General features: G+C 62.9%; 111 protein-coding genes, 4 tRNA genes and 1 pseudogene (2 of these 116 cut by a window edge). 63 read left to right on the forward strand and 53 right to left on the reverse strand.

All coding sequences use genetic code 11. The features are described 5' to 3' along the window. A protein-coding gene (gene add / locus AC57B6_RS34280) for an adenosine deaminase (protein WP_030102852.1) crosses the window boundary here: on the forward strand, window positions 1–183 show its 3' portion. Its footprint begins 915 nt before the window's first position; only the last 183 of its 1098 coding nucleotides appear in the window; the start codon falls outside the window, past its left edge; the stop codon is at window positions 181–183. 75 nt (window positions 184–258) lie between these two features. Here add and AC57B6_RS34285 read toward each other — a convergent pair whose 3' ends face one another. Then, window positions 259–1119 carry a LysR family transcriptional regulator gene (locus AC57B6_RS34285; RefSeq protein ID WP_028198612.1) on the reverse strand — a complete coding sequence of 287 codons (861 nt, stop codon included), beginning with the start codon at window positions 1117–1119 and terminating at the stop codon, window positions 259–261. A 162-nt stretch (window positions 1120–1281) separates the two neighbouring features. On the opposite strand from AC57B6_RS34285, the gene AC57B6_RS34290 reads away from it, so the two are divergent. Together AC57B6_RS34290 and AC57B6_RS34295 are read left to right on the forward strand one after the other, a co-directional pair. After that, window positions 1282–2682, forward strand: a complete 1401-nt coding sequence (locus tag AC57B6_RS34290; RefSeq protein ID WP_028198611.1) for a DHA2 family efflux MFS transporter permease subunit — start codon at window positions 1282–1284, stop codon at window positions 2680–2682. A 383-nt stretch (window positions 2683–3065) separates the two neighbouring features. Next, window positions 3066–3992: a LysR family transcriptional regulator gene (locus AC57B6_RS34295; protein ID WP_144192847.1), complete on the forward strand. Its 927-nt coding sequence runs from the start codon at window positions 3066–3068 to the stop codon at window positions 3990–3992. 909 nt (window positions 3993–4901) lie between these two features. On the opposite strand, the gene AC57B6_RS34300 is transcribed toward AC57B6_RS34295, so the two are convergent. Then, window positions 4902–5324 (reverse strand): hypothetical protein, encoded by a 423-nt coding sequence (locus tag AC57B6_RS34300; RefSeq protein ID WP_028198226.1) that lies wholly within the window; start codon window positions 5322–5324, stop codon window positions 4902–4904. A 192-nt stretch (window positions 5325–5516) separates the two neighbouring features. Continuing rightward, window positions 5517–6476, reverse strand: a complete 960-nt coding sequence (locus AC57B6_RS34305) for a LysR family transcriptional regulator (RefSeq protein WP_496423003.1) — start codon at window positions 6474–6476, stop codon at window positions 5517–5519. A gap of 222 nt (window positions 6477–6698) precedes the next feature. Between AC57B6_RS34305 and AC57B6_RS34310 the strand changes: the two genes are divergently transcribed. Together AC57B6_RS34310 and AC57B6_RS34315 are read left to right on the forward strand one after the other, a co-directional pair. Continuing rightward, complete coding sequence (locus AC57B6_RS34310) at window positions 6699–8111, forward strand: M20 family metallopeptidase (protein ID WP_028198224.1); 1413 nt, start codon at window positions 6699–6701, stop codon at window positions 8109–8111. A gap of 95 nt (window positions 8112–8206) precedes the next feature. Continuing rightward, window positions 8207–9490, forward strand: a complete 1284-nt coding sequence (locus AC57B6_RS34315; RefSeq protein WP_028198223.1) for an MFS transporter — start codon at window positions 8207–8209, stop codon at window positions 9488–9490. A gap of 132 nt (window positions 9491–9622) precedes the next feature. On the opposite strand, the gene AC57B6_RS34320 is transcribed toward AC57B6_RS34315, so the two are convergent. After that, window positions 9623–10675 (reverse strand): NADP(H)-dependent aldo-keto reductase, encoded by a 1053-nt coding sequence (locus tag AC57B6_RS34320; protein ID WP_496423004.1) that lies wholly within the window; start codon window positions 10673–10675, stop codon window positions 9623–9625. Between the two features lie 139 nt (window positions 10676–10814). Here AC57B6_RS34320 and AC57B6_RS34325 point away from each other — a divergent pair, with 139 nt between their 5' ends. Further along, window positions 10815–11027, forward strand: coding sequence for a DUF3820 family protein (locus tag AC57B6_RS34325; RefSeq protein WP_006048800.1), 213 nt, complete (start codon window positions 10815–10817; stop codon window positions 11025–11027). Here the strand turns inward: AC57B6_RS34325 and AC57B6_RS34330 are convergent. The 3 genes from AC57B6_RS34330 to AC57B6_RS34340 form a co-directional block, all read right to left on the reverse strand. Next, window positions 11013–11672 carry a trimeric intracellular cation channel family protein gene (locus AC57B6_RS34330; RefSeq protein ID WP_496423005.1) on the reverse strand — a complete coding sequence of 220 codons (660 nt, stop codon included), beginning with the start codon at window positions 11670–11672 and terminating at the stop codon, window positions 11013–11015. The genes AC57B6_RS34325 and AC57B6_RS34330 overlap by 15 nt on opposite strands. A gap of 107 nt (window positions 11673–11779) precedes the next feature. Then, a complete protein-coding gene (gene cysC, locus AC57B6_RS34335) occupies window positions 11780–12352 on the reverse strand; it encodes an adenylyl-sulfate kinase (protein ID WP_028198220.1) in 573 nt (190 codons plus the stop codon). Beyond that, window positions 12349–13932 (reverse strand): sulfotransferase family protein, encoded by a 1584-nt coding sequence (locus AC57B6_RS34340; protein ID WP_496423006.1) that lies wholly within the window; start codon window positions 13930–13932, stop codon window positions 12349–12351. The genes cysC and AC57B6_RS34340 overlap by 4 nt, the downstream gene beginning before the upstream one ends. A gap of 355 nt (window positions 13933–14287) precedes the next feature. Here AC57B6_RS34340 and AC57B6_RS34345 point away from each other — a divergent pair, with 355 nt between their 5' ends. Continuing rightward, on the forward strand, window positions 14288–14662 hold the full coding sequence (locus AC57B6_RS34345; RefSeq protein ID WP_183797765.1) for a hypothetical protein: 375 nt from the start codon (window positions 14288–14290) through the stop codon (window positions 14660–14662). Window positions 14663–14925: 263 nt separating this feature from the next. On the opposite strand, the gene AC57B6_RS34350 is transcribed toward AC57B6_RS34345, so the two are convergent. Further along, window positions 14926–15001, reverse strand: a tRNA-His gene (locus AC57B6_RS34350). Between the two features lie 108 nt (window positions 15002–15109). Next, on the reverse strand, window positions 15110–16111 hold the full coding sequence (dusA, locus tag AC57B6_RS34355) for a tRNA dihydrouridine(20/20a) synthase DusA (protein WP_106354863.1): 1002 nt from the start codon (window positions 16109–16111) through the stop codon (window positions 15110–15112). A 778-nt stretch (window positions 16112–16889) separates the two neighbouring features. Between dusA and AC57B6_RS34360 the strand changes: the two genes are divergently transcribed. Continuing rightward, window positions 16890–17159 carry a hypothetical protein gene (locus tag AC57B6_RS34360; RefSeq protein WP_028198184.1) on the forward strand — a complete coding sequence of 90 codons (270 nt, stop codon included), beginning with the start codon at window positions 16890–16892 and terminating at the stop codon, window positions 17157–17159. A gap of 148 nt (window positions 17160–17307) precedes the next feature. Here AC57B6_RS34360 and AC57B6_RS34365 read toward each other — a convergent pair whose 3' ends face one another. The 3 genes from AC57B6_RS34365 to AC57B6_RS34375 form a co-directional block, all read right to left on the reverse strand. Beyond that, window positions 17308–17688 carry a glyoxalase superfamily protein gene (locus AC57B6_RS34365; RefSeq protein WP_028198183.1) on the reverse strand — a complete coding sequence of 127 codons (381 nt, stop codon included), beginning with the start codon at window positions 17686–17688 and terminating at the stop codon, window positions 17308–17310. Between the two features lie 71 nt (window positions 17689–17759). Continuing rightward, a complete protein-coding gene (locus AC57B6_RS34370; protein WP_496423007.1) occupies window positions 17760–18002 on the reverse strand; it encodes a hypothetical protein in 243 nt (80 codons plus the stop codon). Between the two features lie 110 nt (window positions 18003–18112). Next, a complete protein-coding gene (locus tag AC57B6_RS34375; protein ID WP_028198181.1) occupies window positions 18113–18310 on the reverse strand; it encodes a hypothetical protein in 198 nt (65 codons plus the stop codon). Window positions 18311–18490: 180 nt separating this feature from the next. On the opposite strand from AC57B6_RS34375, the gene AC57B6_RS34380 reads away from it, so the two are divergent. Beyond that, window positions 18491–18766: a hypothetical protein gene (locus AC57B6_RS34380; RefSeq protein ID WP_496423008.1), complete on the forward strand. Its 276-nt coding sequence runs from the start codon at window positions 18491–18493 to the stop codon at window positions 18764–18766. Between the two features lie 47 nt (window positions 18767–18813). Here AC57B6_RS34380 and AC57B6_RS34385 read toward each other — a convergent pair whose 3' ends face one another. From AC57B6_RS34385 to ssuD, 4 genes are read right to left on the reverse strand one after another with little or no spacing between them, the layout of a single operon-like run. Beyond that, window positions 18814–19029 (reverse strand): TOBE domain-containing protein, encoded by a 216-nt coding sequence (locus AC57B6_RS34385; RefSeq protein WP_028198179.1) that lies wholly within the window; start codon window positions 19027–19029, stop codon window positions 18814–18816. A 47-nt stretch (window positions 19030–19076) separates the two neighbouring features. Further along, complete coding sequence (locus AC57B6_RS34390; protein WP_106354977.1) at window positions 19077–20087, reverse strand: ATP-binding cassette domain-containing protein; 1011 nt, start codon at window positions 20085–20087, stop codon at window positions 19077–19079. Further along, on the reverse strand, window positions 20084–20932 hold the full coding sequence (ssuC, locus tag AC57B6_RS34395; RefSeq protein WP_106354979.1) for an aliphatic sulfonate ABC transporter permease SsuC: 849 nt from the start codon (window positions 20930–20932) through the stop codon (window positions 20084–20086). The genes AC57B6_RS34390 and ssuC overlap by 4 nt, the downstream gene beginning before the upstream one ends. A gap of 55 nt (window positions 20933–20987) precedes the next feature. Beyond that, window positions 20988–22148, reverse strand: coding sequence for an FMNH2-dependent alkanesulfonate monooxygenase (gene ssuD / locus AC57B6_RS34400; protein WP_106354981.1), 1161 nt, complete (start codon window positions 22146–22148; stop codon window positions 20988–20990). Window positions 22149–22687: 539 nt separating this feature from the next. Here ssuD and AC57B6_RS34405 point away from each other — a divergent pair. After that, window positions 22688–23113 (forward strand): hypothetical protein, encoded by a 426-nt coding sequence (locus AC57B6_RS34405; RefSeq protein WP_028198175.1) that lies wholly within the window; start codon window positions 22688–22690, stop codon window positions 23111–23113. A gap of 11 nt (window positions 23114–23124) precedes the next feature. Here AC57B6_RS34405 and AC57B6_RS34410 read toward each other — a convergent pair whose 3' ends face one another. Next, window positions 23125–24261 carry an enoyl-CoA hydratase/isomerase family protein gene (locus AC57B6_RS34410; RefSeq protein WP_030102837.1) on the reverse strand — a complete coding sequence of 379 codons (1137 nt, stop codon included), beginning with the start codon at window positions 24259–24261 and terminating at the stop codon, window positions 23125–23127. Between the two features lie 46 nt (window positions 24262–24307). Beyond that, on the reverse strand, window positions 24308–25207 hold the full coding sequence (locus tag AC57B6_RS34415; RefSeq protein ID WP_496423009.1) for a TetR/AcrR family transcriptional regulator: 900 nt from the start codon (window positions 25205–25207) through the stop codon (window positions 24308–24310). A 134-nt stretch (window positions 25208–25341) separates the two neighbouring features. Here AC57B6_RS34415 and AC57B6_RS34420 point away from each other — a divergent pair, with 134 nt between their 5' ends. Further along, on the forward strand, window positions 25342–26352 hold the full coding sequence (locus tag AC57B6_RS34420; RefSeq protein WP_496423010.1) for an NAD-dependent epimerase/dehydratase family protein: 1011 nt from the start codon (window positions 25342–25344) through the stop codon (window positions 26350–26352). Window positions 26353–26419: 67 nt separating this feature from the next. Here the strand turns inward: AC57B6_RS34420 and AC57B6_RS34425 are convergent, their stop codons facing one another. Continuing rightward, a complete protein-coding gene (locus AC57B6_RS34425) occupies window positions 26420–26704 on the reverse strand; it encodes a DUF1488 family protein (RefSeq protein ID WP_028198171.1) in 285 nt (94 codons plus the stop codon). A gap of 268 nt (window positions 26705–26972) precedes the next feature. Between AC57B6_RS34425 and AC57B6_RS34430 the strand changes: the two genes are divergently transcribed. Both AC57B6_RS34430 and AC57B6_RS34435 read left to right on the forward strand, forming a co-directional pair. Then, complete coding sequence (locus AC57B6_RS34430; RefSeq protein WP_178369841.1) at window positions 26973–27164, forward strand: hypothetical protein; 192 nt, start codon at window positions 26973–26975, stop codon at window positions 27162–27164. Between the two features lie 67 nt (window positions 27165–27231). After that, entirely contained in the window at window positions 27232–27615 is a 384-nt protein-coding gene (locus tag AC57B6_RS34435; RefSeq protein WP_106354985.1) for a hypothetical protein, read from the forward strand. A gap of 38 nt (window positions 27616–27653) precedes the next feature. Here the strand turns inward: AC57B6_RS34435 and AC57B6_RS34440 are convergent, their stop codons facing one another. Next, complete coding sequence (locus tag AC57B6_RS34440; protein WP_370689592.1) at window positions 27654–27986, reverse strand: DMT family transporter; 333 nt, start codon at window positions 27984–27986, stop codon at window positions 27654–27656. 10 nt (window positions 27987–27996) lie between these two features. After that, window positions 27997–28494 (reverse strand): heme-degrading domain-containing protein, encoded by a 498-nt coding sequence (locus tag AC57B6_RS34445; protein ID WP_153136008.1) that lies wholly within the window; start codon window positions 28492–28494, stop codon window positions 27997–27999. Window positions 28495–28763: 269 nt separating this feature from the next. Between AC57B6_RS34445 and AC57B6_RS34450 the strand changes: the two genes are divergently transcribed. Next, window positions 28764–28840 (forward strand) — tRNA-Met (locus tag AC57B6_RS34450). 8 nt (window positions 28841–28848) lie between these two features. Here the strand turns inward: AC57B6_RS34450 and AC57B6_RS34455 are convergent. Then, window positions 28849–29118, reverse strand: coding sequence for a hypothetical protein (locus AC57B6_RS34455; protein WP_491564877.1), 270 nt, complete (start codon window positions 29116–29118; stop codon window positions 28849–28851). A gap of 22 nt (window positions 29119–29140) precedes the next feature. On the opposite strand from AC57B6_RS34455, the gene AC57B6_RS34460 reads away from it, so the two are divergent. The 6 genes from AC57B6_RS34460 (at window position 29141) to AC57B6_RS34485 (ending at window position 34146) form a co-directional block, all read left to right on the forward strand. After that, the gene (locus AC57B6_RS34460) at window positions 29141–29686 is read left to right on the forward strand and encodes an NUDIX hydrolase (RefSeq protein ID WP_028198166.1); all 546 of its coding nucleotides are present in this window, start codon (window positions 29141–29143) and stop codon (window positions 29684–29686) included. A 9-nt stretch (window positions 29687–29695) separates the two neighbouring features. Next, a complete protein-coding gene (gene aat, locus AC57B6_RS34465; protein ID WP_030102833.1) occupies window positions 29696–30433 on the forward strand; it encodes a leucyl/phenylalanyl-tRNA--protein transferase in 738 nt (245 codons plus the stop codon). A 116-nt stretch (window positions 30434–30549) separates the two neighbouring features. Beyond that, a complete protein-coding gene (locus tag AC57B6_RS34470) occupies window positions 30550–31371 on the forward strand; it encodes an arginyltransferase (protein WP_028198164.1) in 822 nt (273 codons plus the stop codon). Between the two features lie 81 nt (window positions 31372–31452). Next, window positions 31453–32514, forward strand: coding sequence for a quinone-dependent dihydroorotate dehydrogenase (locus AC57B6_RS34475; RefSeq protein WP_081833168.1), 1062 nt, complete (start codon window positions 31453–31455; stop codon window positions 32512–32514). Window positions 32515–32610: 96 nt separating this feature from the next. Further along, window positions 32611–33405 (forward strand): cystine ABC transporter substrate-binding protein, encoded by a 795-nt coding sequence (locus AC57B6_RS34480; protein ID WP_496423011.1) that lies wholly within the window; start codon window positions 32611–32613, stop codon window positions 33403–33405. Between the two features lie 81 nt (window positions 33406–33486). Then, window positions 33487–34146 carry an amino acid ABC transporter permease gene (locus tag AC57B6_RS34485; RefSeq protein ID WP_028198161.1) on the forward strand — a complete coding sequence of 220 codons (660 nt, stop codon included), beginning with the start codon at window positions 33487–33489 and terminating at the stop codon, window positions 34144–34146. Between the two features lie 40 nt (window positions 34147–34186). Here the strand turns inward: AC57B6_RS34485 and lepB are convergent, their stop codons facing one another. From lepB to AC57B6_RS34510, 5 genes are all read right to left on the reverse strand, one after another. Then, window positions 34187–34885: a signal peptidase I gene (gene lepB, locus AC57B6_RS34490; RefSeq protein WP_496423012.1), complete on the reverse strand. Its 699-nt coding sequence runs from the start codon at window positions 34883–34885 to the stop codon at window positions 34187–34189. A 116-nt stretch (window positions 34886–35001) separates the two neighbouring features. Further along, complete coding sequence (locus AC57B6_RS34495) at window positions 35002–36000, reverse strand: Gfo/Idh/MocA family protein (protein WP_496423013.1); 999 nt, start codon at window positions 35998–36000, stop codon at window positions 35002–35004. A gap of 160 nt (window positions 36001–36160) precedes the next feature. Continuing rightward, complete coding sequence (locus tag AC57B6_RS34500) at window positions 36161–36880, reverse strand: FadR/GntR family transcriptional regulator (RefSeq protein ID WP_028198158.1); 720 nt, start codon at window positions 36878–36880, stop codon at window positions 36161–36163. 484 nt (window positions 36881–37364) lie between these two features. Next, window positions 37365–38027: a flavin reductase family protein gene (locus AC57B6_RS34505; protein ID WP_235429639.1), complete on the reverse strand. Its 663-nt coding sequence runs from the start codon at window positions 38025–38027 to the stop codon at window positions 37365–37367. Further along, window positions 38027–38560: a GNAT family N-acetyltransferase gene (locus tag AC57B6_RS34510; RefSeq protein ID WP_030102825.1), complete on the reverse strand. Its 534-nt coding sequence runs from the start codon at window positions 38558–38560 to the stop codon at window positions 38027–38029. Before AC57B6_RS34510 ends, AC57B6_RS34505 begins: the two co-directional genes overlap by 1 nt. 263 nt (window positions 38561–38823) lie before the next feature. On the opposite strand from AC57B6_RS34510, the gene AC57B6_RS34515 reads away from it, so the two are divergent. The 5 genes from AC57B6_RS34515 to AC57B6_RS34535 are packed head-to-tail and all read left to right on the forward strand — an operon-like array spanning window position 38824 to window position 45061. Then, window positions 38824–39075, forward strand: a complete 252-nt coding sequence (locus AC57B6_RS34515; RefSeq protein ID WP_028198155.1) for an acyl carrier protein — start codon at window positions 38824–38826, stop codon at window positions 39073–39075. Beyond that, window positions 39072–40370: an acyl-CoA dehydrogenase family protein gene (locus AC57B6_RS34520; RefSeq protein WP_496423014.1), complete on the forward strand. Its 1299-nt coding sequence runs from the start codon at window positions 39072–39074 to the stop codon at window positions 40368–40370. The genes AC57B6_RS34515 and AC57B6_RS34520 overlap by 4 nt, the downstream gene beginning before the upstream one ends. A 1-nt stretch (window position 40371) precedes the next feature. Continuing rightward, entirely contained in the window at window positions 40372–41445 is a 1074-nt protein-coding gene (locus AC57B6_RS34525; protein WP_028198153.1) for an amino acid--[acyl-carrier-protein] ligase, read from the forward strand. Further along, window positions 41442–42521 (forward strand): DUF1839 family protein, encoded by a 1080-nt coding sequence (locus AC57B6_RS34530; RefSeq protein WP_496423015.1) that lies wholly within the window; start codon window positions 41442–41444, stop codon window positions 42519–42521. Before AC57B6_RS34525 ends, AC57B6_RS34530 begins: the two co-directional genes overlap by 4 nt. Beyond that, window positions 42518–45061: a glycosyl hydrolase 2 galactose-binding domain-containing protein gene (locus AC57B6_RS34535; protein WP_496423016.1), complete on the forward strand. Its 2544-nt coding sequence runs from the start codon at window positions 42518–42520 to the stop codon at window positions 45059–45061. Before AC57B6_RS34530 ends, AC57B6_RS34535 begins: the two co-directional genes overlap by 4 nt. Before the next feature lie 165 nt (window positions 45062–45226). Here AC57B6_RS34535 and AC57B6_RS34540 read toward each other — a convergent pair whose 3' ends face one another. Further along, on the reverse strand, window positions 45227–45469 hold the full coding sequence (locus AC57B6_RS34540) for a hypothetical protein (RefSeq protein ID WP_127837927.1): 243 nt from the start codon (window positions 45467–45469) through the stop codon (window positions 45227–45229). Between the two features lie 220 nt (window positions 45470–45689). Here AC57B6_RS34540 and AC57B6_RS34545 point away from each other — a divergent pair, with 220 nt between their 5' ends. Genes AC57B6_RS34545 through AC57B6_RS34555 form a run of 3 tightly spaced genes read left to right on the forward strand, consistent with a single transcriptional unit; the run spans window position 45690 to window position 48827 of the window. Then, window positions 45690–46424, forward strand: coding sequence for a Crp/Fnr family transcriptional regulator (locus AC57B6_RS34545; protein WP_028198151.1), 735 nt, complete (start codon window positions 45690–45692; stop codon window positions 46422–46424). Window positions 46425–46467: 43 nt separating this feature from the next. Continuing rightward, window positions 46468–47871, forward strand: a complete 1404-nt coding sequence (locus AC57B6_RS34550; protein WP_496423017.1) for an undecaprenyl-phosphate glucose phosphotransferase — start codon at window positions 46468–46470, stop codon at window positions 47869–47871. A 5-nt stretch (window positions 47872–47876) separates the two neighbouring features. Then, window positions 47877–48827 carry a glycosyltransferase family 2 protein gene (locus AC57B6_RS34555; protein ID WP_496423151.1) on the forward strand — a complete coding sequence of 317 codons (951 nt, stop codon included), beginning with the start codon at window positions 47877–47879 and terminating at the stop codon, window positions 48825–48827. Window positions 48828–48871: 44 nt separating this feature from the next. Here AC57B6_RS34555 and AC57B6_RS34560 read toward each other — a convergent pair whose 3' ends face one another. The 6 genes from AC57B6_RS34560 to rnr all read right to left on the reverse strand — a co-directional run bounded on the left by AC57B6_RS34560 (window position 48872) and on the right by rnr (window position 55247). Continuing rightward, a complete protein-coding gene (locus tag AC57B6_RS34560) occupies window positions 48872–49294 on the reverse strand; it encodes a helix-turn-helix domain-containing protein (RefSeq protein WP_028198148.1) in 423 nt (140 codons plus the stop codon). After that, window positions 49291–49521, reverse strand: a complete 231-nt coding sequence (locus AC57B6_RS34565; RefSeq protein WP_496423018.1) for a type II toxin-antitoxin system HigB family toxin — start codon at window positions 49519–49521, stop codon at window positions 49291–49293. Before AC57B6_RS34565 ends, AC57B6_RS34560 begins: the two co-directional genes overlap by 4 nt. A gap of 89 nt (window positions 49522–49610) precedes the next feature. Then, window positions 49611–50795 carry a glycosyltransferase gene (locus AC57B6_RS34570; protein WP_496423019.1) on the reverse strand — a complete coding sequence of 395 codons (1185 nt, stop codon included), beginning with the start codon at window positions 50793–50795 and terminating at the stop codon, window positions 49611–49613. 237 nt (window positions 50796–51032) lie between these two features. Further along, window positions 51033–51728, reverse strand: a complete 696-nt coding sequence (gene rpiA, locus AC57B6_RS34575; protein ID WP_144195506.1) for a ribose-5-phosphate isomerase RpiA — start codon at window positions 51726–51728, stop codon at window positions 51033–51035. A gap of 76 nt (window positions 51729–51804) precedes the next feature. Continuing rightward, on the reverse strand, window positions 51805–52548 hold the full coding sequence (gene rlmB, locus AC57B6_RS34580) for a 23S rRNA (guanosine(2251)-2'-O)-methyltransferase RlmB (RefSeq protein WP_496423020.1): 744 nt from the start codon (window positions 52546–52548) through the stop codon (window positions 51805–51807). A gap of 182 nt (window positions 52549–52730) precedes the next feature. Beyond that, a complete protein-coding gene (gene rnr, locus AC57B6_RS34585; protein WP_030102819.1) occupies window positions 52731–55247 on the reverse strand; it encodes a ribonuclease R in 2517 nt (838 codons plus the stop codon). Window positions 55248–55551: 304 nt separating this feature from the next. Between rnr and AC57B6_RS34590 the strand changes: the two genes are divergently transcribed. The 9 genes from AC57B6_RS34590 (at window position 55552) to AC57B6_RS34630 (ending at window position 63994) form a co-directional block, all read left to right on the forward strand. After that, window positions 55552–55638 (forward strand) — tRNA-Leu (locus AC57B6_RS34590). Between the two features lie 261 nt (window positions 55639–55899). After that, window positions 55900–55986: transfer RNA gene (locus tag AC57B6_RS34595), tRNA-Leu, on the forward strand. A gap of 489 nt (window positions 55987–56475) precedes the next feature. Continuing rightward, a complete protein-coding gene (locus AC57B6_RS34600; RefSeq protein WP_496423021.1) occupies window positions 56476–57042 on the forward strand; it encodes a tyrosine-type recombinase/integrase in 567 nt (188 codons plus the stop codon). A gap of 210 nt (window positions 57043–57252) precedes the next feature. Continuing rightward, window positions 57253–59940 (forward strand): type VI secretion system Vgr family protein, encoded by a 2688-nt coding sequence (locus AC57B6_RS34605; RefSeq protein WP_046569592.1) that lies wholly within the window; start codon window positions 57253–57255, stop codon window positions 59938–59940. A gap of 10 nt (window positions 59941–59950) precedes the next feature. Further along, a complete protein-coding gene (locus AC57B6_RS34610) occupies window positions 59951–60109 on the forward strand; it encodes a hypothetical protein (RefSeq protein WP_496423022.1) in 159 nt (52 codons plus the stop codon). Window positions 60110–60115: 6 nt separating this feature from the next. Beyond that, window positions 60116–61888 carry a lipase family protein gene (locus AC57B6_RS34615; protein ID WP_496423023.1) on the forward strand — a complete coding sequence of 591 codons (1773 nt, stop codon included), beginning with the start codon at window positions 60116–60118 and terminating at the stop codon, window positions 61886–61888. Between the two features lie 95 nt (window positions 61889–61983). After that, a complete protein-coding gene (locus AC57B6_RS34620) occupies window positions 61984–62940 on the forward strand; it encodes a T6SS immunity protein Tli4 family protein (RefSeq protein WP_028359582.1) in 957 nt (318 codons plus the stop codon). A gap of 9 nt (window positions 62941–62949) precedes the next feature. Continuing rightward, window positions 62950–63237 carry a PAAR domain-containing protein gene (locus AC57B6_RS34625; RefSeq protein WP_028359583.1) on the forward strand — a complete coding sequence of 96 codons (288 nt, stop codon included), beginning with the start codon at window positions 62950–62952 and terminating at the stop codon, window positions 63235–63237. 532 nt (window positions 63238–63769) lie between these two features. Beyond that, window positions 63770–63994, forward strand: a complete 225-nt coding sequence (locus tag AC57B6_RS34630) for an Arm DNA-binding domain-containing protein (protein ID WP_341459127.1) — start codon at window positions 63770–63772, stop codon at window positions 63992–63994. 18 nt (window positions 63995–64012) lie between these two features. Here AC57B6_RS34630 and AC57B6_RS34635 read toward each other — a convergent pair. After that, window positions 64013–64303: pseudogene (locus AC57B6_RS34635) on the reverse strand (AMP-binding protein); the annotation flags it as partial. Window positions 64304–64487: 184 nt separating this feature from the next. On the opposite strand from AC57B6_RS34635, the gene AC57B6_RS34640 reads away from it, so the two are divergent. From AC57B6_RS34640 to AC57B6_RS34680, 9 genes are all read left to right on the forward strand, one after another. After that, on the forward strand, window positions 64488–64940 hold the full coding sequence (locus AC57B6_RS34640; RefSeq protein ID WP_496423024.1) for a TetR/AcrR family transcriptional regulator: 453 nt from the start codon (window positions 64488–64490) through the stop codon (window positions 64938–64940). 614 nt (window positions 64941–65554) lie between these two features. Next, the gene (locus AC57B6_RS34645) at window positions 65555–67255 is read left to right on the forward strand and encodes a DUF1302 domain-containing protein (protein ID WP_496423025.1); all 1701 of its coding nucleotides are present in this window, start codon (window positions 65555–65557) and stop codon (window positions 67253–67255) included. 106 nt (window positions 67256–67361) lie between these two features. After that, on the forward strand, window positions 67362–68726 hold the full coding sequence (locus AC57B6_RS34650; RefSeq protein WP_028198136.1) for a DUF1329 domain-containing protein: 1365 nt from the start codon (window positions 67362–67364) through the stop codon (window positions 68724–68726). Between the two features lie 121 nt (window positions 68727–68847). Beyond that, window positions 68848–69954: a WD40/YVTN/BNR-like repeat-containing protein gene (locus AC57B6_RS34655; RefSeq protein WP_496423026.1), complete on the forward strand. Its 1107-nt coding sequence runs from the start codon at window positions 68848–68850 to the stop codon at window positions 69952–69954. Window positions 69955–70042: 88 nt separating this feature from the next. Next, complete coding sequence (locus tag AC57B6_RS34660; protein ID WP_496423027.1) at window positions 70043–72547, forward strand: efflux RND transporter permease subunit; 2505 nt, start codon at window positions 70043–70045, stop codon at window positions 72545–72547. A gap of 38 nt (window positions 72548–72585) precedes the next feature. Then, the gene (locus tag AC57B6_RS34665) at window positions 72586–73563 is read left to right on the forward strand and encodes a VOC family protein (protein WP_496423028.1); all 978 of its coding nucleotides are present in this window, start codon (window positions 72586–72588) and stop codon (window positions 73561–73563) included. Beyond that, window positions 73564–74391, forward strand: a complete 828-nt coding sequence (locus tag AC57B6_RS34670; protein ID WP_253045625.1) for an enoyl-CoA hydratase/isomerase family protein — start codon at window positions 73564–73566, stop codon at window positions 74389–74391. A gap of 4 nt (window positions 74392–74395) precedes the next feature. Further along, entirely contained in the window at window positions 74396–75265 is an 870-nt protein-coding gene (locus tag AC57B6_RS34675) for an SDR family NAD(P)-dependent oxidoreductase (RefSeq protein ID WP_042275783.1), read from the forward strand. Then, window positions 75262–76053, forward strand: coding sequence for an alpha/beta fold hydrolase (locus AC57B6_RS34680; RefSeq protein WP_218623397.1), 792 nt, complete (start codon window positions 75262–75264; stop codon window positions 76051–76053). Before AC57B6_RS34675 ends, AC57B6_RS34680 begins: the two co-directional genes overlap by 4 nt. Window positions 76054–76120: 67 nt before the next feature. Here AC57B6_RS34680 and AC57B6_RS34685 read toward each other — a convergent pair whose 3' ends face one another. Next, a complete protein-coding gene (locus tag AC57B6_RS34685) occupies window positions 76121–76582 on the reverse strand; it encodes a MarR family winged helix-turn-helix transcriptional regulator (protein ID WP_106355020.1) in 462 nt (153 codons plus the stop codon). Between the two features lie 115 nt (window positions 76583–76697). Between AC57B6_RS34685 and AC57B6_RS34690 the strand changes: the two genes are divergently transcribed. The 3 genes from AC57B6_RS34690 (at window position 76698) to AC57B6_RS34700 (ending at window position 80765) form a co-directional block, all read left to right on the forward strand. Then, window positions 76698–78257, forward strand: a complete 1560-nt coding sequence (locus AC57B6_RS34690) for a DHA2 family efflux MFS transporter permease subunit (protein ID WP_278498756.1) — start codon at window positions 76698–76700, stop codon at window positions 78255–78257. 123 nt (window positions 78258–78380) lie between these two features. Further along, window positions 78381–79235: an SDR family oxidoreductase gene (locus tag AC57B6_RS34695; RefSeq protein ID WP_028198129.1), complete on the forward strand. Its 855-nt coding sequence runs from the start codon at window positions 78381–78383 to the stop codon at window positions 79233–79235. A 117-nt stretch (window positions 79236–79352) separates the two neighbouring features. Beyond that, window positions 79353–80765, forward strand: a complete 1413-nt coding sequence (locus AC57B6_RS34700) for an MFS transporter (protein ID WP_496423029.1) — start codon at window positions 79353–79355, stop codon at window positions 80763–80765. An 86-nt stretch (window positions 80766–80851) separates the two neighbouring features. Here AC57B6_RS34700 and AC57B6_RS34705 read toward each other — a convergent pair whose 3' ends face one another. From AC57B6_RS34705 to AC57B6_RS34720, 4 genes are read right to left on the reverse strand one after another with little or no spacing between them, the layout of a single operon-like run. Then, window positions 80852–81736, reverse strand: a complete 885-nt coding sequence (locus AC57B6_RS34705) for a fumarylacetoacetate hydrolase family protein (RefSeq protein ID WP_028198128.1) — start codon at window positions 81734–81736, stop codon at window positions 80852–80854. Beyond that, window positions 81733–82689: a VOC family protein gene (locus AC57B6_RS34710; protein ID WP_496423030.1), complete on the reverse strand. Its 957-nt coding sequence runs from the start codon at window positions 82687–82689 to the stop codon at window positions 81733–81735. Before AC57B6_RS34710 ends, AC57B6_RS34705 begins: the two co-directional genes overlap by 4 nt. A 43-nt stretch (window positions 82690–82732) precedes the next feature. After that, window positions 82733–83491, reverse strand: a complete 759-nt coding sequence (locus tag AC57B6_RS34715; protein WP_046569613.1) for an SDR family NAD(P)-dependent oxidoreductase — start codon at window positions 83489–83491, stop codon at window positions 82733–82735. Window positions 83492–83512: 21 nt separating this feature from the next. Continuing rightward, window positions 83513–83743: a ferredoxin gene (locus tag AC57B6_RS34720; protein ID WP_028198125.1), complete on the reverse strand. Its 231-nt coding sequence runs from the start codon at window positions 83741–83743 to the stop codon at window positions 83513–83515. A 357-nt stretch (window positions 83744–84100) separates the two neighbouring features. On the opposite strand from AC57B6_RS34720, the gene AC57B6_RS34725 reads away from it, so the two are divergent. From AC57B6_RS34725 to AC57B6_RS34755, 7 genes are all read left to right on the forward strand, one after another. Beyond that, window positions 84101–84949: an IclR family transcriptional regulator gene (locus AC57B6_RS34725; RefSeq protein ID WP_081923097.1), complete on the forward strand. Its 849-nt coding sequence runs from the start codon at window positions 84101–84103 to the stop codon at window positions 84947–84949. Between the two features lie 324 nt (window positions 84950–85273). Further along, a complete protein-coding gene (locus AC57B6_RS34730) occupies window positions 85274–86587 on the forward strand; it encodes an amidohydrolase family protein (RefSeq protein WP_028198123.1) in 1314 nt (437 codons plus the stop codon). Window positions 86588–86782: 195 nt separating this feature from the next. Then, window positions 86783–87931 (forward strand): acyl-CoA dehydrogenase family protein, encoded by a 1149-nt coding sequence (locus AC57B6_RS34735; RefSeq protein WP_030102798.1) that lies wholly within the window; start codon window positions 86783–86785, stop codon window positions 87929–87931. Between the two features lie 5 nt (window positions 87932–87936). Next, entirely contained in the window at window positions 87937–89028 is a 1092-nt protein-coding gene (locus AC57B6_RS34740) for an acyl-CoA dehydrogenase family protein (RefSeq protein ID WP_496423031.1), read from the forward strand. Further along, window positions 89025–89828 (forward strand): crotonase/enoyl-CoA hydratase family protein, encoded by an 804-nt coding sequence (locus AC57B6_RS34745; protein ID WP_496423032.1) that lies wholly within the window; start codon window positions 89025–89027, stop codon window positions 89826–89828. Before AC57B6_RS34740 ends, AC57B6_RS34745 begins: the two co-directional genes overlap by 4 nt. A 75-nt stretch (window positions 89829–89903) precedes the next feature. Beyond that, complete coding sequence (locus tag AC57B6_RS34750) at window positions 89904–91028, forward strand: acyl-CoA dehydrogenase family protein (RefSeq protein WP_030102795.1); 1125 nt, start codon at window positions 89904–89906, stop codon at window positions 91026–91028. A 76-nt stretch (window positions 91029–91104) separates the two neighbouring features. Continuing rightward, window positions 91105–91428 carry a 2Fe-2S iron-sulfur cluster-binding protein gene (locus AC57B6_RS34755; protein WP_028198118.1) on the forward strand — a complete coding sequence of 108 codons (324 nt, stop codon included), beginning with the start codon at window positions 91105–91107 and terminating at the stop codon, window positions 91426–91428. 85 nt (window positions 91429–91513) lie between these two features. Here AC57B6_RS34755 and AC57B6_RS34760 read toward each other — a convergent pair whose 3' ends face one another. Next, a complete protein-coding gene (locus tag AC57B6_RS34760; RefSeq protein ID WP_028198117.1) occupies window positions 91514–92791 on the reverse strand; it encodes a cytochrome P450 in 1278 nt (425 codons plus the stop codon). Window positions 92792–92985: 194 nt separating this feature from the next. Here AC57B6_RS34760 and AC57B6_RS34765 point away from each other — a divergent pair, with 194 nt between their 5' ends. Continuing rightward, window positions 92986–94632 carry a phytoene desaturase family protein gene (locus AC57B6_RS34765; RefSeq protein ID WP_028198116.1) on the forward strand — a complete coding sequence of 549 codons (1647 nt, stop codon included), beginning with the start codon at window positions 92986–92988 and terminating at the stop codon, window positions 94630–94632. Here AC57B6_RS34765 and AC57B6_RS34770 read toward each other — a convergent pair. From AC57B6_RS34770 to AC57B6_RS34790, 5 genes are all read right to left on the reverse strand, one after another. Next, window positions 94588–95343 (reverse strand): TetR/AcrR family transcriptional regulator, encoded by a 756-nt coding sequence (locus AC57B6_RS34770; RefSeq protein ID WP_106355032.1) that lies wholly within the window; start codon window positions 95341–95343, stop codon window positions 94588–94590. The two genes, AC57B6_RS34765 and AC57B6_RS34770, sit on opposite strands and share 45 nt — an antisense overlap. Window positions 95344–95499: 156 nt before the next feature. Beyond that, window positions 95500–96234, reverse strand: a complete 735-nt coding sequence (locus tag AC57B6_RS34775) for an SDR family oxidoreductase (RefSeq protein WP_183797782.1) — start codon at window positions 96232–96234, stop codon at window positions 95500–95502. A 52-nt stretch (window positions 96235–96286) separates the two neighbouring features. Continuing rightward, the gene (locus AC57B6_RS34780; protein WP_178369861.1) at window positions 96287–97741 is read right to left on the reverse strand and encodes an acyl-CoA reductase; all 1455 of its coding nucleotides are present in this window, start codon (window positions 97739–97741) and stop codon (window positions 96287–96289) included. Window positions 97742–97748: 7 nt separating this feature from the next. Next, window positions 97749–99167, reverse strand: coding sequence for a long-chain-fatty-acid--protein ligase (locus tag AC57B6_RS34785; protein ID WP_144195604.1), 1419 nt, complete (start codon window positions 99165–99167; stop codon window positions 97749–97751). Window positions 99168–99290: 123 nt separating this feature from the next. Further along, a complete protein-coding gene (locus AC57B6_RS34790; protein ID WP_496423033.1) occupies window positions 99291–100301 on the reverse strand; it encodes a helix-turn-helix transcriptional regulator in 1011 nt (336 codons plus the stop codon). A 230-nt stretch (window positions 100302–100531) separates the two neighbouring features. Between AC57B6_RS34790 and AC57B6_RS34795 the strand changes: the two genes are divergently transcribed. From AC57B6_RS34795 to AC57B6_RS34810, 4 genes are all read left to right on the forward strand, one after another. Next, on the forward strand, window positions 100532–101818 hold the full coding sequence (locus tag AC57B6_RS34795) for a cytochrome P450 (protein WP_106355042.1): 1287 nt from the start codon (window positions 100532–100534) through the stop codon (window positions 101816–101818). 92 nt (window positions 101819–101910) lie between these two features. Then, window positions 101911–102942 carry a hypothetical protein gene (locus AC57B6_RS34800; protein WP_496423034.1) on the forward strand — a complete coding sequence of 344 codons (1032 nt, stop codon included), beginning with the start codon at window positions 101911–101913 and terminating at the stop codon, window positions 102940–102942. A 59-nt stretch (window positions 102943–103001) separates the two neighbouring features. After that, complete coding sequence (locus AC57B6_RS34805) at window positions 103002–103358, forward strand: nuclear transport factor 2 family protein (RefSeq protein ID WP_183797790.1); 357 nt, start codon at window positions 103002–103004, stop codon at window positions 103356–103358. Window positions 103359–103475: 117 nt separating this feature from the next. Next, window positions 103476–104021, forward strand: coding sequence for a glutathione peroxidase (locus tag AC57B6_RS34810; RefSeq protein ID WP_183797793.1), 546 nt, complete (start codon window positions 103476–103478; stop codon window positions 104019–104021). A gap of 110 nt (window positions 104022–104131) precedes the next feature. Here the strand turns inward: AC57B6_RS34810 and AC57B6_RS34815 are convergent, their stop codons facing one another. From AC57B6_RS34815 to AC57B6_RS34835, 5 genes are all read right to left on the reverse strand, one after another. Further along, the gene (locus AC57B6_RS34815) at window positions 104132–105307 is read right to left on the reverse strand and encodes a thiolase family protein (RefSeq protein ID WP_028198107.1); all 1176 of its coding nucleotides are present in this window, start codon (window positions 105305–105307) and stop codon (window positions 104132–104134) included. Then, window positions 105304–106206: a 3-hydroxyacyl-CoA dehydrogenase gene (locus AC57B6_RS34820; protein ID WP_028198106.1), complete on the reverse strand. Its 903-nt coding sequence runs from the start codon at window positions 106204–106206 to the stop codon at window positions 105304–105306. Before AC57B6_RS34820 ends, AC57B6_RS34815 begins: the two co-directional genes overlap by 4 nt. Window positions 106207–106220: 14 nt before the next feature. After that, complete coding sequence (locus AC57B6_RS34825; RefSeq protein ID WP_028198105.1) at window positions 106221–107078, reverse strand: fumarylacetoacetate hydrolase family protein; 858 nt, start codon at window positions 107076–107078, stop codon at window positions 106221–106223. Then, a complete protein-coding gene (locus AC57B6_RS34830) occupies window positions 107075–108157 on the reverse strand; it encodes an amidohydrolase family protein (RefSeq protein ID WP_028198104.1) in 1083 nt (360 codons plus the stop codon). Before AC57B6_RS34830 ends, AC57B6_RS34825 begins: the two co-directional genes overlap by 4 nt. A gap of 312 nt (window positions 108158–108469) precedes the next feature. Further along, complete coding sequence (locus AC57B6_RS34835) at window positions 108470–109276, reverse strand: TetR/AcrR family transcriptional regulator (protein WP_028198103.1); 807 nt, start codon at window positions 109274–109276, stop codon at window positions 108470–108472. 149 nt (window positions 109277–109425) lie between these two features. Here AC57B6_RS34835 and AC57B6_RS34840 point away from each other — a divergent pair, with 149 nt between their 5' ends. After that, window positions 109426–111066 (forward strand): ATP-dependent acyl-CoA ligase, encoded by a 1641-nt coding sequence (locus tag AC57B6_RS34840; protein WP_496423035.1) that lies wholly within the window; start codon window positions 109426–109428, stop codon window positions 111064–111066. 73 nt (window positions 111067–111139) lie between these two features. Here AC57B6_RS34840 and AC57B6_RS34845 read toward each other — a convergent pair whose 3' ends face one another. Next, complete coding sequence (locus AC57B6_RS34845; protein WP_030102783.1) at window positions 111140–111940, reverse strand: SDR family NAD(P)-dependent oxidoreductase; 801 nt, start codon at window positions 111938–111940, stop codon at window positions 111140–111142. A 145-nt stretch (window positions 111941–112085) separates the two neighbouring features. Between AC57B6_RS34845 and AC57B6_RS34850 the strand changes: the two genes are divergently transcribed. Continuing rightward, window positions 112086–112802: a DUF2889 domain-containing protein gene (locus tag AC57B6_RS34850; protein WP_496423036.1), complete on the forward strand. Its 717-nt coding sequence runs from the start codon at window positions 112086–112088 to the stop codon at window positions 112800–112802. Between the two features lie 95 nt (window positions 112803–112897). On the opposite strand, the gene AC57B6_RS34855 is transcribed toward AC57B6_RS34850, so the two are convergent. After that, window positions 112898–113292: the 3' portion of a 3-phenylpropionate/cinnamic acid dioxygenase subunit beta gene (locus AC57B6_RS34855; protein WP_106355048.1), read on the reverse strand. The gene runs 172 nt beyond the window's last position; the window shows 395 of its 567 coding nt (coding positions 173–567); its start codon lies off the right edge, out of view; the stop codon is at window positions 112898–112900.

The following is a 113292-nucleotide window of genomic DNA, read 5'->3' on the forward strand; positions in this document are numbered from 1 at the left end:
AAGGTCACCCCCGGCGAAGCATGGCAATTGATGCATAGCCACTTCGGCTTCAGCATCGCCGAGCTGCGGCAGTTCATGCTGAACGGCATTGACGGCGCGTGGATCGACGAAGCAACACGCCACGCCTGGCGCGCGGCCTGGGGCGCGGAGTTCGACGCGTTGGCCGCGACCTTGCCCGCTTAGACCGGGACGCCGCCGGATCGCCGCCGGAGCGGCACCGCGGGTCAGGTCATTCACTCAGGCGCTGCCCGCCCGGCTTCATTCACCTATCCACGACCCACGCAAATCGCTGTCGTACAGCAATTGCAGCAACGTGCCTGCCGGACGGCTCAGCCGTCTGGCGGCCAGCGCGATAAATTCCACCGAGGGCAGCGTCGGCAGACTGGCCGCATTAAGCGGCGGCGTCAGGCCCCGGGCGGCAAGGTACTGCGGACGCACGGTTATCCCGAGACCGCCGCGCGCGGCCGCAATACAGCCCGAATGACTGCTGCTTGTGCACACCACCTGCCAGCTAAAACCGGCTTCGGCGAGCGCATCGAGCACCACGGCGCGCGTCACGCTCGGCTCCGCGACCAGAATCAGCGGCAACGGCTGACTCAGATCAACCAGCGTACCGGTGCGCGCCAGCCACTCCAGGCGCCCCGTGAAAAGCGGCACGCCACGGCGATCGCCCAGCCGCCGCTTACCGACCAGCAGATCGATCGAACCGGCGTCCAGCAACTCATACAGCTTGCCGGTCATGCCGATGGTGATTTCCAGTTCGACGTCGGGATGCGCGTCGCGAAATGCCGCCAGCACCGTGGGCAGCGGCCCGAGCGCGACGTCGTCCGAAGAGCCGAGCCGCACCCGCCCTTTTAAACGCGGCGCACGAAACTGCGACTCGGCCCGCGCGAGCGCCTGCAGGATCACGCTGGCGTGCGCGAGCATGGCCTCGCCGTCCGGGGTCATGGCGAGCGAATGGGTGTCGCGCACGAACAGGCGCCGCCCCACGCTCTCTTCGAGCCGGCGGATATGTTCGCTGACGCTCGATTGCGTGAGATCCAGTTGCCGCCCCGCCTCGGTGAAGCTATGACAGGCGGCGACGGTGGTGAAGGTCTTGAGCCAGATGGGATTGAGCATAAATCATTGTGAGCCTGGTTATCGGCAATGTCGATAACAGTCAACGTCCCCAGTGGGGTTCCCGATTGACAGGGATGTCAATACCATGACGCTATCCCCAACGATTGTTTCGAGCACGGGCCGCCGATCTGTCCCCGGCAGCGCGCTAACGCTCATTTGAATATGAATAAGGATTCCGCCCAGACCGCGCTACTCTGGATCGTCGCCGCCGGCTTTTTCATGCAGTCGCTCGACACGACGATCGTCAACACCGCGCTACCGTCGATTGCCAGGAGTCTGCACGTCGCGCCGCTCGCGATGCAACCGATCGTGGTCGCCTACACGCTGACAATGGCGATGCTCACGCCCGCGTCGGGCTGGCTCGCCGATCGCTTCGGCACGCGGCGCGTGTACTTCGCGGCGATTCTCATCTTCGTGCTCGGATCGCTCTGTTGCGCGAGCGCGCATACGCTCGGCCAGCTGGTGCTCGCGCGGGTCCTGCAAGGACTGGGCGGTTCGATGCTGTTGCCGATCGGGCGGCTCGCCGTGCTGCGCAGCGTCTCGAGCGAGCAATACGTATCGGCGCTCGCGTTCATTTCGATTGCCGGCCAGTTGGGGCCGATCGCGGGCCCGACGCTCGGCGGCTGGTTCGTTCAGGCCATTACCTGGCACTGGATTTTCCTGATCAACGTGCCGATCGGCGCATTGGGCCTTTATGCGGTGCAGCGATTTTTACCGGCGCATGGGGAGACGCAGGCGCCGCCGTTCGACTTTGTCGGTTGTGGGCTGCTTTCGCTGTGCATGATCGCGTTTTCGCTGGCCGTCGACGCGCCGGTGCCGTCGCATCGCCTGGCATGGTCGGCCGGCCTCTTCGCGCTCGCTGTGGTGAGCGCGCTCGCCTACATTCCGCATGCGAGGCGACGCAGCAATCCGCTCTTCAAACTTGCGCTCTTTCGCGAACCGAATTTCAGCGTCGGTCTGATCGGCAACCTGGTATGCCGCATCGGCTCAAGCGCCGTGCCGTTCCTCGTGCCCTTGCTGCTGCAATTGCAGCTCGGTTATACGCCGCTGCATTCCGGCCTGATGATGCTGCCCGCCGCGCTGGCCGGCACCCTCACCAAGCGCTGGATTGCACCGCTCGTGCGCCGCTATGGCTATGACACCTTTCTGCTCGTCAACACGGTGATCGTGGGCTCGTCGATCGTTGCGCTCGCATTGATCACGCGCGGTACGCCGCTGATCGTCGGGATTGTGATTCTGGCGGTGTTCGGCGGCGCCAACTCCATGCAATTCGCGGCGATGAACAGCGTCACGCTCAAGGGTCTCTCGCATGAAGACGCCGGCAGCGGCAACAGCCTTTTTTCGATGGTGCAGATGCTGGCGATCGGGCTGGGCGTCTCGATCGGCGGCGGCCTCGTGAATCTGTTCTCGGCGCAATGGGGATCGGCCGCGCTCGGGTTTCGCCTGAGCTTCGTGTGCGTGGGCGTCATCACGCTGGTGTCAGCATGGATATTCCGCCATCTCGACGAAGCGCCCGTCACGCGCGAGGTGCGTGGGCGAGCGACTCAGGGCGCGGGACGCTGAGCAACGTGGCCCGATCCCGCACGCGGATGCCGGAAAAACCGTCGCGGTTTCATTCAAACGGGCGCCGCCAGCATTGCGGTGGCGGCAATATTCGATAGATCGGCAAAATCGATAATAAAAACTTACGGCCTGATCGCGTTCTCCGTTGATCGGCGTGAATATTCATAACGCATGACGAAATCCGCATTCCACCGTGCATCGGCCCGACGCATTCGGATCGGCGCTGGACGCTTGCGTGACGCGATAGCGTGACGGTTATTCCACTCATGATGCAGCGTCATCGATGCGTTGGGAAAGCCTGGGTCTCCCGATACCGGCGTCTGAATTCAAACGATATTTCGCGTTAGCATGTCGGGCATTAATGCATAACAAGGGAATATCACATGCCATTTGACGAGCGCATGCTGAACGGCATGGGCGTGCTGACGGCGATCGTCGACTGCGGCAGTTTTGCGGCGGCTGGCGAAGCACTCGATATGTCGCAATCCGGGGTCAGCCGTTCGGTTGCACGGCTTGAAACACGCCTTGGCATCCGGTTGTTCGACCGCACCACGCGCTCGGTCGTGCTGACTGACGAAGGCCGGCGATTTTACGAACAGATCGTTCCGCTACTCGGTGGGCTCGAGGAAGCGGCTGCTACGGCGGCGCAAGGTGCGAATGCGGTTCGCGGACGTTTGCGGGTGAGCATGGATCCATTGTTTTCGCGTCTCGTGCTGGGGCCGAGGCTCGGCGGCTTTATCGACAGGCATCCCGATCTGCAACTCGAGTTGATCACGCGCGACCAGTTAGGCGATATGGTTGCTGATGGGTTCGACCTTGCGATTCGTTTCGGCGAACCGCCGGTTTCAACGCTGATTTCACGCAAGCTGATCGACACGCGGATTATGACGGTGGCCGCGCCGTCGTATCTTAAGAAGCATGGTCATCCGGCTAGTCCGGCCGAGCTCGAAAACGGCAAGCATGTGTGTATCAAGTTTCGCAATCCGTTGACGGGTTACCCGTTCAGTTGGGAGTTTCATCGCGGGCGCAAGAAGATTGCGATTACCCCGCAGGGGCGTTTGATGGTGAATGACGTTGGCACGTTGCACAGTGTGTGTGCTGCGGGCCAGGGAATCGCGCAGGTGCTTGCGCTTGGTGTTGAGTCATTGCTTGCCAATGGCAAGCTGGTTGAGCTGTTTCCTGACTGGAAGGATGAGGTTCATCCGGTGTATGCGCTTTATCCTTCGCGGCATCGGCCGCCGGCTAAGGTTAGGGCTTTTTTTGATTTTGTTATGTCGGTGATGGGGGGTGGGCGGGAGGTTGCTGTTTGAGGTTTTTTTTGCCTGCGCGGCGCTTGGTTTATCTGGTTTGCCTTTGGCGGGTTGGGTTCCTTGGGCTGGAATTTTTGGCCTTTCCTTGCTGTGGTGGTTGTCTCTGGTCTGTTGCTCGTCTTTTGGCCTTTCCTTGATTTGGTAGTGGTCTATTAGCGTTGCCCCTGTGCGGGGCGGCACTTACTTTCTTTGCCGCCGCAAAGAAAGATAAGCAAAGAAAGCGGCTCACACCGCTAATTCTTAAGCGGGTCCCCCGCGCAGTAGCGGTAGTGGTGCATCTGGAATCTGTGTCCTCGCACATTCGGCGCTGGTGACAAAGGCGTCATACCTCCGGCGGCGCTGCGCGCGCCGATACCCTGTTCAAAACACCGCCCGCCGGACTTGCGCTTCCGCGGTTTGGTCCGTTCCCCGACTCGTGGTTGCATCGCTGCTGCAAGCACAAACGCGGCCGCGAGCGCGATCGCACCGCGAATGTAACGCACGACATTTCCTTTGAAGCAGGTTCGCCGACCAGAGTGGGGGCATCTCGCCGAGGCGAAGCCGACGGCTCCCGCTGCGCGAAGCGAAGCCGCTGGTTTCCCTGGCAGACCCGTCCGCGACGCACGCAGTGCGGAGTGGGAGCTGATGAGTGCTTTGTCACCAGCGGGGAGTGTGCGAGAGCACGGATTCCAGATGCACCACTACCGTGGCTGCGCGGGGGACCCGCTTAAAAATTAGCGGTTTGAGCCGCTTTCTTTTGCCTACTTTTCTTTGCGGCAGGCAAAGAAAAGTAGGTGCCGCCCCGCACAGGGGCAACGCTAATAGACCACTAACAAATCAAGGAAAGGCCAAAAGACCAACAACAGAACCAAACCCCAACACGGCAACGCCAAAAAACCCACAACCGCCGGACAGGCAAAACCCCACCCCTCAATCCTCATCATCCGTCCAGGGAATATCCACATCAGAAATAAAAGCCACCGTTGCAAACGGCCCCCCATCCTGACGCCCGATCTTCCCATCGGCACGCTGCCATTCAACCCTGAACACCGTGCCCGGATCATCGGCAATCAACCGCACCGTGCGAACTTCATCCGGATCCGCTTCCTCGACAGGACCGTCGAGCGAAACCAGCAACTCCTGCGGCCAAAGCCCATCGGTAGGATCGTAAATCTTGTCGCCGTCCGGAATCAGCGTGAATGCCTCCACCCCGATCGTCGCGGACGCCTCAATGATCATCTTGCCCAGCGCGCGTAGCAACGCTGTCGCGCGCGCCGAGTTGGCCTGGCGAATTGCAAGATCCCCGCGCGTCAGCGCCTGCTCAAGTTTTGGGTTGGTTTTTTGTTGCGCCATTCGATGTCCTGATTCCTATCGCTCTGTTATTCACGGCACGCCGATTCGTCACGTACCGCTCTCCGTTTTTCGGGCTGAATCCTACCACTGGTGCGAGCCGCAGCATCGCCAGCCATGCCGTACAAGCCCAGCGGGCCGCCCCGTCACCACAGTTTAGGTCGCCAATCGCCGTCCGGCAGGGAGATTTGCCTTTCAATGCGCCTTGCCACGCTTTCGGGCAGGCTTCGGCGTCGCAGCATCCGCGGGCTTCGCGCCGCCGATCTCAGCAATCAGATGGTCGCGGAACGCCTTGACCGACGGCGGTAACTCCCGGCCGGCCATGGTTTGCACCTGGATGCTGCGCTGACGCATCTGCGGGTGCGTCAGCGGTATCGCGACGAAGCCGTCGCCGGCGTAACGGTCGCGCACCGATAGCAGCCCCGTGAACATGATCGCCCCGGACTTCTGCGCGTAACGGTACATCGCCCCGCTATTGTTGCTGATGAGATCCGGTTCGAGCAGCACGCCTTCAAGCGCACAGGTAATGTCGATCAGTTGCCGGATCGTCGTACCAGGCTCCGGCAGCACCAGCGGATAGCGCCGCAGGTCGGCCAGCGACACCCGCGCGCGCGCCGCCAGTGGATGGTCGGCGTGCAGCAGCGCCAGCACCGGCGCGCGCTCGGTGTGTTCGACCTTGACGCCCTTCTCCGGCGCGAGACTGAAGGTCAGCGCGAGATCGGCGTCGCCATCGCGCACCCGTCGGGTCGCCTCGCCCGGCGGCATCACGGAGAGCGTGAAGTCGATCCCCGGGTACTGACCGCGGAACGCCGCCATTGCACGGGGCAAAAAATCCGCCGCAAACCCCTCTGAACTCGCGACCTTGATCATGCTGCCGTGCAATGCCTCGAGGCCGCCGATCTCCTTCATCACATGCTCCGCCTCGAGCAGGCTGCGCTGCGCATAGGCAAGCAGCCGCTCACCCGCCTCGGAGAGCGACATGCCACGCGGCCGCCGCTCGAACAGCGCGACGCCGAGATCGCTTTCAAGCCGCGCGATCTGCCGGCTGATCGCCGAAACAGCCACATGCAGCCGCGCGGACGCGTCGCTAATCGAGCCCGTACGCGCCACTTCCACAAAATAGCGCAATGCGATGCCGTGTAAGGAAAGTGCCATGAAGGTTGCCTTGAGCAAAGGTACGCACGAGCGTGTGCAGCCGTGTCTGAAGAGGTTCAGCTTTGCCTTTTCGGCAAGGCAAGTTTCGAAACACGATCATTGTGACAAAAATAACGGCCTCCTAGAATCGTTTCGAAGCTGATGGCCGCGAACCCAAAACCGTGCCACACCGGGCGCCGCGTCGCCGCCATCCCCCGCACCCCGCATCGGAGAGAGACATCCATGAGCCGCAATCAGGCCATCGAACACGCCACGCATCATTTCGAATCCGGCGCCTTTCTTGAGAACCTCAACCGTCGCGTCGGCTTTCGCACCGAGAGCCAGGAAAGCGACCGTGCCGCCACGCTGCTTTCGTACTTGAGCGACGAAATCGCGCCGGAAGTCGAAGGACTCGGCTTTAGCACCCGCATCGTCGATAACCCGGCACCGGGGTTCGGGCCGTTCCTGGTCGCCCATCGTCACGAAGACGAGCGCCTGCCTACCGTACTGATCTATGGCCACGGCGACGTCGTGCGCGGCTACGACAGCCAGTGGCGCGCGCCGCTGACGCCTTGGGCCGTGACCGTCGAAGGCGAACGCTGGTACGGCCGCGGCACCGCCGACAACAAAGGCCAGCACTCCATCAATCTCGCCGCGCTCGCGAGCGTGCTGGCCGCGCGCGGCGGCAAGCTCGGCTTCAACGCGAAATTGCTGATCGAGATGGGCGAGGAAACCGGCTCGCCAGGACTCGACGCGATCTGCCACCAGCACAAGCAGGAACTGGCCGCCGACGTGCTGATCGCGTCCGACGGCCCGCGCCTCGCGGCACGCCGCCCCACCGTCTTCCTCGGCTCGCGCGGTTCGGTGAACTTCAAGCTCTCGCTGAATCTGCGCGACGGCGCGCATCACTCGGGCAATTGGGGCGGCCTGTTGCGCAACCCGGCCACCGTGCTGGCGAACGCACTCGCCAGTCTGGTCGATGCGCGCGGCGTGATCGCAGTCGACGGCTTGCGTCCGCCGCCGATTCCCGAGGCGGTGCGCCGCGCCCTGGCCGATATCACGGTAGGCGGCGGCCCGGGCGATCCGGCCGTCGACGACAACTGGGGCGAGCCCGGTCTCACGCCGCCAGAACGCGTGTTCGGCTGGAACAGCTTCGAAGTGCTGGCCTTCAAGGCGGGCAATCCCGAGAATCCGGTCAATGCCATTCCGTCATCGGCGTTCGCCCACTGCCAGTTGCGCTTCGTGGTCGGCACCGACTGGGAAAACCTGGCGCAGCATCTGCGCGCTCATCTGGATGCGCATGGCTTTTCGCTGGTCGAGATCGGCGTCGAGCGCGGTGCGCCGGCCACCCGTCTGAATCCCGACGACCCATGGGTGACCTGGGCCATCGCCTCGCTCGAACAGACCACCGGCAAGAAAACGGCCGTCCTGCCGAATCTCGGCGGCACGCTGCCCAACGAAGTCTTCGCCGACACGCTCGGCCTGCCGACCATCTGGGTGCCGCATTCGTACCCCGCTTGCTCGCAGCACGCGCCGAACGAGCATCTGCTCGGGCCGGTGGTGCGCGAGGGTCTGCAGATCATGGCGGGACTGTTCTGGGATCTGGGCGAGAACGCGCCGCGCTCGAACTCAATGCGTCCAGAAGCCTCGGCTTGAGCGAGCAACGCAGCACCTTCGCCGCTCATCCCCTGATGACTCGCACTTCACCCGCGGTTCATTGCCAGCCGCATCCGCTACGAGGCACGCCCACGATGATCACGTCCACCTTGCAAGCCAGCGCCGCGCGTCCATCCGCCGCGAAGGTTCATCGCATCATTCTCGCGGCGTCGATCGGCAATGCGCTTGAATGGTTCGACCTCGTCGTCTACGGCTTTTTCGCGGTCACGATCGCGAAGCTGTTCTTCCCGGCGCGTACCGAAGCGATCTCGCTGATGCTCACGCTCGGCACCTTCGGCATCTCGTATCTGATCCGCCCGCTTGGCGGACTCGTGCTCGGCTCGCTCGCGGATCGCGCGGGCCGCAAGGCATCGCTGCTGCTGTCGATCGGCTTGATGATGATCGGCACCTTGACGATCGCCGTGATGCCGCCGTATGCCGCGATCGGTTTGTGGGCGCCGGCCGGCATCATGCTGTCGCGGCTGGTGCAGGGATTCTCGGCGGGTGGCGAGTTCGGTGCGTCCACCGCGTTTCTGGTCGAACACGCCCCGCAGCGGCGCGGTTTCATGGGCAGCTGGCAGTTCGCCAGCCAGGGGCTCGCGACACTGCTCGCCTCCGGCTTCGGCGCCTTGCTGACGAGTCAGCTCACGGCAGCGCAACTCGAATCCTGGGGCTGGCGCATTCCGTTTCTATTCGGCCTCGTGATCGGCCCGGTCGGCTTCTATATTCGCCGCTACGTGGACGAAGGCGCCGAGTTCAGCACGGAGCCCAAAACGCGCACGCCGCTGCGCGATCTGTTCGGCACGCAGAAGGTCCGAATGCTGCTCGCGATCGGCTCGCTGGTGATCTCGACCGCGGCCAACTACATGATCCTGTACATGCCGACTTACGCGATCAAGCAGTTGCACCTGCCTGCCTCGACCGGTTTCGCGGCCACGCTCGCGACGGGCATCGTGCTCACCGTGCTGACGCCGTTCGCCGGCCACCTGTCCGATAGCGCGGGACGGATCCGCATCATGGCGGTTGCCGCGACGCTGATGCTGCTGACGGTCTATCCGACCTTCATCTATATGAACGCGCATCCGTCGTTCGCCACGATGCTGCTGGCCTTGCTCTGGATCGGCGCATTGAAGGCGGCGTACTTTGGCGCGCTGCCCGCGCTGATGTCGGAGATTTTCCCGACGCAAACGCGCGCAACCGGTCTCGCGACCAGCTACAACATCGGCGTAACGGTGTTCGGCGGCTTTGCGCCCTTCGTGATTACCTGGCTGATCGACGCGAGCGGCAACAAGCTCGCGCCCGGTTTCTATCTGATGTTCTGCGCGGTGGTGAGTTTGTCGGCGCTCTATGCGGTGCGCGCGAAGCTGAAGATCCGCTGAGCGGCTTGCAGTGAGCTGGAGGGAGCTCGCGGAGGGCTTGAGGCGAGGCGACGTGAAACAAGCAGAGATAAGTTCAGACACGCCGAGGCGGGCAAGACAGATCAATCCGCCTTGCCCGCCTCGCCAACTACCTCAAGGTGCAGGATTGGGCTGCAGTTCATGCAGCTTGTCGATCTCCGCGAGCACTTCCGGCGAAAGCTTCAGGTCGGCGCTGGCGATATTTTCCTTCAGTTGATCGAGCGAGGTCGCGCCAATCAGATTGCTCGTCAGGAACGGCCGGCTATTGACGAAGGCCAGCGCGAACTGCGCGGGCGACAGGCCATGACGCTTCGCCAGCTCCACGTAGCGCGTGGTGGCCTGAACCGCTTGCGGCTTGCTGTAACGCTGAAAGCGCTCGAACAGCGAAATGCGGGCGCCTGCCGGACGCGCGCCGCCTTCATACTTGCCCGACAGCCAGCCAAAGGCCAGCGGCGAATACGCCAGCAGGCCGATATTGTCGCGATGCGCATACTCGGACAGACCCGCTTCGTACGTGCGGTTCAACAGGCTATACGGATTCTGGATACTGACAATGCGCGGCAAGCCGAGCTTTTCGGCCGCGCGCAGAAACTGCGCGACACCCCAAGGCGTTTCGTTTGACACCCCGATATGGCGAATCTTGCCTGCCTTGACGAACTCGGCGAGCACCGAGAGGGTTTCTTCGATCGGCACCGTATACGCGTCGTCGACCCACGGATAGGCAGGACGGCCGAATGTCATCGTGCTGCGATCCGGCCAGTGCAACTGGTACAGATCGACGTAGTCCGTTTGCAGACGCTCAAGGCTGCCGTTCAGTGCTTCGGTCAGATTCTTGCGGTCGAACTGGTTGCCCTCGCCGCGAATATGGCGCGGGTTGTGCGGCTGACGCGCCGGGCCGGCGATCTTGGTGGCCAGCACGATCTTCTCGCGCGCGCCGCGGTGCTGCGCGATCCATGTGCCGATATAGCGCTCGGTCGAACCTTGCGTCTCGGGGCGCGGCGGCACCGGATACATCTCCGCCGTGTCGATCAGATTGACGCCGTGATCGAGCGCGTAATCGATCTGTGCGTGCGCTTCCTGCTCGGTGTTCTGCTCGCCCCACGTCATGGTGCCGAGACCAATCAGGCTAACCTTCACATCCGAATCGCCGAGTCTGCGGTATTCCATCGAACCTGTCCTGTTGTGTGTGAAAACGGAAAGCGCCGACGTTACCATGCCCGCGCAATGCCTGCAGCGCGGCTAAAATACTGCTTCAGCAGCCGCTCACACCGGCGCGCTCAACGAACGCTGCGTCAACCCATCTGCGATGAATCCCGAACACCTCGAACTGCTGGTCACGCGCGTGATGCCCTACGGAAAATACAAAGGCCGGCTGATCGCGGATCTGCCCGGCCACTATCTGAACTGGTTTGCGAGTCAGGGCTTTCCACCGGGAGAAATCGGCCGTCTGCTGGCCCTGATGCACGAGATCGATCACAACGGTCTGTCGTCGCTGATCGAGCCTTTACGCAAGCGCTGAGAGCGACGCCTTCGGCAGATGCCAGCCGTAGGTGACGGCAAGCACGCGCAAGATGAAGCACGCCGCGCCGCCGGCCAGGGCCGCGACGCCAGGCGGCAAGCCGGCGCGCCGCGCCACCACCACGACGAACGCACCCGCGAAGGCCGCGGTCGCATAGATGTCGGCGTGCAGCACGAGCGGCACGCGCGCCATCAGCACGTCGCGGATCACACCGCCGCCCACGCCCGTGACGGTACCCATCAGCATCGCGATAAACGGGCGGATTCGGAACAGCAGCGCTTTCTCGACGCCCGCCACCGCAAACAGCGCGAGGCCGGCTGCATCCAGCACGGTGATCAGCGCGGCAGGAAATTGCTGGACAGTGGAATGGAAAACGAAGGTGAGCAACCCGGTAGCGAACGTCAACGCCGGGTAACGCCAGTCGCGTATCGCGTTAGGCGGCGAATCGCCGATCAGCAGATCGCGGATCACCCCGCCGCCAAGCGCCGCGACAAACGAGATCACCATCACACCCAGCAGATCGAGACCGCCGCGCATCGCGCTGAGCGCGCCCTCGATCGCGAAGACAACCGTGCCGGCCAGATCGGCGGCCAGAACCAGCGCTTCGACGTTCGGCGTTATTTTTCTTATCGACAATGTCGGCATCGACGCCTCACCCTTTCAGTCCACGAGTAGCCGAAAAGGTATAGCGAAATGCCCGCCGCTGGGTGAAAAATTTGCGCAGCCGGCACGCGATACGGACGGCGCGCCCGTTATTTCGCGAGGCGCGGCCTGCCAAGCCCGCTCTCTCTCGTCAGGCAACCCATGGCGACCAGATGCACGAGCAGGCGGTCTACCGCCTCGTCGATCGACACCCGATCGGATTCGATCATCAGATCGGGCTCGAGCGGCACATCGTACGGCCCGGAAATACCGGTGAAATTGGGAATCTCGCCGCGCCGCGCACGCGCGTAGAGGCCTTTGACATCGCGTGCCTCGCACACCGTCAGCGGCGCATTCACGAACACTTCGACGAACCCGTCGCCCACGATCTCGCGAGCCATGCGCCGATGCTCATGCTCAGGCGAAATCACCGCGGCCATCGCGACGAAGCCTTGTTGCATGAACAGCGCCGCGACGTGCGCGACCCGCCGCAGATTTTCGGCGCGGTCTTCGGGAGTGAAGCCGAGGTCGGCGGTCAGGCCGCGCCGCAGCACGTCGCCGTCGAGCACGATCGAAGCATGTCCCGCCGCTTTCAGACGCCGGTGCAACGCGTCGGCCAAGGTCGATTTACCGGCGCCGGACAGACCGGTCATCCATATGACGGCGCCGCGGGTCGTGCTCATGACTTACGCTCCCTATCCGTTGCCGGTGCCGCGGCATTCGCCACCGGCGCGCCGAAGCTGCCGGCCGGCGCCAGGTCCGGTCCCAAACCGTCAAGCAAGGGTTGCAGCAGCGCCTCGCGCGGCTGCCAGCGCCGCACCGAGGTCTTGTAGATCGGGCGGCGCACCTGCGCCGCGCTTGCCGTATTCACCTGCCGCTCGGTCTGGTGAAACGACAGGCAGCGCTCGTCCCAGTCGAGTCCGCAATGCGCAAGCAAACGCCGGACATTGCCTTCGAGGTCCTCGACCAGCTCTTCGTATTTGACTTCGATCATCGTGCCTTCGGGCAACACGCGTTGCCAATGCGCCATCAGCGCGTCGTAGGCGCGGTAGTAGCGGCCCAGTTCACCGAGATCGTAGCTGAATGGTACGTCGTGAAAAATTCGCGAAAAAATCGACAGACAACTTTGCAACGGTGACCGGCTGCTGTGAATGAAGCGCGCGTTCGGCAGTGCCAGATGGATCAGGCCGACGTTGATGAAATTGAACGGATACTTGTCGGTGAAGCGCGTGTAGCCTCCCGAGGCCGAGCCTTGCATTTCCAGTTGCGGCGCGTGCATGCGGCGCAGATAGTCGGCGCCGAGCGCGCGCAATTGTGCGGCCCCGACGCCCTGCAACGCTTCGATATCGATACGCAACGGGTCATCTGAATCGCGGCCGATGCAATTCACCAGCGCCTCGCCGAAGTCCGTACGCTCGCCCATGCCGAGAACCTGCGGATGGCTCGCGAGAATCTGTTCGATCAGGGTGGAGCCGGAGCGCGGCATACCGACAATAAAAATCGGCGCGGCCGACGGATCGCCCAGCCCGTGTTTGGCCGCCAGCACCTCCGCAGTCAGGAGCTCGGGCAAATGCGCGAACAGACCGAGCGCCGCGGCTTCGTCATAACGCACGCCGGCGCGGTGCAAGGCGTTGCCTTTCAGGAAGTGATCGAACGATGCATCGTTGCGGCCCACATCGGACAGCGCCTGACCATACGCGAAGTGCAGTTCGGCCTGATCCGCCGGCGTGAGCGAAGCGACATTGTGCGCGAATCGCTCGAGCGCGGCGAACACCGGATCGTCGGCACTCAGGCGCTTGGATTGCACGAAGTTGCGGTAGTACAGCGGCACCTGCGGAGCGGCTTCGATCGCGCGGCGATAGGCTTCGTGCGATTCGTCAAAACGGCCGAGCGCCTGCAGGCAGTTGCCCATGTTGTTGTACGAGCCATCGGCTTGCGGATTCAGCCGCACAGCTTCGCGGTAGGCGTCGACGGCCTGCTCGAGCCGATGCATCTGCTCGAGCGACCAGCCGAGCCCATGACGCAAATTGGTGTTCAGCGGATCGAGCGCAATGGCCTCGTGATAGCGCACCACGGCTTCGGAAAAACGGTTCAGCACGGCGAGCGTTCCCGCGAGGCGCTCATTGACGGCGCCGTTGGCGGGATCGAGCGCGCGCGCCGCTTCAAAACAGTGGAGTGCCGCCTGGAGTTCGCCGCGAGCGACGCAGGCGTCGCCTTCGGCGCACCATTCCGGGGCGGTCGCAGGCTGTGGGTCGTGCTTCATTAACGGCCAGTTTCTTGCAGGCTTCGCATCAGACAGCCCGTCAGTGTGGGGTACGTTCTTCTTCGTCCAGTGTCGGCACAAAGCTGCTCTGGATTCAAAGAGGGAATTGTCTGACGCGAAAGTATCAGGCGCGCCCTACAGTTTCTTTTCGAATATTTAACGAAGTGTTACAGGGCGGTGATTCGGTCATCTTCTGAAGCTTGCTGCAACGCGCGGCCGCTATGGCATCAGATCGCCACGGCGGCCTCGTGGCGGCGGCGTGGCGCGCGCCAGCCGTAATTTGCGGACACAAATCCCGCTGAACTCCCGGGCACGCCGTCTTTCTGATTCTTATACGAGGAGGCGGGAGAAAATCGTGAGCAGGCTTATTGCATCAGTCGCGCTGCTGGCTGTGGCGGCAAGTCTCACCGGGTGCGCGGTCGCCCCGGGATACGACTACGCCTACCCTTACTACTACCCCGGCTACGGTTATGCCTACGGGCCATACGGACCGGCTTACGGCTCGGTCGACATCTGGGGTGGCTGGGGCGGCTCGTGCTGTTACTACCATGGACACGGGGGCTACTGGCATGACGGCGGATGGCATGGCGGTGGCTGGCATGGCGGTGGCTGGCATGGCGGTGGCTGGCACGGGGGCGGCGGCGGTGGCTGGCACGGCGGGGGCGGCGGCCACGGCGGTGGCGGCAGTGGGTGGAGCAGCGGTGGCGCTCAGGGCGGTCACGGGCATTGACACCACCGGCCGTGCCTTTGTCACGCAGCGGAGTGCGCCGGCCGGAGTGCCCGGGGCGACCATAATGCTCTGATTGCCTTGCTTGCCCTGTGTGAATCGATGTCGATGCGCGAGCTGGCCAGCTCGCGCTTTTCAGGGGACAGCCTGCCCCTGCTCGCTCACCCACAACGCCCATTGCGCGGTAAACCGCGACGCAAAAACAAAAACGGCGTTGTGATTTCTCACAACGCCGCTTGATCAAACTTTTTGCTGCTTGAATTCTTTGGGGTGGCTGATGGGGCTCGAACCCACGACAACAGGAATCACAATCCTGGACTCTACCAACTGAGCTACAGCCACCACTGACATCTGCTTGACTTGCTAAGCAACTCACTTAACTGCTGAGAAACTTGGCTCGTCGATGAAGAAACGAGATTATACGAACAAGAATTCCGTTTGCCTAGTCCTTTATTCAAAAATTTCGACCGGCTCACGCAGATGCTGTCTTGCCTCGTCGAAGATGCTCAGATCGCGCGCGGCCAGGCGTTTGCTATCCGACAACACGCGACGCCATCCACGTGCACCGGCTTCCCCGCGGTAAAGACCGAGCGCATGACGCGTGATTGCACCGAGGTACGTGCCGCGCGCCATTTCAGCCGCGCAATATTCGATCAGCTTCGCCTCGACCTGCTCGCGCGTGAGCGGTGCATCCGTCGCGCCATAGAAGCGCGCATCGACGTCGGCCAGCACATAAGGGTTGTGATAGGCCTCGCGCCCAAGCATCACACCGTCGACGTGCTGAAGATGTGTCTCCACTTCATCGAGCGTCTTGATGCCGCCGTTGATGATGATCTCCAGATGCGGGAAATCGCGCTTCAACTGATACGCGTAGTCGTATTTGAGCGGCGGAATTTCGCGGTTCTCTTTCGGGCTCAGGCCCTTGAGAATCGCATTACGCGCGTGCACGACGAACACGTTGCAACCGGCGTCCGCGACCGTGCCGACGAAGTCGCGCACAAAGTCATATTCTTCGACCGCATCCACGCCGATCCGGTGCTTGACCGTCACCGGTATTGAGACGGCGTCGCGCATGGCTTTCACGCAATCGGCAACGAGTTGCGGCTCGTTCATCAGGCAAGCGCCGAACGCACCGCGCTGCACGCGCTCGGACGGGCAGCCGCAATTCAGATTGATCTCGTCATAGCCCCATTGCTCGCCCAGCCTCGCTGAACGCGCGAGATCGTCCGGTTCGCTGCCGCCGAGCTGCAACGCAACCGGCGCTTCTTCGGGCGTAAACGCCAGATGGCGCGGCACGTCGCCGTGCAGCAACGCGCCGGTGGTGACCATCTCGGTGTAGAGCCACGTATGACGCGATATCACGCGATGCAGCGAGCGGCAGTGGCGATCGGTCCAGTCCATCATCGGCGCGACTGACACGCGGCGCGGACTGGGAGTTTGAGCTGAAGACATGGGGCGGCCAGACGGCTTTAATCAAAACCCGATTTTACCGCAACGCGTAAGACTTCCCGGCGCCGGCCTGCACCCCATCATCGCGCCAGCCTCCGCCCAGCGCCCGGAATAGCGACACCGCGCCCTGCAAACGCGCCAGTCGCTTTTTGTTCAGACCGGCCTGGTCGGTGTATCGGCAGCCGTCGAATACTGACAGGTGGCGGGCGGGGTGATGCCGCTGTCGACGCGCGCGTGGGTAACACACCCGTACAGTCTTTCGGTCCGCGCTTTCACAGCGCCGGCGCGGGTACACCTCAAAATCCCGGACATGGCGATCGCTTTCCCGCGTGTCGGCGATTTGCCGTGCGGTCTGGATCCGAAAGATCGAGCCGGCCGACCAGAACAGAAATTCAGGAGCGGTTCGTAGTGCCGAGTATCCGCCGGCTTCAGGTCGAAAGCGGCAGGAGGACCGCAGAGAGGGACGAGGCGACGGCGCTGCCCACATCCGTGGGGCAAGGCTGATCGTCAGCGCGCACCGGAGAAACGGCCAATAACCCACCCCGCCAATCCGGTCTTTGACCGCAAAAACCGCTTGACTACCGGGGTCGGACCACCGCTGACGCCCGTCAGATATAGGCCTGACAGATTATTTCAGCACCAAGAATAGTAATTTCAGATTATCGGTACAAATTTTCAATAGTAGGGGTATACACTGCCTTCCATCGACGTTGCAGACACACCCCTACCGGCTCCTGCGACGCCTTCCTGAAATGAAATCGAAACTTATCGGAGTCACACCATGAAGACCAAGCTCATCGCCGCCCTGCTCGTTGCTGTTTCTGCCTCGATCGCTGCTCCCGCATTCGCTAGCGGCTACGGCCCGGCACCGTTCTATCGTCCGGCTGTCGGCGCACCGGCTTCGCAACAAGGCCAGAACGCGCAAACCGTCGCAGCTGAACGCGCTAGCGCCGAATCGAGCGCATACGGTGGCGTGAACACCGTGTCGTCGCAATCGGGTACGCGTGCACCGGCTTCGTCGGGCCCGCAATCGGTTTTCTTCGGCCACTAATCTGTCGCTGTTGAAGGTTGCCGTTCACAAGACGGCAGCCGAACTGGGCGCCGCGCATGCAGCAATGCATGCCGGCGCCCAGTCCCGTTTACACGGCGGCCGCGCTCACGTCACCGAGCCCATCCACCGAGCCCCAGCGCCAGCGTCATCACACCTCGCGCTTTTCCTCTTCCGGCGATTCGCAAAACCGGATCCGGTTACCGAACGGATCGATCGTCTCGAGCACTTTCCCCCACGGCTCCTCTTCAACGCCCGGTTTTCCGTACTTATAGTCTTTGCGCTGAAGTTCGGCATGCAACGCGTCGATGCCCTGCATCGGCACGTAAATCGTCGAGCCCGGCGTCGCATCGCCGTAATGCTCGCTCAGGTGCAAGATCAGATCGGAACGGCGCACTTGCGCATAGAGCGGAGTATTCGCCTCGAAGCGGTGTTCCCAGTCGATGGTAAAGCCGAGAAAGTCTACGTAAAACTCTCTGGCTTTCTCTTCAGAGAAAATACGGATGATCGGAATAGCGCGCGCGAAATGCATTGCGGTCCCCAACAGGTCGATACGGAACCGTCAGCTTAATCGAATGGGCTTGCCGGTTCCGGCGCCTACGGTTATCCGCTAAGACCGGCATCGATCGTTTCGCGCGCCGCCCTGAAGCCGGCCTCTGCCGCGGCATGCTCCGTGGGCCACAGGGTGTCTATGCGGACGAGCCGCCAGTCGACCACCACCGCGTCATTGCGCAACACCCGAAAATGCGCCTTGACGCCGGTCAGCACCTGCTCGACCGCGACTTCGATCTCGTAGTCCTGATAGCGCTCCTGGTAGTCGCCCATGTCGAGGCCTTTCGGCTCCATGATCGCCTCCTTGAGGTGTTCCGGGTCAGGGTGAAATGCGCACGGCCATGCGCGCCCGCCGGGCCGTCGCTACGGCTCGAACCAGAGACCGACAAATCTTCATCTGACGATTAGTCGCAATCGCCAGAAAGATACTGCCGGCCGCTAACGGTGATCTCGACGTCGCCGCTGCCCGCCTCGGCGGCAAGGCCGTTCGACAGCAATTCCGCCGCGATGGACTGCGCGAACTTCGGCACGGGCTGTCCGACACCGACCTCATTCAGGCGCCGCAAAGCTTCGACCGCTTCCGGACTTAATGACTTCGACATGGCCGTCTCCGTCGTGATGCTGAATTTATCGTAGCAAGTTTCGCGGCTGGACGCAGGCGCGTCTAAGGCCACCGACATCCAAAGCTTGTGCAGCCCGAGAATTTTGCGCGTGCAAGCGGGTCTATCCCACGAAACGTGGCGATAGCAAACCCGGCAAGCGGTAACGGAAAGGAGGATGAGATGGAGCGAAGCAGAATGACAGCGCTCGCGGCGTGCGCCGCGCTTGCGGCGTTCAGCATGGGCGGCCCGGCAGCATTTGCCCAAACGCCAGGCCCGGCACAAAAGACGCAGGCCATGCCGCAAAACGGCCGGGCATCGATGGTCAAGCCGCCGGAAGCGGGCTCAGGCTCAGGCGGTGCGAGCAATCCGGACAATATGCCGATCAAGCGTCCGCGCAAACCGACCAACGACAAGATGATGCACGAGCCGCCCGCCAGCGCCGCCAACGCGAAATAGCGCCGGCACGGCTGACGGTGCGGACCGTCTGACTAAGCCAGGCGCGCTTAAAGACGCGCGATCGACACCTCCGTGGACTTCACCAGCGCGACCACTTCCGAGCCGACCTTCAGGTCGAGTTCGTCGACCGAGCGCGTGGTGATCACCGAAGTGACGATACCGAACGGCGTGTCCACATCGACCTCGGACACGACCGGCCCGCGGATGATTTCCTTGACCTTGCCTTTGAACTGATTGCGTACGTTGATTGCGGAAATGGTCATATCGAGCGACTCCAGAAAAGCGATTAAAAACAGTCAGTCAAGAGATATCAGACGGCCCAGCGGACGTCCGTCGGCCGCGTGAGGCGGCCCTCGTCACGTGCGTCGTAAGCACGCTGGGACAGCGCGTCGTCATTCGGCGCCGTCTTCAGTACGCGTTGCAACACATGTTCTTCCAGCGCGGCGAACCCGGCCGATGCACGTGCCCGCGGGCGCGCCAGCGGCACCGGCTGATCGAGTGCGATGCGCCCTTCTTCGATCAGCAGAATCCGGTCGCCTAGCGCGACGGCTTCATGCACGTCGTGCGTCACCAGCAGCGCGGTAAATCGATGCTCACGCCACAGCCGTTCGATCAGCGCGTGCATTTCGATGCGCGTCAACGCGTCGAGCGCGCCGAGCGGTTCGTCGAGCAGCAGCAATTGCGGCCGATGCACCAGTGCACGCGCCAGCGCCACCCGCTGACGCTGACCGCCGGAGAGCTGCGCGGGCCAGTCGTTGGCGCGTTCCAGCAAACCGACTTCGGCGAGCACGGCCCGCGCGTCCTCACGCGCACTGCGGCCGAGGCCAAGCATCACGTTCTGTAGCACGCTCTTCCAGGGCAGGAGGCGCGCGTCCTGAAACATAATGCGCGTGTCGAGCGGCCGGCCGTCTTCGGTGCGTTTCTCGAGCACACCCGAGGTGGCCTTTTCCAGACCCGCGACGAGGCGCAGCAAGGTCGATTTCCCGCAGCCGCTGCGGCCGACGATGGCGACAAAGCTGCCGCGCTCGATCGACAGATCAAAATCGGACAACACCTTGCGCTCGCCGTACTGCTTGCCGACACCGCGCAACTCGACCGAATAGTCGGCGGAGCGGCGTGCGTCATTGCGCGCCCAGGCTCCCGTCGCTGCAGGCAGAACACTCACGCGCTGGTCGCGTTGACGATCGTGCGAGGGTTCCGCCCGATCGAAACCCGCGGCCTCATCCGCATCGTGATCGGCGGTGCGCGGTTGCGCCAGTTCGGCTTCGAGATCGCTGCCCGCGATGCCGCCGAACGACGCCGACAATGTGGTTGCGCTCATGATTTCGCTCCTCGTTGATAAGCCGGGTGCCAGCGCAGCGACACGCGCTCGAGACTCTTGGCCAGCACGTCGGCGAGCTTGCCGAGCCCCGCATACAGCAGGATGCCGACCACCACCACATCGGTTTGCAGGAATTCGCGCGCATTCATCGTCATGTAGCCGATGCCCGACTGCGCGGAGATGGTTTCGGCAACGATCAGCGTGACCCACATCAGCCCGAACGCGAACCGCACGCCGACCAGAATCGACGGCAACGCGCCGGGCAGCACCACGTGCCGGTAAAGTGCGAAACCCTTCACGCCGTAACTGCGTGCCATTTCGATCAGATTGGCATCGACCGAGCGGATGCCGTGGAAGGTGTTCACGTAGATCGGAAAAAACACGCCCAACGCGACGAGAAACACCTTCGCCTCTTCCTCGATACCGAACCACAAAATCACGAGCGGGATCATCGCGAGCGCGGGAATGTTGCGGACCATCTGCACGGTCGAATCGAGCGCGATTTCAGCGGGTTTGAACAGACCCGTTGCAAGGCCGAGCACGAGTCCGATGCCGCCGCCGATCGCAAAGCCCGACACCGCACGCCACGTGCTGACCTTCACGTCCGCCCACATTTCGCCGGACTGGATCAGCGACCACGCGGCCTTCACGACCGCGAGCGGTTCCGGCAGCACGCGGGTCGAGAGAATGCCGCTGCGGGCGGCGAATTCCCATGCCAGCAGAATCGCGAGCGGCGCGAGCCACGGCGCAAGATGCGCACCGATGCGGCGCAAGACGGCGAGACTCGCGCCCGCACGCGCGCCGGCGTCAGCGCCTTGTCCCGCGCTCAAAGTGGATTGAGCCATGATGATTTCCTCACTGCCTGACCATTAGGTGCTCGTGCTGAAGCGGACGATGCGCTCAGCTCGAACTCGCCGCTTTCGGCAGATAGTTGTTGCCGACGATCTCGCCGAACGGCCCGGACAACGGACCGCCCGCGGTCTTGATCTGCCGGCCCGGCAGCAACGGAAACACCAGTTCGGCAAAGCGGTACGATTCTTCGAGATGCGGATAGCCGGACAGGATGAACGTGTCGATGCCGAGCGCCGCGTATTCGTTCATGAGCGCGGCCACCTGCTCGGGATTGCCGACCAGCGCCGTTCCCGCGCCGCCGCGCACCAGCCCGACGCCCGCCCACAGATGCGGATACACCTCGAGTTCGGCGCGGCCGCCGCGCTTGCCGCCGTGCAAGGCGGCCATGCGGCGCTGTCCTTCGGAATCCATCTTCGAGAACGAAGCCTGGGCGCGCGAAATGGTTTCGTCGTCGAGCTTGCTGATCAGCTTGTCGGCGGCCGCCCACGCTTCTTCCTCGGTCTCGCGCACGATGACGTGCAGGCGAATGCCGAACTTGATCGTGCGGCCACGTGCTTCGGCACGGGCGCGAATGTCCGCGATCTTCTTCGCAACAGCCGCAGGGGGCTCGCCCCACGTCAGATACGTGTCGATGTGATCGCCCGCGATATCGTGCGCCGCCGCCGACGACCCGCCGAACCACAGTGGCGGATGCGGGTTCTGCACCGGCGGATACAGCGCCTTGCCGCCCTTCGAGGTCAGATGCTTGCCCTCGAAGTCGATCGCGTCGTTGGTATGCGCGGCGCTCAGCAGCTTGCGCCAGATATGCAGGAATTCGTCGGTGATTTCATAGCGTGTGTCGTGATCGACGAATACGCCGTCGCCTTCCAGTTCAGCCGAATCGCCACCGGTCACGACGTTGATCAGCAGACGCCCGTTCGACAACCGGTCGAAAGTCGCGGCCATGCGCGCCGCCAAACCCGGCGACGAAATACCCGGCCGGATCGCCACCAGAAACTTTAGCCGTTTGGTCGCGGCAATCAGGCTCGACGCGACGACCCACGCGTCTTCGCACGAGCGGCCGGTCGGCAGCAGCACGCCCTCGTAGCCGAGCGTATCGGCGGCGACGGCGATCTGCTGGAAGTAGTCGTAATCGGCTGCGCGTGCGCCTTGGGACGTACCGAGATAACGGCTGTCGCCGTGAGTCGGAATGAACCAGAACACATTCATTTGCTGCTCCTGCTAGTTCGAAACTGGATTGAATGAAGACGTGTGCAACGACGAGCGACGCTGCGTCGGGCGAAAGCGCGCCGCTAGCCGCGCGCCGCTGGCCGCGCGCATCCCTCCGGCACGAGACCCGGAAAGGCGAACGCTAGAAAGGACGGAAATACTGCAGTGAGGCGCGGATTAGTTCCGACAGCACAGCCACGAACGCGTGTGCGCCATGGGGCAATTGAAGATCGGCATCAGGCAGGACATCGCGACGGCTTCCCTCGACCAAACGTGCGCGTGATGCGCTCGATTAAACAGGCGACGGCGGCAAACGCCGTCTGTATGGAGAAACAGTCTATGGATCGGAACCCGGCTTTTGAACGATTTTTTTGAGCTTAGGTTTTCCACTTTCGTGATTAGCCCGACGCTAAAGCATACGGATGTTGCACCTTACCCACGCTGGAAGCGGCTTGCCCCTCTATATAATGGCGCCACATTTCCAATAATCCGCTGCAGGCCGTGCGAACCACGCCGCCTGAGCTCTCGCGGTGCAATGCATGCAAAAACTCATCCTGCCGTTCGTCGCCGGCTTTCTGGCTTCCCTGTTTTTTCATGAGTCGACCCTGGCGCTGTTGCACGCGGCCGGACTGATCGATCCGACCGGTTTTTCGACCGCGCCGTTCCTGCCGCTGGGGCTGCCCGAGTTCATCGCGAACGCGATCTGGAGCGCTTTCTGGGCGGTGCTGATGGCCTGGCTGTTGCGCGTGGCGCCTGAGCGGCGCGCGCCATGGGTGCCGGCCTTCGTATTTGGCGGCATTGCCCTAACCGCGGCGAGCGTGTTCGTGGTCGATCCGCTGCGCGGCATCTGGCCGAGCGGCAACATGCTGCCGCGTCTCGCGGTGGGTTTCGCGGCAAATGCGATGTGGGGCTGGGGCGCGCTGGTGTTCATGCGCGCCTTCATGGCGAGCGAAGACGAGGACTGAGCCTGCCAGTCTCAGGACCGTAGATCGCGCAACGGGTGCTCGTTTGCCGGCCACGGGCTTTCGAACATCTTCGCCACCTCGGCGGCGTTCACGTCTTCAATGCGCGCGAAACGCCAGCGCGGCGCGTTGTCCTTGTCGATAATGCGCGCGCGAATCCCCTCGATCGTGTCGCCCTGCGCGAAGCTCGTGCGCGTCAGATCGAGATCGCCGCGCAACACGTCCGCCATCGAACCCTCGGCACGCGTCACCACTTCCAGCGACACCGCCATCGACAACGGCGAACGTTCGCGCAACACCGCGATCGTCTGCTCGGCCCAATCGGCGGCCTCGCCGCCCTGCTCGCGCGCCCGCTCCAGCGAAGCGAGAATCTGCGCTACATCGGGCAACGCGAAATGCCGGTCGATCAAGCCGCGTGTGCTCGCGAGCGGCGCGGCATCGGGCTTTGGCACGACCTGATGCGCGGCGGTCTCGCGTTCGATGCACGCCACCACGTCCGCGCCGCGTTCGAACAGTTCAGTACGCAGCGTATCGACTAGCGCGGGCAAGGCCGCGTCTTCGATATAGGCGTCGGCGAGGCCTGCGTAGAGCGCATCGGCTGCGCCGATCGTCTCGCCGGTGACCGCCAGATAACGGCCAAGCGCACCCGGCGTGCGCGCCAGAAACCAGCTGGCGCCGACATCGGGAAAGAGTCCGATGCGGGTCTCGGGCATCGCCATCTTCGTCGAGTCCGTCACGACACGCAGGCCGCCGGTACGATGCGCACCCTGCGAAATCCCCATGCCACCGCCCATCACGACGCCGTTCATCAACGCAATGTACGGCTTCGGGTAGGTGAAGATCGCGTGATTGAGCCGGTATTCCTCGATGAAAAAGGTGTCGCGCGCGTCCTGCTCGCCACGCTGCGCCGACTCGTACAGGAAGCGGATATCGCCACCCGCGCAGAACGCACGTGGATGCGCGCTGCGCACCACCACGGCCAGCACGTCGGGATCTTCGCGCCACTGATCAAGCGCCGCGTGCATCGCGCGGATCATGCCGGTGGACAGCGCGTTGAGTGCTTTCGGCCTTTCCAGTTCGATGAAACCGATGCGGTTGGCTACGTAAGTCGCGACTTCGTCGCTGACGGCGGGCGAGGTGGAAATGGACATGGAGAGCTAGGCGCGATGGCGCGAAATGAACCGGAACTGAACGTTATCACGCCCTCGCGGCTTTAGGCCTGGCGGCGGGCTGGGTCCCGGCGTTGCCGGCGGCCTCCACGGCCGATTCAGACGGCGCTTCAGCAGACTTCTTTTTACGCGGGCGGGCAGCGCTCGTAGCGCCTTGCGGCTGCCCGGCCTGCTGCGTTCCGAGCCAGGCATCGAGCGCGATACCCACCACGGTATCCAGCGGCGCAGTCGGAAACACGGGACATGTCAGGTTGAGCGCGACGATGCCGTGCAGGGTCGCCCAGAACGCCTCCGCCCACACCCCCACCTCCATCGATGCGGGCAAGCGCCCCGCCGCTTTCAGTTCTTCGATCGCGGAGATCATCACGTACAAGGCCGCAGCATCCGGGTCGTCTGGCTCGTCTGCTTTTGCAGGCTCGACAATCGCCCCGGCCGCGTTGCCGGGCAGAGCAGAAGCCACGGCCGGCGTTTCTGCCGCCGCGCTCTCCACGGTCTCGCCTGGCACACCCGCCTGCGCGGCCCCAGTCACCGGAGCACCGGCCAGCACGGCGGCCGCGCCGCCCAGCGCCGCGCCCGTGTAGCTCGGGTCTTCCATGAAGATCAGACGATAGGTTTCCGGATGCGCGACACCGAAGGCCACATAAGCCCGCCCGATCGCCTTCAACCGCGCGGTCGGATCGGCAATCTGCGCCAGCGGCACGAAGGTCTCCAGCAATTGCGCATAGCCTTCCGCGCACAACGCCCGTGCGATCTCATCGCGGCTTGCGAAGTGAAGGTACAGCGTGGCGGGCGAATACTCGATGGCGTCGGCAATCTTGCGCATGGACAGCGCGGCAAAGCCTTCGCGCATCACGATGCGCCGTGCTGCATCGAGGATGCGCTCGCGCAGCGCCTGTTTCTGACGGTTTTTTCGTTCGGCGATTCCCATGACGAACATTTTCAGGTTGACAAACTGAAAAGTCAAATTAAACTGAACACCGTTTACTGAACAGTGTTCATTAAATTCTCATCAATCAGTCAGCACCATCCTGGCGCGATAAGGCGCCACTTTCAGGAGTCGCCATGCAAGCCATAGGAAAAGTCGGTTTATTCGGTGCCGCCGGCGCGGCAGGTCAAATCATCGCTGCCGCGCTTAGCGCGGCGGGCCGGGATTACCGGGTGGTCGGCCGCTCGCGCGCCCCGCTCGAAGCGGCCTTCGGTCACGACCCGCACGCGGAAATCGTCACGTGGAATCCGGATGAGCCGGCTTCGATCAGCGCCGCGGCTGCCGGTTTGCAGACTGTGATCTACCTGGTGGGCGTGCCCTACGACCGGTTCGCCGAGCATCCGCCGCTCATGGAAAAAACGCTCGCCGGCGTGACGGCAGCGGGTGTCGAGCGCCTCATTCTGATCGGTACCGTGTATCCGTACGGCCGTGCGCGTGGCAATCCGATCAGCGAAGATCATCCGCGTGAGCCCCACACGTTCAAGGGCAAGATGCGGCTCGAGCAGGAGAAGCTGGTGCTGGCGGCGCATGGCCGCGCCAGCGGGTCGGGCCGCCTGTCGACACTGGTGCTGCGGCTGCCGGATTTCTACGGCCCCGGCATCGAACGCAGTCTGATCAATGGCGTATTCGAGGCGGCGGCACAGGGCAAGCGCGCACAGATGATCGGACCAGTGGATGTGCCGCACGAATTCGTCTACCTGCCGGATATCGGACCGGTGGTCGAGACACTCACGCGCACGGCCGACGCATACGGCCGCTGGTGGCATCTGGCCGGCACGGGCACGATCACGCAGCGTGAAGTGGCGAGACAGGCCTATGCGCTGGCCGGCCGCGAGCCGAAGCTGATGGTCGCCGGCAAGACCATGCTGCGCCTGCTCGGTCTTTTCAATCCGCTGATGCGCGAACTGGTGGAGATGAATTACCTGATGACCGAGCCGGTTGTGCTGGACGACGCCGCCTTGGTGAAGCTGATCGGCCCGATCAAAAAAACCTCGTACGAAGAAGGTATCCGGCGTTGTTTCGATGCCGCGCGGATAGCGGCATCGGCGAGCGCGGAAACGCAGCGCGACTCCGCAACAACGGCCTGACCGTGAACGGATTTCGCAAGCGCGGGAAATTGATGCCCATTATCCACGCAGCAGCGAATAAACCGGATCAGCCCGCCACGTTGCCAGGCGGAAAATGGCCGCTCCTGAGCAGCACGGGCGTGCCGTTGCTGATCTGCAAATGCTCGCGCGCAACTGCCTCGATGCGCGGACGCCCGGCATCGAACGCGCGCATCCAGCCTTCGAGATCCTCCGGGTACGCGCCGAAGTGATCCTCGAGCGCCTCGACCGAGATCGCGCACGGCACCGGTTCGCCGTCCACGAGCGCGGGAAACACGACGGTCAGATTGGAGTCGCGGTAAGCAGGCGCATCCGCGGGAAACTGAATTTCCATGGTCGCCTCATCAGAAATATCCGGCGGAAAAGCTGCGACAGTGAATACCGTCCGCCTCCCCGGACATGCCCGTTATGGTACTCGCGCGGCTGGACCACGGTCCAGCGCCCTTCCCGCTTTTTGTCCGATGCCGCGTTTGCGGAACCGATCGGTGCCGCAGGCGAATCGCTATGCTGATTGCACTTGTGCCGCCTGCCTCGGTCGAACTTGCTGACCGGCACGATCCGTGCTGACACGGTGACGCCATTTCGAGGTCAGTGAGCGCAATATGGGAAAATATTTTCTGCAGAACCACGAATTGCCTGAGCCGGACGCGGCAACCCGATGGTTTGCTTACGCCGAAAGCCACGGCATCGACATTCCGAAAGCCATTAGCATCTGGGAAGACGCGGCAACTGAAAGCGGCGCGGAAAGCCGCCAACTGGTTGGCGCGGCGGGCATCACAATCGAAACGCCTTAGCCCTGCACAAGGGCGCACGTCCAGGGTGTGGCGAGCCTCGATACCTATTTGAAAGGAAGACATCACGATGCATTTCATGACGCAACTGCGCCGCTCCGGCCGCCTCCGATCGGGCCGCAACGCGCTTGCCCTGATCCGCAGCGCGTCCCTGTTTGCCGCCCTGCCCGCCGCTGTGCTGTTCGGCGCGGGTCTGAGCGGCTGCGCATCGTCGAACACCACCTCGCTGATCAATCTGCCGAACGGTCAGACCGGTTTTGCGGTGAACTGCAGCGGCGCCGACGCCGCATCCAGTTGGGCCTCCTGCTACGTGCAGGCCGGCAAGGCATGTGGCGCGACCGGCTACGACATCGTGTCGAAAGACAACGACGAAGGCGGCGCTGCGGGCGGCAGCATCACGAACGTCGTCTCGGCTAACGTGAAAAACCGCTCGATGATCGTGCGCTGCAAATAACGCACAGAGCGTGCTCGGCGCATGCTCGGCGCGCGTGCTCAGTGCGCCTGCATCTTCGAGAAGATGTTCAACACGGCGACCCCGGCGATGATCAGCCCGAGTCCGATGATGGCCGGCACGTCCGGCACTTGCCGGTACAGCACGAGCGCAACCAGTGTAATCAGCACGATGCCGGCGCCGGCCCACACCGCGTAGACGATACCCACCGGAATACTCTTCAGCGTGAGCGAGAGCAAATAGAACGCGATGCCGTAACCGATCACCACGACCGCCGAGGGCACCAACCGCGAGAAACCTTCCGACGCCCGCATGGCAGAGGTCGCAACCACTTCGGCGACGATTGCAATGGCGAGCAATGCATACGGGGGCATCCGCATCGCCTCAGGCCTTTGCAAGCGCGAGCTTGCTGTAGTCGTGGCCGAGATGGGCGCACAGCGCTTCCACCACCAGTTCGTGATCCGCACGTTGCGGCAAACCGGATACCGTGATCGAGCCGATCACGCCGGCACCGGTTACCGTCAATGGAAACGCGCCGCCATGGGACGCATATTCCGTGGCCGGCAACGCGTGCTTGTCGGCGAGCGTGCTGCCCGACTGCTGCATCTTCAAACCGATCGCGTATGAACTGCGCCGAAAATGCGCGACGGTGTTGCCCTTGCGGCGCGCCCAATCGACATTGTCCGGCGTTGCGCCGTCGAGCAAGCTGAAGAACAGCGGCTGGCCGAACGTGCGCACGTCGATGGCAGCGGCAATGCCACGGGCCTTGGCAAGCTCGTGCAGAAACGCGCCGATCTGCCATGCGCGGTCGGCGTCGAATTGCGGGAACACCAGCGCGTGTTCCTGAGCGGCAATCACCTGTAGATCGTGAGCGATATCCATGGCATTCAGAGCAAGATAAGAGGTGAGACGCGGGCCGTTGCACCTGCACTCCACATCGCGGCGCCGCGCGGAGAACCTGGATTCTAGCGCAGCACCTTTCGAGAGCCTTCTGGTATGCGACACCGGCAATGCGTGCGGCGACGTGAGAGCGTGCCGCGCCAGCGAGCGCCACGCCGCACTTGACAACTGACGTGGCGCGTATTGAAGCCGATTCTTAAACAGCTATTGCGTGGGCTGCCGCTTTGTTCTATAATCTTTTCTTCGACGGACGCGGGGTGGAGCAGTCTGGCAGCTCGTCGGGCTCATAACCCGAAGGTCGTAGGTTCAAATCCTACCCCCGCAACCAAGCAGTATTTAGCTGGTTCGAAACGTCGAAACAACATCAAAGGCTTGCCCAACCGGCAGGCCTTTTTTGTTTTCAGCCTCTCCTTCCCAGCGTCCGGGCAAGCACATCGCCTCATTGATCCGGACTCCAAACAGATCCACTTTCTTTCGCAACGGTGGCGCCCGGTCGGCGCGCCGGCGGGACGCCTCCGAACGGCGAAATAGTGCCGCCCCGAACCCATCGGCGCGCCCCGCCATACCCTGCTCCCGGCAAAGCGCGCCCCAGTGATAAACTCCCATCACCCTTTCTCGTCCCCTTCCTATGAAATTCTGTTCTGTCTGCGGCCACGGCGTCAGCCTGAGCATTCCGCCGGGCGACAACCGCGAGCGCTTCGTATGCGGCAGTTGCGGCACGGTGCACTATCAGAATCCGCGCAACGTGGTCGGCACCGTTCCGGTCTGGGACGACAAAGTGCTGCTGTGCCGTCGCGCGATCGAACCGCGCTATGGCTACTGGACGCTGCCGGCAGGCTTCATGGAAATGGGCGAAACCACCGCCGAAGCCGCTTCGCGCGAAACGCTGGAGGAAGCCGGCGCGCGCGTCGAGGTGCAGAACCTGTTTTCGCTGCTGAACGTGCCGCACGTGCATCAGGTGCACCTGTTCTATATGGCGCGCCTGCTCGACCTCGACATCGAGGCCGGAGAGGAAAGCCTCGAAGTGAAACTCTTCGAGGAACACGAGATTCCGTGGGACGAGATCGCCTTCCCGACCGTCGGCCAGACCTTGCGCTTTTTTTTCGCTGACCGTGCCACCGGCAGCTTCGGCCTGCATACGGGCGACATTTTCCGCTCGCTGCGCGAAGGTTGAGCGGCGCGCATGGTTCCCTGGCTCGGACCTGACGATCCGTTTCCTTCCGTCGAGCGCGCGCTCGGCGCGGCAAGCGGCGCACCCGGCCTGCTCGCCGCGAGCGGCGACCTGCTGCCGTCGCGGCTGATCGACGCCTATCGGCGCGGCATCTTCCCGTGGTACTCGGACGGCCAGCCGGTCTTGTGGTGGAGTCCCGATCCGCGCATGATCCTGCGCCCCGCCGAATTCAAGGTGTCGCCGTCGCTGCGCAAGACGCTCAAACGCGTGCTGCGCGAAGACACCTGGGAAATCCGCGTCGACCATGATTTCGCCGCCGTGATGCGCGCCTGCGCGCAGGCGCCCCGGCGCGGCCAGCGCGGCACCTGGATCACCGCCGACGTGATCGAGGCGTATTCGTCGCTCCATCGGGTGGGCGATGCGCACAGCATCGAAACCTGGTTCGAAGGCCGGCGCGTGGGCGGTTTGTATGGGGTCTCGTTCGGCCGGATGTTCTTTGGCGAATCGATGTTCGCGGAGGTTACCGATGCATCGAAAATGGCGCTCGCCGCGCTCGTCGGACACTTGCGCCGTCACGAAATAGAAATGATAGACTGCCAGCAGAACACGTCGCATCTGGCGTCGCTTGGCGGTCGCGAGATAGCGCGCAAAGCGTTCATCGCGCATGTTCGCGCGTCTGTCGATGCACCGCCGATTCCCTGGCGCTTCGACAAGACCGTCTTGCGCGATGTCGTCGCGCCGCCGGCGTAGAAAGAATCAGGCCGAATCCGGATCCGTCGCCTACCGAGCCGCGGGTCGCGAGCCGCGGGTTGACATCCGCAAGGCGCCGGGTTTGCACTACCAGAGACGCTTCGAGAGCTGCCAACGTGACTCATCCCAACGAGCTGCCTCTTTCGCCGCTTTCCGCGCTGCAATTTTATGCAACGGCGCCCTATCCCTGCAGCTATCTGGATGGCCGCATCGCGCGCTCGCAAGTCGCCACCCCCAGCCATCTGATCAATTCCGACGTCTATACCGACCTCGTCAAAGCGGGCTTTCGCCGCTCGGGTGTGTTCACCTACCGCCCGTATTGCGACGGCTGCCGCGCCTGCGTGCCGGTGCGCGTGCCGGTCGACAGTTATGTGGCGAACCGGACCCAGCGCCGGGTCTGGAAAAAACACGGCGAGCTGATCGCGACGGTGGCCCCGCTGCATTACGACGAAGAGCACTATGCGCTTTACATGCGCTATCAGTCGGCACGGCATGCCGGCGGCGGCATGGACCGCGACAGTCGCGACCAGTACGAACAGTTCCTGCTGCAGAGCCGGATCAACTCGCGGCTGGTCGAGTTTCGCGAGCCTCTGCCGGATCATCCGGACGCGCCGGGCATTCTGCGCATGATCAGCATGATCGACATCCTGGGCGACGGGCTCTCGTCGGTCTATACGTTTTTCGAACCGGGTCTGCCCCACACCAGTTTCGGCACCTACAACATCTACTGGCAGATCGAACAGGCGAAGAGCCTCAAGCTGCCCTACGTGTACCTCGGCTACTGGATTCGCGAGAGTCCGAAGATGGCGTACAAGGCGAATTTCCGGCCGCTCGAAGGCCTGATCGACGGCGCGTGGAAAGTACTCGATCCCGCCAGCATCGATCTGCCGCCGGTCGATCTGGCGATTCACGGCCGGCGCGGGCCGCTGCGTCCGTAGTCACGGCGGCCAAGCGGTCCCAAGGGTTCGCGCCCGAGCGTCTCGACCCATTGGTCTCATTAATGCCTTAAAGCCGGTAAAATGGCGGGTTCCCATTTTCCGGCCTCCCGGCTTCGCCCCGTGTTCAGTTCCCTCTACCCGCTCGTACGCGCCCAACTCTTTCGCATGGACGCGGAAGACGCTCATCACCTGACTTTGCGCATTCTCGGCGCCGCCGGCCGCACCGGTCTTGCCGGGGCGCTCGCGCCACGCGTGCCGGATGCGCCGCGCACCGTGATGGGGCTGACGTTCAGGAACCCGGTCGGACTCGCCGCGGGACTCGACAAGGACGGCGCGTGCATCGACGGTCTGGCGGCGCTCGGCTTCGGCTTCATCGAGGTCGGCACGGTCACGCCGCGCGCACAGCCGGGCAATCCGCGCCCGCGCATGTTCCGCCTGCCGCAGGCGAATGCTGTGATCAACCGGATGGGCTTCAACAACGCGGGCGTCGACCAGTTCGTCAAGAACGTGCAGGCCGCGCGCTATCGCGGCATTCTCGGGCTGAACATCGGCAAGAATGCCGACACGCCGATCGAGCGCGCCGCCGAAGACTATCTGTACTGCCTCGAACGCGTGTACCCGTTCGCGAGCTACGTGACGGTCAACATCTCGTCGCCGAATACGAAGAATCTGCGCCAGTTGCAAGGCGCGGGCGAACTCGACGCACTGCTCGCGGCGCTCAAGGACAAGCAGCAGCGTCTGGCCGACATGCACGGCAAGCTGGTGCCGCTCGCGCTGAAGATCGCGCCGGACCTCGACGACGAGCAGATCAAATCGATCGGCGACACGCTGTTGCGTCACAAGTTCGAAGGCGTGATCGCCACCAATACCACCTTGTCGCGCACCGCCGTCACCGGCATGCAATACGGCGACGAAGCCGGCGGCCTGTCGGGCAAGCCGGTATTCGACGCGTCCAACGAAGTGATCCGCAAGCTGCGCGCCGAAGTCGGCGACACGGTGCCGATCATCGGCGTGGGCGGGATTTTCTCGGGCGACGATGCGCGCGCCAAGCTGGCTGCGGGCGCTTCGCTGGTCCAGCTCTATACCGGCTTCATCTATCGCGGCCCGGCGCTGGTAGCCGAGTGCGCGCAGGCACTGCGCTAAAAACATATAGACATAAACAAACGATATTTAGGTTTCGATAGTCTGTTTTGTTATGCTTTTGTCTGTTAAAACATCAGACGTACAGAAAGGAACACGATGAAATTTGGCTTGCTGAAGAAGATGCTCGTTGCCGGCCTGATCGGCGCGTCGTTCACGGCTGTGGCCGCCCATGCAGACGACCTGCTCGACCAGGTCAAGCAGCGCGGCACGCTGCGCATCGGTCTGGAGGGCACCTTCCCGCCGTTCAATTCGAAAGCGCCGTCGGGCGAACTGGTCGGCTACGACGTCGACATCGCCAAAGCGGTCGCCGCCAGGCTCGGCGTGAAGCCTGAATTCGTCACGACCGAGTGGAGCGGCATCATCGCCGGTCTGCAGGCCAACAAGTTCGACGTGATCGTCAACCAGGTCGGCATCACCGACGCCCGCAAGCAGGTGCTCGATTTCTCGCCGGCTTACACGTACTCGGCCGCGCAACTGATCCAGCGTAAGGACGACACGCGCCAGTTCAAATCGCTCGACGATCTGAAGGGCAAGAAGCTCGGCGTCGGTCTGGGCACGAACTACATGGACATGGCGAAATCGGTGCCGGGCATCGACGTGAAGACGTATCCGGGCGCGCCTGAATATCTGCGCGATCTGGCCGCCGGCCGTCTGGACGCGGCGCTGAACGACCGCCTGATGCTCGCGTATCTGATGAAGAATTCGCAGTTGCCGCTGCGCACCGGCGCCACACTCGGCGCGGGCAACCCGTCGGGCATTCCGTTCAAGAAGGGCAATCCGAAGTTCGCCAAGGCGATCGACGACGCGATGGCCCAGCTCGAAGCAGACGGCACGTTCTCGAAGATCTCGGACAAATGGTTCGGCATCGACGTCAGCAAGCCGATCAAGTAACGCACGCCAGATAATGCGAAGGGCGGCATCGTCGGCGATGCCGCCCTTTGTTTCTTTGCGCGCCAACCCAGGCAATCGCTCATGTCCACCACTTCCCTGCTCGTCCAATCGCTTCCCGTGCTTGCACAGGGCGCCATCCTGACGGTCAAGTTCGCGGTTCTGTCGATGATCTTCGGCCTCTTGGCCGGCGCCTTGCTCGCGGTGATGGGCATCAGTCACAACCGCGTGCTGAACTGGATCGCGCGCGTGTATGTCAGCCTGTTCCGCGGCACGCCGCTGCTGGTGCAGATATTCGTGATCTATTACGGCTTGCCGAGTCTCGGCATATCGCTCGACCCCACCCCTGCGGGCGTGATCGCATTGTCGGCGAACGTGGCGGCGTATCTGTCGGAGAGCATGCGCGGTGCGATTCTCGGCATTCCCAGCGGCCAATGGCTAGCCGCCTATAGCCTCGGACTCTCGCGGCGCCAGACGCTGCGCTACGTGATCGCCCCGCAGGCCTTGCGCATCGCCGTGCCGAGTCTGTCGAACAGCCTGATCAGTCTGATCAAGGACACCTCGCTGGTATCGGTGATTACCGTGACCGAACTGCTGCGCAGCGCGCAGGAGGTCATCGCGTCGACCTATCAGCCGCTGCCGCTGTACCTCGCGGCAGCCGCCGTCTACTGGGTGCTGTGCCAGGTGCTCGAATGGGTGCAGCACTGGTACGAAAAGCGCCTGGCGCTGCCGTCGCGGCACTGAGCCGCTGAATCACCAGGCGATTGAATCGCCCGCTGCCAACCTACCGGCTGGCGGTGAGCGATGCCGCGTCCAGCGGTGCGCCGAAACGCTCGAAGCGCGGTTTGTAGTAGTGATCCGGGTCGAGCGAAAACGCGACGTGACGCGTGCGGCCCATCAGTTCCTTGCGCGGAAAGAAGCCAAAGTAGCGCGAGTCGGCGCTGTCGTCGCGATTGTCGCCGAGCATCAGATATTCGCCCTGCGGCACGATCACCGGCCCGAACGAACTACGCGGACTCGGCGCGTCAGGCGCAAGCCGTACCGTATGCACAACGCCGTCGAAGCGCTCAGTCAGATAGTCGCCTCGCGAAGCCGTATCGCCCGGCAGCGGTTTGAGTTTCAACGGCTGATAATCCGCGCGCACGCCGTTCACGTACAGCACGTTGTCGCGCATCGCGACGCTGTCGCCGGGCAAACCGATCAGACGCTTGACGATCAACTCATGCGCGGCAGACGAATCGATCGTGACGATATCGCCGCGCTGCGGATCGTGCAGATGCGCGATCGTGATGTGGGTGAGCGGCACGCGCAGATCGTAGGCCATCTTGTCGACAAAGATCCGGTCGCCTTCGCGGATGGTCGGCAGCATCGAACCACTCGGCACGACGTTCCAGTCGGCCACGGCGCTGCGGAATAGCACCATCAGGAACAGAAAGGCGACAAGGCTTTTATTGTCGCGCCACAGTTTTCCAAGCATGCGCATCGCAGGCGGCTCCAGTGGAAGGTGATCGAAAGCGGTAGATGTGCGGACCCTTTTTATTCGAGTCCGCGTCCGTGCAAATCGTACCATCGCCGCCAAAAGCAACGCGGCGACAGCCGTCACTCTCCCGCGAACTTGAGCCCGAGCGCGGCGCGCGCCGCGTCAGCCATTTCGATCATCTGCAGCGACTTTGCGTGCGGCATCAACGGGCTCTCCAACTGTCCCGCTCGAATCAGCTCGCAGAAATGCGCGGTCTCGTAGTTCAGACCGCCGCCCTCGAACGGTTCATCGAGTTCGACCACGCGGCCATCGGCGTAGCGGATCGTGGCGCGCGCCGGATTCCACCAGGGCTCATGAATCGTGACATGGCCGCCCTTCGCCATCAGCAACGCGTCGCCCTTGCCGTGCAGATCGAGTCCGCAAAACAACTGGGCGATACCGCGTTCATGCCGGCTGTTCAGGCTCGCGAACGTATCGACGCCGGTCGAGCCGAGCCGCCCGAGCGTTTGCACCTCGCGCGGCGCACCGAGCCAGTCGACCGCGAGAAACATCTCGTACACGCCGATATCGAGCAGCGCGCCGCCGGCATGCTCGAACGACATCGACGGATGGTCGTCCGGCACGCCCGGTACCGAACAGCCGGCGCGCACGAGGCCGACCTCGCCGATGGGATCGGCCTCCAGATGCGCGCGCAGCCTTCTGTAGAGAGGATAAAACGGCGGCTTCATGGCTTCCATGAAAAGCCGCTTTTCGGCACGCGCGACCTCGAGCACGCGCTCGAGTTGCGGCCTGTTGATGGTGGCGGGCTTTTCGCACAGCACGTGCAGGCCGGCTTGCAGCGCGGCGATCGCGTAGTCGGCGTGACTGTCCTGGACGGTGGCGATATAGAGCGCGTCGATACCGCTTGCGAGCAGTGCGTCGAAACTCGCGCACACTTCGCCGCCGAATTCTTCGGCGAAGGCCCGCGCGGGTTCTGCACGACGTGACCACAGCGCGGTCAGTTGCGCCTGCGGCACGTGGGTGAGTCCAACAGCGAAGCGACGGGCAATGCGGCCCGTCCCAACGATTCCCCAGCGAATCATGGCGCCCTGGGGGAGTTCCTGCATGGCGATTGTCATCGTTCCTTCGAGTCCGCGCGGTTCAGAGCAGGCGCTATTGTGACGCAAGCCACGCGTGCATGCGCGGGTATGCGGCCGCACTGCTCATCAAGCCGGCGTTCCCGAACGACGATCTGGAGCCGCTGCCGCAACAGCCGTGCCCAGCCATGCCTGGCTACACTCAGCCACGCTCCGGCGGTTCCGAGGCGACCTTGTTGCCGAGTTCTTCCGTGGCGTAATCGATCATTGCCAGCGAGGCGATTTCCGCTTCCTTCGGATCGCGCCGCTCGATCGCTTCGAGCACGCGTTGATGCGTGCTCACCGCCGTCTCCCACAAACCGTCCTTCTGACTGACGATCGGATTGACGGTCGAGAGCGCGCCGCGAATGATCGCCGCCATCTGTTTGAAGAACTGATTGCCGCTCGCTACCATGATGCGCGCGTGGAACAGTTCATCGGCGGCCTGATAGCTGGACTCGCCTGGCTGGATCGCGCGGAACGCCTCGAACGCCTCGCGAATCGCCGCGATGTCGGCGGCACTGCCGCGCGCGGCCGCCTGCGCCGAGGCGCGCGGTTCGATCAGGATGCGAAACTCGATCACGTCGCGTAGAAACAGCGGATCGGGCTTCGCGCGAAAACGCCAGTTCACGACGTCCTCGTCGATCATGCGCCAGTCGCTCATCGGCCGGATACGCGTGCCGATCTTGGGCCGCACGTCCAGCATGTCGCGCGCGAGCAGCATCGACAGCGCCTCGCGCATGACGGTGCGGCTGACGTCGAACTCCTTTGACAGCACATCCTGCGGTGGCAGGATGGCGCCGTACTTCTCTTCGACAATACCGGTCACAAGTCCGTCCATGACCTTGCTGACCAGCGATCGATCCTTGTTTGCCTGTTCCATGACCCTCTCTCCCCGAAGCGGTGTTTGCCCCCGCGTAGCCCTGTTGATCAACCGGCCCTGGCGTGTCGTTGTATCGATGCGTAATGGTTCTTTTACGATACGTTGCTAGCATCAAAACGGTTACGCCAGTTGGGAAACCTCCTGAGAGGGTTATCCCTCTGAAGAATTGTTTCGTCCTTGTAACGCCGCATGTTTTGACGGGCCATAAGCTTGCGTCTCAAGCGTGCCTGCGTTGGAAAATTTGCATAGTGCGAAGACGCACGTAATGGACCGAATTGTCTGATCGTCATACTTTGAGCGGACCCGAACAGGTACAGAAAACCGGGCCGGACGGGACCGCCGGTCAGACGCCGAATATCGTCGGCCATGGAACGCAATGAACGAGGGCGAATTGAAAGGAAGCGCGCCGAACACGCCGCTGCAGCAACCAGGCGCCGGGAGCGATGCGGTGGCCGGCATGACACGCGGCGAGGCGGGCGGAGTCTCAAAGCGGTGTCGCCATCGACGCATAGCGCCCGCCAAAGAAGATCAGCGGTGCATGTTCGTCGAGCGAGAACACCAGCACCTCGCCGACAAAGAGCGTGTGATCGCCGCACGGATGCCGGTCCACCACGCGCGCCGCGAAACGGGCTGCCGCGTGTTCAAGCAGCACCACCTCCGGCAAGCCTTCCACCGGGGCAAAGCGCGGCGCGAACCGGCTCTGCGGTTCGCCGGAGAAGTGCCGGCTATGGCGTTCCTGCGCATCGGACAGCACGCTCACGCCGAACATCGCGCTGTTCATCAAACGCTCGTGCATGCGGGCGCGGTGCCCGACCGATACGACGATCAACGGCGGCCTGAGCGACCCGGACATGAAGGCGTTGGCGGTCATCGCGTGCATGCCGTCGCCGCTGCCGGCCGAAATCACCACGACGCCGGTTGCAAACCGCCCTAGCGCATGACGAAAACGGCGCTCGTCGAAGCTCGACACGTTCTGATCCGCCGCGCCCGAAGCGCCCGCGTTTGCGCATGCCGGGTCCGCACACGGCACCTTCTCCTCGTCAGGATTCCTGTATATATCGAAGCCCTCCGCGGAACCTCGCGATTGCGGGGTTCGTGGCGCCACGCGTCCCATCTGCGTGGAAGGCGCGCTCAGCACGCGCGCCATTATAGGAGCTCGAACGTGTTGACGAACGCCGCGCCGTCGCGCTCGCGGCGCCGCGTGGCAAAGAGCGGTTGCTTGCCGCGCAACTGGCGCGTCAGACCGATGAACGGCACGCCGTGATCGAGATACGGCCCCTCCGTCTTGCGAAAGCCGAATTGCTCGTAGAAACCGCGCAGCCCGACTGGCGCGCTCACACGCGCGGCGTGTCCCGGCCAGCGCTCGGCGATCGCCTGCAGCACCCGTTCGAGCAATAGTTCCGCGGTGCCGTCGCCGCGCCGCAGCGGGCTTGTCAGCACCTTGTCGATGGTGATTTCGGGATCTTCGGCGTCGCCGGGTTGCAAGCGTGCATAGGCCAGAATCGGCATGGGCCGTGCCATATCCTCGACCGCGAAGACGTGCAGCGCGCTTTCGTCGCGGCCATCGGCATCCAGACAGACATGCGACTGCTCGACCACGAAGACCGCGCTGCGTGCCCGCAGGATCAGATACAACTCGCGTGCGGATAACTGCTCGAAATCCAGCGTTTTCCAGTTCATCACTTTCCCCAGCGTTAAATACGTTCAGCGAGGACGGCATCACGCGCCGCCCCCGACGGCCTGACCCGACACGCCGGCCTGTAGTTGCCTGTACTCAGGCCTACACGGTACGTCCGCGAAACACGCGTTTCCGTGCGGCATCGCACTGACGCTGGGCTTTGCCGATCCTTAAATACGAAACGTCGGGACCAGAACGGCGACATCCGTTCGTTTCACGTCAGCACCGTTCGAAAGACTGCTTACCTACAAGGGGACACCCCAAGATGAAAACAGCACTGCGCCGCATCCTTTCCGAATCAGCCCGTCTCGACGTCTCGCCAGACACCCTGGCCGATGATGCCGATCTTTACGCCGCAGGTCTGTCCTCGCTCGCGACCGTGCATCTGATGCTGGCTATCGAAGATGAATTCGGCATTGAAATCCCAGACCGGATGCTGACGCGCCGGTTGTTCTCAAGCATCGATTCGATGGCCGCCGCGATCACCGAGCTGCAACAGGCGCAGGCGGCAGCATGAACGCCCCGCTGCCGGACACACCCACGGTGACGGCGCCACTCGCGCAGTCCGCCGCGGTGCAACCCGCCGCTGCGGGTGTCGTGCTGAGCGCGGTGGAAACCGAGCCTGGCTGGCGCGCCGCGGCGCAGCGCTGCGCCGCCGTGGCCGCGCAGTTCGCCGATGCGGTGGATCGCGAAGCGCGCTTTCCCCATGAAGCTTTCGAGGCGCTCAAACGCGAACGTCTTTTATCGGCGATGGTGCCGGCCACGTTCGGCGGCGCGGGACTCTCGCTCGCGGATGTCGGCGCGATCTGCGAAATACTCGCGCAGGGATGTGCCTCCACTGCGATGGTGTATGCGATGCATCAGATCCAGGTCGCCTGCATCGAGGCGCACGGCAGCGAGTCGGCGTGGCAACGGCAGTTGCTCGCGCAACTGGCGGAACATCAATGGCTGCTGGCTTCGGCTACGTCTGAAGAAACCATCGGCGGCAATATGCGCACCAGCGCCTGCTCGGTCGAGCTCGACGGAGAGCCCGGCCAGCAGCGCTTTCGCGTTGAAAAACTGGCGCCGACGATCTCGTACGGCGCCCACGCCGACGGCATTCTGGTCACCGCCCGGCGCACCGCCGAATCGGCCGCGGCCGACCAGGTGCTGATCGTCGCGTTACGCGCAGAAACACAACTGGAAAAGCGCGGCGGCTGGGATTCGATGGGCATGCGAGGCACTTGCAGCGAGGGCTTCCGGCTCGTCGCCACGGGGCTCGCCGAGCAGATCCTGCCCACCCCCTTCGCCGATATCGCCGATCAGACCATGCTGCCGGTCTCGCACACGCTGTGGGCCTCCGTATGGACCGGCGTGGCCAGCGACGCGGTGAATCGCGCGAAAGCTTTCTTCCGCGCCCAGGCCCGCTCGAAACCGGGCTCGATCCCGCCGGCCGGCCTGCGCCTCGCCGAAGCGGTCGGCCTGCTGCAGATGATGCAGGCACGCCTGTCGGTTGCCTTCGACGCGGCGCGCGCCGCCCATCACGCGCGGCATGGCGGCTGCCAGGCCGATGCGCCGCTTTCGGCGATGCTCGGCTTCGCCTCCGACATGAACACGCTGAAGACCAGCGTTTCGAACACCGCCCTGCAGGTCGTTCAGGAAGTGCTGATGATCTGCGGCATGGCGGGCTACAAGAACGGCACGGAATACAGCGTGGGGCGGCATTTGCGCGACCTCTACTCCGCACCGCTAATGATCAACAACGACCGTATCGCGCAGAACACGGCGAGCCTGCTGCTCGCGCAACGTCCTGCCGCTCCGGGGAGAGCCTGACATGAACACGATGACCGACACCGCAGCGCTGGCGGTTGAGACGGCCGCTGCCGCCCGGCAACCCGCGGCGCCGACTTTCCGCGACGAATTGCTGGCCGCCGGCCTGTTGATCGATACCGGCGAAAACGGCCTGTACGGCCGCAGCCAGATTTTCGAGGACGTAGTGGAGCGCCTGAACGTGGCGATCACGCATCTCGGCGCCGACCAGCAGCCGGAGGTACTGCGCTTTCCGCCCGCCATGCGCCGCACCGATTTCGAGGACAGCGAATATCTGAAGAGCTTTCCCAACCTCGCCGGCACGATCCATTCGTTCTGCGGCAACGACATGGGGCATCAGCGCCTGCTGCGCGCGCTCGATAAGGCCATGGACGAGCGCGACGACGAGCGCAGCGAAGAATGGATGGAACAACAGCAACCGACCCGCGTGGTACTCACGCCGGCCGCCTGCTATCCGATCTATCCGGTCATGGCGCGGCGCGGCCCGCTGCCTGCCGGGGGCCGCACCATCGACGTGCTGTCGTATTGCTTCCGCCACGAACCGTCGCTCGATCCGGGTCGCATGCAGATGTTCCGGCAACGCGAATACGTGCGTCTGGGCAACGCCGAACAGGTGATGGCATTCCGGCAGATGTGGATCGAACGCGGTTCGCTGCTGATTACGCTGCTGCAACTGCCGGTCGACGTGGATCTCGCCAACGACCCGTTCTTCGGCCGCGGCGGCAAGATCGTCGCCGATAGCCAGCGCGCCCAGGCGCTCAAGTTCGAACTGCTGATTCCGGTGGCGAACGCCGACAGCAAGACCGCGTGCCTCTCGTTCAACTATCACATGGACCACTTCGGCGCGATCTGGAAGATCGCCTGCGAAGACGGTACGGTGGCGCACACCGGTTGCGTCGGCTTCGGCATGGAGCGCATCACGCTCGCCCTGTTCCGTCACCACGGGCTCGACGTCACGGCGTGGCCGGACGACGTGCGCGCGCTGCTGTGGGGGGACACCGAGGCGCGCGTCGCGCAAGGCATGCAAGCCATGCAGGCCGCCTCCACGGCGTCGCACGATGCCGGAGAGCGCGTATGAATCCATCCCCGGTCCCTACGCCAAAGGAAGGTCAGGCGACCTTCCCAATGTCCCGCCGGCTCGATCTGCCGCCTCACGGCGGCACGGCCGCACCCACAGCATCCACAGCGGCCGCGGCTCCGTTGCGGCAGCACGCCCCGCACGCGCTGCATCAAGGCGAGCGGGTGTGGCAGGAGACCAACTGCTACGTCGACCTGTGGATCGAATTGCTGCACGGCTTCGGGCTCGATCCGCGCGCGGCGTTCGGCTTTACCGTCACGCAGGACTTCGAAGGCGATCAGTTCACGTTCTTCAAATTCCCGCTCGACGACCTCGAGCGCCTATATGGCACCCAGGTGCAGGAACTGGCGATCTACGACTCCCTCGAAGCCCGCGTGCACGCGCAGACGCTGCGCGGCCATACGGTGCTGGTGGAAGTGGACGGTTATTACCTGCCTAATACACGAGCCACCTCGTATCGGCGCGAGCATCCGAAAACCACGATCGGGATCGACTTCATCGATCCCGCGGCACGGCGTCTGGGCTATTTCCACAATACCGGCTACCACCTGCTCGACGGCGAAGACTACGACGGCGTCTTTCGCAAGCTGCCGCAGTTCGCGCAGCAAGCGGATCTGCTGTTTCCGTATGTCGAATTCGCCAAGCAGGTTCGACCCGCGCTGGAAGGCACCGCCCTCGTCGAAGCATCGGCGGAATTGCTGTGCGCCCATCTGGCGCGGCGGCCGCTGGTCAATCCGATCTCGCAGTGGCGCGAGGCCTTTCCCGCGCATCTCGACATGCTGCTCGAACGCGGCGAGGCGTTCTTCCATCCCTATTCATTCAACCTGATGCGGCAGCTCGGCGCGAACTTCGAGTTTCTCTCGAAGTATCTGACGTGGCTGGCCGCGCAAGGCTTCGATGTGCCGGAGTCGATCCCGGCAGCGGCGCAGCGGATCGCGTCGGAGTCGATGGTGATGCAGTTCCGGCTTGTGCGGGCCATCGCGCGTAGGCGTCGCGATTCGTGTGAAGACTGCTTCGACGTGCTCGAAAGCGCCTATGAAAAGACGCTGCCCCCGCTCGCCGCACTCGTGCTGTGACGAGTCCGGACCTCTGGCCGCAATCACTCGACACAGGCTGGCAGTGTGTCAGCACGCCGGCCGGTGCATGTGCATCACCCGCTGATTTACCCACGCAGGGCTGGCTCGCCGCCGAGGTGCCCGGCACGGTGGCGGGCGCGCGCCGTGCCGCCGGTTTGCTGGACATCGCGAATCCGCCGCCTCTGGCTTTCGACGATCACTGGTACCGGCTCACGCTGACCGGCACGGGCACACGCCGCTTGCGTTTCTCGGGCCTCGCCACGCTCGCCGAAGTCTGGCTCGACGGCAGCAGGCGCCTCGACTCCGATTCGATGTTTATCGCGCACGATCTCGAGATCGAACTGCACGGCAGCGCGACACTCGCATTGTGCTTTCGCTCGCTGACGCCGGCGCTCGCGGCCAAACGTTCGCGCGCCCGCTGGCGGCCGCGGCTCGTCACGCCGCCCACCTTGCGCAACGTGCGCACCACCCTGCTCGGCCATATGCCCGGATGGTGTCCGTCGGTGCAGGCAGTCGGTCCATGGCGGCCCATTGAAATCCTGAGTGACGCGACGCACGCATTCGACACACTCGATCTGAGCAGCCGCATCGAAGACGGCGACGGCGTTGTATCGCTCACGTTACGTTTCGTGCATCCGCATGACGCCGACGCGTGCACTGCCGCGTTGAATTGCGGTGACCATGTTTCGTCTTTGCAATGGCGCGATGCATATACACTGACCGGCAGCGTGCGCGTACCGCGTGCCAAACGCTGGTGGCCACACACGCACGGCGAAGCCACTCTATATCCTCTGACGTTGCAGCTTGATGACGAGCGCGCGATATCCGGCTCGATCAGCCACACCATACCCGGATCGATCTCCCACTCACTGGGATCGATCGGTTTTCGCAGCATCGACGTCGATCGCGGCGCGCAGGGTACAGGCTTTGTATTGCGCGTCAATGACATGCCGGTGTTTTGCCGGGGAGCCTGCTGGACCAGCGCCGATCTCGTTACGCTGAGCGGCAACGAGGCGCAGCTGCGCCATGCGTTCGCACTCGCGCGCGATGCCGGGATGAACATGCTGCGGGTCGGCGGCACGATGGTGTACGAGTCCGATCTCTTCTACGCGCTTGCCGACGAGTATGGGCTGCTGATCTGGCAAGACTTCGCGCTGGCGAATTTCGACTACCCGAACGACGCCGCCTTCAGCGCGTCCATCGAACGCGAAGCGACGCAGTTTCTGGCCCGCACACGGCGCTTCGCGTCGCTTGCGGTGCTGTGCGGGGGCAGTGAAGTCGACCAGCAGGCGGCCATGTTCGGCCTGCCCGATTCGATGCGTGCGCAACCACTTTTTACCGAACAGCTACCCGCCATCGTGGCGCGCGAGCGGTCGGATGTACCGTATGTCAGCAATTCGCCCTCGGGCGGCGCGTGGCCGTTTTCCACTAATGAAGGCATCACGCACTACTACGGCGTGGGCGCCTATCAACGCCCGCTCGACGACGCGCGCCGCTCGCAGGTCCGTTTCGCCGCCGAATGTCTCGCCTTCGCCAACGTGCCGGACGACGCCACCTTGCGCGACGCGCGGGGCACGATCCACCCGCACGATCCGCGCTGGAAAGCGGCCGTACCGCGCGACCCCGGCGCCGGCTGGGATTTCGACGACGTACGCGACCATTATCTTCAGACGCTTTACGGTGTCGAGCCGGCGCGCTTGCGTTACGAAGACCCCGAACGCTATCTGGATCTGTCGCGCGCCGTGGTCGCCGAGTTGATGAGCGACGTGTTCGCCGAATGGCGGCGCACCGGTTCGAGCTGCGGCGGCGCGTTGGTCTGGCAGCTTCAGGATCTGCGAGCCGGCGCGGGCTGGGGCTTGATCGACGCCACAGGACGGCCTAAAAGCGCCCTGCACGGGCTCGCGCGGGCGCTGCAACCCATCCAGCTGCTGCTGACCGACGAGGGCCTCAACGGCCTCGATATTCATCTGCTGAACGAGCGCGCGGAGCCACTGCTCGCGCAACTGGAACTGGCCTGCCTGCGCGACGGCAGCGTCAAGGTGGTCTCGGCCAGCCGCACGGTCGAACTGCCGCCGCACAGCTCGCAGCGAATCGGCGCGGGGGAATGCCTCGGCCAGTTCTTCGATTTCACGCACGCCTACCGTTTTGGGCCGCGCGCCCACGACGTAACGATTGCGACACTGCGCGACCCGGCGAGCGGCCGGATCGTTTCAGAAGCGATTCATCTGCCGGAACGGCGCGCGGACGTTCGTCACGACCTGGGCCTGACGGTACGCCCCGAGCGCACCGCCGACGGCTGGCAACTGGTCATTGAAGCGCAGCGCTTTGCGCGCTTCGTTCATATCATTGACGCGAATTACCGCGCCGCGCAGGACTGGTTTCATCTACCGCCGAACCGTGCTCACACCGTGCCGCTCCTGCCCGTCGAGAAACTGGTTGCACACGCATCGAACGCGATGTTTAAAGCAGACGCAACATGCGCGGCACCCGCCGGTGAAGTTCGCGCGATCAATGCGATATCCGCCACCTTCTACGGTTGAATGTCGTCCCTGCACTAGCTATCACCTCGCGAAGCGCGTAAAACCTCGCGCTGCGCGAATTTATCTGTCTGGTCAGCGGAATCACAACGGGTTGACCTACGGATTTCCGGCCTCCGGAAAGACACTTCGTACTACTCCGCACGCAGCGTATAGAACACATCTGAATCAATTCCGACACACCCCGGACGGCCCCCAGAAACGCACCTGCAAAGGCGATTGCGGCGCCACGATACCTGCGGCAAAGCGCTGCTCATCAACCGCTAACTCAATCCGATCAATGACTTGGCTCGAATAAAAATACCTTTCGACGGAACCGCCCGTTAAATCGGCGTTGTGCAGAATTGAAACAAAAAACCGCATTTGGCTTCGCGCACCGCTAAGACTTTTTTCGCTGCGCCGCACCAGCACTGGTTTTCCCTACGCTTGGCACACTCCTCGCTAAAGGAGAAGCGCAGCACTGTCACCGCAACGTGATTCACAAGAATGGCGGTGACGCGTCAGGCCAATACGGGGCCGTTCCTGTTTATCCCTTCGCTGCTCGCCAGGCAGCACGTAGTCAATTCAGGGATGCAGGCATCGGATCAAAGACACGAAACCACGCAGCGCGTGGCTTCAGCGAGGACCGATCATGTTGACACTTCAATCAGATCTGCACGGTAACCATTTGCTCGGCGCGTTGCCGTCCCACGAATGGCAAGCGCTTGCCCCTCATCTCGAACTGGTTCATCTGCGTACCGAACAACTGCTGTGCGATTCAGGTCAACGCATCCATCACGTCTACTTTCCGACCACCGCAATCATCTCGATGCTCTCGACGATGGAAGACGGCAGCTCGGTCGAAATCGCCGCGGTCGGCCGCGAAGGCATGACCGGCGTGCCGGTGCTCACCGGCGGCGAAACCATGCCGAACCGCGTGCAGGTGCAATGCGCCGGCTTCGCCTACCGGATGAGCGCACAGGCCCTCAAGCAGCAATTCGCACGCTCCGATTTTCTGCGCCGCCTGATGCTGCTGTATATGCACGCCCTGCTCACGCAAGTTGCGCAGACCGCGGCCTGCAATCGCCACCACGCGTTGAACAAGCAATTGTGCCGCTGGTTGCTGATCGAAGTGGATCGCGTGGCATCGAACGACCTGACGGTCACCCAGCAACTGATCGCCGACATGCTCGGCGTGCGCCGCGAAGGCATCACCGAAGCGGCCGGCAAGTTGCACGACGAAGGGCTGATTCATCACAGCCGCGGTCATATCAAGATACTCGACCGCAAGGGTCTCGAGGCTCGCGCCTGCGAATGCTACGGCCTCGTCAAACGCGAATTCGACCGTCTGCTGCCACGCCTTCGCCAGGCCGAAACCGTCGAGTAAGCAGCCCCCAAGGCTGCATCGTTCGATCACAGGGTAGATCACTATGTTCAGGAATACTGCGCGATTTCTCGACGCACTCTTCGTGATTGCGGGCGGGTTGATCGCTCATTGGTTGCGCTTTTCGACGCCGATTGCGTTATCGGACACGGAGCGCCTCCTGATCGCCTTTAACTGTGTGCTCGTCTTGCTGATGTTTCCCGGCTTCGGCGTCTACGAACCGTGGCGCGGCAAGGCGCTGCCTGCGATGCTGCTGAGAGTGGCCGCCGCGTGGCTGGTGGTGGTCGCCACCGCTCTGGTGCTGGCGTTCACCTTGCACCGCATGGATGCGGTTTCGCGGCTGTGGTTCGGTTACTCGACGCTGATCTCCGGCGCGCTGATCATCCTCACCAAGTGTCTCGTGCATGTAGCGTTGCGCAGCGTGCGCCGACGGGGGATGAACTTCCGCACGGTCGCGATCGTCGGGGCGCCCGGCTTCTCGCGTACCTTGCTCGCGCATCTCGACCATGCGCCGCAAGCCGGCTTCAAACCGGTCTGCATGTTCGACACCAGCGCCAGCAGCGACACCGGCATCCAGCCGGCCGGCATGCGCGGCGGGCGGCTGAATCGCCTGCCGGTGCTGACCGACCTGAATGCGTTCGCCACCAGGGTGCGCGAAGAGCGCGTGAACGAAGTGTGGCTCGCCTTACCGCTTTCGGAAGAACATACGATCTATCGTTTCACGCGCATTTTCAGGCATGATTTCGTGAACCTGCGCTTCATTCCCGATGTACGCAGCCTCTCGCTTTTCAATCACGCGCTGGTCGATGTCGTCGGCTTGCCGACGCTCAATCTGAGCGCGACGCCCGTCTCGTCGCCGCAGATGTGGCCCAAACTGATCTTCGACCGCCTGTTCGCGGCAGCCGCGCTGCTGGCGCTCGCGCCGGTGTTCTTCGTGCTCGCGATCGGCATCAAGCTGAGCTCGCCGGGGCCGGTGTTCTTCCGGCAGATCCGCAAGGGGGTGGACGGCCAGCCGTTTGCGATCTACAAGTTCCGTTCGATGACCGTGCACCAAGAAGCCCACGGCCAGCTCACGCAGGCCACGCGCAACGACACCCGTGTGACGAAGCTCGGCGGCTTCATGCGCCGCACCAGTCTCGACGAACTGCCGCAATTTCTGAATGTGCTGCTCGGCCAGATGTCGGTGGTCGGTCCACGTCCCCACGCGGTGGAACACGACGATCTCTACAAGGATCAGGTGTACGGCTATATGCACCGCTACCGGATCAAGCCGGGCATTACCGGCTGGGCCCAGGTGAACGGCTACCGCGGCGCCACCACCAAAGTCGAGAAGATGGAGGCGCGCGTCAAGTTCGACCTCTTCTACATCCATAACTGGTCGTTCTGGTTCGACATGAAAATCGTGTTCATCACGATCTTCAAAGGTTTCGTCGGCCGCAATGCCTTCTGAGCACGCTGCCGCGGGAGCCGTGCGTGAAAGTCTCCGTGATCGTGCCGACCTACCGGCGCACCGCCGACCTCGCACGCTGCCTCGCGGCACTTGACGCCCAGGAGCGCCGCGCCGACGAAGTGATCGTGATCGCGCGCCATAACGACTACGCAACGCTCGACTGGCTGCGCACATGCGAAGTGAACCGGCCCGACCCGCGCCGCTGGATCATGCTGGTCCGCAAGCCGGGCGTGGTCGCGGCCTACAATCTCGGCATCGAAAGCGCTCTCGGCGACGTGCTCTGCTTCACCGGCGACGATGCCGCGCCGCATTCCGACTGGATCGCGCGAATCGCCCGCGCGTTCGAAAGCGACCCGGCGCTCGGCGGCCTGGGCGGACGCGATATCGTGCATGGGTGCAATGGCATTGCGCAGGGACGGCAACCGCCGGTGGGCCTCGTGCGCTGGTATGGCCGGGCCATTGGAAACCACCATATCGGTTGTGGCGCGGCGCGCAAAGTCCAGGTGCTCAAGGGCGTCAACATGGCGTTTCGCCGCGACGCGATCGGCACGCTGCGCTTTGACAGGCGCTTGCGCGGCACCGGCGCGCAGGTTCACTGCGAGATGGCCTTCAGTCTGAAAATAGAACGGCGCGGCTGGACCCTGATTTACGACCCGTCGCTGCTGGTGGAGCACTTCCCCGCCCGCGCGTGCCACGAAAGCCCGCGCCTCGCGTTTAACGACGCCGCCTTCTATAACGCGTCATTCAACCTCCGGCTCATCATGTGCGAATACCTGACGCCCCCCGGCCGTTGGGCGTTCGTCGTGTATTCGACGCTGATCGGCGAGCGTGCCGATCCGGGGTTTCTGCGCGCCCTGTCACAAGTATTCGAGGTTGGCGGCATGGCGCTCGCGCTTCGCAAATGGCGAGTCGGCTTGCGCGCGATGCGCGGAGCGTGGCGGGCGGCAATGCGCTAGACACGGTCACAGCGCTCAGCACAGGGCTGTGCGCTGCGGCGTGCTTATAGAAACGCGCTGACGTCGGTATGGAAACGCAGCGCCAGCGCCTTCGCCACCTTTTTGCTGATGGCGCGCCGGCCCGCGAGGATATCGCTCACCACCGTGGGTGACGCGATCCCGATCAGATCCTTCTGCTTGAGTCCGTGCGTTTCCAGCAGATGCCGCAGCACCTCGCGCGGCTCCGCTTTCGGGATCGTCACGTTGCTCGCTTCCCAGTTTTCGATCAGATCGTTGACGATCGCAAACAGATCGGTTAGCGGATTTTCCCCGCTACCGTTCAGGTGATCGGCGAGTGCGCTGGCGAGCCGCGCCATCGTCTGATAATCCTGCTCATTGCGAATAGGCGTGATCGGCAACTGGGCTTGCAGTGTGGCCCAGGTTTGAGCGATGTCGGGAAAGGTTCCCGGAAGGCGATCGGCATTCATGAATTTAAATTCTTCCTCGTGCAAAGGTCGGATTCCGCATGCGTCAACACATGACGAACGAACCACGACTGCCTGTTGTAGTGAATCGCCGCGATGATCCAGAACCGCCTGCCGCCCACCTCGAATACAGTATCTGGCGGCGGCACGCAGTCCACGCCCGCGAGCGTTTTCTTCAGGTCGTTATAGCCATATGCGAGGCAAGCCTGCGCCAGCGCATACCACGTCAACAGCGCACTGCGCGCCCCCGGATGTTGCTTTATATAGAACAGCTATTTATTCGCTTCTGCGAGCATCTCCGGCCGCGTCCCGACAGGCGCTAGCCAGGCCATGCGATATCCCGGGTTGCCAGATCGTGCTCGAGCCGCTCGCCCGCTACTCGCGTCCGCCCGCCCGATGTCGCGATCGTGCGGGTCACTTCGGCCATGAAGGCGCGGCGGAATACCGCCGTGGAAAACCGCTCTGCATTCGCGCGGCATGCCGCCGGCGTAATCCGCCCGCTGTGCCGCTCGAAGCGGTTAATCGCGCCGAGCAGCGACGCGACCGTCTGGCAGGCGAAGTACACGCCGGTAGGACGCATATCGCCGAGCGGCACCACGGTCTCGAGTGCTTCGCCCTTGCCGAATGCAATGACCGGCGTGCCGCACGCCTGCGCATCGAGCGCGACGGTGCCGAAGTCTTCTTCGGCGGCGAGAACGAAGGCGCGCGCGCGTCGCAGGTAATCTTCGACAACCTCGAACGGCTGTGCGCCGAGAATCATCACGTTCGGACCGGCCTTGGCGCGAATCGCCGCCATCTCCGGTCCGTCGCCGATCACGACCAGCTTGCGGTGCGGTGTTGCGTTGAAGGTTTCGACGATCAGTTCGATGCGCTTGTCAGGCACCATCCGCGAGACGCTCAGATAGAAGTCTTCCTTTTGCATGCGCGGTTCGAACCTGTGCACGTCGACCGGAGGCGGAATCACCGCTGCGTCGCGCCGGCAGGTTTTCATCACATGGCGCGCCACCAAACGCGAGCTTGCGATCAGACGATCGGCACTGTTCGCCGAATGCGAATCCCAGCCGCGCAGATAATGGAACCATGCCCGCACGATCCATGATTTCGGCCCGCGCGTCAGATTCGCTTCGCGCAGGTATTGATGTTGCAGATCCCACGCGTAGCGCATCGGCGAATGCACGTAGCTCACGTGTATCTGAGCGGGGCCGGTCGATACGCCGCTGGCAGCCAGCGGCGAACTCGAGACGATCAGGTCGTAATCCGAAAGATCGAACTGCCCGATCGCCAGCCGAATCAGCGGCAAATACGCGCGATGGCGGCGCCGTGCGAACGGCAGACTCTGAATGAACGACGTCGTAACGGGTTTGCCGCCCAGAAACCGGCGGTCTTCGAGAAAATCGACGAGACTAAAGAGATCAGCATCGGGAAAACACGCAATGATCTGCTCGAGCACCCTTTCAGCGCCGCCGGGCGCGACGAGCCAGTCGTGCACGATCGCCACTCTCATGATCTTCCCACCTGTAGATAAACGCCCAACGGCCATATCGACGAGTGTATGTGCCAGATCACCGACTGTGCGTGCGTATGCCCACATTCGACGCGCGACAGTCGGCGAATCGCCGCGCTTCGCGATTCGCTTATTGTGAACTGGGGGGATGCGCAAGGGAGGGAGAGCGAGCCCGCTGCGGCGGGCTCGCGTAAGACGATAAAACCGACGACAAAACGGCTGGCGGAAGCGCCGTGCTCAGTTCTTGTTGTAGTCGATCGTCTCGACGCCGGTGTCCGTGCCGAGCATGCACAGATTGGCGCCGCGGCCCGCGAACAGGCCCACCGTCACTACGCCCGGCCATGCATTGATGTGCATTTCCAGCGTGCGCGGGTCGCTGATGCGCAGACCCTTGACGTCGATGATCTCGTTGCCGTTATCGGTGATGAACGGCACGCCCTCTTTGGTCACGCGCACCACCGGCACGCCGCCGAGCGCCGTCACGCGGCGGCCGATCGCGGTGCGCGCCATCGGCACGACTTCGATCGGCAGCGGGAAGTTGCCGAGCGTGTCGACCAGCTTGCTCGCGTCGGCGATGCAAACGAATACATCCGACACCGAGGCGACGATCTTCTCGCGCGTCAGCGCGCCGCCGCCGCCCTTGATCATCGCGCCGCCGTGGTCGATCTCATCGGCGCCGTCCACATACACCGGCAGCGAATCGATTTCGTTGAGATCGAGCACCTTGAAACCGTGCGATTGCAAACGCGCGGTGGTGGCGAGCGAGCTCGACACCGCGCCGCGATAACGGGTTTTGCTGGCGGCCAGCGCGTCGATGAAACAGTTCGCGGTGGAGCCGGTGCCGACGCCGATCACGGAGCCTTCCGGCACGTTGGCGTTCACGTAGTCGGCGGCCGCCTGGCCGACCAGTTGCTTGAGTTCGTCTTGAGTCATGGGGAATGCTGGCGAGCGTAAAAAACGACAAGTTTACCGGAGTCGGGAGCGGTCGCCGGTTTTCGCTTATTAGCGCTTACTTCTTCACCGAACGCTGCCGCACGGCTTCGAACAGACACACGCCGCTCGCCACGGAAACATTCAGGCTTTCGACCGTACCCGCCATCGGAATCTGCATGACCACGTCGCAGGTATCGCGCGTGAGGCGCCGCATGCCCTCGCCTTCGGCGCCCATCACCAGCGCGACCGGGCCGTCGAGCTCGGTCTCGTAGAGGCTCTTGGTGCCTTCGCCGGCAGTGCCGACCACCCACACCCCCGCGTCCTTCAACTCACGCAGCGCGCGCGCCAGATTCGTCACGGTGATGTACGGCACGGTGTCGGCTGCGCCGCTCGCCACCTTTGCCGCGGTCGCGTTCAAACCCACCGCGCGGTCGCGCGGCGCGATCACCGCGTGCGCGCCGGCCGCATCGGCCACACGCAGGCAGGCGCCGAGATTGTGCGGATCGGTCACGCCGTCCAGCACCAGAATCAACGGCGAACCATTGATACCGTCGAGCAGTTCGGCCAGATTCTGCGCAAGCGGCATGTCGCCCGCACGCGCGACCACGCCCTGGTGACGCTCGGTATGCGCGAGGCCCCACAAACGCGTTTCGTCGGCGGCGATCAGACGCACACCGGCCTCTTTCGCCGCATGCAGGAATTCGGTCATGCGCCGGTCTTTGCGCGTAGCGTCGTAATAAACCTCTTCGACCGACGACGCGTCGTGCCGCATACGCGCGGTCACTGCGTGGAAACCGTATAGAACCTTGAGACGTGACATGACTGAAAACCTTTGATTGAGCGCGCCCTGGAATACGCGCTACGGTGATGAATACGAGTCTGCTTACTGCATTGCCGGCGTATCTGCTTCGATACCCGGATTGATTGCGATGAAACGAAGACCGCGCGCACCCGATACGTTGGCACGTACCCGATGCGCGCGGTTCAAGCCGCCAGGCGACTTCAGCGCTTCTTGCGGGCCTGCGGTTTCGAGGCCGCCTTGGCCGCCGCGCCGCCGTGCTTCTTCGCCGCGCCGCGTGCCGCGCGCGCTTCCTTGACGGCCGCGGTTTGCGCCGGCGCAGCCTTCTTGCGCCGGCCACCCGCGCCCGCCGCGGCGCCGCCTGCCCCGCCGTCCACCGGCGGCAACGAACGCACGCGCGCCCCGCCGCTTTCGCTTGAAGCTTTGTCGGCAAGCGCCGGTCGGCCCGTGGGCGGCTTGATCGGCGTATCGCGCACAAGGCGGAAGTCGATCTTGCGCGCGTCGAGATCGACGCGGCTCACCTGCACCCGCACGCGATCCGACAGGCGGTAGCGAATGCCGGTGCGCTCGCCGCGCAGCTCGTTCTTGATTTCGTCGTACTGGAAGTAGTCCGAGCCCAGTTCGGTAACGTGCACGAGGCCTTCGATGAAGAGCGAGTCGAGCTGCACAAAAATGCCGAACGACGTCACGCCGTTAACCATGCCGCCGTACTCTTCGCCGAGCTTGTCGCGCATGAAGTAGCACTTGAGCCACGCTTCGACGTCGCGCGAGGCTTCGTCGGCGCGGCGCTCGTTGGCCGAGCAGTGCAGACCGAGCTCTTCCCAGATCGCCACGTTGTTGCCACGCTGGCGGCCGCGCTTTTCGTCGTCGGCCTGCTGCATCGCGCGGGCGCGCGGCGACAGCGCCGTATTCAACTCGACGCCCTGCGGCGGCTCCGGCTGATACTTGCGGCCTTGCAGAATCGCGTAGATCGCGCGGTGCGTAAGCAGGTCGGGATAGCGGCGGATCGGACTCGTGAAGTGCGCATACGCCTCGTATGCGAGACCGAAGTGGCCGATGTTGTCCGGACTATAGACGGCCTGTTGCATCGAGCGCAGCAGCATGGTCTGCAGCATCTGCGCGTCCGGCCGATCGCGGATCTGCGCCATCAGCGCGGCGTAGTCGCTGGCGTGCGGCTTGTCGCCGCCGGCGAGCGTAAGGCCCATGCCGCGCAGGAAGGTACGCAGATTCTCGAGCTTCTCGGCAGTCGGCCCCGCGTGCACGCGGAACAGCCCCGGGTGCTTGTTGCGCTTGAGGAAGTCGGCCGCGCAGACATTCGCGGCCAGCATGCATTCCTCAATCAGCTTGTGTGCGTCGTTGCGGGTGCGCGGAATGATCTGTTCGATCTTGCCCTGTGCATTGCAGACGATGTACGTCTCGGTCGTATCGAAGTCGATCGCACCGCGCTTCTGGCGCGCGGCGAACAGCGACTTGTAGACGCCGTACAGATTCTGCAATTGCGGCAGCAACGCCGCGCGGCGCGCCGCCTCCGGGCCTTTGGTGTTCTTGAGCACCGCCGCCACTTCCGTGTAGGTCAGGCGCGCGGCCGAGTTGATGACGCCCGGATAGAACTGATACGCCTTCACTTCGCCACGCGTGGTGACGATCATGTCGCACACCAGCACGCAACGATCGACGTGCGGATTCAGCGAACACAGTCCGTTCGACAGCTTTTCCGGCAGCATGGGAATCACGCGGCGCGGGAAGTACACCGAGGTGCTGCGCTCGAGCGCATCGGCGTCGAGCCCGCTCTGCGGATGCACATAGTGCGAGACGTCCGCGATCGCGACGATCAGGCGGAAGCCTTCGCCGCGGCCGACCTGAACCGGTTCGCAGTAGACCGCGTCGTCGAAGTCGCGGGCATCTTCACCGTCGATCGTGACGAGCGGCACATCGCGCAGATCGATGCGATGACGGGCGTCGGCCGGGCGTACTTCGTCCGGAAGCTTGGCGGCTTCGTCGAGCGCGGCCTGGCTGAATTCATGCGGCACACCGTACTTGCGCACCGCGATTTCGATTTCCATGCCGGGGTCGTCGATATCGCCGAGCACTTCCACCACGCGGCCGAGCGGCTGCGAATGACGGCTCGGGAAATCGGTCAGTTCGACCACCACCACCTGGCCGACCTTGGCCTTCTTGGTGTTCTGCGCGATCAGGATATCGTGACCGATGCGCTTGTCTTCGGGCGCCACGATCAATGCGCCGTTCTCGTTGAGCAGCCGGCCGATCACCCGCTTGTTGGCGCGATCAGTGACTTCGACGATGTGCCCTTCCGGCCTGCCGCGGCGGTCGTAGCCGACGATGCGCGCCAGCACGCGGTCGTTGTGCATGACCTTCTGCATCTCGCCGGTGGGCAGGAACAGATCGTCCTGGCCGTCGTCGCGAATGAGAAAACCGTAGCCGTCGCGGTGCCCTTGCACGCGGCCCGCCACAAAGTTGGACGGATGGGTCAGCTGGTAGAGATTGCGCTGATCGAGCCGGATCTGGCCGTCGCGCTCCATGGCGCCCAGCCGCTTGAAAAATCCTTCGCGCTCCTGGCGCTTGATCGACAGGGCTTCGGCGATGTCGTTCGCGGCAAGCGGCGCTTCACTCGTGCGCAGGACGCCCAGGATTTCTTCGCGGCTTGGGATCGGATACGGGAATTTGCTCAAGGGCTTATCGATGATTTTTTCTCGTTGCATGGACGTCGGTCGGCGATGTGGCTCGGCTTAAGAAGCGTTTGGGTTGCGCTTAAGTTGCACTTGCGATTGCACTGAAAGGGCTGCTCGGGTCCGGCTCGTTCAAATCTGAGTCCGACGGGCGTGTGCACCGTGCCAACGAACTACTGCGAGGCATTCTAACACCCGTCTCGCGCGCCAAGCGGCCCGTCGAGAATCGCTGTGAGCCGCCTGCAGACTCGCCGCGGCAATGTTTAAGCGACTTTTGAGAAAGGCTTGACAGCCCTGAATCTGTCGCTATAATGGCGGTCTTTGCTGTTCATCACCTGCCCAGGTGGCGAAATTGGTAGACGCACTAGGTTCAGGTCCTAGCGGTGGCAACACTGTGGAGGTTCGAGTCCTCTCTTGGGCACCAGATTCAAAAGTAAAGCCGCCCGATGTTTCACATAGGCGGCTTTACTTTTTGTGTGAGGCTACGTGATCCGGTTCAGTTTTTTCGAGCGGATAACGTGGTTAGCAGGACGGTTGGGTTGATGTGAATCGGCCATTGTCGGGCAATAGAGTTTTGCTCTGCTGCATGGCACAACCGGGCGGTTGATGAAGCGATAGTTTGTTTGCATGTAGGGATTGACACGCTGCATCATCACGCTAAAATGTCGGTCTAGCTTGAAGACGTGCCCAGGTGGCGGAATTGGTAGACGCACTAGGTTCAGGTCCTAGCGGTGGCAACACCGTGGAGGTTCGAGTCCTCTCCTGGGCACCATTTAAGCTTCCAGAGACTTCCATCAAAGTCCTCTGATATCCGGAAAAGCCCGCTACTGCGGGCTTTTTTGTTTTCTGAGCTTCCATCCGGTTCAACCGAAGATTACCTAAAACCGGCAGCAAAGTAGTACATTAGCCAGTACATTGAAAGTTCGAGTTCCTCCAATGTACTAGGTGACGGTCATGCCACTGACAATCAAGCAGGTTGAGTCAGCCAAGCCATCAAAAGCGCAACGCACTGAACGTATCGAAAAAGGTACGCGGATGGTTACGCGAGATCTTCAGCCAGGCCATTGCCCGAGGCAAATGCGAAAACAACCCTGCGTCAGAACTGAAAGTCATTGCCAAGGAAGCGCCTAAGGCCAAGCCCTATCCGCATCTGCTTGAACCTGAACTTCCCGATTTTCTAAAGGCTCTCGACCGATCAACGAGCCGGTTCATACAACGCACTGCCGCATGGATGACTATCTAGACGGCAAGCCGCCCTAGCATGAACCGTTTTGCCAAATGGACAGAAATTGATTTCGACTCCGCCCTGTGGAAAATTTCTAGAGAAAAGATGAAGATGCGCCGAGACATCGTCATTTCTCTTCCGGCGCAACTCGTGGCACAACTGCGGGAACTGTACAAGCAAACCGGTAAGCAAAGATATCTCTACCCCGGCATTGGCTGGAAGAACGATGTCATCAGCGAGAACACTATCAACGGTGTATTTGCAAGGATCGGATACAAGGGCCGCATGGTCGGTCATGGCACACGACACACCGCGAGCACCTTGCTGCGCGAACATGGCTGGGAAAAGGACCACGTCGAAATGCAGCTCGCTCACATCGAAGAAGGTACAGCGGGTGACTACAATCAAGCCAAGTACCTGGCTCAACGAATCGCGATGATGCAATGGTGTGCCGACTATCTGGACGCTTTAAAAACGACAGGGATTACTCCGAAATTGACGGCGCAATTTGCGGCTCGGGTCAATGTCTATTCGAGAACACCGGGCACTCCTCTACGCTCCAAGTCAACCAAGCAGAGTAAAAGCGCTGCAGTTCGGCCCTAGGGGCCGGACAAAGATGATCGAATCGCTAATTTGATGTTGTTCGCGGCCGTCCGCCTGCGGCCCATGCCGCATCATGTTTTGAGATTCGATATTCATCCGAATATCCATTTCGCATTAAATCGATTTCCGCTTTTCAATTTCAGATCATTATCAGATTGCTTTCGAAGTAAAATCGCGCGGGAAAGAGGATTAATCAGATCGAGAGGCGGCATGGGCACGCAGGACATAATCGGGGCGATTACGGGTGGACTGTCGCAGCAGGACCGCCTTCTGAAACTGGATACGTCGGCCGGCAATAACGTCTTGCTGCCCCACCGTGTCACCGGGTGCTCGCGGATCGGTCGTGACTTCTCCTTTCTGCTCGACTGCGTGTCGACTCAGGGCGACGTGCAGCTCAAAACGCTGATCGCCCAGACCGTTACGCTCTGGATCCAACAGGCCGATCGGTCTTACCTGCCCCACCATGGCTATATACATACAGCGCGTCGGCTGGGAGCCGACGGAAATCTCACAAGTTACCAGTTGGGATTTTCCTCGTGGATGCACTTTCTGAAGTTCCGGCGTGACCAGCGACACTGGCAGGACAAGGCAGCGGACGAAATCGTCTCGGACGCATTCAACCAGCATCCGCAGGCAAAAGGCATGTACCGCTTCGCGCTCTCGAAGCCGCTGCCGAAGCGTTCCTACTGCCGGCAGGACGAGACCGACTGGAACTTCGTGCACCGGCTTCTCGAGTCCGAGGGCCTGTATGGCATCTGGCAGCAGGCGGCGGACGGCAAATCACACACGCTGGTCATCACCGATCGCCTTGAGACGCTCGAACCGCTCTCACCTGCAACGGTCGGATTCTATCGTGCCGGCGTGAGCAGGGAAGCCGATGCGCTCACCCAGTGGTCAGGCACGCGGACGCTGCAGTCCGTGCTGCTGTCGACGCGTACCTTCGACTACAAAAGCCCGCCGACGCCCTCCAGCCCCAAAGGTACGTCGATACCGACGATGGCGAATCAAGGCGCGCTGCCCGCGCAAACCGAAGTCTACGAATATACCGGTGGCTATACGTACCCGGAACAGGACCGGGGTGATCAGTTGTCGAAGATTCGCATGGAGGAATGGGAGTCGCAGGCCAAGCGCTTTCACGGCGTGGGTAGCCTACGCGCCATGGACGCGGGCCGGCGCTTCACACTGACCGGTCATCCCGAGCATGACCACGACGCCGCCGACCAGAACGAATTCGCGAGCATCGAGGTCGAGTGGGTCATCGAGAACAATCTTCCGCTCGCCGGGCACGAAGCGAACTACCCACACAGCCTGAATCATCAGCTCGCACAGGCCCGCGCCGACGACTCTGGTCAGATTTTCAGCGCGAGCCACGTAGACGGCTCCACGGGGTTCTACCGGGTCGCCATCGAAGCGCAGCGTACGACGGTGCCGTACCGGAGCCCGTTCGAACATCACAAGCCCGAAGCGAAACTGGAATCGGCGATTGTGGCCGGACCGAAGGGACAGGAGTGCTACACCGATGAACTGAACCGGGTGAAGGTGCTCTTCATCTGGGACCGGCTCAATGAAGGTGACGAACGTGCATCGTGCTGGGTGCGCGTGGCGCAGTCCGATACCGGCGATGGATATGGGGGCGTCCACATGCCGCGCGCGGGCGAAGAACTCCTGATCGGCCACATCGGCAATGACATCGACCGCCCGATTGCGCTTCATCGTGTGTACAACGGCGCGGCGAAACCGCAGTGGCATTCGAACGGCCTGCTTTCTGGCTATCAGTCCCGGGAGTACGGCGGCGGCGGCTATAACCAGTACGTCATGGATGATTCCACGGGGCAGCCTCGCATGCGGATCATGAGCAGCCACGGCATGAGCGGCCTCCATCTCGGCTACCAGATCGTCCAAGACGGCAATTCGCGTGGCGCGTACACCGGCAGCGGCTTTACCTTGCGCACCGACTATGCAGGTGCGGTCCATGCGGGTGAGGGACTGTATTTCAGCACACATCAAATCAGTGCCGACGGTCAGCCGCTCGATACCACCGCGCCGCGCGAGATCCTGGCGCGTGCGGATCTGCTCGTCGAGTCGTTGTCCTCCGCAAGTTCGACCGCCAAGGCCGAGGATATGAAGCCTGGCCGCGAAGCGCTTTCACAGTTCGCGAAGGCGACCCAGCACAGCAAGGCGGGCGTGGCCAAAGGCGGCAATACGGCAGGCGGTGGGACAGGAAACGCCAATGCCTTTGCCAAACCCGTCATGCTCGGATCGAGTCCAGAGAGCATGGGTTTTACCACGCACGCGTCGGCGCAGATGGTCGCGGACGACCATCTGAATTTCGTCAGCGGCAAGGACACCTACTGGGCCGTGGGCAAATCGCTGGTTGCAAGCGTCGCAGAAAAAATCAGCGTATTCGTCCAACGTGCCGGTATGAAACTGATCGCCGGGAAAGGTGCGATCGACATCCAGGCGCTCACCGATCAGCTGCGATTACTCTCCGAACTCGGCCTGACGCTCAAGAGCAATAACGGCAGCATTGAGATCGACGCGAAGACCGAGTTGATGCTCAAGTGCGGGGGCTCATACATCCGTATTACCCCCCAAGGAATTGAGGACGGCACGCGCGGCGCACGCACGATCAAGTCGGCGTCATTCAGCCGGCAAGGTCCGAGTTCGGTGGCCGAGCATATGAATAGCCTTGAGAAGCCGGCGTTCAACGACAAGTATCTCTTGCGCGACCGGATCACCGGCGACCCACTCAAGAACCACCCTTACGAGATCGTGCGTGGGGATGGCACACGCCTGAGCGGTGTCACGGACGAGCTGGGCCATACGGTCGAGCAGAAAAGCAACGATATCGAAACTGTGGTGATCCGGGCGCTGCGGCCGGGCACGAGCAACGCATAAGCGAGAATCCATGAGCGAAAATCAGCCCGACAATTCGGGTACGCAGGCCCAGACGTCCGGCGACGATGATGCCGAACAGGAAGTCGTCCGCCTCGCGTCGCAGACCGATGAGGACGGCCACTCTTCCGCCCAGGCGCCCTTAACGCCGGCCAACGACACTCGCGCCTAGGAGACCTTGCACGATCTGCGCCCCATCATTCCCGTGATTTTCATACCGGGCGTGATGGGCTCGCCACTGGCCGCCAAGGACAGTGGCGACGCGGCATGGTCCGCACCAAATACAGACACGATAGGTGCATCACTCGGCGCGTTGTGTTCGCTCATCGCGGGATGGTTTCGCAGCGCGTCGTCGCGCGAAACACTTTTCGATCCCGAGAGCGTCATGGTGACGCCGCTCGGCCCGATCGTCGACCTTGGGGAGAAAGACCCGATTACCGAGAAGGAGGCGCGACGCCGCGGCTGGGGTTCGGTCTATAGGACCGGCTATCAACCTGTCCTGCTTTGGCTCGAGCAACAGTTGAACAACCCGATGCTGCTCGGCAAGCCCGAAGGCGCGTGGATCAACCCCGACCCCGAGGGCGAGAAATGGGCACTCCATCCGGTGCTCGGCACCGACCCAAAGACCTACGGCGCCATTGCTGCTGCAGGTAAAGGCCAGGTGATCGCACCGGACTCCGCGGAATTCAAGAAATTCGCCAAGTTTCGCTATCGCGTCTATGCGATTGGATACAACTGGCTGCAGTCGAATGACCTTTCGGGGCGTGATGTGGTGAATGGTCTGGATGTCCCCGATCCGCAGACAAAGAAGACGACACGGTTGATGGGCGTCACCGAGATCTGCAAGGAAAACGATACGGGCAAGGCGATTATTCTGACGCACTCGATGGGTGGGCTGGTGGCCCGCTTCGCGGTGTTAAACCATGGGCTCGAAGGTCTTGCGCACGGCGTATTTCATGGATGTCAACCGGCCACCGGTGCTCCGCTGGCGGCCAAGCGTTTCAAGACAGGGGGCAGTCCCGAAGGCGGTATGAATGGTTTCATCAATGGCAGTCTGCTGGGGCGCGACGCAGATGAATTCATGGCGGTAATGGCGAACGCGCCGGGACCGATGGAGCTGACACCGATGCCGGATTATCACAATGGCGCGCCGTGGTGGATTTTTGCGCGGCCCGACGGACAGGAGGTCATGCAGTTCCCGGAGCACGGCGATCCGTATAACGATTTATATGTGAATCCCAAGTGGTACGGTTTGCAGCCGCCCGACAAACAGCTCGATCCCGCTGGGATCGTCAAGACGCGGCTCAATGCTGGCGGGCTTCAGACAAGCCTATCGGATTATTATCGATCGACGATGGAGACCGTCGTAAAGAACCAGAGCCAATTGAAGAATCGTTACCATGGCAAGACATATGTAGCCTACGGCGAGGGCGGCCTCGACTTCAGGCCACCACAGTCGAGCACGACGACCGAGGCCAGCGACAAGAGCAAGCCTGGCATCGAAAAAGGAGACCCGACGAAGAATCTGTTGACGTGGGGCAACGCAATCTGGACCGGAGATGTGCCATCGGACGTGCAGGCGCCTGAACTTCAGGCCGCAACGTTGCTGCACGACTCGGGCAAGGGCGAGATCCGCGTGCTTCTCGAGCAACGCAAACTGAGCATCACGTTCACCGTCCAGAAGACGAACACGTTGCCGGACGTGAATGCCAAGACGGACTGGTCACAGGTCGCAACCAAAACGGGGATCATTCGCGGCGACGGTACGGTGCCCGCGTGGTCGGCCGATGCGCAGGCGCGTGGCTTAAAGCCGGATGTGCCTGGCGACCCGGCCAAAGGAGTTCAGATGGCGTTCGTGCAGGGCGGATACCAGCACATGACCAGCTATGCGCACCCATGGACGCACTGGGCGATACTTTACAGTGTGGTCCAGATCGTCAACGACATCTAGGTGCCGGGAACAAATTAATGGCTCGCCTCTTTCGCCCCCTTATTCTACTGGCAGGTCTTTGCGCCTGCTCTCTTGCGCTTTCCGTGGAACCAACGATGAACAATCCGCTGCTGTCCAAAATGCGCCCGTGGTGCATCGGCCGCCTCGTATTCGACCGGCCCGCGTCGAGCGAGATTTCGAATCAACATTACGCGTACAGGGGAGACAAACTCGAAACAACTCACAATGTCTCACTTGATGCCTATCGCACCAAAGTCGAGGCCCGGGAGAATGAGTTGCGTACGAAGCAACGCTATAACCCCGTCAACCTGGATGAGAAAACTGGGAAGGCCTGGCTTGAGAAGGCATTTTCGCCGGTCAACGATTCGCGGTTTTTTATCTACCAGGAAGGCGTGGCGAAAGTCGAGATGCCTTTCAGAACGGATGGCTACCTCTTTGCGGACCACACACTCTTTCACACCGCCGGCCTCATGGGAGCGTCTGCTCTCGGTAACTCCGAGAATATCTACAGCGACACCTACAGGCGCATCAAGGCGCGAGACAACTGGGCCGTGCCGACGGAGTCGGGGTTTTGCTTCGACGGCGGGATCGTCACCGGATCGTCGACCTACACGGAAGAAGTCAGCCAGTCGTTTGCGCTGCTGCCGGGCCGACCTGCCCTACTCCTGATCAAGATGCGAGATGCGGTCGAGCAGGATCAAGGTCAGCCGCTCACCAAGAATCTGTCCGAGCTTCGCGCACAACTCGATCGAATGCCTGGCAGCTATCGCATCCTGCGCAAGGGCAAGCGCGTGGTGGCTGGCATGGACGCTGAAGAGGTCCTGTTTGCGCTTCAGGACGGTCCGATTACGGTCTACCGTTTCTATCTGCTGGCGCCGGGCAATCCGGCCACGCTGGCACAACCGCATACCTCGGTGGAGTTGCTGCTGGGCACGTCTTCACGAAGTGACCTGCCGCCGGATCAGGCAACGTCGCCGGTCGATGAGGCGGGAGCGCTGCAGGCATGGGACGCCCTGCTGAATAGCCTCCGGCCGCGACCGGGGGCAGTGTAGGAGCGTAAGATGCGGCGTTACGACATTGTGAAAGGCGACAAAACGACGGTGGGTGGCATCGTGCAGGCGGGTGACGGTAACGACCTGGTCGGCGGGCGCGAGCAAGCCTACGAAACTGATCCCGTCCTGTGCCCGGTCTGCAAGACCGTCGGGTTGATCAAGTGCGACGGCGCGCGCATTTCCACGACCGGACCGGACGGACGGCAGGCGGCACTGAGCGATGATCTGTGTGTCTGTCTGTGCACGCCGCATCCGCGTCTTGTGCCGTCGCAAACCACGTCTTACGTGGACGTGTAGGCGCCGCGGCACGCTGACGCAGCGAACCGATAACGAATATCAGGGAGGGTGACGTGATGAGGAAGCGAATATACAGCCTGATGCTGCTGCTGGCGATCGTGGCAACCACGGCGGGTTGTGCGTCGCTGAAATGCATTCCGACCTGTTGACGTTCTGAGGCACGCTGCCGGCAGCGTCCCAGATATTGGTGCCCCGCAAGGGCCCCAAACTTCCGTGGACTCCTTTGTTGTAGTGGTGCAACATTCCGCCGTCGTCAATTCGAATTCCATCAAAGGCCACCGGCATTCACGTTCCTGCACTTGGATCAAACTAGTCCATTGGCTAGTACATCATTGAAATTAAAAATATATAAATCCAATAAAAACAATACATTACATCGTTAGTTCGGCGCCTCTCCTGGGCACCATCTAAGCTTCCAGAGACTTCCATCAAAGTCCTCTGACCCGCCGGAAAAGCCCGCTACTGCGGGCTTTTTTGTTTTCTGAGCTTCCATCCGGTTCCACCGAAGATTACCTAAAACCGGCAGCAGCGTATCTTCGTTGCGAAGACCGGTACCAGTTGGCACTTTCGGCATAGCTTCGACGAGAAGCAGCAGCCGCGCATTTCATTCGGTATGTTCCCGAAAATCTCCCCGGCAAAGGCACGCGAGTTGAGAGCACAAGCCCAGCTCCTGCTCGCCAGCGGCATCAATCCCAAGGTTCAGCAATCCGACCAGGCCGTCGAGGACGACACGTTCAAGGCGGCGGCCGAAACCTGACAGAACCAGACGGCCCGCAGTCGGCACTGAGCGATGATCTGTGTATCTGTCTGCGCACACCGCATCCGCGTCTCGTGCCGTCGCAAAAGACGTCTTAGGCAGCACAAGCTTCGCGCCGACCATCGGCGCTGCATACGGCGCCCCCCCCCACGCATTGACATGAAACATCGGCACGACCGGCATCACGCAGTCGCGCGCCGACAGGCCGAAGGAATCGGGTAGCGCGGCCGCGTACGCATGCAGCACGGTCGAGCGATTCGAATAGCACACGCCTTTCGGGTCGCCGGTCGTGCCCGACGTATAGCTACGGCCGCAAATCTGGTCCTCGTCGATGCACGGCCAGACGGCATCGCGGGAAAGACGGGATAGATAAAAGGAGCCAGTCATGTCATTCGGCAAAAACACGCGCATGACTTCACAGATCGCGATCAGACGCCGGCCGCGCCAAAGTCGCTTTGCGATGACGGTCGACGCGATCCTCTAGGCGGCAAAGATGCTGTTTGCACGAGACGGGTTCGAAGCGACGAGCACCACGCGCATCGCCGACGCGGCCGGCGTCAGCGTCGGCTCGCTCTACGAGTATTTCACCAGCAAGGATGCATTGATCGCAAAACTGATCAAGCGCCATTGCGAACACCTGATGAATCTGTACGGCCAGGCATTCCTGCGGTCGAGGGCCCATGTATCGACGCCGTCGTCGACACATGGGTCGACACGACGGCCGATGCGAAGACCGTGCTCGCGCTGCACTTGTGCGCCCCCGTTCCAGGACCATCCGTTTGTACGGTGCCGCGATCATGCCGTTTCGAACTCACACGGCCAGCACCCGAAATATTATGAACACATATCGACAATGTGTCTCGCACCCAGAGGCATCTCCAGGGTAACTCTGGAGGTTGGGCTCACGAGGCTCCGGCGGGGCCGGGTAACTCCTGATAGCGGATAAGTTGAACAGGTTCGATTCTGGTGATCAATTTAAGAAAATGCCAGCGGACGGACCGGCTGGCCGGCGTTACCTCCCGACTGTCGAGCATGCAACCCCCACGCATCATCACACTTCCAGCTGTCTGTTCCGTGCGTCGACCCGTTGATGCCCTGCGCCAGGTTGCGCGCGACGCGGCCCCCGCGCGCGTGCATCCGATGCTCGTCATCGCCCGGAATGCCTTGTCACAGAAAGATCCGATCAAAAATTCCCGTCCCTTTTCCTTGCCTGCCGGCGCATCTTTCACCGGCGAAAAAGGGTCGACGCTTTGTCTCCTGACGTTATGCCACACAGCGTTCTTACCCTCGTCATCGACATGGATATGAACAACTTCGTCAAATTTGTCTCGAATAGGGGAAAACGAGAGAGTCGGAGTCGAAATTCTATCTATAGAATTCAATTCCGAATCCAGGCGAATCTAACGAGTCCCGACGAGCAGACTGCACAGAGTTGAACACTGTGTGTAATTCCCTGGGCGGCAGCGTGGAACCCACGAGGCCAGCAGCACCGTGCCGTCACCAGCGTCAGACAAAAACCCAGCCCCGCCAGGGAGCTAAGGAGACAAGGAGATGAAGGGAATGAGCAGCTGCGCCAGATTCGAAAAAAGCCGGATGAGCCTCGGTATCGCGATGGCTCTGGGATGCTGGGCCGCGTCGGCCAGCGCCGTGCAACTCAGTTCGAACCCCGATCTGAACATCAATTGGGACAACACGATCAGCTACAACCTGGGCATGCGTGCGCAGGGCATCAACGACGGGATCGGCAACAATCCGCTCTACAGCGAATCGGACTACAAGTTCAGGCACGCGGGCGACATCGTGACCAACCGCGTGTCCGACCTGAGCGAATTCGATGCGGTCTATCGGGACAAATTCGGTTTCCGCGTGAGCGCTTCGCTGTGGAAGGACTTCGCCTACGGCGGCGGCGTGAACAACAACCCGGGAATGGCTTACCCCGGGGTGCCCTACTCGAGCCTGAACTCGTATAGCGGCAATCACTACAGCAGCTACACCGAACGCTATTACCAGCAAGGCGCGGATCTGCTGGATGCGTTCGTGTTCTACAAGTTCGAGATCAACGGCCAACCGAGTGCAATCAAGGTCGGGCGCCTGACCCAGTACTGGGGCAACGCGCTGATCTTCGGCACGGAAGGGATCAACTACGGTCAGAACGCCTCGGACAACATCAAGGGCGCCGCCTCGCCGGGCACCCAGGCCAAGGAACTGGCGATTCCGCGCGCCCAGATCCTGTTCGAGACGCAGCTCACACCGACGGTCGGACTCGCCGCGCAGTATTTCGCCGAATACATGCCTACCCGTCTGCCCGAAGGCGGCACTTATCTCGGCACGGTCGGCTTCGGCTTCCAGGGGCCGAATCTCCTGGAGGGCTCGATTCCGCGCGGCAACGACGTGATGCCCAATAACGGTTTTCATAACGACTACGGCGCAAAGGTCACATGGGCGCCGCAATGGCTCGGCGGCACGTTCGGCTTCTACTACCGCAATCTGACGGAAACGCAGCCGTGGGTGCTGATGGGCGTGAATCCGGCAACCGGCGCGGCCGACTATCACCTGGCCTATGGCTCCAACGTGAAGCTGTACGGCATGAGCCTTGACCGGCAGATCGGCGATTTCAGCACGGGTTTCGAAGTGTCGTACCGGCATAACACCGCGTTGAACAGCGGCACCGGTCCCCTTGCGAGCGACCTGAGCGGCCAGCAAGGCGCGCGCGGGGACGTCGTCAACGTAATCGGCAACGTGCTGGCGGGCCTGTCGCGCACACCGTTCTGGAACACCGGCAGCGCGCTGGCCGAAATCGCTTTCACGCAGAAGGTCAAGACCACCAGTAACGGCGCGCTCTACAACGGCGTGAACAACTCGGCCGAATGTCCGAGCGGCAGCAAGTGGGCCGGTTGCTCGACGAACAATTCGGTGGCGCTGGCGGTGCAATTCGATCCGCAATGGCTGCAGGTGTTCCCGGGCGTCGACATAGACGCGCCGATGTTCATCCAGTACGGCCTGTGGGGCAATACGCCGAGTCTTGGCGGCACCAACCAGGGTTCGATGATCTACACCTTCGGCCTGCACGCGCTGATCCAGAACAAATACAACGTCACGCTGCAATACAACGGCTATCACTCGCACACGGGTGGCCAGACCAACTTCGGTGCCGCCAACGGCTTGCCGAGCGGCGGGCCTTCGTATTACGCAACGGGCAACGGTCCGTACTTCTACAACGACAAGAATTGGGTTTCGCTGACGTTTTCTTCTTCATTCTGACGGGCGACGGTCGCGCCCGCTTTCTGTCACGGACGCCCTCGCGGGCGCCGGATAAAAAGCCGTCTCGCACCAGCTGGTTTTTCCGACACACATTCTGGAGACAAGCATGAAATTCGCAATGGTACTGGCAACGATGGCGGCGGCAGTCGCCGCCAGTGGGCCCGTGCTCGCGGCGGTCAGCGCCGACGAAGCCAAAGAGCTGGGCGGCAAGCTCACCGAATTCGGCGCACAGCAAGCCGCCAGCGCGGACGGTTCGATCCCCGCCTACACAGGCGGCGTCAAGGATCTGACCATCCCCGCCGATTTCAAGCCCGGCAGCGGCCGCTATCCCGATCCGTTCAAGGATGACAAGCCGATCGAATCGATCACCAAGGCCAATCAGGCGAAGTACGCCGATGCGTTGACGCCCGGCACCAAGGCGCTGCTCGACCGCTTCCCGGGTTTTCGCGTCGACGTCTACAAGACGCGGCGCACGATGAGCTATCCGGACTGGGTGCTGAAGAACACGGTGGGCTGCGCAACCACGGCGAAGCTGGTCGGCAAGATCAAGGGCGATGGCGTGGAAGGCGCATTCGGCTGCATTCCGTTCCCGATCCCGAAAGACGGCTATGAAGTGATGTGGAATCAGAATATGCGCTACCAGGGCGTGCGCACCGATTTCCGCTTCCGCACCATCTTCGTGGACGAAGCCGGTCACAAGACGCTGATGGGCGATCAGGAATCGAAGTTCATCTATCCGTTCTACGACCGCAATGCGACCAAACTGAACGAACCGTACTTCCGCCTCACTTACACCAACTTTTTCGGCCCTTCGTCGCAGGTCGGCCAGTTGTATCTGGCGAAATACAGCGTCAATAACGGCGAGCAGGACGACACCACCTGGATCTACATGCCGGGCCAGCGGCGTGTGCGTGTGGCGCCCGAACTGAAGTACGACACGCCGATGGCGGGCATCGGCGGTACGCTGCTGTTCGACGAAATCGGCGGCTTCCAGGGGCGCATGGACCGCTTCGATTTCAAGCTGGCGGGCAAGAAGGAAATCATTGTGCCGTACAACAACTACCGCGCGTATCAGTCGCCGAATCTGGTGGGCGACAAGTTTGCCAATCCGGACGTCGTACGCTGGGAGAAGCACCGGGTATGGGTGGTCGAGGCGACCCTCAAGCCGGGCCAGCGTGATGTCTACAGCCATCGCACGTATTACATCGACGAAGACACGTGGCTGATCGTGGCATACGACGCGTATGACCAGAGCAATGCGCTCTATCGCACCGCCTATACGCTGGACATCATTCCTTACGACAAGCCGCGCGTCGGCCAGCCGATCCAGGTGGTCTACGACCTGACCAAGGGCAACTACGCGGTGATCGCCGACCAGGGCGATCCGGTCACCCACATGATCCCGTACGACGAATTGCCGAACCAGGCGTACTACACGCCGCAAGCACTGCAAAGCGCAGGCGTGCGTTAAACGGCGCGGCGCGGGCTCGCTGGAACAGGACATCGATCCGGCGAGCCCGCTGCCTGCATGGTCGAAGAATGGTCAATACGTTGCCAATGCATTGGCAACCTGTGTGTGCGGAGACTTACCCATGACTTTCCGGTCAGTGCAATGTCTGGCGGCCATCGTCGCGACGCTAACGGGTGCGGCGGCGCTCGCCGCGACGGCCGGCACGGAGCCGCCGGCGGCCCACGCGTCGCGCTTTGTCGATCCGCTCGACGCGCCCGCCGAAACCGCCGTCTCACCCGCCACCCGGCCGATGACCGCGGTGGCGAGCGCGGGTCGACGCCTCGTCGGCGTCGGCCAGCGTGGCGTGATCGTCGTGTCCGACGACCACGGGCACAACTGGCGCCAGGTCCCCAGTCCGGTGCAGAGCGATCTGACTGCGGTGAGCTTCCCCACACCGTCGCAAGGCTGGGCTGTCGGTCACGACGGCGTGATTCTGCATACGTCGAACGGCGGCGCGAGCTGGAGCAAACAGCTCGACGGACGCATCTCCAACGAGCGCTTCGTCGCCTACTACCGGGACGCCGCGGCACACGGCGACGCGCATGCCGCCGCCTATCAGAAGCAGGAAGAAAACAACGCCAAGGCGGGGCCGTCACTGCCCTACCTCGATGTGTGGTTCGACAACGCCATGCAAGGCTATGCGGTCGGCTCGTTCGGCGCGTTCGCCATGACGACCGATGGCGGCAAGACCTGGCAGCCCGGCCTCGAACACATCGACAACCCGGACTTCCTGAACCTGAACGCGATTCGTGGCATTGGCGGCGAAGTGTATATCGCGGGCGAACGCGGCACTCTGTTCCGGCTCGATCGCGCGAGCGGCCAGTTCAAGCGGCTGCAATCGGGCTACAGCGGCAGCTTCTTCGGCATCGTCGGCAGCGGCCAGCGGCTCTTTGCCTTCGGTTTGCGCGGCACCGTTTATCAGAGCACCGATCAGGGCGCCAGCTGGCAAAAAACCGACACGGGTACTGATTCGACGCTGAACGGCGCCACCGTGCTGGGCGACGGCCGCATCGTGATCTGCGGCAGCCGCGCGATGCTGCTGGTTGCCGACCCGGTTAGCGGCGCCTTCCAGCGCGTCTCGGCCGATACGCCGATGCTGTTCGCCGGCATCGCCGCGGACGGCGCGGATCGCGTCGCGCTCGGCGGTTCGAGCGGCATGAGTGTCGAGGCGATCGGCGCACGGCGCTGAGCCGGGCAGCCGCAACCAGCACAGTACATGCAGTAAGTGCAGCGGGCGCGAGAGACGCCATTGAATTGCATCACTACAGGTGTTCAACATGGATAACCCACACGATCAGTCCGCAGCGAAGGATCAACCGCAACCGGCGCAGCCGTTCGACCGCCGCTCCGGCGGCCCGGTCGAGCGGCTGATTTTCAATCACCGCGCGCTCATCGTGATCGTCTGCGTGTTTCTGACGGCGCTATTCGGCGTGCGCGCGACACGTCTGGAAGTCAACGCGAACTTCCTGAACATGATTCCGCAGTCGCATCCGTTCGTGCGCAACTATCTCGACAATGCCGCTTCGCTGCGCTCGCTCGGCAACTCGTTGCGGATCTCGGTCGAAAACACCAAAGGCTCGATCTACGACGCCGACTATCTGCGCACGCTGCAGAAAATCAACGACAAGGTTTTCCTGATGCGCGGCGTGGACCGCGCGTATATGAAGTCGCTATGGACGCCCTCGGTACGCTGGACCGAAATCACCGAGGACGGCTTTCGCGGCGGCCCGGTCATGCCCGATTCCTACGACGGCTCCACGAAAAGCCTCGATGAACTGCGCCGCAACGTGGCGCGGGCCGGCATCGGCGGCTCGGTGGTTGCCAACAACGAACGTTCGAGCGTGGTGTTCGTGCCTTTGCTCGACAAGGACCCGGCTACCGGCGCACCGCTGAACTATCGCGAGTTGTCGCACGATCTGGAAAAACAGATCCGTTCGCTCGAAACGCCCAACGTCAAGATTCACATTGTCGGCTTTGCGAAGCTGGCGGGCGATCTGATCGACGGTCTCGACGGCGTGCTGATTTACTTCGGTATTTCCGCGCTGATCGCCGCGCTCGCGCTTTACGCCTACACCCGCTGCCTGCGCAGCACGGGTCTGGTCGTGCTGTGCTCGGCCGCCGCTGTGATCTGGCAGCTCGGCATCGTGCAGTGGCTCGGTTTTTCGATCGACCCCTATTCGATTCTCGTGCCGTTCCTTGTCTTCGCCATCGGCGTCTCGCACGGTGCGCAGAAAATGAACGGCATTACCCGCGACGTCGCACGCGGCGTTCATCGCTATGCAGCCGCCCGCCACACGTTCCGCCGCCTGTTCCTCGCCGGCCTGACAGCCTTGCTGGCCGACGTGGTCGGCTTCGCGGTGCTGATGATCATCGACGTGCCGGTGATCCGCAATCTCGCGCTCGCTGCCAGCATCGGCGTGGGCGTGCTGATCTTCACGAACCTCGTGCTGCTGCCGGTGCTGTTGTCGTACACGGGCGTGAGCCGTTCCGCGGTGCGCCGCGCGCGCCTGAGTGCCGATCCGCAAGCAAAGCGCGGTTTCGTGGTGCGCGGCTACCAGGCCTTCGACCGCTTTTCCACGCGCCGCTGGGCCATTGGCGCGATGGTCGGCGCGCTGCTGCTGTTCGTCGGCGGTTTTGCGATCAGCACGCATCTGCAGGTGGGCGACCTCGATTCCGGCGCGCCGGAACTCAAGACGAACTCGCGCTACAACCGCGACAACGCGTTCATCAACCAGCACTACAACCTGTCGAGCGATGTCTTCGCCGTGATCGTCAAGACGCCGGCCGGTGGCGTGGAGAGCTACCCTACCCTGACCGAGATGGACCGCCTCGAAGCGAAGCTGCGCGAGACCGAAGGCGTGCGCGGCACGGTGTCGGCGGCCAGCGTGGTGCGGCAATACACGGCCGGCAACTTCGAAGGCTCGCCCAAGTGGCTGACGTTGAACCGCGATCCGTTCGTCTCCGGTGACGCGTTTTCCAACGTCGTGGTGGCCATGCCCGAGCTGACCAACGCCGACCGGACAGTCGCACCGCTACTGGTCTTCCTGAGCGACCACAAGGCCGAGACGCTGACGCGCGTGGTGCAAGTGGTGAACGATTTCGCCGCCGCGCATGACACCCCCGAGCGGCATTTCCTGCTCGCCGCGGGGTCGGCCGGCATCGACGCGGCGACCAATATCGTGGTCGAGCAGGCCAATCGCGAGATGCTGCTGCTGGTCTACGCGTCGGTGGCGATCCTCTGCTTCATCACCTTCCGTACGTGGCGCGCCGTGGTGGTCGCGCTGATTCCGCTGATGCTCACCTCGGTGTTGTGCGAAGCGTTGATGGTGCTGCTCGGCATCGGCGTGAAGGTCGCCACGCTGCCGGTGATCGCACTCGGCGTGGGGATCGGCGTCGACTACGCGCTCTATCTGCTCTCCGTACAACTCGCGCGGCAACGCGCCGGCGCCACGCTGCGCGAGGCCTACCGCGACGCACTGATGTTCACCGGCAAGGTGGTGATGCTGGTCGGCTTCACACTCGCGGGTGGCGTGGTCACATGGGTCTGGTCGCCGATCAAATTCCAGGCCGACATGGGCATCCTGCTCACCTTCATGTTCCTGTGGAACATGGTCGGCGCCCTCGTGCTGATTCCGGCGCTCTCCTATTTCCTGCTGCGACCGAAGGCCGAGCGCCTGCGCGGCGGCTCCGGCACCGAGCCGGCCGAGGCCGCGCAACCCGTCAACGCCACCTCCGCCACTCGCCTGCGCGCCGCCGCACCCGTGCCTCGCCAGGCGTCCTGACACGCCGTTCATCCAACACCTTTTGGAGATTCACCGATATGTTCGATCTGCTAATGACCGCCGACATGATGGTTCCGGACCCGGACGGAATGACCGAACTGCTGGTCAGCAAGCTGGGGATTCACAAACATCCGAACTGGCGCCAGGCGTTCGACAACCATCCGTACATCGCCCATTTTCTGCGCGTGCACAAGTCGCTGGCGGTGGCGCCGACGCGCATCGAGCCGCAAGTGCATCTGGATCGGCCGAACCCCGGCGACCCGTCGTTCCATCATTTTCTGAAGAGCCTCGAAGCATTTCAGGGCAAGCATCGGCCCATCCTCACGCATTCGATCGTGGTGGCGGCGCACGGCCCGAAGTTCGAACAGACCGTCGAGCGTCTGATGCGCCGCCGCCTGCCGTTCCGGATGGCGCAGCGCACGCCGGAAATGCCCTTCGACCGTCTGTGGGTCGGCGTGACACCTGAGCGCCCCGAGTACGAACCTTCCGTGGACGGCGGCCTGTGCATCGAGATCATGCCGATGGAGCCGCTGCAACTGCCGCCCGAAACGTTCGCGACGCCCGCGCCGCAACCACGCGATCTGCAACCGGGCCAACTGGTGCGCGTCACCGCTCGTGGCTTTCTCGTGCGCGATCTCGACGACACGCTGCGTCGCTGCTCGGCAAATCTCGACTGGGAGCCGGTCGGCGCAGTGGAAATGCTGGTCGGCGAAGGCTACCGGCGCGCGCGCATGGGCTTCACGCTGCCCAACAGCGCGTCGCTCGACGTGCTCGAGGCGACCCGCTGGGACGGCGCGGCAGGCCGCTATCTGAATAGCTGGGGGCCGGGCCCGTATTTCGTGCGAATCGCAGTGAACGGCCTGCAAGTCAAGGCCGAAGAACTGAAGGCGCGCGGTATCGGCTTCGACTGGGTCGAATCGTCCGAGGCCGTGGGCGGCCGTTCGCTGATTCGCATCCATCCCGCGGAGCTCGACGGGCAGTTGTTCGAGTTCGAAGAATTTCAGGCGCCCCGCTAAATGCTGACTACCCACGAGGGGACCTCCACCATGAATGGGCTGACGATCAACCCTACCGTGCGCATCGAGCGCAGCGGCAAGACCGCATGGATCGTGCTGAACCGGCCGGAACAGATCAACGCGATCAATGACGAAATCCGCCGTGGCGTGCCGCAGGCGCTGCAGCTCCTCGACTCCGATCCCGACGTTCACGTGATCGTGCTGCGCGGTGAGGGCCCGCGCGGCTTCTGCGCGGGCGCGGACATCAAGGAAAAGCGCGGCTCCGAGTCGTCGCTGCAAGTGCGGCGGCGCATGGAACGCTCGCGCTGGATCGAGGCGCTCGATCAGGTCCAGAAGCCGGTGCTCGCCGCGCTGCACGGCTTTTGCATGGGCGGCGGGCTGGAGATCGCGCTCGCCTGCGATATCCGCTTCGCGTCACCCGATACCCTGCTTGCGTTGCCGGAAACCGGCCTTGGCCTGATTCCGGGCGGCGGCGGCACGCAACGTCTCGCGCGGGTGGTCGGCCACGGCCGCGCACTCGACATGCTCCTGACCGGCGACCGGATGAGCGCGCAGCAAGCAAAGGAAATCGGACTCGTCACGCGGATTTCGGCGACGCCCGAGAGCCTGATCGCCGAAGTGCAAACGCTGGCGGACCGGCTTGCCGCGAAATCGCCGGCGGCCACAATCTACGTCAAGCAGGCGGCGCGCGCCGCGCTCGAACTCGATCTGCGCCGCGGCCTGGATCGCGAGCTCGATCTTTTCGCGCTGCTCGCCCCGAGCGACGACGTGAAGGAAGCCGCGCTTGCCTTCAAGGAAAAGCGCACCCCTGTTTTCACTGGAGACTGAGCAGATGACTAGCGATATCGGCGGTTCTGGAGGAACTGGCACGACGCAAACGACGGCCGGCAAACTCGCAGGCAAGGTCGCGATCGTCACCGGCGCGGGCGGCGGCCTCGGCGCGGCCTGCGCCCGTGGCCTCGCGGCACAGGGCGCGCGCGTAGCCGTGGTGGATATCAACGGCGAGGCCGCGGTGGCGGTGGCCGCATCGATTGGTGAACGGGCGCTGGGCCTGCGCACCGACGTCTCGTCCGAGGCCGAGGTCAAGGCGATGATCGCGGCGGTGCTGGAGCATTTTGGACGCATCGACATCCTGCACAACAACGCGGCCGTGCTCGACGCCGCGCAGCGCAGCGGCGACCGCGATGTGTGCAACGTCGAAGTCGAAGCATGGGATCGCGCGATGGCGGTCAATCTGCGCGGCCCGATGCTGTGTTCGAAGCACGCGATTCCCGCTATGCTCAAGGTGGGCGGCGGCTCGATCATTCATGCGTCGTCCGGTTTCGGCGCGCAGGGCGATTTCACCTTGAGCGCGTATGCGGCTTCGAAGGCCGGCTTGACGATTCTGAGCAAGTCGATTGCCGCGCAGTACGGCAAGCAGGGGATCCGCTCGAACACGATCCAGATCGGTCTCGTGGTCGCGGAGAACGGTGGCGCGCATCCACTGCCTGACGATATCAAGGCGGTGATTCTCGACGGCCACCTGACGCCTTATCTCGGCGAACCGAAGCACGTGGCGGACGTGGTGTGCTTCCTCGCGTCGGACGAAGCCGCCTTCATCACCGGCGCAACCCTGCCCGTCGATGGCGGCTTCACCAGCCATGCGCCGACTCTGGCGCCAATGCGTGCGCTGTTCGCCGCGCGCGGTAGAGAAGCATATTGAGCGCGCAACCGTCGTCTCAGGCGCTGCCGGTTTTCGATACGTCCATTGCGCAGAGGCAGACCGCCGGCAAGCCGACTATCGTACTGGTGCACGGTGGCCAGCATAGCGGTGCCTGCTGGCAGCCCACCGTCGACGCGTTGCGCGCGCGCGATCCTTCAGCACGGGTACTCGCCGTCGATCTGCCCGGCCATGGTAACGAACCGGGCAACCTGGCGACGCTGACCATCGCGCAATGCGTCGAGAGCGTGACGGCGCAGATCCTCGCGACGCGGCCTGAGCGGGTGATGCTGGTCGGTCATTCGATGGCGGGAATTACGTTACCCGGTGTGGCTGCACGGCTCGGGTCCGCGCTCGTGCAACGGATGGTTTTCATCGCCTGCTGCATCCCGCCTGACGGCAAGACGGTGCTCGATACGCTGCACGCGCCGATGAACGTGATCGCGTCGCGAGCCGCACGGCGCACCGCCGTCAGTGCGCCGTTCCCCGCGTTCATTGCGCGTTGGGTATTTGCCAACGGCATGACGCGGGAGCAGAAGCAACGCGTCGTGGCAGGTCTGTGCGCCGAAAGCACCCGGGTGACGACCGAACCGGTCGATCGCTCGGCATTGCCGCGCGTGCCGATGAGCTGGGTACTCACGCAACGCGACCGCGCGTTGCGGCCGAAGGTGCAACGCGAATTCATCGGCAACCTGGGCGGCGTGGACGAAGTGATCGAACTCGATACCTGCCATAACGCCATGATCAGCGAGCCGGTGAAGCTGGCGGAGATTCTGTTGAGCCGGTGCTGAGCATGACGAGCCGCTCTTCTCGCGGCTCTTGCTGCTCATTGCATGGGCTGGACAGGAGCAGCACGCCTCATACTTCGGTGGTGCCGCAACTCGCTAACGCGTGGGCCAGGTTTGCCCGCATACGATGCAAAAGCCCCATCAACATTTCACGCTCGCGAGCATCGAAGCCGGCTAACGCTTCGTCCGCAATCCGGTCGCCGACATCCAGAACCTGGACAAGCGCTGTCCGTGCTTTCCGGGTCGTTTTCACGCAGTAAGCCCGCCGGTCGCTGGCATCCGCCGCCCGTATCACCCAGCCGCCTTTGGCCATTCTGTCCAACAGCCTCGTCAACGAAATCGGCGAAATCTCCAGCGTCTCGGCGAGCCTCGCCTGATTCGTCTCGCCATACCAGGACAGGTAGGCCAGCACGCGGCTCTGCGCACGCGTCAAGCCGAGGCTCGCCTTGGCCCGTTCATCGAAAAGCCGGCCGCACAGCCGGCCCGCGTCCGTGATCAGAAAGCCCAAGCGGTTGTCGTAGCCTTTGTCCATGCCGGCGATTATACGAGCCAGATCCCTATAATGTGAACACACATTTGATATGTGTCTCAATTACAATAAGCACGCTTATCAATCTTGCGCGCTATGCGACTGGGACCTCTACCTTATGGCAGCCAACTCACCGGCCACGGCATCGGCTCAACCGCCGCAACCCGGCGCGGCGCTCAACCGGCCGCTCATCACCGTATCGATCATGCTGGCCACGCTGATGCAATCGCTCGACAGCACGATCGCCAACGTGGCGCTGCCGCATATGCAGGGCGCGCTGTCCGCGTCGCAGGACGAAATCACCTGGGTTCTCACCTCGTATATCGTGTCCGCGGCGATCGCCACGCCGCTCACCGGCTGGCTTGCCACCCGCTTCGGCGTGAAGCATCTGCTGGCTGCGTCGATCACGGGCTTCACCATCGCTTCCGGCCTCTGCGGTCTGGCGGACTCGCTGCCGCAGATCATCATCGCGCGGTTGCTGCAAGGAATCTTCGGCGCCTCGCTGGTGCCGCTGTCGCAATCCATCCTGCTCGATATCAACCCGCGCGAAAAGCAGGGCCAGGCAATGGCCGTGTGGGGCATGGGCGTGATGGTCGGGCCGATTCTCGGGCCCACGCTCGGCGGCTGGCTGACCGAAAGCTATAACTGGCGCTGGGTGTTCTTCATCAATCTGCCGGTGGGCGCGTTCGCGCTGTTCGGCACGCTCGCCTATTTGCCGGAAAACCGTCGCAAGCTAGGCGAGCGCTTCGATTTTTTCGGCTTCGCCACCCTGAGTCTGGCCGTCGGCGCATTGCAGGCGCTCCTCGATCGCGGCGAGCAGCTCGACTGGTTCAGTTCGATGGAAATCCGCGCCGAAACGCTGGTGGCCGTTATCAGTTTTGCCTTCTTCATTGCCCATACGGCGACCGCGGGCCCGCGCTCTTTCTTCCGCTATCAGTTGTTGAAGGACCGCAATTTCGTCACGGGCGTGTTCTTCATCTTCGTGGTCGGCGCCGTAATGTACGCCACACGCGCACTCCTGCCGCCGATGTTGCAATCGCTGATGAATTACGATGCCGCCACCGCGGGTCTAGTCAGTGCGCCGAGCGGCGTCGGCACGATGATCGCCATGATGGTCGTGGGCCGTCTGATCGGCCGGTTCGACGTGCGTGTGCTACTCGTCACCGGCTTTCTGATCTCGGCGTTCGCGCTGTGGCAGATGACGCACTACTCGCTGGTGTTGTCGCAGTCGGATATTGTCTGGCCGGGCGTGGTGCAGGGATTCGGCCTGGGCCTCGTGTTCGTGCCCCTCAGTTCCGTCACCTTCTCCACCCTGTCCAGCGAACTGCGCAGCGACGGCACCGCGATCTACAGCCTGATGCGCAACATCGGCAGCAGCATCGGAATTTCGGTGGTCCAGACCTTCATCACGCGCAACACTCAGGTGGCGCATGCATCGCTCGTCGCGCACGTGTCGGTGTACGACCCCGTGGTGCAGAGCCAGGTCGATCTGCATTCGCCGGGCGCGATTGCGCTGCTGGATATGCAGATCACCCAGCAGGCCGCGATGATCGCGTATATCGACGACTTCAAGCTGATGTTCATCGCTACCCTGCTGGTGATTCCCTTGCTGGCCATCATCCGCCCGGCCCGCCGCTCGCGCGCTTCGCCTGCGGACGCGCATGTAGCGATGGACTAGCACGCATACGCGGCGAACTTTGCTGCGTTTTATCTGTACATTTATCTGTATTCTGTTTAAATTATAAAAAACAGACACCACCCGGCGGGCGAGCCATTGCTGGGCCCCGACATGAGGAGACATATGCAGATCGACCTGAGCAGCAAGCGCGTGATCGTCACCGGCGCATCACGCGGAATCGGCCGCGCAATCGCGCGGGCCTTTGCGGCCGAGGGCGCGCGCGTCGCCATTTGTGCGCGCACCAGCGCCGACCTTGAAGCCGTTGCGGAAGACCTGAAAGCGCGCGGCGCGGCGGCCGTGATCGCGCATTCGGTCGACGTGACCGATACCGAAGGCGTCAAACAGTTCGTGGAACAGGTGGCGCAAAGCTGGGGCGGCGTCGACGTGCTGATCAACAATGCCGGCCAGGGTCGCGGCGGCAACCTCGAAACGCTGACGCCCGAACAGATCCTCGAACACGCCAACATTCTGCAAATGGGGCATTTCCGCTTCGTGCAGGCAGTGGTGCCGCATATGCGCAAGCAACGCTGGGGCCGCATCATCGAGATCAACGCACTTGCGGGCGTCGTGCCGACACCGGACGGCATTCCGTCGGTCGTCAATCGCGCGGCCTGCGTGGCGATGTCGAAATCGCTCGGCATGTCGCTCGCGAAAGACAACATCCTCGTCAACACCCTGAACATGGGCTGGATCGACACGGGCCAATGGGACCGCCACTATCGCGAGATGCCACCCGGCTGCACGCGTGAGGAGTTCGACAAGATGGTGCTGAAGGTCGTGCCGATCGGCCGCTTCGGCAAACCGGAAGACGTCGCGGGCATGGCGCTGTTTCTGTCGAGCGATTACGCGAGTTTCATCAGCGCGGCATCGATCGATATCGCCGGCGGCATGGGCGGCCAGATTGCGTACTATCCGACGCTCAAACGCGATTTCTACGAAGCAGTGAAGGCGCGCGGCGAGGCCGCAGTCGAGCAGTAAGCGGGCGGGAACGCCACCACGCAACGGCGGCGCCCTTCTTTCAGCACACTGTATGCCATGACGAACGACATCGCCCGCCTCGCGCGGGCGCTTGTCCATCCGCCCCGGGAGTCCTGCTTGCCCACCGTCCTCACGCCCCAGACGCGGCAAAGCGCGTCCACCTCAGCGGCCACTTCAGCGTCAGCCGGCGCAACACCCATTTATCCGTCGGCCCGTTATGCCGGGTACGTCATCGCCGTGCTCTTCGCAGCCACGTTGCTGTCTCAGCTTGACCGTCAACTGCCCGCGCTGCTGGTGCGTCCTTTGCGCAAAGAGTTCGGCATCTCGGATACGGCATTCAGCCTGCTGCAGGGCTATGCGTTCGCGATCTTTTACACGCTGGCCGGTTTGCCGCTTGGCCGCCTCGTGGATCGTGGCAACCGTCGCAATCTGATCTTTGTCGCGTTGCTGTTCTGGGGGGCGGCCACCGCGCTATTCGCGTTCGGCCAGAGTTACACGCACCTGCTGCTCGCACGGGTCGGGGTTGGCATTGGCGAAGCGGTGCTCGCGCCGGCCGCCTATTCGCTGATCGCCGACTGCTTTACGCCAACGCAGCGTGGCCGGGCGATCGCCATCTATTACGTCTCGATTGCGATCGGTTCAGGTGCGTCGTTACTGCTCGGCGGCTGGTTGCTGGCCACGATTCCGCCGCACGGTCTGGCGATTGCCGGTATCGGCAGCGTGCCGGCATGGCGCCTCGCGTTTGTCGCGGCGGCGTTGCCCGCCGCGCCGCTCGCCTTGCTGTTGCTGCTGACGGTGCGCGAGCCGGCGCGTCAGGAAGTGGCGGTGGCAAGTACCGGAATGGAGACGGACGAGAACGCTTCCATCAGCGATTTCGTGCGTTATCTGCGCCTGCATGCCGCCACGTTTTTCCGTGTGCTGACGTACCCGGCCTTGCTGTCGATCATCGGCTATGGCGCGCTTGCCTGGGCACCCGCGTTGTTCGAACGTAACTTCGGGATGCCGCCGATGCACTCAGGGCCCGTACTCGGTCTCATCATTGCCATTGCAGGTGCGGGCGGCACCCTGGCGTGCGGTTTTCTCAGCGATGCATGGATGGCGCGCGGCGTGACGGCGGCACGCTTTCGCGTCGCACTGCTCGGCTCGGCGGTATTCGCGCTGCCGTGCGTGCTGTGGCCGCTGATGCCGGACGCCCGTCTCGCGTTCGCGCTGCTGTTCGTCAGCGTGTTCGGCCTCGGCATTGCCCAATCGGCGGCGCCCGCGGCGATTCAGGCGGTCGCGCCCAACCGCATGCGGGGCCAGGCTATCGCCGTGTATCTGCTGCTCGCGGGATTGCTGGGTATCGGACTGGGGCCGACCGCCGTCGCGCTCGTTACCGATCATGTGTTTCATCGCGACGGCGCTTTGGGCTATGCAGTAGCATGCACGGCGGCCCCCGCAGCACTGTTTGGATTGTGGTTGATTGGCTCGGGCATCAAGCCCTATGCGCGAACGCTCGCCGCTTTGCTCGATGCGCAACAGCGTCGGTAAATGAAAACGGCGGCCGGGCATGAGTGCTGAGCCGCCGTGCGATTACGATGCTTCGCTTGCCTCATGCACGGATCAATCGCACTCGTCTATTCACCGCGCCCCAACCGGCCAATAGCGCGCATCGGCGAGAGTACCCGCTTCGCTCCGATCCGGTTGCGCAGCACACCGATGCGCTCGATCTGCGCTTCGATCACGTCCCCCGGTTGCAGGAAGCGGCCGTCTTCGAGCCCTACCCCGCATGTCGAGCCGGTGAAGACCAGATCGCCCGGACGCAAGGCAATGCGTGCATCCACATAGTTCAGCAATTCGTCGACCGGAAAAATCATCTGGTCGGTCGTATCGTGCTGACGCTCCTCGCCGTTGATACGCAAGCTCAGCGTTACGCACGGCTGGCCAGGGCCACCGAACTCATCGAGTGTGGTGATCCACGGCCCGATCGGCGCTGTGCTGTCGAGCGCTTTCTGCGTGAACAGGTCGAGCGAACCGAGCTGCTTGCCGGCATCCCGCGCGCTGATGTCGTTGCCCACCGTATAGCCGAGCAAGCACGCGCTCGCCTGCGGCTCGTCGCCGAACGCACGCGCGACGACCGCCACCAGTTCGACTTCGTAATCGAGCTGATTGGTCACGGCAGGATACTGAATCTCGCCGCCCGGCGGCACCAGCGCCGATGCCGGCTTGATATAGGCAAGCGTATGCGGCGGCGCCTGCTTGCGGCCGAGCCGCACCAGATGCGACAGATAGTTCAGACCCACACCGAACACGCGAGCCCCGGGATTGACCGGTGGACACAGCTGCAATTCGGCGAGCGGCAAACGGCGTGCATCCAGTTCGAGCGCCGCGTCCCCCTGGTCCGCGACCACCGGCGCCCATACCTCGAAGGGCGCGCGAATGCGCTGCACTTCGCGCGCGCTTTCATCGACCTGAGCCCAGAAACACTCGCCCGCCGCGTCGCGGACTCTCGCGAGCTTCACGATTCGGCCAACTGACGTCTGGCGGCGAGAATCGCGAGACCCTCGGCATCCATCACTTCTTCCGGCGTGCGCACGCTGGGACCCAGAATCGGGCCGACCAGCTCGTGGCCCCACGTGCTCAGTTTTTCCGGATTCAACTCAAAGCCGTCACCGTGCCAGGGCTCGAGTTCGGTGATGATCTCGAATGCGAAACCGCCCGGCGAGAAGTGATAGAACGACACGTGCGGGTCTTGCGTGTGCTGGCCGAGTGTCATCATCATCGGTAGCTTGCGCTGCCTGACGATGTCGTAGGTCTCGCCCACATCGCGCAAATTGTTCACGAAGAGCCCGATGTGCTGGATGCCCATCTTGTTCGGCCCGAGGCCGTATGCAATGTCGTGACTCGTACTGGTGTTCAGTTTCGAGCGATAGAACGCGGTCTTGCCCTTGCCCGCTCCGGCGCCGTAGTAGTGAAAGCCCATCACCACGGTCAGGAAGTGTTCGAGCTCCAGCGGAAACTCCGGCGTGATCACTACGATGTGGCCGAGACCTCGCGCGCCGGCATTGAAGCCGCCGTGCGGACGGCCTGGAATGAACGAGCGCGGCATCCATTTCTGCGCGTAGAACAGTTCATGCTGATAGCCGACCGGATCGCGAAAACGCACCACGTCGCGCACGCCTCGCAGTTCCGCGTCGCCCTGCGTTACTTCAACACCCGCTTCGCGCAGCCGCGCGACAGCCGCCTGAAATTCGAGCTTGCCGCGCGCTTCCCAGCCGATATACGCGAGCCGGTCGACCTTGCCCGGATGAAACGCGAAGCGGTGACGCCGGTCGTCCATCCGGAAGTACAGCGAATCGCGATCCGCTTCTGGCGACGCGCCGATTTGCAAACCCAATACTTCGGGGCCGTACGTGCGCCACTCATCCATGTTGGCTGTCTCGAAGCCGAGGTAGCCGATGCCGATAATATCCACGACGTCTCCTGATAGGGTGATCTGTCAGGCATGCGTTGCGCCGTTACAGCGCGAGCATGCCGCCGTCCACGACGATGTCGGTGCCGGTGATGTACGAGGCTTCGTCCGATGCCACGAACAAAGCTGCGGCGACGATTTCTTCCGCTTCGCCGGCGCGTTCCATCGGGATGCCGGCGAGCAGCATCGAACGCGTGGCCGGGTTATCGAGGAACGGCCTGGTGCCGGGTGTGACGACCACACCCGGGCTGATGCTCACGGCGCGAATCCGGTGTTTGACGCCTTCCACGGCGAGTTGCCGCGTGAGGGCAACCACGCCGGCCTTCGCTGCCGAATGCGCACCGATACCGGTCGCCGCCGAGGCGCCCCAGGCCGCCACCGACGAGATATTGACGATCACGCCGCCTCGTTCCGCGAGATGGCGCCACGCAAAGCGCGTCGGATAGAACACGATGTCCAGTTCATTGCGCAGCGTGTAGCGCCAGTCGTCCACCGACATCTCGCTGACCGGACCGAAGCGCGCCGCCGACGCGTTGTTGTACAGAATGTCGATGCGCCCGTAAGTGGCAATCGCGTCTTCAATCCACGCCTGGGCGCCTTGTGGATCGCCCAGATCGACGCTGCCCATGCCGGCCATGTCGAGGCCCTCGCCGTGCAGCAGTGCGAGGGTTTCCTGCTGCGCCGCCGCGTTCAGATCGCAGCCGAACACCCTGGCGCCTTCCCGTGCGAAGCGCAGCGCGGCTGCCCTGCCCTGGCCGCCGCCGGTGCCGCTGATCAGCGCGACCTTTCCTTCGAGCCGTCCCATATGATGCGTTCTCCGGTTGGCTCAGCCCGCGATCGCTTCGACGCTCAGCGCCTCGGCGGGACAGGCGGCCGCGCCTTCGCGTGCGTCAGCCTCGAGTTCGGCGGGAATCGTCTCCGCTTCGAGATAAACGAGGCCGTCCTGATCGAGCTTATAGACCTGCGGACACAGTTGCGCGCACAGGCCATACCCGCAGCAGCGGCTCCGATCGGCGCTTACGCGCAGCACCACTGATGCCTTGATTTCCGAATTCATGTCTCCTCCTTTGGACGCTTGGCCATCCAGGGCCATTGGCTGGAAATTATATGCACAGATTTTATGATTGTGTTTATTTTATGGTCCGGGTTGACCCTGGCTGCAAGAGTAGATGGAGGTCGTGGGCCGTCGATTATCGAAGCGGCGATCGCGCCGGTTTGATCGGGTAAGCCACTATGAACAAAGGCTTTGCGCCGGGACTATTCTGGCTACAGAATATAATCACTGCCCGTAGAACGATTCCGGAGCGCTTCCGGAACACCGTGAACACCCTTTGGCGCCGCGTTTCTTACGGGCGAGAATAGAAAATGAACGGCACGTGCCAGTGCCCGGACGGCAACCAAGAGACCGCCACCCATGACGACAAAGAAGAACACTGCTGCAAGCGAGTCCGTAGGAACCCGAGCGAGCGTGGCGCGCCGCTCCGCTGATCCAGCGCCGAAAAGCCGTGGCGCAACGAGCGCAGTTACGGTAAAGCCCGTTGCGAATGCAATCCGTATCCTGCGTTATCTCACCCAGACAGGTGCGCCGGAGCGAGCCGCTGACATCGCACGGCATCTGTCGATCAATCCGAGCACCTGCTTCAATATTCTGCGCACACTCGTCGCCGAGGACGTGGTCGATTTCAACGCATTGTCGAAAACGTATTCGGCAGGCCTCGGGTTAGCGCGACTGGTCGAGCAGCTGGTCACGCAGGGGCAGCGGCTGCAACTGGCCGCGCCGCTGATGCAGGATCTTGCCGCGGAGTTCGGCGTCACCGTGACCTTGTGGCGCCGGCTCGGCGCGGACCGGATCGTGCTGGTGAGCTCCGAATCGAGTCCGACGGATTTGCACATCGATATGCCGGCCGGCCAGCGGCTGCCCATTCTGATGGGGGCCAGCGGACGCCTGTTCGCCGCGCGCCTCGGGCTCACCGATGAGCAGTTGCGGGAGGAATTTGAACAGTTGCGCTGGGCGCGGCCCATCTCGCTCGAGACCTATTTGCGCGAGGTGAATCGCGCGCGGCGGCGCGGCTGGGCCAGTGACGATGGGTACTTCGCTACCGGCGTGATGGCGATTGCCGCTGCTGTCTGCGACAAGAGCGACAACATCGCGTTTACCGTCTCTACGGTCATGATTCGAGGTGATCGCGGCGAGGCGCAAGTGGATGCGCTTGGCGAGGCGGTTCGCGATCTGGCTCACCGGCTTGAGTCGGTCCTGTTCTGATTCCGTATTTGCGCGAGGTGTAGGGGTTCGAGTCCCCTCCCCGCGTCACCTTCGCCTCTAACGGCACTTTCCGCACGCAAACTCAACACAAACTCAGCGCAAACTCAGCGCAGCCCCTGCGCCGCGAACGCGCCGACAGCGCACGCCGTTCGCGAAAAATCCCCTCATCCTTCTCCCTGTAAACCCTAAAAAAGCTGCGCCGACGGCTTTTAAGTGAACATTATCGTTGATTGTGTTCAACTTGTTATCTACTATCTCAATACCAACTCGCTCCAAACCCGGCTCGCCGAATCGCAGGTGAGCCCTTCACTACGGGGACCCCCGATGAAACTGGAAGACCTCATTCTCGTCAGCGTAGACGATCACGCGATCGAGCCGCCTAACGCTTTCGCGCGCCACATGCCCGCCAAATACAAGGGCCGCGAACCGAAAGTCGTGCAACGCAGTGGCCGCGATGTTTGGGAATTCGAAGAAAAGGCCACCGGCTATATGGGCCTCAATTCCGTCGTGGGCCGGCCGAAGGAAGAGTACGGCATGGAACCGCTCGGCTATGAGCATATGCGCCGCGGCACCTGGGACATCAAAGCCCGCGTCGACGACATGAACGCCAACGGCGTCCTGGGCTCGCTGTGCTTTCCGACGTTCCCCGGCTTCGCCGGTCAGCGCTTTCAGACCTACGCGGATCGCGGCGTATCGCTCGCAGCCATTCAGGCCTATAACGACTGGCATCTGCACGATTGGTGCAACGCCGCACCGGGCCGCTTCATGCCGTTGATGATCACGCCATGGTGGGATCCGCAAGCCGCCGCAGCCGAAATCGAACGGATGGCCAAACAGGGCGTACATGCCCTCTCGCTTTCGGACAACCCGTCGCTGCACGGCTACCCGTCGATCCATAACGACCACTGGGATCCGGTCTATAAAGCCTGTGCGGACAACAACGTGGTGATCTGCTGCCATATCGGCACTGGCGCGAAAGCCGACCACGCTTCCGACGAATCGCCGATCGACGCGTGGATCACCTCCATGCCGATCTCGATCGCCAATTCGGCCGCGGACTGGATCTGGGGGCCGATGTGGAAGAAATACCCGACGCTGCGCATGGCGCTGTCGGAAGGCGGCATCGGCTGGATTCCGTATCTGCTCGAACGCGCTGATTTCACGCATCGTCACCATCATGCGTGGACCATGTCGAACTTCGGCGGAAAGATGCCGAGCGACATCTTCAACGAGCACATCATCACCTGCTTCATCGAAGATCAGTTCGGCCTGAAGAACCTCGATTCGATCAACCTCGACAAAGTCACCTGGGAATGCGATTACCCGCACTCCGACTGCACGTGGCCGAATTCGGCCGACGTGTTCTGGGAACAGGCGCAGGCGCAAAACGTGTCCGACGAAGTGATCAACAAGATCACCCACCTGAATGCGATGCGCGAGTTCTCCTATGATCCGTTCGCGATCCTCGGCCGCGAAAACTGCACGGTCGGTGCGCTGCGCGCCAAAGCGAAGCACGTGAGCATCGAGCCCGCGCTCGGCATGGGCGGTGCCGCGCCGGTGCGCGATCCGAACAAGCCGGTGACCTCCGGCGACATCAACCGGATGTTCGCCGCCGCCGACGCACAGGCCGCGCTGTAAAGCGGTCCACTCACGCCGCGGCAGCACGCCGCCGCGGCGTCTGCAACACAAATCGGGCCGCGCCGCACGTATCGGCTTCGGGTTCAGACGAGCGATGCGGCCGGTGCGGCCTGCCACATGTACTCGAATGCGCTCGACATCCTCGGCCATGATCGGCGCGACCCGCTGCCCGCTCCTTTGCGTCCCATCCGAACTATGTCCGCTACCGCCTTTCGTTATCACCGCATTCCCACCGACGCCGAGCCGCTGCGCGAGCAGGTGCGCGAGTTCCTGGCCGACACCTTGAAAACGCGCTCGCCGCTCAAGCGTGCCGAGTCGTGGATGGGCGCCGATCCCGAGTTCAGCCGCGAGCTCGGCCGGCGCGGCTGGCTCGGCATGGCGCTGCCCAAACGCTATGGCGGCAGCGAGGCCGGCCCGTTTGCGCGCTATGTCGTGATCGAAGAACTGCTCGCGGCAGGCGCGCCCGTATCCGCGCATTGGATCGCCGATCGCCAGAGCGCTCCGCTGCTGCTGCGCTACGGGACCGAAGCGCAGCGCGAGCGCTACCTGCCGGCGATCTGCCGCGGCGAAAGCTATTTTTGCATCGGCATGAGCGAGCCGAATTCCGGATCGGACCTCGCGTCGATCCGCACGCGTGCCGAACGCAAAGGCAACGGCTGGCTGCTCAATGGCCACAAACTGTGGACCACCAACGCGCATTACTCGCACTACATGATCGCGCTCGTGCGCACCGGCGAAAAATCCAGCGCACGCCACGAGGGCATGTCGCAATTCATCATCGACCTGAAAGCGCCGGGGGTGACGATCCGCCCGATCCGGGACCTCGCCGGCGGCGAGCACTTCAACGAAGTGTTCTTCGACGATGTCGAGCTCGCCGCCGATGCGCTGGTTGGCACAGAGGGCCAGGGATGGGACCAGGTCACCGCTGAACTCGCGTTCGAGCGCAGTGGGCCCGAACGCTTTCTCAGCAGCATCGCGTTGCTGCATACGCTGATCGATGCGATCGGCCGTCGCCCGGATGCGTTGCAGGCGCGCGAAATCGGCCGCCTGACAGCGCGGCTCTTTACATTACGGCAGATGTCGCTCTCGGTCACCGCAGAACTTGCGGCCGGGCACAACCCCGCGTGGGCCGCGTCGTGCGTCAAGGATCTCGGCACGACCTTCGAACAGGAGATTCCCGAAGTCGCGCAATTGCTGCTCGATACGCTGCCCAGCACCGGCGGCGGCAGCGACCATGCACAAGTACTCGCCTATCTGATGCAGATGGCGCCTTCCTTTTCACTGCGCGGCGGCACGCGCGAAATCCTGCGCGGCATCATCGCGCGCGGACTTGGACTGCGGTAATCGTCATGAGAGAAATTTTCGAATCCACTATCGAGCGCCTGCTCGGTGACACCGTCACTCCCGAGGTGCTGCGCGACAGTGAAGGGGGCGCCTGGCCGGCGCCTGTGTGGAGCGCCATCGAAGAATCCGGTTTTGCCGTGGCGGCCGCTTCAGAAGCGCAAGGTGGCGCCGGCGCGAGCTGGGCCGACCTGTTCGTGGTCGTGCGCGCGGCGGGCCGTCACAACCTGCCCTTGCCGCTCGCCGAAACGCTGCTGGCCAATGCGCTGCTCGGCGAATGCGGGCTCGAAGCAATCAACGCACCGCTCGGCATCGCGGGTGGCGGCTCGGTGACGCTGCAACAGGCGCGCGTGAGCGGCACCTTGCTGGACGTACCCTGGGGCCGTCACGTCGGCCACGTAGTTGCAATTACCGCAGGCAAGGAGCCGGCGCTGGTGCTGCTCGACGCTGCCGATGCACGGACGACATTGCGGCTGAACACGGCCGGCGAACCGCGCGACGATCTGCATTTCGAGCGCGCCGCCTGTGTGAGCTGCGTGCCCTTAGCCACCGATCTGCAGGCCGACGCGCTGCAGTTGGGCGCGGCGATGCTGCGCAGCGCGCAGATCGCAGGTGCAGTGCAGACCGTGCTCGACCAGACGGTTCTCTATGCCACCGAACGCGTGCAATTCGGCAAGCCGATCGGCGCATTTCAGGCGCTGCAACAACAGATCGCCGTCCTCTCCGAACATGCCGCGGCGGCAGCGGTGGCCGCCGAGTGCGCGTTCAGCGCATCGCTCGACGGCGCCGGCGGCTTCGCCGCGCTGCCGATCGCCGCAGCCAAAGTGTGCAGCGCCGAGGCAGCGAGTTTCGCGGCGGCAGCGGCGCATACGGTGCATGGCGCGATCGGCTTCACCCATGAACATGCGCTGCATCACTCGACCCGGCGGTTGTGGTCATGGCGCAGCGAATTCGGCAACGCGACCATGTGGGCGCAACGGCTCGGCGCCGCCGTATGCGCGGCCGGCTCCGCAGGATTATGGCCGGCGCTGAGCGCAGGGCGTCTCGCGACGCTCGAGCGGCCCGCAGCAGCGGCGCAACTGCAAGGAGTCGCGGCATGAGCGAAGCCTTTCTCAACGTCGAACGCGAGGGCGCCGTGCTGACCGTGTGCCTGAACCGTCCAGAGACGCGCAACGCACTGTCCGAACCCGCGCAGATGGATGAGCTGGTCGATCTGTGCCAGCAGGTGCGCCGCGATCGCACCATTAAAGCACTCGTCCTGACCGGCGCAGGCAGCGCGTTTTGCGCCGGTGGTAACGTAAAAGACATGCGCGAGCGCGGCGGCATCTTCGCCGGTTCACCCCAGGAAGTGCGCGACAGCTACCGCAATACGATCCAGCGCATCCCGCTCGCGCTGTATGAGCTCGACGTGCCGGTGATCGCCGCCATCAACGGTCCCGCGATCGGCGCGGGGCTCGATCTCGCCTGCATGTGCGACATTCGCATCGCCTCGGAGAAAGCGCTGTTCGCGGAGAGCTTCGTGAAGGTCGGCATCGTGCCGGGCGACGGCGGCGCATGGTTGCTGCCGCGCGTGATCGGCATGCAGCGCGCCAGCGTGATGTCGTTCACGGGCGACACGATCGATGCGGCCAAAGCGCTCGAATGGGGACTGGTGGCCGAGGTCGTCGCGGCTGACTCGCTGGTCGCGCATTGCCACGCCATGGCGCAGCGCATCGCGGCCAACCCGTCGCACGCGCTACGTCTGACCAAACGGCTCTTGCGCGAAGGCCAGCATATGCGGCTCGATTCGTTGCTGGAGTTGTCCGCCGCCTATCAGGCGCTTGCGCATCACACCGAAGATCATCTGGAAGCGGTCAACGCGTTTCTCGACAAACGCCCACCCCGCTACATGGACAGATGAACGGGCAGACACGTCACGCACACTAACGCCCCCCCACTCCATCCAAACGCAGAGCGACAATCGCAGGACATGACCATGCGGACCGTTTTCAGGGAAGACCACGAATTATTTCGCGAGCAGGCCCGGCGCTTTATCGAAACCGAAATCGTGCCGAATCTGCACGCGTGGGAACAGGCCGGCATCGTGCCGAAATCGCTCTGGCGCAAGGCCGGCGAAATCGGTTTGCTGTGCTCGACCGTGCCCGAGGAGTATGGCGGCAGCGGCGGCGACTTCGGCCATTCCGCGGTGATGATCGAGGAACTGGCGCGCGTCAACGCCACGGCCATCGGTTTTACGACGCACTCGGAGATCGTCGCGCCCTACCTCGTCGCATATGGCAGCGAAGAACAGAAACAACGCTGGCTGCCGCGCATGGCGAGCGGCGAACTGATCGGCGTGATCGCCATGAGCGAGCCGGGCATCGGCAGCGATCTGCGCTCGATGCGCACCGGCGCGCGCCGCGAAGGCGACCACTACGTGATCAACGGACAGAAGACGTTCATCACCAACGGCGGCAACGCCGGCCTTGTCGTCACGGCGACCAAGCTCGATCCGCAATCGCGCGACCTCACCCTTGTCTGCGTCGAAGAAGACACCGAAGGCTTTTCCAAAGGCAAGCTGCTGGAGAAGATCGGTCTCAAAGGACAGGATACGTCCGAACTCTTTTTCGACAACGTGCGCGTGCCGGTCGGCAACCGGCTCGGTGAGGAAAACAAGGGCTTCGGTTACCTGACCCATCAGCTCGCATGGGAACGCACCATCATCGGGATTCGCGCGGCAGCCTCGATCGAGGCCTTGCTCGAAGAGACCATTCAGTACACCCGTGACCGGCGCGTGTTCGGCAAACCCGTCTTCGATTTTCAGAACACGCGCTTCAAGCTGGCCGAAGTCAAGGCGCAAGCCACCATGCTGCGCGCATTCGTCGACGACTGCCTCGGCCGCGCGATGCGCGGCGAACTGAGTGCCGAGGTCGGCGCGATGTGCAAACTGGTCGGCTCCGAATTGCAAGGCAAGCTGCTCGACGAAATGCTGCAATTGCACGGCGGTTACGGCTATATGAGCGAGTACCGGATCGGTAAGGCATGGGTCGATGCGCGGGTGGCGCGAATTTACGGCGGCACCTCGGAAATCATGAAGGAAATCATCAGCCGGTCGCTATAGGTCTGCCATTCACGTTGCACGCGGACCCGCACGAATCGAAAACCGGCGCATCAACAACGCTATAGAGGAGACAACCATGCCAAGACTCTCATACATCATGCACGACGGCACACGCATCGACGTCGATGCAGCCGTTGGCGCGACGGTGATGCAAAGCGCGCTCGAACGCAACATCGCCGGGATCAACGGCGACTGCGGCGGTGCATGCCAATGCTGCACCTGCCACGTGTTCGTCGAACAGGCGTGGCAAGACAGATTGCCGCCGATCGACGATATGGAAGATGCGATGCTCGACAGCACCGCCGAGCCGCGCAGGGCAAATAGCCGCCTGTCGTGCATGCTGACCATGAGCGCGGAACTCGACGGTCTTGTCGTGCATCTGCCCGCTTCGCAGATCTGAGCGGCGATCTTCTTTGGGCAGTCAGAAAGGCGACTTGAGGGTCGCCTTTCTTGCTTCGACGCGCGTTCTTGCGTCAATTCTTGTGTCAGTCCCAGATCACATGCAGTGCGTGCGGGCCACGCAACTGGGCACCGACAATCCGCGGCCTCGGCATCTCCGGATCGAGCCGCAGGTTCGGCAGCAGGTCGAGGATGGTATTCACCGCCACCGCGAGTTCGACCTTGGCGATGAACTGCCCGATGCACATGTGCGGACCAAAGCCGAAGCCAAACGACGGCTTGAGCTTGCGATCGATATCGAAGCTCTCACTGTTCTCGAACACCTCCTCATCGCGATTCGCCGACGACACGATACATTGCACCATCGCGCCCTTCGGAATGCGAAAGCCGCCGATCTCCGTGTCCTGTGCCGCCTGGCGCACCTTGAACGTCGCGACCGGCTCGAAACGCACGGCTTCATCGATCGCTTTCGGCACGAGGCTGCGATCCGCCCGCACCCGTTCGAGCAGTTCCGGCCGTTCCAGCAAGGCCACCATCAGCGAGCCGAACGTGCGTGTGGTGGTCTCACCTGCCGCCGGCAGCAATGAGCGCACGAAAGTCGCTACCTCGTGGTCGTCCAGAGAGCGCCCTTCATACTCCGCGCGGATCAGCCGGCTAATCAGGTCGTCGCCTTGCGCGCCGTTCTTGCGCACTTCAATCACTTCGAGCTTGACCGCGTCGTAGAGCGCCTGAGCGGCTTCCATCGCCGCCTTGCGCGCCTGGGCGGCTTTTTCGGCATCGACTTGCGGGCCCGCCAGAATCGCCAGCGCCCATGCGGCGTATTGCTCGATCTGTTCCGGACGATTGTCAGGAAAACCGATCAGCGAATAGATCAAACGGATCGGGAAATGCAGACCGAAATCCATCAGATCGGCACGGCGCTTCGGCACCATCGGCTCGATATATTCGCTGCGCACGATCGGCGCCATTTTCGTCTCGCGCCAGCGGTTCACCACGTCGGGCATGAAGACCGGCTGCAACAGCGAGCGAGCGCGGCGATGCGCTTCACCGTCCATTCCGGTGAGGATCAGGCCGTCAAAAAACGCACCGAGCCCCTCGGCGATAAAGCCGCTCGTGAAGTGGGTGGCGTCGCGCAACACCGACATCACGTCCTTGTACTTGAACAGCGTAAACGTCGGCCGGTTTGCGTCCAGACCGGCAATGTTGGGTACGCCGAGGCGCGCCATGAAGTCTTCCGCGATGACCGGCGAATTGCGGCGCATGTCACGATAAATCGCATGCAGATCGACGTCGCTACCTTTGTAGTTATCCGCGACGCCCGCGAAGGCGCTCTCGAGCGAAGTTGTTGCGGCGGGTGTGCTCATGCCTGTCTCCATCGTTGATATTCGGCGCGCGGACCCAGGGATCGGCCTGATAACCGTTTGACCCGCAGTCAGCGCATTATATTGAACAGATTTGTCGATTGTGATCCACTTAAGGCACGGAGGCAAGACAAAAGGCGCGCACTGCGATCGACGCAAACGCCCATGCACCCTGACAACAAAAAGGACGGAGACACATGGCAACAGAAAAGACTTATGACGCGTTGATCGTCGGCGGCGGCCACAACGGGCTATCGGCGGGCTGCTATCTCGCCGAGGCGGGCAAGCAGGTGCTGGTGCTCGAAGCGCTCGACAAGGTGGGGGGCATGGCTTCGTCCGGTTATCTGCTGGAAGGCGCGCCACAGCACATGGTTCATCCGTGTGCGCTCGACATGATGTCGATGCGCGTGCATCCGCGCGTGCCGGCCGAATTGCAGCTCGAACGGCACGGCTTTCGCCAGATCGAACTGACACCGGGGTACGTCTATTTGCATCCGGATGGCACCTCACTGGTGTTCTGGCGCGACCCGGAAAAGACCGCAGCCGAGATTCGCCGCTACAGCCCGAAAGACGCCGACGCGTTTCTCTCCTTCATCAAGGTCGTATTCGCTTTCATCGACATGGCGGTGCCGATGATGCGCGTCGACCCGGCGGATAAAAACCTCGGCGCGAAATTCGCGGCCTTCAAGGCGGCGCTGCGCAATCGCAAGCTGAAACCCGAACTGATGGCGCTGCTCACCGGCTCGGCTTATCAGGCTGCGCAGGAGCATTTCGAACACCCGGTGACGATCTCCGCGATGTGTTGCCTGACCGGCCTCGCCGGTCCCATCACGGCAGACGGCAGCGGCATCTATTACGCACTGCTCGGTTTTTTGCACCGCTTCGGCGTGGGCCGCGTGGTGGGCGGCATGCAGACTTTGTCCAATGCGATGGCCGCGCGGCTGCGCGAACTGGGCGGCGAAGTCATGACCTCGGCAAGCGTCGCGGAGATTATCGCGGACGACCACGCGGCGCGTGGCGTACGTCTCGCCGACGGCCGCACGTTCTATGCGCATGCGGTCATCGCGAGCTGTCACCCCAAGGTCGCGCTCGAACTGGTTACGCCTGGCCGGGTCGACAAGCGCCTGCTGACGCGCATGGCGCATGCACCGGCCAATGCGCACGGCGCGTCGCCGCTGAAGGTCGACATGGCACTTCGCGGCCAGATATCGCTCAAGCGCTTCGAGGCGAAGCGCGGCGACGGCCTCGATCTGCGCAGGAGCTGCTTGCTGATCGGCACCACGGAGGCGGTGCTGGAAAACTTCCGTGCTTCGGCGCGTGGAGAAGTTCCGACCCTGCCCTATCTGACGATCACGGCGCCGAGCGCAGTCGATCCGTCACAGGCGCCTGCTGGACAGGACACGGTGTATCTTTACCCGCCTGCCATGCCGACCCAGCCACGCGAAGGCTGGCATGCGATTCGCGAACGCGTCACGCAGCAGGTCATCGACCAGGCGAGCGAGTACGTGGACGGTCTGAAAGAGTATGAGATTGCCCGCCGCATGGAGGCAGCGCCCGACTTCACGCAGCGGCTTAACACCGTCAACGGTTGCGTGGTGCATATCGACACCAGCACGATGCGCTCGAACAAATTCCGGCCTGCCTACGGGCTGGGTGGCGCGACGTTGCCGGTACGCGGTTTGTACTTCGGGGGCGCCGGCATTCATCCGGGCGGCGGCGTGAACGGCATGCCGGGACGCATCGCCGCGCAACGCGTGCAACGCTATCTCGGCAAAGCCGAGCGGCGCGGCACAACCCAATCAAGCTTCGTGATGGCGATTCTGGCCGCGTGGGGCGTCTGCTAAAGCCGTCGAAGCCGGCCGCTTCAGCGGCGGCCGGTCGCCGGCGAGCAACGTGGAAAGCACGAAGTCCACCGAGAATTCGCGCCACGCCGCCGCACCCGCGGCGGATGTCGTATCGAACCCCGCCACCGCCGACACGGTGTAGTGATTGGTGAAGCCGCCGGTAGTCAGCAGGGCGCACGCGGCGTAGAACATGCGCGCATCCACACCTTCACGGAATTCGCCGCTCGCCGCCCCGCGCTGCAGGATACGCTCCATTTGCGCGACCAGTGCGGGCGCCAGATCGACGAAACGGTTGCGTTCGACGGGGTGCGTGTGGTGCTCGTGAAAGCGCAGGCTCTCCTGCGCGAGGGAGCCCAGCGTCGGGTCGAGCCGGTATTGATCGATCGCGTGTTGCAGAAAAACCCGCAATGCCTCCACCGGCGGCAGGTGATCGAGTTCGAGCGCCAGCAGATCGGCCAGTACGTCTTGCGCGGACTCGTCGAGCACGCTGGCGAACAACTGTTCCTTGCTGCTGAAATAGTGATAGACGAGCTGCTTGGTCACGCCCGCTGCCCGCGCGATATCGTCTACCCGCGCGCCAGCGAGGCCCTTCTCCGAAAACGCGATGCGTGCCTCCTTCAATAGACGGCTGAGCGTGGCCCGCTTTCGCGAGGGCGACGCGAGTGCTGCGGACGTAGCAGGCGCAGCGGTATCGGTAAGCGTCAAAGGCATGGGTAGGCGGCACACGATGCAGGGAAAACGAAGCACCGCCGATGCGGTTGAATGCGCGTTGCCCGGCGCAATCCGCAGCGGTGTTCGGCTAATGCATTGTAGTGCTGATCGACGGCAAAAGGCGACTCGTTCTCACACCGCCGATCATTCTCCGCTTCAGAAACTTTGCGAGAGCGGCCGCACGACGATCTCGTTGACCGCAACATGTTCCGGTTGCGCAATCGCATAGACGATAGCGTCGGCGATCACGTCCGGTGACATGGCGCCCTCGAACAGTTTTTGCGCGCGCTCGCGGAAAGCCGGCACCGTGATGCTGTCGGTGAGCTCGCTCGCGACGAGACCTGGGCAGATCGAGGTCACGCGCACCTTGCCCGCGCATTCCTGACGCAAACCCTCGCTGATCGCACGCACCGCGAACTTGGTCGCCGAATAGACGGCGCCGCCTGGCCCCACCGTCAATCCCGCCACCGATGAAATATTGATCACATGTCCCGAGCCCTGCTCCAGCATGCCGCCGAGCACGGCATGAATGCCGTACAGCACGCCCTTGATGTTCACGTCGATCATGCGGTTCCAGTCGTCCACGCAGCCTTGCGCGATCATCGATACGGGCATGATGCCGGCATTGTTGACGAGCACGTCGATGTGGCCAAACCGCTCGCGCCCCTTCTCTGCGAGTTGTTGCAGGTCGGCAGCTTGCGTGACGTCGGTGGCGGCCCACAACACGTTGGCATCGCCGCCGAGTTGCTCCGTCAGATGCTTCAGGCGGTCCGTGCGCCGTGCGCCCAACACGAGTCTGGCGCCCTGCTGGACCAGCCGTCTGGCGGTCGCCTCGCCGATGCCGCTGCTCGCCCCGGTAATCATGATGACCTTGCCGTCCATCGAATTCATAGGTTTCGCTCCTTCCGTTAAAGTTGATTGCGCAAGCGCGGCTCGACCGCGCTTAGCCCGCCAGCGATTCGACCAGCACTGGATCGGCCGTTTCTTCCGTGACCCATTTCACAGTGCGGCGAATCGGTTCGATGGCATCCTGGCGGTCGAGGTTATGCTGCAAGGTAGCGGCCGCGCCGAGCGACACCAGCCGTTGCGCCCCCTGATAGGCGAGGCGGTCGCGCAACGTGTGTTTGAGTGCCTCCGGAAAAATGCCGATGGTCTGCGTATAAGCGTTGACGGAACGCACGGCGGTGTCGATCTCGTCGATCGGCACCAGATTGCCCACACGGCAACCGAGGATGCGTGAAAAGCTGACCGGCGCGCCGTCGCGCGAGACGATCAACGCGCCCTCATTGCTTCTGCCGCCGAAGACCGTGTAGTCGTCCCCGATCATGCGAATGCCGTCGAGCTCTTCTTTCAGCTGCGGATCGAAAGCCTTGTGGGGAGTGGAAAGGTTCTCGGGCAAGCTCTGCAGTGCCGCAAACGTGAGTTCAGCAAGCTTCGCGCAGCGCGCGAGACCGGCTTCGTCGGTGCCCGACTGCACGTAGATCACGCGCGCGCTCACACAGGCTTCCTGGTTCTGCGCACCGACATCGAGCGCGAGGCGCCTCGCCACGCTGGCCAGCGTCGCCTCATCGGCGAAGGCTTCACGGCCGATGATCGTGCCGCTCAGTTTCGGATCGAGCGTGATCAGATCGAGGCCAGGTTGCAGATAGCGCGTAATGTGCTTGACCGAATCGAAACCGCCCCATGCAATCAGCTTCTCGACCTTGCGCGGATCGTAGATATGCCGCTCCACCGCTTCGTCGCCGCCCTTCCAGTAAGCGACGCTCAAATGTTTCGTCAACGGATGATCCGGCGCCATGTCGATCATCGTGCGGGCCAGCGCCATGGACGTCAGCGGATCGTTCGATGGCGCCTTGATAATGGCGTCGGAGCGTGTAAGTGCGTTGCGAATCAGCGTCAGTACCGCGACCACCGGCGCATTACCCGCAATCACGTGGACGCAGCGCGCGCCGAATGCACGGGTGCGCGCCGTGACGCCCGGCAGACTGCCCGGTTGCTCGACCCAGCCCTCCAGATACTCGGCGCCGACCGAACGCGCGACGATGTTGTACAGCTCGTCACGTTGAAAGAGGCGCGGCGTGCGTGTGTAGTGAAAACGCAGAATGCTTTCCGACAGCCCGGATGTGGCGCAAGACAGCTCGAAGGCCTGTTGCAAATGACGGTTGTCGGCAAAATTGAGGTGCTGGCCAAGTTCGACCAGATAGTCGACGATCTGCGCGAGACTCAGCGTGTACAGGTCGGCCATCTGCGACGGCGCGCGCAGCGTCAGTTCGTCGACATGGCGGCTCACGTCTGGCGCCGTGAAGGACACGCCGCCGCGGCGGCCGCCGAATGTCAGCGCGTCGCCTTCGATGAGCTTGCCGCGAATGATCAGCGGTACGTTGTAAGAAGGGGTCATGATCGGCTTACTCGGAAAGTTCGGTCAGGAAGTTAAGCGCTTCGTCGTGCGCCGCCGGCGCGCCCGCGCAAATCACTTTGTCGTCGCCGCCTTCCTTCTCGCTGTAGCGGCGGATCGCAGCCAGCAAATAGGGACCGCTGCGCCCGCATTTGCAGGGTTTCTCGTGCCCGTGCAGCGTGATTTCGTCGCCTGTGACGAGGCCCGCCCAGTAGGTGCCCGGCAACAGATCGAGTGAAGCAAAGCGGCCCGTCAAACCGTCTTTGCGTGGCAGCGGTTTGCCGGTCGCCGGATCGAGCAGGAACGCGATGGTGGTAGGCGGCACGTGATAGTGGCCTTCGTCGCAGCGCATACAGAAACCCATCTGTTCACTGCAGCCGTAGAACTCATAGAAGTTGTCGAAGCCAAGGAACTCGACAAGTTGCTCGCGCCAGTTGTCGGGCATGTTCTTACCTTTCTTGCCGCCGCCCGTGTGCAACACACTGCCGTTGCCGAATACCTGGCGGGCGCCTCGCGCAAGACCTTCGGCGGCGGTCTCGTACAGGATCGTCCAGACCGCACCCATGTAGACGTCGCGGCCGGCGAAGCGGTCGATCGCTTCGGCGAAGAACTTGCGCAGTTGCTCGGGGCGTTCGCGCTCCACTCGCACGAGTTCCTCGCGCTTCGCCAGCAAGGCGTCTGAGATATGCAATGAACCGAGTTCACCCTGCGCCTCGGCGGCGGCGAGACGGCCCGATAGCGAGGCGACGTCCGCGGAAAAACGCGCGTCGGGATACATGAACAATGCGTTGTGCTCACCGCCCGCGTACATCTCGACCTGATAACCGCTGCCGCGCGCAGCGGCGCTCGCGCCCTTGCGATAGGTCGGCGCGATCAAGGGACGCGGGTTCGCGATCAGATCGGGACCACTACCCGGAGCGCGCCAGTCACGAATACGGCTCGCCGATAGCGTGATGTTCTGGCGCCACTCGTGATCGGTGCGCGGTAGAAAAGACAGCTTGCCTGTGGTGCCTGACGTATGGAACACGCGCAGATTCGTTTGGGCGTCGAGCAGATCGATCCAGTCGTCGATCAGCTTGATGCCCGACGCGTCGACGTGGCTCAGGTCTTCCGTGGTCAAACCGTTGAGCCAGCGCGTGAGTTTGTCGAACTGGCCGCGTTCGAGATACGACAGCGGATACGACTTGTACACCGTATGCGCGAACAGCAAAGGAGCGACGTCGTCGATGCTGTCGATCGCATCGATGCCCTGTTCAGCGGCGAGACGCTCGAGCACCGGAATTTTTGTGCGCATTTCGGCGAAGCGCCGGCGTGCGCCGCTCAGTTGTATGTCGTGAATCTGCTGCGGGGTGAATCGGAAGGCGTCGTCATAGCAGGCGCTGACGAGTGCGGCGGGATCGGCAAGGAGCTGGCTATACAGCGTGGACATGGTGTCTCCGTTCGGCTGTCTGGACTATTCGGACCGCGCGCGCAATGATTTGCGCTGCGTGTCCGAATGCTATGAAAACGAGCCGCCGAACAGAATCTCTAGTTGTCGCGCTGGGCGGTCAAACTATCGTCCAACGGACATGTCGTGCCCAGGCGCCGTTCGCAAGCCCAACAGATCGAGCCGGTAAGCGCGCGGCGTACGGCCGGTGACCTTGCGAAACGCCGCGCCGAACGCGGCGGAACTGGTGAAGCCGCATTCGTATGCAACCGTTTTGATCAGCACCTCGGCATCGGCCAGCCGTCCTTTGGCCTGGCGGATGCGTGCGTCGGCGATAAACGCGCTCAAGGTTACGCCGGTGCTGTTCCTGAAAGTGCGCGACAGGTGCCGGGCGCTGATCCGGCATGCCTGCGCCAGTTCGATCACACCGGGCGACGGTCCGTACGCGCCCTCGACACGCTCACGGATCAGGCGCAACTGCCACGGCGCGAGCTTGCTGCCCTCGCCCTGGTTCGCACGCGGCGCGGCGCCGCGAACGTGCCGCGCGATATGCACGAGCATCGACATCAACAGATTTTCGGCGAGCACCGCGCTGGCAAAACCAGGACTGAGTGCTTCACCGGCCAGCTGCAACATCGCGTCGCGTACCTGCGCCACCCGCAAATCGCGGCACAGTTCCAGCCGGGCTGCGTCCCATTGCCAGTCGCGCAACTGGTCGAAGCGCGCGGGTTCGAACATGCAGCAGACCACGCGCCGTTGCATCGAAGCACAACGCACATGGAAAGTCTGCCCGGGTGGCACCAGCACAGTCTCGCCCAGCCGGCCAAATGCTGTTTCCCCCGCGCCGCCGCGGAATGCGCCGCACGCGCCGCGTTCGCGCGAATCGAGTGACAGATCCAGATAGCCCATCGACGGACGGAATACCGCATCGAGCGGGCCGTCGAGCGTGAACGTGCGCACATTGACCTCGATCGATGGCGTAGTCAGATGCGCGTCCACCGACAGATGCGGCGGCGCCATGCGCTCGCGACGCACCAGCTCGCCGCCGTGAGCCACGGTGTAGAGATCTGAGACGTTCGGGTCCAACGCTTGGGCGTACGACATCGCGATCTGAAAATGAACACTTTTACTCGACATGTCTATATAAGCGATTCGGGCGGGCTGCGCCTATAGCGATGAACCCGTATCGCCGCATTACTCGTCTCACGGCAAGTTTGACGGCGCGTCAAACGAACCTGGCGGACAGCGCGGCCATGGCTCGCTAAGCTGCACAGCAGGACAGACACCCCCTACGCTCACATCACGAGCCCCTTTGCCGCATCGCCACACGAAGCATCCGGGCCGCAAGAAGACCCATGAGGACACACATGAACGCACCCACGCAGGAAGGCCTCACGCTTGATCTGGAGGCGGCCTACCACGCCGTCTCCGATACCTTTCGAGGCCCCGACCTCGATTTGCAGGCGTTGTGCCGCGAAATGCGCCATACGCAACCTGTGATGCAGGGCGATTTCGTCGCCACGAGGCTCGGCGTCCCGACCAATGCGGGCGCCAAAGCGGCGCAATGCGCGGTGACGCTCTTCAAGTATCAGGACGTGATGGCTGTGATGCGGGATGCCACGACCTTCACCAGCGGCTTCATCGCCGAAGGTCTCGGCGCGTTTTTCGACGGCCTGATCGTGCTTGCGATGGACGGCGACGCTCATCGCCGCGCGCGTGGCCTGCTTCAGCCTGTCTTCATGCCGGAGACGGTGAACCGCTGGCGGCCCGAACTCGACCGTGTGATCCGTCAGGATTTTCTCGAGCCGCTCGTGCCGAACAAGCAGGCCGAACTGATGGACTTCGGCCTGTACTTCCCGATTCGCGAGATGTACGCGCTGATGGGCTTCCCGACGGACGACACCGCGCGTTTCAATCAGTACGCAACGTGGGCGCTTTCGATGGTGGCCGGCAACCAGATCGACCCGGACAAAATCAGGATTTACGGCCCGCTCGCCGCAGCGGCCGTCAAACATCTCTACGACGCGGTGAAAGAAGTCGTGGTGCAGCGCCGCGCCGAGGGCGCCCACGGCGACGATCTGATCAGCCGCCTCATGCGTGCGGAGTACGAAGGCCACATGCTCGACGACCATGAAGTGACCACCTTCGTGCGCTCGCTGCTGCCCGCGGCGGGTGAAACCACCACGCGCACCTTCAGTTCGGTCATGGCGCTGCTGCTCGAGCGTCCGGAACTGGTCGAGCGCGTGCGCAACGACCGCACGCTGGTCCCGCGTCTGATCGACGAAGCTGTGCGTTTCGAACCGGTCGCCACCTTCAAGGTGCGGCAAGCGGCGCGCGACGTCGAGATCGGCGGCGTGAAGGTGCCCAAAGGCGGCTTGGTGCAGTGCATGGTGATCTCCGCGAACCGCGACGAAGATGCGTTCGATAACCCAGATACCTTCGACATCGACCGCAAACCCAAGCCCTCCTTCGGCTTCGGTTTCGGCACGCATATGTGCATCGGACAGTTCGTTGCCAAGGTGGAATTGCAGTGCGCGGTGAATGCGATCCTCGATCTGTTTCCGAACGTGCGGCTGGATCCCGGCAAGCCGGCGCCGAAAATTGCCGGCGCCCAGTTGCGGGGCGCGAAGTCCGTGCCGGTCGTCTGGGACTGACGACGGGACTGACTCCGGGACTGCCCCCGCGTTTTCCAGCGGCGCGCCAGCATTCTGCGCATCCTCACAGCACGAATTCTTTCGAAAAACCCATGAAGCACTTCGACACTATTCCCGAACGCGGCAATTTCACTTTCCAGACGCTGGTCGCGCCGCAGAAAGTAAGCGGCCGCGCCATGCATGATTTGCGCGGCTTTTACGGGCTGCAACTGACCAAGGGCATGCCGTTCGGTTGCGTGCGCGACGAAGACGGCGAAATCTATGCCTTCGTGCGCGCCGTCAACGAACCCGGCAGCACGCCGAATCCGACCAGATTCGTCTACCAGTCGACACGGGTGGATGGCCAGCATCTGCGCATCGATAAGTCGCGCATCGAGCCGCGCGCGATGACGCTATTCCCGCAACGCTGGCTCGAAGGCGATACGGCCTGCTGGTCGAGCCTCGAAGGCGAACCCGGTGCAGCCTGGCGGCTGACGGCTTCCGGCGAACGCCTGAGCTGGCAGGAGGACGGCTTGTTCGATCTGAGCGGCCCACTGCTCGGGCAAGGCATGCAGTGGTATCTGCCAGGCTCGGAATGGGGCACGTTCTATGTCTCGCAGATCTACGATATCGCCGGCACCTGCGACGGTCGCAAGGTCAAAGGCTTGATGTGTTTCGACCAGGCGTATATGGCCGAAGGCGGCGCGATCCACTTCAGGAAGGACCTGGTCGTCAACAACAAGATGCATGTGATCTGGTGGTCGTTCGCGACCGTCTACAAGGACGGCACATGGGACGCGGGCTCCTTCATGGTCGGCCACGACAATCTCGGCTATGCGATCTTCCAGAACCACAAAGGCGAAATCCGCACGACCACCGATATCGAAGGCAACGTCACGCATAAGGACGGTAGTTACTTCGTCGAAAGTGCGCGTATCGTGCTAGACGGGCATGAGGAGTGGGAATATCTGCCCTGCCCGAAAGGCGAGATGATCGACTTTGTCGGTGGCTTTCCGATTACGGCACAGCAGGAAGGCCGCTGGCGCCGCGTCGGCGATAGCCGCGAGCCGGATCGCTGGCTCGGCTGGGGTGAGTCCGATCGGCGCAACGGCACGGCGCGCAATGTGCGTGGCGCGGATCTTTGACGTGTTCCCACGAAGCGTCTTCGAAGCACGAAGGTGCGTTCCTTTCAAGCGAAACGATCATGTCCACTACCGAAACCGCCGAAACAATCGCAGCCTTCCTGCGCGACCAGACCGAACACTGGAATACCGGCGACAAGGCCGCCTTCTTTGCCGCTTACCGACGCGTCGCGCCCGCCGGACTCACGATCGAATACATCGGCCGGCCGCCGCAGGACGGTTGGCCTGTGCTCGAGTACATGTGGGAGAACCAGCGGGCGAACATCCGGGCCGAACCGGTCGCGAAGATCATCAATGGCAACGAAGCTGCCTGCTACGTGCGTAACGTGGTGGTCGGCACCGAGCGCGTGATCGAAACGGTCGAGCTGTTTCGCTTCGCGGCCGGCCATGTATTCGTGCGCTACTTCGTCAAGCAGTAGTTCGGCGCTCGTGCCCGGCCAGGCGCACGCCGCACGCCGCACGCCGCACGCGATCGCACAGAATCACGTACAGTGCAGATCAGCACTTTTCATCTGTCTGCAACCAGAGGACTCGCAATGAGCACATCGATTTACGACATTCCCGTTACCACTATCGACGGCGCACCCGGCAACCTCGCGCAGTATCGCGGCAATGTGCTGCTGGTCGTCAATGTAGCGTCGAAATGCGGGCTAACGCCGCAGTACACGGGGCTGGAAAGCCTCTATCAGGACAAGCGCGCAGCCGGTCTTGAAGTGCTGGGTTTTCCTGCCAACAACTTCAAGGGCCAGGAGCCGGGCACCGACGAAGAAATCAAATCGTTCTGCTCGACGAATTACGACGTGCACTTCCCGCTGTTCTCGAAGATTTCCGTGACGGGTGAAGACAAGCATCCGTTGTATGCGGCACTGACAGGCGCGCAACCGTCGGCGATCGGCGACGGTCCATTTCGTGAGCGGCTGAAAGGCTATGGCATCGAATCGGGCGATCCGGTCGAAGTGCTGTGGAATTTCGAAAAGTTTCTGCTGAACCGCAAGGGTGACGTGGTCGCGCGCTTTGCCCCCGACGTCGCGGCGGACGATCCGCGTCTCGTGGCGGCGATCGATGCGGAACTCGCGAAGTAACGGCGAGGCTGACCGATTTCAGCAGCTTATTTCAGTCGCACGAAAAACGGCGCGCTGTTTTAGCGCGCCGTATGCTTTCCAGAACTTTCCTCGATATACCGGCGCACGCTTCAGTCCAGCCGCTCGATAATCGTCGCCGTGCCGAGGCCGCCCGCGCAGCAGATCGCCTGCAAGCCATAGCGCGCGCCACGCCGTTCCAGCTCATGCAGCATCGAGGTCATGATGCGTGCCCCGCTCGCGCCCAGCGGATGGCCCAGCGCGATCGCCCCGCCGTTCACGTTCAGCTTCGAATGCGGCACGCCGAGTTCTTTCATCCACACGAGCGGCACGGACGCAAAGGCCTCGTTGACCTCGAACAGATCGATATCGTCGATGCCAAGCCCAGCCTTCGCCAGCACCTCACGCGTCGCCGCAATGGGACCGGTGAGCATCAAGGTCGGATCGGCGCCGACGGTGGCGACCGCCCGCACCCGTGCGCGCGCCTTCACGCCGAGCGCCTTCGCCTGGCCGGCGGACATCAGCAGCAGGGCCGCCGCGCCGTCCGATATCTGTGACGAATTGCCGGCCGTCAGGCGCCCCTGGCTGCGAAAACTCGTCTTCAGCGTGGCGAGCTTCTCGGCATGCGTGCCGGGACGGATTGTTTCATCCGCGGAGAAAAGCGGCGCCTCGCCTTCCTGCGACTTCTCGCGCAGACGCTGCACCGGCACGGGGACGATCTCGCGCGCAAACCAGCCTTCCGCTGCCGCGGCCGCCGCACGCCGATGGCTCTCCACCGCGAACGCATCGAGCTGTTCGCGCCCGAGTTCCCACTTGTCGCACAGACGCTCGGCTGCTTCACCCTGGCTCGTCAGCTCGTACCGCTCGCTCGCCATCCAGCCGAACGCCTCACCATGCAGATCGCGATTGCTGCCCATCGGGACGCGGCTCATGTTTTCCGCGCCGCCGGCCACCACCACCTCGGCCGCACCGAATGCAATCAGACCCGCGGCGACGTGCACCGCTTCCTCGCCGGAGCCGCATTTGCGGTCGATCGTGAGGCCCGGGATGCGGTCCGGCCAACCCGCGCCGAGCAACGACGTGCGCGCGATATTGGCCGACTGCTCGCCAATCTGCGTGACGCAGCCGAAGATTACGTCGTTGACGACTTCCGGCGCGAGCCCCACACGTTTGACCAGTTCATCGATCACATGCGCACCCAGATGATCGGCACGCACGCCCGCGAGCGCGCCGCGAAACTTGCCGATCGGCGTGCGCGCCGCACCCACGATCACGACATCCCGGCTCATAGCGCACTCCCCTTCAGACCCGAGCCGGGCACCCGCTGACCGTCTTCGTAGCGATACACGCCATGGCCGGTCTTGCGGCCAAGGCGTCCCGCGGCCACCATCTTGATGATCAAGGGACACGGGCGAAACTTGTCGCCGAGTGTCTGATGGAGATACCTCAGCACCGACAGGCGCGTGTCCCAGCCCGTGAGATCGCCAAGCTCGAGCGGCCCCATCGGATGATTGAAGCCGAGACGCAGCGCGGTGTCGATATCCTCCGCGCTGGCCGCGCCCTCCTGCAGCATCCACATCGCTTCGTTGCCGGCGAGAGCCGACATGCGGCTCGTCGTCAAACCGGGCGATTCGTTGACGATGATCGACGTCTTGCCGATCGCATCCGAATACTCGCGCGTCAGCGCCACGGTCTCGTCGCTGGTGGCAAGGCCGCGCACCAGTTCGACCAGCTTCATCTTATGCACGGGGTTGAAGAAATGCATGCCGATCACGCGTTCCGGATGCGCTACCGCCGTGGCGATTTCGGTCACGCTGAGCGCCGAGGTGTTGGTCGCGTATAGCGCGCCGTCGGCCATCACGTCGGCTGCATGCGCGACCACCGCCTGCTTGACCGCGAGTTTCTCCGAGACGGTTTCGATCAGCAGATGCGCACCGTTCGCGGCGGCAGCGAGATCGGTCTTGATAGTGAGCCGTGCCTTCGCGGCATCGGCCGCGGTGACCTGAAATTTACCGAGCCGCACGCCGTCGTCGAGAATCTTGCCGATGCCTTTGTGCGCGCGTTCCAGCGCGTTTTCGTCCGAGTCGACGAGTGCCGTGCTGAACCCCGAACTCGCGAATGCATGCGCGATGCCGGTGCCCATCAGACCCGCGCCGACCACGACCACCTTGTTGTTTTTCAAAGTCATACCGCTGTCTCCCTTCATGCTGATTCGTTTGCCGATACGACGTTGCGCAATGTGCCGATGCCCTCGATCGAGGCTTCCACCACGTCGCCTGGATTCAGGAAGCGGCCTGTCCCCTGGCCCGTGCCCTCCGGCGAGCCGGTGAACAGCACATCCCCCGCCTCGAAGCGCGAGCGCTCGTCAACGAAACGCACCAGCGCCGCCACGTCCCACGTCATCTCTCCCGACGATGCGTCCTGGCGCGTCTCGCCGTTCACTTTCAGGGTCATGCGCAAGGCCGGACTGCCGGGCGCGAATTCGTCGCGCGTGACGATCCAGGGGCCGAGACCCGTCGAGCGATCCTGGCTCTTCGCGGCGAACAGATCCATGCCGACGCCCGGCGGCCCGCTGCGTTGCAGATCGCGCGCGCTGACGTCGTTGCCCACCGTGTAGCCCAGCACACTGCCGAGCGGATCGGCACGGTTCACCTGCCGCGCGCCGATCACGGCAACCAGTTCGACTTCGTGGTCGAGTTCTTTGGTCAGCGGCGGATAGCGAATCGGATCGCGCGCGCCGATCAGCGCGCCATAGGCCTTCAGGAATGCTACCGGCTGACTATGGCTCTTCATACCGAAGTCGGCATTCAGGTGCTTCGCATAGTTAGCGCCGGCGACGACCACGCGGTTGCTCCGCTCGACCGGCGGTAGCAGGCGCAACTCACCCAGCTTGCGCGGCGCACCTGCGAGTTTGAGTGCGGCGGCGCCGTCCTCCGGTCTTGCTGTGAGTGCCGGCGCCCATTCGGCGAACGAGCCGCTGATCGGGGTCGCTTCGCCTCGCTCCGTATCCACGACGGCCCAGAACGGCGCGCCGCCGTCCGTGCAGCGCGCGAGCTTCATACGCTCACCGCCTGCTTAGGCGCCGGTGCACCGATTTTCGCGGGGTCGAGATGCAGCAGCTTGCAGGCGTTCTGCCAGCGGATCTTTTGCAGGTCTTCTTCCGACAAACGCAAACCGTCGGTGAGATCGTGACGCACCGCGTCGCTGCCGCCGAAGTTGCTGCCGTACAGAATCCGGTCCGCGCCGATGATGTCGATCAGCGCCTGGCGCATCGGCACCTCGTGCAGCTCGACGTCGAAATAGAAGTTCTTCAGATAGTCCAGCACCGGCTTCTTGTTGTGCGCGAAGTCGAGATTGGTATTGCACTGCGCGAGACGGCCAAGCTGGTAAGGCACGTAGCCGCCACCGTGGGTGATGTACACCTTGAGATCCGGGAAGCGGTCGAACACGCCGCCGCAAATCAGGTTCCAGAAGCAGCGCGTTTCGTCGTACTGCATGCCGACAATCGCCGTGGTCTCGTAGCGGTCCTCGTTGGCTTTCTTACCCCACGTCACCGACTGGTTGTAGCCGTGAATGAACATCGGCAAGTCGAGATCGCACAGCGCCTGCCAGACCGGGTCGAGTTCCGGCGAATCGAATTCGAGGCCGCCGAAATTGGCGCCGCCCGCCACGAGTCCTTTTGCACCGAGTTCACCGCACGCACGGCGAATTTCCTTCGCAGCTTCTTCCGGCACGTTCAGCGGCGCGTGCGCCCAGAACATCAGACGATCGGGTGCGGCGGAACAGTATTCAGCGAGCGTGTCGTTGACCTTCTTCGCATAGCGCACCGAAAAGTCCGCTTCCGCCCAGTACATGTAGCAATGCGACGGCACCGACACCACCTGGGCATTCTGGCCCGCGGCATCCATACCGGCCAGACGTACGTTCGGATTGGCCCAGCGCGCGAAGTACTCGTCGAGCTTCAGTCCTTTGCCGGAGCGTACGGCTGCCTTGCGCTCCGGGGAACCCAGCGTCAGGATCCAGTCGCCCACCCGCAGCTTGACGTCGCCGTCCTCGTGCTGTTCGAAGAACGGACCCCAGTGGGGGTGTTGGTTGTAGTAGCCCGGATGCGGAGCGTGGGCATGAAGGTCGATGAGCATGATGTCTCCTGGCGCTCGACGGCGCAGATGTGGGATAGACCTGTCTGCGGTTCACCGACACCCGGGCGCACGAAAGCCAGATGCGCGAAGCAGATCAGACTGTTCGACATCATGCCAATGTTAGCCACTTAATGCAAATGTGTTCAAATTAACGTTTACGTGGGCTCCTCGCGAATTCCTCGATGCCTGCCTCCGGCTGGCTGTCCCCTTCTGCTGCCACTGGCATTGCTGCATGGCGACGCGTCCGCCCCGGCCAGAAAGCCGGCGTCAGGACGCTCGCTGGAAGCCGTGGCGCGCGTGAACGTCATACGCTCAGCGGCGTGCCCGCGTCACGCCGCCGAAGCGGATTGAATCGATGAGGCGGCCGATACGGCGTTGCATCGCGCCCCGTTCCGACTCGTTCGACACAAGGTGTTCACTCATGACGAAACGGATCAGCAGGTCGCAGATCAGTTCGCGATCGAGTTTGACGCCCAGACGCTCGTCCCATGCGTCGAACACCGGCGACAGCAAGTCCTGAAAGCGCACCACGGCGTCATGAAAAATGCGTTTGAAGAACCGCAGCGCGAACTCCGGTGCAACCAGCAGCATGCGCCGGGAATTGCCCGCGTCGAGGTAGTCCTGCAGATAGTTGATGACGACGTCGAAGCGCTCGTCCGGATCCTGATAGCGCACCAGCAGTTCGGCCAGCGACTTGTGGAAGTTCTCCCTTTTGTGGCGCGAAAACGCTTCGAGCAGTTCGTCCTGTGACGCGAAATAACGGTAAAACGTGCCCCGCGAGACGCCCGCCGTTTCGCACACTTCAAGAATGGAAATGCGGTCCGCCCCCGACTCCAGCACGACCTTTTCCGTCGCCGCAAAGATGTTGTCGATGGTCTGTTCGGAGCGGCGATTGCTGCGCCGGCGGCGCGGGGCCGCGGCGGGTGCGCCGGCAGGCGCTGGAGACGCAGCCGGCGCGGCTTGCACGGCAGGCGCGCGGCTCTTGCGTGCCTTTGGCGCGGGCGCCACCGACTGCGCCGCGCTCTTGCTGCTCTTCTCCGCGACGGCGCGTTTCTTCGCCGGTTGTCCGGCGGCGATCTTCGACGTGCCTGTTTTCGATGAGGTGGTCTGTTTAGCCATAAGTTGATCAGTTTTTATAAAAGTGTGCGGGTTTCCCCGCAGATCAGGATCGGAATACAAACACTAGAATTCAATTCTCGGGTTAGAATTTCTGGGCAGATCGCCCGGTTCACACCCAGTTCATTTTCTGAGAGGTTGATATGGCTGGTATGGGAAGAGCAGAGACGTGGTCGCCCGGCGAACAGGACACCGTTATCGCCGCACTCGAGCGCGCCGTTGCGGCGCATCCGGACCGGGTTCTGCTCGACTTTTCGGGGGCGCTGTACACCTACGCGGACGTCGACCGTCTTTCCACACGCCTCGCCCACTCGCTGGCATCGCTCGGGGTTCAGGCCGGGCAAACCGTCGTCACGATGCTCGACAACAACGTCGACGCCGTGATCTCGTGGCTTGCGGTCAACAAACTTTGCGCCGTCAGCGTACCGATCAACACGGCGTTGCGCGGCGAATTCCTGCGCCATCAGATCGCCGACGCCGGCGCGCCGCTCGTGATCTGCGAAGCCGACTATCTCGACCGAATCGCCGCCGTGGCGGCACAACTGTCCGACGTGAAGCAGGTGCTGTATCGCAGCGCCGGCGCGAGCGCGGCGGCCGTCACGGCTGCCACTTGCGGCCCCTTGCCGCTTGCGCCGCTCGACGCCCACCGCGGTCAGGACGACACGCCCTTCGAGCGCAAGCCGAACCCGTGGGACCTCGCCAGCCTGATCTATACATCCGGCACCACCGGCCCGTCCAAGGGCTGCATGATCAGCTACAACTTCATGTGTAATCTGGCGCGCCTGCAATTGCGCGCCGGCCCCGCGAGCGCCGACGACGTGACGATCACGCCGCTGCCGCTGTTTCACATGAACGCGCTGGCGGTGGGCATCCTGTCGAATATCCTGGTCGGCGCGCGCGTGGCGATCATTCCGCGTTTCTCGGTGTCCAATTTCTGGCCCGAAGTCGAACGCAGCGGCGCGACCATTGCGTCGATTCTGGGCGGCATGGGCGGCCTGCTCGCCAATGCGCCGGATCACGAAGCGGCAAAGCGCTGTTTCGGCCAGATTCATACAGTGCGCGGCAATCCGTTCACGGAAGAGAACAAGAAGGTCTGGCGCGAACGCTTCGGCGCGAGACAGGTGGGTGGCAACGGCTACGGCCTCACGGAAGCATGCGTGATCACCTCGCTGCCGGCTGGCGAATACGCGGCGCCCGGGTCGTCCGGCAAGCGTATCGCCGACTTCGACGTACGCATCGTGGACGATCTCGACCGCGAGCTGCCAGCCAATACGCCGGGCGAAATCGTCTGCCGTCCGCTGCGACCGGACATCATGTTCATGGGCTACTGGCGCCGTCCCGAGGAGACGCTGAAGCTGATGCGCAACATGTGGTTCCATACCGGAGATATAGGCAAGTTCGACGACGATGGATTCTTCTATTTCGTAGACCGCAAAAAAGACTATTTGCGCCGCCGCGGCGAAAATATTTCCAGCTTCGAGATGGAATCGGCCTTTGCACGCCACCCCGACATCGCCGAGGTCGCGGTCCACGCCGTACCATCGGACAAAGGCGAGGACGACGTCAAAGTCACCGCCATTCTGAATCCGGGTTCGGCCCTCACTGCCGAAGCCCTGTTCCACTGGGCTACCGACGCCGTTCCATATTACGCCCTGCCGCGCTACATCGAGTTTCGCGAGACGCTGCCGAAAAACCCGCAAGGCCGCATTCTGAAGTATCAGCTGCGCGATGAGGGCAAGACGGCCGCCACCTGGGATATCGAGGCGACCGACATCAAGGTGGCAAAACGCTGACTGTATTCAATTTCGTCAATGATGCGCAGTAAAGGGGGGCCCGCCGGGCCCCTTCTGTTTATCCGCGTTTCCCTCAGTACTCCCGCACAGGCACGTTGGCCGGCCGCGAGTTGTAGCCCGGTAAATGCAGACCACCATCCACATGCAGCGTCTCGCCGGTGATGAAGCGCGACATCTCCGACGAGAGAAACACCGCTGCCGGCCCGATATCTTCTTCCGGATCGCCGCAACGGCCAAGCGGACGCGCCGCGGCCGAACGTTCGGCAAAACCCGGATTCTCTTCGGCCAGCTTGAAGAAAGTCGCGCCCATCGCGGTCGGCGCGATCGCGTTCACGGTGATATTGAAGCGCCCCCACTCTGAAGCCGCACTGCGCGTCAAACCGACGATGCCCGACTTGGCGGTATTGTAATCGGCATGCAGCCACGCGCCGGTCTCGGTGTCGATCGAATAGAAATTGACGATGCGGCCCCAACGGCGCTCGCGCATATGCGGCATCACCGCGCGCATCGCCCACCAGGTGGCCCACAGTGACGAGGTCAGGGTTTGCTGCAACATCTCGTCGGTCTTGTCTTCGAACAGCACGTTGGGCGTGGGAATAAAGGCGTTGTTGACCAGAATGTCGATGCTGCCGAAGTGCGCGACCGTGCGCTGCACGGCTGCTTCGATCGAGGCTTTGCTCGTCACGTCGGTCTTCACGAACAGTGCACGGGCGCCCATCGCCGTGATTTCGCGCTCGACCTGCGAACCTGTTTTCTCGTCGATCTCGGCAATCACCACGGCCGCGCCTTCCCGTGCGAATGCCCGCGCGACGCCGCGGCCGATGCCACCGCCGGCGCCCGTGACGAGCCCCACTTTCTCCTTAAGCAATGCCATGCCGACGCCTCTTGTTTATTGAACACAATTTGCGATATCGTACACTTTAAGAATAAGAGTGTCAGTATTTTGCAGGCCGTAATCGTCCGTCATTGCTGTTTTTTTACGCTGTTTCGAGGGTTTCTTCATGTTCAGGCGCCGCATCGTGATCCGCAGTCGCATCGGGACGTCACAGCGCGTGACGCGCGCGGCGCTCGAAGACGACTTTCATCACTTCCGCGTCGAAGTCGCCAGCACGCACGCACAGGTGATCTCCGTCGAGGCCGCCGCGCCGCGCCGCCCCTATACGTTATGCGCGCAAGCCGCCGGGCAATTGCAGGCGCTGGTCGGCATGGCGCTCACGCGAACCGCCCACGAAGTCACGCGCGTAACGGACGCCAGCGAGCAATGCACCCATCTGTTCGAACTCTCCGGGCTGGCGATCGCCGCGGCGGCGCGCGGCACGCTGCGACGTCAATACGACATCGAGGTGCCGATGCGGCTAAACGATCGCACTCATTCGACGCTCGCGCGTGACGGTGTCCCGTTACTCGAATGGCATGTGCTGGGTACGGTGATTCAGGGCCCGCCGCCGTATGCGGGCATCGATCTGTATCACGGCATGGCGCGCTGGGCGCTGACGACGCTATCGGGCGAAGAGGCCGAAGCTGCGCTGGTGCTCAGACGTGCGACGGGCATCGCCAAAGGGCGCGGCATGAATCTCGACGCTCAGGTGCATGCGCGTCCCAACGGTAACTGCTTTGCCCAGCAACCCGTACGAGCCGAACAGGCGATTCGCATCGTCGGCTCGACTCTGGACTTCGCCACGCGCCCCACCGACCTGTGCGCGGACGACGAGGCGTGGCTAGCCTTCGACGAATGAGCCACAGGGAAACGCGGGCATAAAAAAGCCCCCGGAAATCGGGGGCAACTTCCTTGGCTCGCGAAGCCACCAGAAACCATAAACAGCCGCAGCGGCTATAGAAAGATCGCCAGATTCGGTGTACCCAGCACGGCCTGATCGAGAATGATCTCGCGGCGCGCCAGCTTGAACGTTTCGCCGCTGCGGCGCAGCACATCGTGGCGCTCGCCGCTGATCAGATCCAGATCATCGAAGTTAAAACGGCTGCGCGTCACCAGCAGATTGCTGCACACCACATATTCGCCGGCCGCATCGCCCTCATACACCAGCACGTTGGTCACGAGCCGCCGCGTGCGCGACGGCGGGTCTTCAGCCCACGCGCTCTTGGTGCCCGTGAGACGCATGATGCGGCCCATGATCGAGCGATAGTTGTCGTGAAAGTGCTGCATTGTACGAATGACCGACGACTCGTGCTGCGCGTACGGCCGTGTCTGCCGCAGCGGCGCCGCGT

This window comes from Paraburkholderia sp. BGA-UO-ETr-F12, from assembly GCF_059567945.1.

Coding starts and splice junctions, on each gene's coding strand:
- AC57B6_RS34285 (WP_028198612.1), bottom strand. CDS start 1,119: ATGCTCAATCCCATCTGGCTCAAGACCTTCACCACCGTCGCCGCCTGT.
- AC57B6_RS34290 (WP_028198611.1), top strand. CDS start 1,282: ATGAATAAGGATTCCGCCCAGACCGCGCTACTCTGGATCGTCGCCGCC.
- AC57B6_RS34295 (WP_144192847.1), top strand. CDS start 3,066: ATGCCATTTGACGAGCGCATGCTGAACGGCATGGGCGTGCTGACGGCG.
- AC57B6_RS34300 (WP_028198226.1), bottom strand. CDS start 5,324: ATGGCGCAACAAAAAACCAACCCAAAACTTGAGCAGGCGCTGACGCGC.
- AC57B6_RS34305 (WP_496423003.1), bottom strand. CDS start 6,476: ATGGCACTTTCCTTACACGGCATCGCATTGCGCTATTTTGTGGAAGTG.
- AC57B6_RS34310 (WP_028198224.1), top strand. CDS start 6,699: ATGAGCCGCAATCAGGCCATCGAACACGCCACGCATCATTTCGAATCC.
- AC57B6_RS34315 (WP_028198223.1), top strand. CDS start 8,207: ATGATCACGTCCACCTTGCAAGCCAGCGCCGCGCGTCCATCCGCCGCG.
- AC57B6_RS34320 (WP_496423004.1), bottom strand. CDS start 10,675: ATGGAATACCGCAGACTCGGCGATTCGGATGTGAAGGTTAGCCTGATT.
- AC57B6_RS34325 (WP_006048800.1), top strand. CDS start 10,815: ATGAATCCCGAACACCTCGAACTGCTGGTCACGCGCGTGATGCCCTAC.
- AC57B6_RS34330 (WP_496423005.1), bottom strand. CDS start 11,672: ATGCCGACATTGTCGATAAGAAAAATAACGCCGAACGTCGAAGCGCTG.
- cysC (WP_028198220.1), bottom strand. CDS start 12,352: ATGAGCACGACCCGCGGCGCCGTCATATGGATGACCGGTCTGTCCGGC.
- AC57B6_RS34340 (WP_496423006.1), bottom strand. CDS start 13,932: ATGAAGCACGACCCACAGCCTGCGACCGCCCCGGAATGGTGCGCCGAA.
- dusA (WP_106354863.1), bottom strand. CDS start 16,111: ATGTCTTCAGCTCAAACTCCCAGTCCGCGCCGCGTGTCAGTCGCGCCG.
- AC57B6_RS34360 (WP_028198184.1), top strand. CDS start 16,890: ATGAAGACCAAGCTCATCGCCGCCCTGCTCGTTGCTGTTTCTGCCTCG.
- AC57B6_RS34365 (WP_028198183.1), bottom strand. CDS start 17,688: ATGCATTTCGCGCGCGCTATTCCGATCATCCGTATTTTCTCTGAAGAG.
- AC57B6_RS34370 (WP_496423007.1), bottom strand. CDS start 18,002: ATGGAGCCGAAAGGCCTCGACATGGGCGACTACCAGGAGCGCTATCAG.
- AC57B6_RS34375 (WP_028198181.1), bottom strand. CDS start 18,310: ATGTCGAAGTCATTAAGTCCGGAAGCGGTCGAAGCTTTGCGGCGCCTG.
- AC57B6_RS34380 (WP_496423008.1), top strand. CDS start 18,491: ATGGAGCGAAGCAGAATGACAGCGCTCGCGGCGTGCGCCGCGCTTGCG.
- AC57B6_RS34385 (WP_028198179.1), bottom strand. CDS start 19,029: ATGACCATTTCCGCAATCAACGTACGCAATCAGTTCAAAGGCAAGGTC.
- AC57B6_RS34390 (WP_106354977.1), bottom strand. CDS start 20,087: ATGAGCGCAACCACATTGTCGGCGTCGTTCGGCGGCATCGCGGGCAGC.
- ssuC (WP_106354979.1), bottom strand. CDS start 20,932: ATGGCTCAATCCACTTTGAGCGCGGGACAAGGCGCTGACGCCGGCGCG.
- ssuD (WP_106354981.1), bottom strand. CDS start 22,148: ATGAATGTGTTCTGGTTCATTCCGACTCACGGCGACAGCCGTTATCTC.
- AC57B6_RS34405 (WP_028198175.1), top strand. CDS start 22,688: ATGCAAAAACTCATCCTGCCGTTCGTCGCCGGCTTTCTGGCTTCCCTG.
- AC57B6_RS34410 (WP_030102837.1), bottom strand. CDS start 24,261: ATGTCCATTTCCACCTCGCCCGCCGTCAGCGACGAAGTCGCGACTTAC.
- AC57B6_RS34415 (WP_496423009.1), bottom strand. CDS start 25,207: ATGGGAATCGCCGAACGAAAAAACCGTCAGAAACAGGCGCTGCGCGAG.
- AC57B6_RS34420 (WP_496423010.1), top strand. CDS start 25,342: ATGCAAGCCATAGGAAAAGTCGGTTTATTCGGTGCCGCCGGCGCGGCA.
- AC57B6_RS34425 (WP_028198171.1), bottom strand. CDS start 26,704: ATGGAAATTCAGTTTCCCGCGGATGCGCCTGCTTACCGCGACTCCAAT.
- AC57B6_RS34430 (WP_178369841.1), top strand. CDS start 26,973: ATGGGAAAATATTTTCTGCAGAACCACGAATTGCCTGAGCCGGACGCG.
- AC57B6_RS34435 (WP_106354985.1), top strand. CDS start 27,232: ATGCATTTCATGACGCAACTGCGCCGCTCCGGCCGCCTCCGATCGGGC.
- AC57B6_RS34440 (WP_370689592.1), bottom strand. CDS start 27,986: ATGCCCCCGTATGCATTGCTCGCCATTGCAATCGTCGCCGAAGTGGTT.
- AC57B6_RS34445 (WP_153136008.1), bottom strand. CDS start 28,494: ATGGATATCGCTCACGATCTACAGGTGATTGCCGCTCAGGAACACGCG.
- AC57B6_RS34455 (WP_491564877.1), bottom strand. CDS start 29,118: ATGGGAGTTTATCACTGGGGCGCGCTTTGCCGGGAGCAGGGTATGGCG.
- AC57B6_RS34460 (WP_028198166.1), top strand. CDS start 29,141: ATGAAATTCTGTTCTGTCTGCGGCCACGGCGTCAGCCTGAGCATTCCG.
- aat (WP_030102833.1), top strand. CDS start 29,696: ATGGTTCCCTGGCTCGGACCTGACGATCCGTTTCCTTCCGTCGAGCGC.
- AC57B6_RS34475 (WP_081833168.1), top strand. CDS start 31,453: ATGGCGGGTTCCCATTTTCCGGCCTCCCGGCTTCGCCCCGTGTTCAGT.
- AC57B6_RS34480 (WP_496423011.1), top strand. CDS start 32,611: ATGAAATTTGGCTTGCTGAAGAAGATGCTCGTTGCCGGCCTGATCGGC.
- AC57B6_RS34485 (WP_028198161.1), top strand. CDS start 33,487: ATGTCCACCACTTCCCTGCTCGTCCAATCGCTTCCCGTGCTTGCACAG.
- lepB (WP_496423012.1), bottom strand. CDS start 34,885: ATGCGCATGCTTGGAAAACTGTGGCGCGACAATAAAAGCCTTGTCGCC.
- AC57B6_RS34495 (WP_496423013.1), bottom strand. CDS start 36,000: ATGACAATCGCCATGCAGGAACTCCCCCAGGGCGCCATGATTCGCTGG.
- AC57B6_RS34500 (WP_028198158.1), bottom strand. CDS start 36,880: ATGGAACAGGCAAACAAGGATCGATCGCTGGTCAGCAAGGTCATGGAC.
- AC57B6_RS34505 (WP_235429639.1), bottom strand. CDS start 38,027: ATGGCGCGCGTGCTGAGCGCGCCTTCCACGCAGATGGGACGCGTGGCG.
- AC57B6_RS34510 (WP_030102825.1), bottom strand. CDS start 38,560: ATGAACTGGAAAACGCTGGATTTCGAGCAGTTATCCGCACGCGAGTTG.
- AC57B6_RS34515 (WP_028198155.1), top strand. CDS start 38,824: ATGAAAACAGCACTGCGCCGCATCCTTTCCGAATCAGCCCGTCTCGAC.
- AC57B6_RS34520 (WP_496423014.1), top strand. CDS start 39,072: ATGAACGCCCCGCTGCCGGACACACCCACGGTGACGGCGCCACTCGCG.
- AC57B6_RS34525 (WP_028198153.1), top strand. CDS start 40,372: ATGAACACGATGACCGACACCGCAGCGCTGGCGGTTGAGACGGCCGCT.
- AC57B6_RS34530 (WP_496423015.1), top strand. CDS start 41,442: ATGAATCCATCCCCGGTCCCTACGCCAAAGGAAGGTCAGGCGACCTTC.
- AC57B6_RS34545 (WP_028198151.1), top strand. CDS start 45,690: ATGTTGACACTTCAATCAGATCTGCACGGTAACCATTTGCTCGGCGCG.
- AC57B6_RS34550 (WP_496423017.1), top strand. CDS start 46,468: ATGTTCAGGAATACTGCGCGATTTCTCGACGCACTCTTCGTGATTGCG.
- AC57B6_RS34560 (WP_028198148.1), bottom strand. CDS start 49,294: ATGAATGCCGATCGCCTTCCGGGAACCTTTCCCGACATCGCTCAAACC.
- AC57B6_RS34570 (WP_496423019.1), bottom strand. CDS start 50,795: ATGAGAGTGGCGATCGTGCACGACTGGCTCGTCGCGCCCGGCGGCGCT.
- rpiA (WP_144195506.1), bottom strand. CDS start 51,728: ATGACTCAAGACGAACTCAAGCAACTGGTCGGCCAGGCGGCCGCCGAC.
- rlmB (WP_496423020.1), bottom strand. CDS start 52,548: ATGTCACGTCTCAAGGTTCTATACGGTTTCCACGCAGTGACCGCGCGT.
- rnr (WP_030102819.1), bottom strand. CDS start 55,247: ATGCAACGAGAAAAAATCATCGATAAGCCCTTGAGCAAATTCCCGTAT.
- AC57B6_RS34600 (WP_496423021.1), top strand. CDS start 56,476: ATGAACCGTTTTGCCAAATGGACAGAAATTGATTTCGACTCCGCCCTG.
- AC57B6_RS34605 (WP_046569592.1), top strand. CDS start 57,253: ATGGGCACGCAGGACATAATCGGGGCGATTACGGGTGGACTGTCGCAG.
- AC57B6_RS34610 (WP_496423022.1), top strand. CDS start 59,951: ATGAGCGAAAATCAGCCCGACAATTCGGGTACGCAGGCCCAGACGTCC.
- AC57B6_RS34620 (WP_028359582.1), top strand. CDS start 61,984: ATGAACAATCCGCTGCTGTCCAAAATGCGCCCGTGGTGCATCGGCCGC.
- AC57B6_RS34625 (WP_028359583.1), top strand. CDS start 62,950: ATGCGGCGTTACGACATTGTGAAAGGCGACAAAACGACGGTGGGTGGC.
- AC57B6_RS34640 (WP_496423024.1), top strand. CDS start 64,488: ATGCTGTTTGCACGAGACGGGTTCGAAGCGACGAGCACCACGCGCATC.
- AC57B6_RS34645 (WP_496423025.1), top strand. CDS start 65,555: ATGAGCAGCTGCGCCAGATTCGAAAAAAGCCGGATGAGCCTCGGTATC.
- AC57B6_RS34650 (WP_028198136.1), top strand. CDS start 67,362: ATGAAATTCGCAATGGTACTGGCAACGATGGCGGCGGCAGTCGCCGCC.
- AC57B6_RS34655 (WP_496423026.1), top strand. CDS start 68,848: ATGACTTTCCGGTCAGTGCAATGTCTGGCGGCCATCGTCGCGACGCTA.
- AC57B6_RS34660 (WP_496423027.1), top strand. CDS start 70,043: ATGGATAACCCACACGATCAGTCCGCAGCGAAGGATCAACCGCAACCG.
- AC57B6_RS34665 (WP_496423028.1), top strand. CDS start 72,586: ATGTTCGATCTGCTAATGACCGCCGACATGATGGTTCCGGACCCGGAC.
- AC57B6_RS34670 (WP_253045625.1), top strand. CDS start 73,564: ATGCTGACTACCCACGAGGGGACCTCCACCATGAATGGGCTGACGATC.
- AC57B6_RS34675 (WP_042275783.1), top strand. CDS start 74,396: ATGACTAGCGATATCGGCGGTTCTGGAGGAACTGGCACGACGCAAACG.
- AC57B6_RS34685 (WP_106355020.1), bottom strand. CDS start 76,582: ATGGACAAAGGCTACGACAACCGCTTGGGCTTTCTGATCACGGACGCG.
- AC57B6_RS34690 (WP_278498756.1), top strand. CDS start 76,698: ATGGCAGCCAACTCACCGGCCACGGCATCGGCTCAACCGCCGCAACCC.
- AC57B6_RS34695 (WP_028198129.1), top strand. CDS start 78,381: ATGCAGATCGACCTGAGCAGCAAGCGCGTGATCGTCACCGGCGCATCA.
- AC57B6_RS34715 (WP_046569613.1), bottom strand. CDS start 83,491: ATGGGACGGCTCGAAGGAAAGGTCGCGCTGATCAGCGGCACCGGCGGC.
- AC57B6_RS34720 (WP_028198125.1), bottom strand. CDS start 83,743: ATGAATTCGGAAATCAAGGCATCAGTGGTGCTGCGCGTAAGCGCCGAT.
- AC57B6_RS34725 (WP_081923097.1), top strand. CDS start 84,101: ATGACGACAAAGAAGAACACTGCTGCAAGCGAGTCCGTAGGAACCCGA.
- AC57B6_RS34730 (WP_028198123.1), top strand. CDS start 85,274: ATGAAACTGGAAGACCTCATTCTCGTCAGCGTAGACGATCACGCGATC.
- AC57B6_RS34735 (WP_030102798.1), top strand. CDS start 86,783: ATGTCCGCTACCGCCTTTCGTTATCACCGCATTCCCACCGACGCCGAG.
- AC57B6_RS34740 (WP_496423031.1), top strand. CDS start 87,937: ATGAGAGAAATTTTCGAATCCACTATCGAGCGCCTGCTCGGTGACACC.
- AC57B6_RS34745 (WP_496423032.1), top strand. CDS start 89,025: ATGAGCGAAGCCTTTCTCAACGTCGAACGCGAGGGCGCCGTGCTGACC.
- AC57B6_RS34750 (WP_030102795.1), top strand. CDS start 89,904: ATGCGGACCGTTTTCAGGGAAGACCACGAATTATTTCGCGAGCAGGCC.
- AC57B6_RS34755 (WP_028198118.1), top strand. CDS start 91,105: ATGCCAAGACTCTCATACATCATGCACGACGGCACACGCATCGACGTC.
- AC57B6_RS34760 (WP_028198117.1), bottom strand. CDS start 92,791: ATGAGCACACCCGCCGCAACAACTTCGCTCGAGAGCGCCTTCGCGGGC.
- AC57B6_RS34765 (WP_028198116.1), top strand. CDS start 92,986: ATGGCAACAGAAAAGACTTATGACGCGTTGATCGTCGGCGGCGGCCAC.
- AC57B6_RS34770 (WP_106355032.1), bottom strand. CDS start 95,343: ATGCCTTTGACGCTTACCGATACCGCTGCGCCTGCTACGTCCGCAGCA.
- AC57B6_RS34775 (WP_183797782.1), bottom strand. CDS start 96,234: ATGAATTCGATGGACGGCAAGGTCATCATGATTACCGGGGCGAGCAGC.
- AC57B6_RS34780 (WP_178369861.1), bottom strand. CDS start 97,741: ATGACCCCTTCTTACAACGTACCGCTGATCATTCGCGGCAAGCTCATC.
- AC57B6_RS34785 (WP_144195604.1), bottom strand. CDS start 99,167: ATGTCCACGCTGTATAGCCAGCTCCTTGCCGATCCCGCCGCACTCGTC.
- AC57B6_RS34790 (WP_496423033.1), bottom strand. CDS start 100,301: ATGTCGAGTAAAAGTGTTCATTTTCAGATCGCGATGTCGTACGCCCAA.
- AC57B6_RS34795 (WP_106355042.1), top strand. CDS start 100,532: ATGAACGCACCCACGCAGGAAGGCCTCACGCTTGATCTGGAGGCGGCC.
- AC57B6_RS34800 (WP_496423034.1), top strand. CDS start 101,911: ATGAAGCACTTCGACACTATTCCCGAACGCGGCAATTTCACTTTCCAG.
- AC57B6_RS34805 (WP_183797790.1), top strand. CDS start 103,002: ATGTCCACTACCGAAACCGCCGAAACAATCGCAGCCTTCCTGCGCGAC.
- AC57B6_RS34810 (WP_183797793.1), top strand. CDS start 103,476: ATGAGCACATCGATTTACGACATTCCCGTTACCACTATCGACGGCGCA.
- AC57B6_RS34815 (WP_028198107.1), bottom strand. CDS start 105,307: ATGAGCCGGGATGTCGTGATCGTGGGTGCGGCGCGCACGCCGATCGGC.
- AC57B6_RS34820 (WP_028198106.1), bottom strand. CDS start 106,206: ATGACTTTGAAAAACAACAAGGTGGTCGTGGTCGGCGCGGGTCTGATG.
- AC57B6_RS34825 (WP_028198105.1), bottom strand. CDS start 107,078: ATGAAGCTCGCGCGCTGCACGGACGGCGGCGCGCCGTTCTGGGCCGTC.
- AC57B6_RS34830 (WP_028198104.1), bottom strand. CDS start 108,157: ATGCTCATCGACCTTCATGCCCACGCTCCGCATCCGGGCTACTACAAC.
- AC57B6_RS34835 (WP_028198103.1), bottom strand. CDS start 109,276: ATGGCTAAACAGACCACCTCATCGAAAACAGGCACGTCGAAGATCGCC.
- AC57B6_RS34840 (WP_496423035.1), top strand. CDS start 109,426: ATGGGAAGAGCAGAGACGTGGTCGCCCGGCGAACAGGACACCGTTATC.
- AC57B6_RS34845 (WP_030102783.1), bottom strand. CDS start 111,940: ATGGCATTGCTTAAGGAGAAAGTGGGGCTCGTCACGGGCGCCGGCGGT.